We start from the raw sequence: 115343 nt of genomic DNA on the forward strand, positions 1-115343 counted from the left end.
GTTAATATCAGTGGATAATGGACAGGTTTAATCCACAAAAAATATTCTAACACATCAATCGCATAACATCAAATATTAATCCTTTATAGCTAAGCCGAATAGGTTATTTTGATATTGTTATTGTACATTCAAGTTAAGAATAGCATGTTCTTTAGTAATTACTGGAAAAAATTGTTTGTTAAAAGGAAATAACTCTACTGTTTTATTGCTGACAAACTCAATTTCAATAATATCACCTGCATTAAAATTAAAAATATTTATAATTTTTCCTATAACGACTAAATTGGCATCTAGTACTAATAAACCTTTTAAGTCTTCAATGTAAAATTCCTCTTCACTTAAGGAAGGGAAATCTGACCTATGACAAAAAATCTTACATCCCTTTAATTCTTCAGCGGAGGTTCTATTATTCACTTGGTTAAATCTACATATTATATCACCTTTAGAATTTTGACTAAGTAGTTTTAGAATAATTTTTTCTCCTAATTCATCAACTAAATTCATTTTAATGATATTAGTATTTGGCATAGTAAAAGATTTTACTATAACATTACCCTTTATTCCTTGTGCTGATAACACTACACCAACAAAAATTAAACCTTCTTTAGACATCATTTAACCATATAACACTACCTAATTCATTAAGAGAAACGATTTTTTCTTTAAACATACCGACCAAGCACACTTCATTAAAAACAAAAATAAGGCTGTGATTTTACAAAACACGAAACTTTTGTCACTTTAATGATGTTTTATCAAGCTTAGACAGATCACGAATTAGTTCTACAGTACACAAAATGATAACTCCTATGAAGATAGGTATCATCTTCAAGCTAGTTTTTGAATATTGATGCCAATTTAAAGGTTTTTGCTTATAAATATCTACAATAATAAATATTATAACAACGCCCAACCAAATACAAATGAATGTTACAATTTTTACAAAAAAATTTAAAATAGGTTGAACTCTTTTCTTCTTGTCCTTAATATAATAAAAATGTATCCTAGATATTATGAATATACAGATTGTTAACAAAATATATAGAAACTGAAAAAGAGTAGGGAGTTCATAACATTGGAGGAAAACAACCTCAAATATACAAACCCCCAATAATAAAAATAGATGTTTTTTTATCATTACATATATATTCTAACGTAATAAAATATATCCCGTAGATCAAGTTAATTATTTAATAACTTGTAATACAATATTATAACAAATAAAAAATAACAACAAGTATAATTTTGTTTTTATCAATTTTATGGATATACACTATAAATAATGTGTTAAACACAATTTTTTATTCATACTTCTTTTATAGACATCATTTAACCATATAATACTACCTAATTCATTAAGAGAAACCATTTTTTCTTTTTAGGATAATTTCCAGTCGTTTTCTCTAATTTTTCAAAATGCAATATGCCAAAACTATATCCAATCATGATTGGAATTGTAATAATCAGCAATCCATAATTACCTAACCTGGATATTGCATGAAGGTGGTATTTATAAAAATAAAATGGCAATATCGCTTATAAGTGGTCATGGATATACGTCAGTTCGGGATAAGATATAGATGAAATAGTAATAGATAAAAGGATTGTCAAAAAGGAGTGCCTGCAGTATTTATATTTTTAAACAAAAAAACAAACTACAGGCATGAAAAAAGATATCACAGAATTATATAGTTTTATAGATGATTTTTGTAAAATTTATTTGGAGTATGAACAGAGAAAGTTATTACCATCAAATAAGCAAAGAAATCGCTGTTGTAGCATGAGTCTAAGTGAAATGTTAACAATAATAATTATGTTTCATACATCCTATGCTAAGAATTTTAAATTTTTCTATAAAAGTTATATAGAGTGCATGCATAAGGATGATTTTCCCAAAGCCTTGAGTTATAATAGATTTGTTGAATTAATGGCACGATTATTCATACCGCTAAATATGTTGATTCATTTGTTGTTTGGTGAGGAAACAGGTATTTATTTTATTGACTCTACAACGATTAAAGCTTGTCACAATAAAAGGCGTTATAGCAATAAAGTTTTTAAAGGATTAGCCAAACATAGTAAATCCTCTATGGGGTATTTTTATGGTTTTAAATTACATGTAATAATCAATAATAAAGGGGAGTTTATGGCATTAAAAGTGACCAAAGGCAATGTAGATGATAGGGTTCCAGTACCGGAGTTAACAAAAAGATTAACTGGAATTATAGCAGCTGATAAAGGTTATATTAAGCAAAATTTGTTCTTAAATTTATATGAAAGAGGCTTAAAAATGATTCATGGAATTAAGAAGAATATGGAAAATAAATTAATGGATTTGAAAGAAAAAATCTTACTTCGAAAGCGTAACTTAATTGAAACAGTTTTTGATTATCTAAAAAATAAAATGAACCTTGAACATACTAGACATAGATCACCAATAAATGCCTTTGTCCATATATTATCTACTCTTGTTGCTTACTCATTAAAGAAAAATAAACCTTCAACAAAATTTGATTTTAATCTACATGTTCACAATATCCTTATCCCGAATTGACGTGATATGTTAATTTTCACTTAAATTATGTCTAGATATGCAATTCTTCCTGATTTAAGATAGAATCCCCCCTTACCCCCATTTTTTATTGTACCGGGGACAGTACCATATCAATGGCATTCGGTTAAGCTGTTACCCCTCTTAAATTAAGAACTAACCTTATTAATTTTAGGTTATAGAGAAGCGAGTCCTTACATATTACGTCAATTCGGGATAAGGATATTGTGAACATGTAGATTAAAATCAAATTTTGTTGAAGGTTTATTTTTCTTTAATGAGTAAGCAACAAGAGTAGATAATATATGGACAAAGGCATTTATTGGTGATCTATGTCTAGTATGTTCAAGGTTCATTTTATTTTTTAGATAATCAAAAACTGTTTCAATTAAGTTACGCTTTCGAAGTAAGATTTTTTCTTTCAAATCCATTAATTTATTTTCCATATTCTTCTTAATTCCATGAATCATTTTTAAGCCTCTTTCATATAAATTTAAGAACAAATTTTGCTTAATATAACCTTTATCAGCTGCTATAATTCCAGTTAATCTTTTTGTTAACTCCGGTACTGGAACCCTATCATCTACATTGCCTTTGGTCACTTTTAATGCCATAAACTCCCCTTTATTATTGATTATTACATGTAATTTAAAACCATAAAAATACCCCATAGAGGATTTACTATGTTTGGCTAATCCTTTAAAAACTTTATTGCTATAACGCCTTTTATTGTGACAAGCTTTAATCGTTGTAGAGTCAATAAAATAAATACCTGTTTCCTCACCAAACAACAAATGAATCAACATATTTAGCGGTATGAATAATCGTGCCATTAATTCAACAAATCTATTATAACTCAAGGCTTTGGGAAAATCATCCTTATGCATGCACTCTATATAACTTTTATAGAAAAATTTAAAATTCTTAGCATAGGATGTATGAAACATAATTATTATTGTTAACATTTCACTTAGACTCATGCTACAACAGCGATTTCTTTGCTTATTTGATGGTAATAACTTTCTCTGTTCATACTCCAAATAAATTTTACAAAAATCATCTATAAAACTATATAATTCTGTGATATCTTTTTTCATGCCTGTAGTTTGTTTTTTTGTTTAAAAATATAAATACTGCAGGCACTCCTTTTTGACAATCCTTTTATCTATTACTATTTCATCTATATCTTATCCCGAACTGACGTATTTTGGATCATATTTTTTAATAAGGCAAGCAATAATAGCACCCATTTTTAGGAACTAAGCACAATAACTCATGACCTCCAAACTGGATTTTCTTAACCGAATGCCATTGAGTACCATATTAGCCTAAATATTGCATGAAAGAATAGAGACAAAACCCTTGTAATACTATATAATATCAGTGTTAAAAGAAGATTACATAGAGGGTTTTGCCATGACAAATTGTACAGGATTAATTTACCAATCGAAAGTAAAAAATCGTCAAATAGAAATAAATTTCACAGGAGGTAATATTAGTAGCGATGGAGGTGTATTATTGCTAAGAGAAGCAGATAAAAGACTTGGTCTAACTAATGAACTGGCTAAGATTTTTCCTGATAAGCGAGATTCTGATAAAATTACTCATACTATTTTAACAATGCTCAAACAGCGTATTTATGGTATTGCTCTTGGTTATGAAGATTTAAATGATCACGATAATTTAAGAAAATGTCCAGCTTTGCAAACAAGTATAGACACACTGGACGATATGGCTAGTAGCTCTACTTTATGCCGTTTAGAAAATAAAGCAGATCGTGGATTTGCTCTTAAAGCTCATAAGGTGATGATTGACAAGTTTGTCGAATCTCATAAAACCGTGCCGAAACAATTAATACTTGATTTTGATGCCACTGATGATGAAATTTATGGCAATCAAGAGGGGAAGTTTTATCATGGATATTATCGTCATAATTGCTTTCTACCTTTATATGTTTTTTGTGGAAAAAAGCTGTTAGTAAGCAATCTTCGCAGCTCAAAGCTAGATCAAGCAAAGCATAGCTGGGCAATATTATCTCTATTAGTCAAGCGTTTTCGTCAATCGTGGCCTGAAGTAGAGATTATTTTTCGTGGTGATGGTGGATTTTGTCGTCATCAGATGCTGGATTGGTGTGATGAAAATAATGTAAAATATATAGTCGGAATAGCCCAAAATACTAGACTCAACAAGCTGCTTGAGCCATTGATGCAACAATCTAACGAAGCCTTCACAATTAGCAAAGAGAAGCAACGCTTTTTTAGTGAATTTAAATATAAAGCTGATAGCTGGAGTCGTCATCGTAAGATAGTTGGTAAATCATACCAATTGCAATAATTAACACGGTGTGTTTATCCAGTCTCTATACATAATTGATTTTACTAAATCTACATTATGAGCAAATTGATTCCAAGCGTAACAAGCCATAGTGACGATATCTTCATATACACCATAACATTGGTTAGACAAGAAATGATTTTTGATCCATTCCCAAACTTGTTCCATTGCATTAAGTTCCGGTGCATAGGGCGGAAGCGGTATCAAAGTGATATTGCTTGGCACAGTTAGTTTTTTGGCTGTGTGCCAACCTGCATTATCCGTTAGTAAAGCTATATGTCGGTTGCCTTGAATACTGCGAGAAAGCTCTTCTAAGAATTTATTCATTGCCTGTGTGTTTGCATATGGTAAAATTAATGCAAAAGCTTCTCCTGTATCATGGCAAGCAGCTCCATAAATATATGTTGAAATGAATTGCTGTTGCCGAACTTTACGGGGTCTAGTGCCACGCTTAGCCCATATACGAGTTAAGCTACCTTGTTGCCCAACTCGAGTTTCATCCTGAGACCATATATCAACTTTACATCTATCGATATTTTTTGGTAATAATTTTGTTAACATGTCTGGGAAGTTTTTTTATATGTATTTTGAGTCTCTTGATTTGACTTTGGATGCATTGAACGAGAAGTAATCCAGCTAAAACCAAGGCGGTGCATAGTATTGTAGACTGTTTTTAAAGCGCATTTAGCACCATATTCCTCAAGTAACATGATATGTAGCTCCTTTCCAGTTATATACCCACCAGTTTTACTTTCACTGAGCGTATTGATTTTATCAAAAAGAGCAGACTCTTGTATAGTGTTAATCTTCCTAGGGGCGCCGCTTCTTTGTGATTCAAATAATCCTTCAAAACCATGATTCCTAAATCTTCTGAGCCATGATTGCACAGTTTTCCAGTGTGACTTCACTATTTCAGATATGGCTTTTAAAGATTTGCCTAATTGAAGGTGATACATCGCCAATAAACGTATACGATTTCGACCATGCGGCTCATGTTTCATCATTTTTATAAAATCATGACCATGAAAACCTTGTGGTAATATTAACCTAGCCATTTGAGTACCTTTATCAGTTAAAAACCCATTTTACACCACTGCGTTAATTATTGCAATTGGTATCAGAAGTAACTAGCCTTGGTGAGAATCCAAGATATATAGTAACTAATTTAGCAGGTAAGCCAGAAGATTTATATGATAAAAATTACTGTGCACGTGGAGATATGGAAAATCGTATAAAAGAGCAACAGTTAGAGCTATTTGCCGATCGCACTTCATGCCATAAATGGTGGGCTAATCAACTCAGACTAATTTTGTCAAGCCTTGCCTATACATTAGTAGAATATATACATGATAAGTTTTTACAAGGTACTGAATTAGCTAAAGCCTTGGTAGGAACGGTGCGTTTAAAATTGTTCAAAATTGGAGCAATAATTATTAGAAATACTAGGAGCATTAAATTCTTGTTGTCTTCATCTTATCCTTACCAACATATATGGGATAGTGTTATGAAAAAATTAGCTATAGAATAAGCTAATATGGTACTGTCCCCGGTACAATAAAAAATGGGGGTAAGGGGGGATTCTATCTTAAATCAGGAAGAATTGCATATCTAGACATAATTTAAGTGAAAATTAACATATCCATTACCACTTATAAGCGATATTGCCATTTTATTTTTATAAATACCACCTTCATGCAATATCCAGGCTAGGAATGATGGAGAGACGCCTATAAGTAATAGGCGAGCATTGAGCGACAACGTCCCCAACTTTTCATCAATTGACTATACCGGACTTGTCGTTTTATTTGGTCTATTCGCTTGGTATTATCATAACTCACCTTACGCATAAACCCCATGACAATTTAAAAATTCCGGAAAAGTACAAAACGCTATTAGCGAGACCACTACGTGGTCGTGGCAATCCACATTCATTAGATTGCTTCGTCGCTACTAAAGTAGCTTCTCGCAATGACGCCAAGCTATTTTCTATATGACTTTTAAATGCCATGCGTAAGGTATTATCATAAAACAATTCAGCACCCTATAGAGCGTTATCAGCTTGTTTCATCAAAATCTGAAATTGATATTGAGTTAGTTGAATTCAACAGAATCGAGGAATTAGAATAAACACGGTTAATATTTGATGTTATAGGATTAATATGTTAGACTATACTTAGTTGTGGATTAAACATCAAAATTTGAAGGCTTAATGAAGTTTCAAAAAGAGTCGGTTATTTTAAATAATGAACAAGACTCTATATTGTTTGCACAAACTATCGCTAAAAATTTAGAGTCTAATAAAATTATAACTTTTTCAGGTGATTTAGGTTGTGGAAAAACATTTATCTGTCGAGAGATTATAAAGCATTTTTGTGGATCTGATACTAATATCAGCAGCCCTACTTTTAATTTGCTACAAATCTACAAGACTTCAAAATTTATGATTTATCATTTTGATCTCTACCGTTTAAATTATTTAGAAGAAATTTATGAACTATCTATAGAAGAAGCCTTGCAGGGCAATATTTGTCTAATTGAATGGCCAGAAATAATTGAAGAAATATTACCGCTACCTATAACTAAAATTCATCTACAAATACTCGAAGATAATAAACGCTTTTGTAGTATTTATCATTTCTCATAATCTAATACTACAGGGATAAGAATAAGCTTTTAAAGAATGGGTAATAGTAATGTACTAAGTTAGGGAATGAAAAAAATAAGCAATATCACAAAAATAATGAATACAGCTATTAGTGGAGCAAAAAAATCTGTTATATTTATAGATATAACCTAACCTGAATATTACATGAAAGAATAGAGACAAAACCCTTGTAATACTATATAATATCAGTGTTAAAAGAAGATTACATAGAGGGTTTTGCCATGACAAATTGTACAGGATTAATTTACCAATCGAAAGTAAAAAATCGTCAAATAGAAATAAATTTCACAGGAGGTAATATTAGTAGCGATGGAGGTGTATTATTGCTAAGAGAAGCAGATAAAAGACTTGGTCTAACTAATGAACTGGCTAAGATTTTTCCTGATAAGCGAGATTCTGATAAAATTACTCATACTATTTTAACAATGCTCAAACAGCGTATTTATGGTATTGCTCTTGGTTATGAAGATTTAAATGATCACACGTCAGTTCGGGATAAGATATAGATGAAATAGTAATAGATAAAAGGATTGTCAAAAAGGAGTGCCTGCAGTATTTATATTTTTAAACAAAAAAACAAACTACAGGCATGAAAAAAGATATCACAGAATTATATAGTTTTATAGATGATTTTTGTAAAATTTATTTGGAGTATGAACAGAGAAAGTTATTACCATCAAATAAGCAAAGAAATCGCTGTTGTAGCATGAGTCTAAGTGAAATGTTAACAATAATAATTATGTTTCATACATCCTATGCTAAGAATTTTAAATTTTTCTATAAAAGTTATATAGAGTGCATGCATAAGGATGATTTTCCCAAAGCCTTGAGTTACAATAGATTTGTTGAATTAATGGCACGATTATTCATACCGCTAAATATGTTGATTCATTTGTTGTTTGGTGAGGAAACAGGTATTTATTTTATTGACTCTACAACGATTAAAGCTTGTCACAATAAAAGGCGTTATAGCAATAAAGTTTTTAAAGGATTAGCCAAACATAGTAAATCCTCTATGGGGTATTTTTATGGTTTTAAATTACATGTAATAATCAATAATAAAGGGGAGTTTATGGCATTAAAAGTGACCAAAGGCAATGTAGATGATAGGGTTCCAGTACCGGAGTTAACAAAAAGATTAACTGGAATTATAGCAGCTGATAAAGGTTATATTAAGCAAAATTTGTTCTTAAATTTATATGAAAGAGGCTTAAAAATGATTCATGGAATTAAGAAGAATATGGAAAATAAATTAATGGATTTGAAAGAAAAAATCTTACTTCGAAAGCGTAACTTAATTGAAACAGTTTTTGATTATCTAAAAAATAAAATGAACCTTGAACATACTAGACATAGATCACCAATAAATGCCTTTGTCCATATATTATCTACTCTTGTTGCTTACTCATTAAAGAAAAATAAACCTTCAACAAAATTTGATTTTAATCTACATGTTCACAATATCCTTATCCCGAATTGACGTATCACGATAATTTAAGAAAATGTCCAGCTTTGCAAACAAGTATAGACACACTGGACGATATGGCTAGTAGCTCTACTTTATGCCGTTTAGAAAATAAAAGTAGATCGTGGATTTGCTCTTAAAGCTCATAAGGTGATGATTGACAAGTTTGTCGAATCTCGTAAAACCGTGCCGAAACAATTAATACTTGATTTTGATGCCACTGATGATGAAATTTATGGCAATCAAGAGGGGAAGTTTTATCATGGATATTATCGTCATAATTGCTTTCTACCTTTATATGTTTTTTGTGGAAAAAAGCTGTTAGTAAGCAATCTTCGCAGCTCAAAGCTAGAACAAGCAAAGCATAGCTGGGCAATATTATCTCTATTAGTCAAGCGTTTTCGTCAATCGTGGCCTGAAGTAGAGATTATTTTTCGTGGTGATGGTGGATTTTGTCGTCATCAGATGCTGGATTGGTGTGATGAAAATAATGTAAAATATATAGTCGGAATAGCCCAAAATACTAGACTCAACAAGCTGCTTGAGCCATTGATGCAACAATCTAACGAAGCCTTCACAATTAGCAAAGAGAAGCAACGCTTTTTTAGTGAATTTAAATATAAAGCTGATAGCTGGAGTCGTCATCGTAAGATAGTTGGTAAATCAGAAGTAACTAGCCTTGGTGAGAATCCAAGATATATAGTAACTAATTTAGCAGGTAAGCCAGAAGATTTATATGATAAAAATTACTGTGCACGTGGAGATATGGAAAATCGTATAAAAGAGCAACAGTTAGAGCTATTTGCCGATCGCACTTCATGCCATAAATGGTGGGCTAATCAACTCACGTCAATTCGGGATAAGGATATTGTGAACATGTAGATTAAAATCAAATTTTGTTGAAGGTTTATTTTTCTTTAATGAGTAAGCAACAAGAGTAGATAATATATGGACAAAGGCATTTATTGGTGATCTATGTCTAGTATGTTCAAGGTTCATTTTATTTTTTAGATAATCAAAAACTGTTTCAATTAAGTTACGCTTTCGAAGTAAGATTTTTTCTTTCAAATCCATTAATTTATTTTCCATATTCTTCTTAATTCCATGAATCATTTTTAAGCCTCTTTCATATAAATTTAAGAACAAATTTTGCTTAATATAACCTTTATCAGCTGCTATAATTCCAGTTAATCTTTTTGTTAACTCCGGTACTGGAACCCTATCATCTACATTGCCTTTGGTCACTTTTAATGCCATAAACTCCCCTTTATTATTGATTATTACATGTAATTTAAAACCATAAAAATACCCCATAGAGGATTTACTATGTTTGGCTAATCCTTTAAAAACTTTATTGCTATAACGCCTTTTATTGTGACAAGCTTTAATCGTTGTAGAGTCAATAAAATAAATACCTGTTTCCTCACCAAACAACAAATGAATCAACATATTTAGCGGTATGAATAATCGTGCCATTAATTCAACAAATCTATTATAACTCAAGGCTTTGGGAAAATCATCCTTATGCATGCACTCTATATAACTTTTATAGAAAAATTTAAAATTCTTAGCATAGGATGTATGAAACATAATTATTATTGTTAACATTTCACTTAGACTCATGCTACAACAGCGATTTCTTTGCTTATTTGATGGTAATAACTTTCTCTGTTCATACTCCAAATAAATTTTACAAAAATCATCTATAAAACTATATAATTCTGTGATATCTTTTTTCATGCCTGTAGTTTGTTTTTTTGTTTAAAAATATAAATACTGCAGGCACTCCTTTTTGACAATCCTTTTATCTATTACTATTTCATCTATATCTTATCCCGAACTGACGTAACTCAGACTAATTTTGTCAAGCCTTGCCTATACATTAGTAAAATATATACGTGATAAGTTTTTACAAGGTACTGAATTAGCTAAAGCCTTGGTAGGAACGGTGCGTTTAAAATTGTTCAAAATTGGAGCAGTAATTATTAGAAATACTAGGAGCATTAAATTCTTGTTGTCTTCATCTTATCCTTACCAACATATATGGGATAGTGTTATGAAAAAATTAGCTATAGAATAAGCTAATATGGTACTGTCCCCGGTACAATAAAAATGGGGGTAAGGGGGGATTCTATCTTAAATCAGGAAGAATTGCATATCTAGACATAACTTAAGTGAAAATTAACATATCCATGACCACTTATAAGCGATATTGCCATTTTATTTTTATAAATACCACCTTCATGCAATATCCAGGCTAATTCAGGTTATAAGAAGTATGTTTGAGTTTCAATTCAACAAAAAATAATTAGTAATGACCATTGATAATATTATTGTATTACTATATTTGATATCGATACTTGTTATTGGTATCTACTATAGATCTAGACTTAGAGGTTTTGCCAATTATGCTACCGTTCAAGACAAGATTAAAAATAGCAAGATATTATTAGTTGCAACTATTTTTACTTCATCGGTTGGCGGGGCTACTACTTTGGGTATTGCGGAAAAAGCTTTTTCTGGTGATTTATCGTATAGTTATGGACTGATACTCTCTCTGCCAGTTGATATACTAATAGCTATTTATCTTGTACCCCAAATAACTAAACATTATGGAGCAGAAAGTGTCGGCGATATAATGGCAAAATATTATGGAGAAACAGGACGTTTTATTGCCGGCATCACAACTATTATGGTATCTATAGGCTTTGTTGCTGCCCAAATTAGTGTTAGTGGATATATTTTTCAATATATTTTAAAAATTAACTACTTAGAAGGAACTTTATTAAGTTATGGGATTGTTATTATCTACACAACTATTGGTGGGTTACAATCAATTATGTTTACTAATTTACTACAATTCTTCGCGATGATAATTGCTTTGCCAATTATTGTAATATGTGGTCTTAATAAAATTGGTATTAGTGATTTTATCAACCAATTACCTATTGAAAAAGTATATTTTATCCATCATAATAATTTTGCCAGTGAGCTATTTATTAATACGATAACCGCTATGCTAGGATTTTATGTAATGAACTTATATCCTATTTTTATTCAAAGAGCTTTAATTAACAATAATGCCAAAAAGACTAGTAATGCTATATATATAAAATCAAGTATATATGCTGTATTTTTAATATTTATAACCTTAAATGGGTTAATCGCCTATAATCTTTACCCCGACTACTCTTCTAATTTAGCATTGCCACACCTAATTGATCAAATAGTTCCTTCAGGGTTACAAGGCTTTGTGATAATTGGCTTACTTGCATCAGTCATGTCTACTGCTGATTCTGATTTAAATGTTACCTCAATAGCTCTAGTGAAAGACTTGTTGAACCCTATTTTTAAAATACAGAATCAAAAAAAATTATTGCTAATTACTAGAATTACTAATGTTGTAATCGGAAGTTTTGCCATAATCATTGCTTTAAAATTTGATAATGTAATTGATCTAGTAGTGTTTATCACCGGGTCTTGGGGACCAATAATATTAGTTCCTCTAATATTTGCCTTTTTCAACATCACTATAACACAAAGAATGATGATTCTATGCGGATTAAGTGGAGCCTCCTCTTTCTTCATTTGGACATATTTTTTTGCTAGTAATTTTCGACTAAAGGGTGTCTTTATTGGTACTATGTGTAGTTTGTTAGTTTTTTGCATAGGGTTACTTAGAAAAAGGCTAGGTTATGTTACAAAATTCTAAACTTATAGGTAGTGATTTAATAAAATATCACCTCGAGAATGCACCCAGCCTGCCTGGAGTTTATAAAATGCTGAAAGCTGATCGGCAAGTTATCTATGTGGGCAAAGCTAAGAATCTAAAAAAACGTCTTACTAACTATATTAAAACCGATCTTGATAATAAAACAATATTAATGATCTCTCTAACGCATTATTTAGAGTATAATGTTACTAATTCTGAGGTTGAAGCTTTATTGCTCGAAGCCCAGTTAATTAAAAAATTTCAACCTAAGTTTAATGTATTACTTAAGGATGATAAGTCTTTTCCTTATATTAAATTACGCTTAGATGTTGATTACCCGCAATTAATTAAATATAGAGGAAAGAACTTATCTGGTGGTGAGTTTTTTGGCCCATTTGTTTCCTCAGAGCAAGTCGATACTACCTTAAAAGAATTACAGAAAATTTTTAAATTACAATCTTGTAGTGATAATTATTTTAACAATCGCAAACGCCCTTGTTTGCAGTACCAAATTGGTCGATGTTCTGCCCCATGTGTTGAGAAAATTAGTAAAGAAAATTATAGTGAACTAGTATGCCAAGTAAAAAATTTCTTAAATGGTAAAACTAAAGAATTACAAAAAACTTTATCTCACAAAATGGAAGAATTAAGTATACAATTACGTTTTGAAGAAGCTGCCGAAATACGAGACCGAATAAAAGCACTAAGTTATATCCAACTAAAATCAACTTTATCTAGTAATTCTATTAAAAACGCTGATGTTATAGCTATTGTTGAAAAGAATAATTATTATTGTATTCAGCTATTTATATATAGATTTGGTCAGTCTTATGGGAATATAGCGTACTTTCCGTTTCATACGGACGGTAGTAATAAATCAGAAATATTGACACAATTTATAAATCAATTTTATCAAAATGCTCAAATTCCAAATGAGATAATTATAAACCATCCTATCATTGATCTAGAATTAGTAACCAAGGCTATTAAACAATTGAGTGGGAATAGCAAATTTAACATCAGACTATACTCGAATGATCTGGAGAATTGGAACGTAAAACAAGGGATGAGCGAGCGGAGCGTACATGCGAAGTTTTGCGGAGCCAATTCTTCAAAGCATTCGAGTATAAGATTATTAGAAAATGCTGAGTTTAATGCCCATTTATCACTTAATCAACATTTAAAACAATTTGCTAAAAATCAAATTATCTTTCAACAAATACAACAATTATTCGATCTGCCTACCATACCAGATAGAATTGAAGTTTATGATAATAGTCACATTATGGGAACATTTGCCGTAGGTAGCATGATTGTTGCTAACCAATCAGGTTTCGATAAAAAAGAATATAGAATTTTTAATATATCTATTCCCCAAGGGAATTCCCAGGGTGATGATTATGAGATGTTAAGAATCGTCTTAACAAGAAGATTTACTAGATTAAAAAAAGAACATCTAACAAATGAGCAGGCAAGTACCAACTTCTCATCAATTGACTATAAAACTTTAATGATTATCGATGGAGGCAAGGGGCATCTATCTGTAGTACAAAAAATAATGAAAGAATTTGATCTTAAAATTCCAGTTGTTTGTATGTCAAAAGGACCTGACAGAAATGCTGGATGCGAACAATTCCATATGCCTGATAAAGAGGCTTTTACAATTGATAAGAGTCTTCCGGTCATGAAATATTTACAGATTTTGCGGGATGAAGCCCATAATTTTGCTATAAAAAACCATAGGCTACGCCTTTCCAAAGCCATTAAAGTTTCTAGTCTAGATGACATAAGTTCAATTGGTGTCACCCGAAAGAAAGCCTTGTTACATTATTTTGGCTCATATAAAGCAATATGTGATGCCACTATTGATGAATTATCTAAAGTCAATGGTATAAGCCAAACCATTGCAAAAAACATTTTTACATCGTTACATAATAAATAATAGATTACTTATTGTTTATACAGAATAATGAAAATATAGTCAATTGATGAGAAATTGGTGACGTCGTTGCTCGTTGCTCCTAGCCCCCAACTTCCGCAGTTTTTATTAAGAGGAAGTCCTACAAGCCTTAGTTTGTAAGGGCTGTAGATTTTTAGGCACAACATTATTTGCTTATTTTAGATATATTTCTACAGCATCTGAGCGTTTAAGATTGAAGGTTTTATAAATCTTCCTCGCCTCATTTTTCATGTTGCTTGGTAGCCTATACAAATCTCCTGTTGTTGTATGCCTTAAAATTGAAGATTGTACTCCCATTAATAACTCAACTATATTAACCTCAGTTTGATGTAAGAGGAAGGTTGAGATTGTTTAATTTTCCAAAAGCTACAGAAATTTTATTAGGCTTAAAAACATAGGCAAGCAGTCCAGCTAATACGTTAGTTTGAAAATTCATAACAGATCTATGGCTTGTATGGTCTATATGACAAAGGTTTTTTAGTTGATCGTTAATGGTTTCAATAATATACCTTTTATTTAAAAACCGCTTTTTAATAGGATCTATTATTCTTTCTTTCATATTACTTTTAATTTTTGTTATTAGTTCTAAACCTTGATTAGCAAGGGATTGAGTGAGTTTTTTACTGATATACCCACGATCACCAAAAAGCCAGCCTTGTAATTTATCTACTAAATTTTCTACCACTGCTCTATCATCAACATTTCCTGGAGTTAAAGAAAAACTCATAATCTCTCCACAACTGTTAATGACAATATGTAGCTTACAACCAAAGAACCACCCAGTGGAAGTCTTACCTCTTTTTGCTATGTCTAAGGTGGTCCCCTTTGTCTAGACAAAAATTTAGATAAATAAGAGATATAATTCACAAAAATTAAATTGTTGTTTTTATACAATATTTTTTTCAAAATATACACATTCTGGAGTTTTATAATCCAAAGCTTGATGCATCCTTTGTCTATTATAAAAGTCCATATATTCGTTAATTGCTGTCTTTGCCTCCTTTACTGTTGTTAAAATAATCCGATAAATTTTTTCCTGTTTTAATGATCGCCAAAAACGTTCAATAAAAATATTATCTAAGGCTCGTCCCTTACCATCCATACTAATCAAGATATTATGTAGCTTTAGCATACTAATAAAATTCTCCGAGGTAAATTGTACTCCTTGATCAGTATTAAATATTTTTGGCATACCATATTTTTCTATAGCGTCTTCAAGGGCTGTTACACAAAATTCACTTTCCAAACTAATGGAGATTCGCCAACTTAGAATATAACGACTATACCAGTCAATAATAGCTACTAAATATACGAACCCTTGGCTCAGTCTTATATACGTTATATCTGCACTCCAAACCTGGTTTGGCAATACTATTTCTAATCCTTTTAGTAAATAAGGATATATTTTATGCACTTGATTCCTCTTGCTTAAATTTATTTTAGGATAAACAGCTTCAAGACCCATTATCTTGTAGTAACGTCTAACAGCTTTATGACCTACCGAAAAACCTTGGGCTTGTAAATATTTAGCCATCCGCCGCATACCATAATATGGATGCATAGTATAGGTCTCATCAATTATTGCCATAATCTTGATATCTTGTTCACTAATACCAGTAGGTTGATAGTAATAGGTTGACCTGCTAATATCCAATAACTTACACTGTTGTACAATTGTTAACTTATTATGATTAGGCTCTATCATATTACACCTAACCTTTAATTCCAAACAATGCAGATTTTTTTTTGAGCCAGTCACACTCAACGCTTAACTGACCAATTTGCTCATATAGATTCTTGATTAACCCCTGCTGATTTGGATCAGCACTCTGTGTTTTATTCTTAAAACCTTGTACTAACAACTCAAGACCTTGTTTTTTCCAGTTACTTATCTGTGTTGCATGAACACCATACTTACTGGTTATCTGGGCTATTGTTAGCTCTCCCTTAATTGCTTCTATGACAATTTTGGCTTTCTCCTCAGCACTATATTGCCTTACTTGTTTTTTCATCTCTAGCTCTCCTTGTTTGCTAAAGAATTCTATCTCATTTTTCTTATTTTTCTGTCCAAAATATTGGAACCATTATAATTCCTGCTAACCTTCTGCACTCGACCCTTAGGGACTTTGCAAGTTGTAACCATTCTGCAGGAATATTTATGAGCTTTGGTTAGCAGAATCGTACCACATTCCATCGTTTTTGAACCAATTGATGGCATGAAATTTTCAACTGATATCCAATCCTCATTCTTAGCTAATTTTAAATCTTTTCCTTGTCGTACCCGACACACCCAACTCCACCCTTGTTTTTCTATTTCCTTAAACCATTCAATATGAAAGCCAGCGTCCATAATCACAATAACCCTTTTTCCATCAGGTATTATACTCTTTAATTTATTTAGAAATTCTACCGTTCTGCCCTTTAATTCACCTTCTTCAAACACATCTTGATACAAAGGTAAACTCATCCCTCTTGTACAAAATTGAGCACTTAGCATTTGTACCATGCGATCATCTTTAAGATAACATAAATCAATCACAACACTGTCATCATTAGAATGCTTGATAAACTCAAATATGAAATATGATAAAGCACTATAGAGATTATCAACCTCGTTATATAAATGTTTGTTACCTATACATCTATCAACTTTTTTTATTTTATGTTTTACTTTACTATCACCACTCAAGTTCCTGCCAATTGCACTCAAAGACAAATTCTGACTATATCGCAAACCTTCTGCAACATCAAGTAACGCATTTAAACGATTATTATGTATAAAAGGACAATGTTCTTTTATTACTTCATTTAATACTGTTTTTACATCCATAACCTACTATCTCCATCATCATTAAATAATGAAGATATTCTATCAATTCTTGCTATTTTGCAACAATTTCGTGGGGATACATCAGCTCACAATGACGTCTTTAGCATTAATAGTTACAATTTTAATTAAATATAACTCGTATTAAATAGTCAACTAGATTTTATGTTAATTTAATAAAAATATGATTTTTTAAATATCAATTAAAATTAGAGGAAAAAAGCTTATGAATACTAAAATTTTAAGAGTACAACCCAATAACGGGGATAGTAACTTTGCAAAAGTACAAATTTCACCCTATACTCCTTGCAATGACGCAGTTTGTATGAATAAATACTAATCAGGTTAGCTATATATGTTGATATTAATAGAATAATTTGCTATATATAGGCAAAATCCAAGCTATAGTAAAAGTGATTGAATTAGGTACTATCCTTATTCCTAGGCTCTGTGAACAAAATTTTAATTGTTTAGATTTTGAGTATTTTTAAGCGAAAATTAATAAGATTTTTGCCGGAATAGTTAGTTCTATTTCAAAAAAATCTTATAATTTGCAGCTAAAAAGAGTCGAAATCTAGTAATTTAAATTTTGTTCACAGAGCCTAGGAGGCTACCTACAATAACTAAAGTAATTATATTAATGCGGTCGTGGCGAAATTGGTAGACGCGCAGCCTTGAGGGGGCTGTTCTTAACAGAGTGGAAGTTCAAGTCTTCTCGACCGCACCAATTATAGTCAATTCATAGGCGAGCGACGACATCGCCAACTTCTCATCAATTGACTATAACCCAGTTGCCATTGCCCGTCAATTGCAGAAGGCGTAAGCCGACAAAAATTTGTGCTAACGAGGAGTTATGCAGAATCTACCAAAAAATATGTTACCGATCCATCAAAACCAATTTGATGCAACATTTGAACAAATTAATAATCTTCTGAATAATGATGAGGTTGGTAAAGCCGTGAAGATTATGGCTAATCTCCATTATGCAGATCTTGCAGATTTTCTAGATAATATAAATCAGAAAACATATAAAATAATTCTTCCGTTATTACAGGATACACTAAAACCTGAGACTTTAGTGCAGCTTAGTGTAAGTAGAAAACCCTTAATAATCCAAAATTTGGGTATAGAAAAAACTGTACATTTAATTAATCAACTTGCTATAGAAGACGCTGTTGAAGTTATAGAAGATCTTGATGATATAACCAAAGAAATGATCTTAGATAACCTCAAAGTAGAAAAAAGACAACAAATTATCGAAGGGTGTACTTACCCAGAAAACACTGTTGGTAGAGTAATTGAAAGACATTTTGTATCATTTCAGGAAGATTGGACAGTAGCTAGAGCTATAGATTTTATTAGAGAGCAACATATAGCCCAAGATTTTCACGCTGCTATTGTGATAGATAGTAAATATCGCCCTATAGGTAGTATACTCCTAAGCACTTTACTTAAGCATAAGGGGGATGAATTAGTAAAAGATCTGATGAATCCTGAGTTTAAAATTACCGATCTCTTTACCAACTTAAGTGAATTAAGCTTTATTTTTAAACAATATGCTTTAACAATTGTACCAGTGGTCAATAAAAGCGGCAAGCTAATAGGTACCATTTCAATAGACAATATGCTCTATATCATTGAACAGCAAACAGAAAAAGATATAATGTCACTTGGGGGCGTCCATACCCAAGATACATTCTACAACCTATTTTATACTGTAAGACATAGATTTCTTTGGTTATTTCTCCATCTAATTACCGCCTGTATGACATCGATAATCATTAACCAATTCAGTATGACCATTGCTAAATTTATAGCACTAGCAGCTATCATGCCTATTGTTGCTTCTATGGGGGGAAATGCTGGAACCCAAGCCATGACTGTAACAGTTAGAGCCCTTGCCAACAAAGATATTCACCATAGTAACGTACTGAAAGTAATCCTTAAGGAAATAGTTGTATGTGGATTTAACGGTTCTATATTAGCATTAGTTGGGGCGTTGTTAATCTTAGTAATGCTTTCTGATCCACAGATTAGCTTAATTTTTTCCGTAGCTGTTATTCTAACTTTCTTAATTGCTGGTCTTTTTGGCTCGACAATACCAATTACTCTACATTATTTAAATATTGATCCTGCAACTGGTTCAGGTGTATTTCTGACCACCATAACCGATTCATTTGCATTCTTTACCTTCTTAACTTTAGCTTATACCTTTTTGGTATAGAATCACGTTATTAATTTTAAAAAGTCTGTTGTATATGAGTGCAAGAAGTGCGATAATATAGTAATAATTAAAATAGTTATTTAATTTTATGAAATTAATAAAGCTTTTCTTCCTTATTATATGTTCTTTTTTGATAGTTGGTTGTGATAACAAGCCTCAGGAAAAGAATTTAATAGTTGCGACTTCCGCAGATAATCCCCCTTACGAATTTATTCAAAATGGGCAAATAGTGGGACTTGACATTGATATTATTAATGCTATAGGAGAAAAATTAGAGAAGAAAGTTATAATTAAAAATTTTGATTTTAATGGCTTACTTGCATCCTTAGCTAGTGAAAATGTTGATATAGTAATTGCTGGATTAACAGTGACTGAAGAACGTAAGAAACACATTAGCTTTTCAGCCCCTTATGTAACAACTAACGTGTCAGTATTATATAGAACAGCAGATGATTTGAAAAATGTTGGAGATTTGGATAATAAAATTGTTGGTGTGCAACTTGGTACAACATGGGCGGTGATAGTTCAGGATTTAGCCAAGCAGTTTAATATTAGAACAAATTATTTGTCAAATAATTTAATGCTAGTCGAAGAATTGAAATCGAAAGTTGTAGATGTGGTAGTATTAGAGGAATCGCAATCTAAGAAATTTATTGAGAATAATCCTGATCTTGCTAGTTTTTGTTTAACAGAATTCTCATCTGAACTTGCTATCGCTATGCCAAAAGATTCTAAACTTGTTGAAAATATTGATAAAGTTATTAGTGAATTAAAAAAAGATGGTACAATTAGTCGCATTACTAAAAAATGGCTGCAATAGTGGATTCGGAACAATTTAAACAAGCTCTTAGCACTTTGCCTACGGGCGTTACTATTATCACCACTTTATACAATAACAAGCTATTTGGTTTTACGGCAGATTCTTTTACCTCGGTTTCCTTGTTACCGCCATTGGTATTGTTTTGTATTGATAAAAAATCCTTTAGTATGAGTGCTTTTACTGGTAGTGAGTATTTTGCTGTTAGTATTCTAGCTGAAAATCAAGAGAATATTTCTAGACATTTTTCTAAGTTTAATACTGATAAATTTGCTGGTATTTCATATAATTTAGGACAAATTACTAATTGCCCTTTGATTGAAGGAGCAGTTTGCCATATTGAGTGCAACAAGTTTAGTCAATATGAAGTGGGGGATCATGTTATATTGGTTGGTAAAGTGATAAGTACTATGGTAAAAAGTAATTTAAAACCATTGGTGCATTGTTTAAGGCAATATAGAGAGTTAAAATGATTTCTATAGGTATTTGTGGTGCTACCGGTAAAATGGGGCAGATGATAATTCAAAAAATGCATGGATTAAATAGCTGTATGCTTTCTGCCACATTTTCTAGAAAAAATAGCATAAGGGATTTTGCTGAATTTTGTCAAAATTCTGAGGTGATTATTGACTTTTCTAGTAGCGAGATATTGGACAAACTTCTTGATTATGCCATTACGTACAACAACAAATTAGTTATTGGTACTACTGGTTTGGCTAACTATCAACTTGATAGTTTACATGAATTTTCCAAAAAATTGGCAATATTCTATTCAGCTAATATGAGTTTAGGGGCAAATCTACTAACGATGCTAGCGAAAAAGGCAGCAGAAATTCTAGATAATACTTACGATATAGAGATTTTAGATTGTCACCATCGTATGAAAAAAGACGCTCCGTCTGGTACGGCGATAATGTTAGGTAAGGCTGTGGCAAAAGTTAGAAATTTAGATTTTAATCAATGTGCGATCTTTCATCGTACTGTAAAAGGACAAAGACAGGCTGGTGAAATTGGCATTACTTCTATTAGAGGTGGGCATTTGCATGGAGAACACGAAGTATTATTTTTAGGAGATAACCAAACCATTACTCTGAAACATCATGGGTCAAGAGAGTCCTTTGCTGATAGTGCAATTCAGGCGGCAATCTGGATATCTGATAAACCACCTGCTCTTTATTCAATGAGCGATATGTTGCCATCTCTTCAAAAGTTTTAATTACTAGGCTCTGTGAACAAAATTTAAATTACTAGATTTCGACTCTTTTTAGCTGCAAATTATAAGATTTTTTTGAAATAGAACTAACTATTCCGGCAAAAATTTTATTAATTTTCGCTTAAAAATACTCAAAATCTAAACAATTAAAATTTTGTTCACAGAGCCTAGCAAATATTTGGAATATATCTATAATATTTATAATGTACATATTGACATATACTCCTATTAGGAGTATTATATACATAATATTTGATGATAAATTATAGGAGTCACGATGTCTCGTAGATGTGAGCTTAGTGGAGTTGGTGTTTTACACGGTAATAAAGTGTCACACTCGCAAAGAAAAACTAGAAGACGCTTTGAGCCGAATCTTAGAGTGGTAAGGTTTGCTAGTGAGCTTACTGGGCAAGAATACAAGCTTTCAGTAAATGCCAAATGTCTACGTTCTGTCGAGAAGGTAGGTGGTTTTGATGAGTATATGCTTAAAATATCAAGTGATATACTTTCGGACAAAGCACAAGTGATTAAAAAAAAGATAGCTGAGAAAAAAGTTGGTGCTGCATTATGAAAGCTGGAATACATCCGAAATATAAAAAGTTCAAAATTATCATTAGTAATGATGTTTTTGAGACAAATTCCGGTGGTCATGCAGAAGAGATTTTGATGGATGTTGATTACAGGAAACATCCAGCATGGACTAAAGAATCTGGAAATATTGTTAACCAATCTAACAAAAATGTTAGTGACTTTAACAAGAAATTTGCTGGGCTTAATTTTGGCAAGAAGGTTTAATCAAGTTTTGCTTGTTTGGGAAATTTTTTGCTAACATGCAGGGTAATAACGCTTTGGGTTTTTAGGCTGTATTTTACCATATAACTTTTAAATTGCCCTAGGAGGTTGCCTGCGATAGCTAATTATATTTTGAGCTATTTTTTGGCAAGAATATAGTCAATTCAGGAGAATTTGGGGCTAGGAGCGATGGAGCGACGATGTCACCAACTTCTTATCAATTGACTATGCATATTATCGTGGGGTGGAGCAGTCTGGTAGCTCGTCAGGCTCATAACCTGAAGGTCGTTGGTTCAAATCCAACCCCCGCAACCAACCACAACAATATTGTTGTCTTTAACTAAACATTATCCACAAATATCTTATCAAAAAAGACTTAGCAATGTCTGTTATAGTTCATACAATTTTTGTAGAGATGAGCGAAGAATAGAAAAAAGTTCTCTTTTTGAGGTACTAATAATATGCATATTACCCGATGATCAAGTTTTTTGAATAGCTTAAGTGTCACCCCTGCGAAGGTAGGGGTCTAGATTCCGCACCGAAGCAGGAATGATGGTATGGACGAGTGAAGCGAAATATGCTTTACTGGTACGGAGTCAGCTGAAAAATAGTTTTCAGCTGCTCCAAATTAAATAATAATTTAATTAATAGGTCCATACCATGATAAATAATAGCATAAAAAATACTATAATAGGAATAGATTTAGCAAAAAATAGTATGCACTTGGTGCAAGTCGATCAAAATGGCAAAAAAATAGGTTATCAAAAAGTTACAAGAGATGAGTTAATAGCCTATTTAAGCAATCTCGATAAAAGTTCATTGCTAGCTATGGAAGCATGTGGAGGAGCTAATTATTGGTCACAGGAAATTGCTAAGCTTGGTTTGCAAGTCAAACCAATGAAAACAAAAGATGTAAAAGTTTATGCTACATCGAAACAGAAAAATGATTATAACGATGCGTTAGCAATATGCAAAGCGGCTCGTGATCCAGAATTAAAAACTGTGCTGCCAAAAAGCAAAGAGGAACAAGATATAAAATTTTTGCATAAAATTAGAAGTAATACGATCAGAGATCGTGTGCAAAAAACTAATTCTACAATATCAAGTTTATGTGAATATGGCTATAATACAAAATTAAGTAAAAATAAATTTTGCAAATCATGTAGGCTGGAGGTAGAGTTAGCGTATAGTAAAGGTTATATAAATTCTGGGATACGGTCAATTTTACTTTTAGAATGTAAAGAAATTGAGGATTTATGTGACAAAGAGAAAACTTTAGAAAAGCTGATTATCAGCAATAATAAGCAAAGTGAGAAAGCTACTAGGTTGCAGACAATTTTTGGCATTGGAGCAATCAATGCTAGTTGTTTGAGTGTAGCCCCAATGGAAAGTTATCCAACCCCGAGGGATTTTGCTGCTTCGCTTGGTTTGGTACCAAAGCAACATAGCTCAGGAGATAAGATAGTTTTAGGAGGGATTACCAAACAGGGAGATAGATATGCCAGAACTATGTTGATTCAAGCCGCAAGGACAATAGCAATAAGAGCAAAAAGTGGTAAGGAATCGAAAGATAAACTAGTGCAGTGGGCAGTGAAGAAATTTGCTGAAAATAAATCATATAATATTATATGTGTTGGTTTAGCAAATAAGTTAGCAAGGATTGCTTATGCAGTAGTCACCAATGGTAGCGAATATGTTGCAAATTAGTTTAGTTGAGAAAAAAGAAGAAACTATGTCAACTAAATAAAAATTGGTAATTGATAAATATTGCGAGTAAAGAATAGTAACAATAAAGAGAACGAAAGTTAAAGAGTTAATGAATAAGTATTCTGAATAAAATCCGTAATTATGTCGAGGCTCTAGAAGCCGTGGGAATGAGAGGTCACTCAAGGATATTTATAAGAATGCAGAAACCATTATGGCACTCGATGCCGAATATATGACCGCTTCCTTTGTGGCTCTATTTTTTTATTTTCTTTGTTGACAAATTCACTCGTCCATATATGACAAATTTTGCGTTTAAAGATAGATGTTGTGACTCGGATATATTCAAATTTCCTTCAAACAACCTACTATAGTCAATTGATGAGAAGTTGGGGACGTCGTCACTCGTCGCTCGCCTATTACTTATAGGCGTCGCTCCATTGCTTCTAGCCCCAAATTCTCCTGAATTGACTATATTTATAAGCTATGCAAAAAACTTGATTATCGAGTTATAGGGTATGGCGTAAGAGTACTAACTTTTGCCACTCATCTTCATCAATAATTTTAATCCCCAGCTCTTTAGCTTTCTTGAGTTTACTACCAGCATCGCTACCTGCCACTACTAAATCAGTGGTAGACGAAACGCTACTGGCTACTTTAGCTCCTAATTTTTCTGCCTGAGATTTGGCTTCTGCTCTTGAGAGAGTTAGTAAGGAACCAGTAAATACCACAATTTTGCCAGATAATGCAGTTTTAGTTGCTTGTTGATTATGATCTTGAATATTTAGAATTTTACTCAGTTGCTGAATAATTTGTAAATTTTCCCGACTTCAGTGTTGTTGTGCCAAAAAATGGCTGACGCCGGGGTTAGTTGCAACATAAAAATGTCTGAATTATGGTTTTTGGTTCTAGTGTTTGGATAATAAGTTTGGTACCATTTGGTTTAATAATGTGACAAGTATAGTGATTTTGTTTGGGGGCAGCTACAGGATCGGTATCTATAGAATATAATAGTTGAAATGGGAGAAAATTAATATTTTGTTGTAGAGCTTGATTTGAAGTTGAGACAGGAGAAGTTTTGAGGGTAGGCTCATGGGCTTTTTTAATTGAACTGATTGTTGCTTTATTAATATTAAGATGTTTAGCTATCTCTTGGTAAGAATAATGATGGAGTAATTGGTAAACTAATTCCTTTAGATGGTTTGGTATAGGATCAAACTTATTAGTTTTAGTTTGACGCCAGGCTTTAAATTGCTGAGCTACTTGCTCAATAGTAGGCTCTGTACAAATAAGTGTGTAAATTTTTCAAAGGTTATATAAAAATATAATATAACAAAAGGAGAAATTATAATGCGTCACAAACAAAATGAAGCAATGAATCAAGCAATAGATTTATTAATAAATAATGATACAGATATATCAACTTTATTTAAAGAGGATGGTTTATTAAAACAATTAACCAAAAGGCTTGTAGAGAAGGCATTGCAGTCAGAGATGAATAATCACTTAGGATATGATAAATATTGTCATACTGATAGCAATAATGTTCGTAATGGTAGTAAAGTAAAGAATCTAGTAACAAATAATGGAGTTGTAGAGATTGAGGTTCCAAGGGATAGAAGTAGTACATTTGAACCTGCATTAATTCCGAAGCGTCAAAGACGTATTGAAGGATTTGATGATAAAATAATATCGTTATACGCTAAAGGAATGAGCTTATCTGATATTAAGATTCAAATGCAAGAATTGTATGGAGCTGACGTTAGCGAAAGTTTGATAAGTCAAATTACTGATGATGTAATTGAGGATGTCAAGATATGGCAAAGCCGACCATTGGATCGAGTATATGCTATAGTATTTTTTGACTGTTTAGTAGTAAAAGTACGTCAAGATAAACGAATTATCAATAAGTCTGTATATGTAGCATTAGGTATTGATTTATCTGGAAGGAAGGATATTTTAGGATTGTGGAACAGTGAAAATGAAGGAGCTAAATTTTGGCTTGGTAATTTTACTGAGATGAAGAACAGAGGTATGCAAGACATGCTTATTGCTTGCAGTGATAATTTAACCGGTATGTCTGAGGCAATAGAAGCAGTTTTTCCGAAAACCGAACATCAATTATGTATTGTACATCAGATTAGAAATAGTTTAAAATATGTATCATATAAAGACCGAAAAGAATTAGCGGCTGATTTAAAGCCTATATATACTGCTAGCACAGAGGAAGAAGCACATCTTGCTTTAGAATCTTTTGAAGCTAAATGGAGTAAACAGTATCCACAAATTGCTAAATCTTGGTATGTTCATTGGGAAAATTTAATGGTTTTTCTAGAATACCCTGAGGCGATAAGGAAAGTAATATACACAACTAATAGTATAGAATCTGTCAATAGCCAATTACGTAAGGTTACTAAGAATAAACGGGTTTTTCCAAATGATAATGCCGTTTTTAAGACCTTATATTTGGCAATTGATTATATGACCAAGAAATGGGTTATGCCGATTCCGAACTGGAACGCAGCTATGGCTCACTTTTTGATAAAATTTGAAGGTAGAATTTAAGCCCTATGAAAAATTTACACACTTAATTAGAAAGGCTCCAATAGTAATTGATGGTATTTGCATAGTATGGAATCCAAATGTATAAAAAATTCATACTAGCAAAAACATTAGATAAAGTTATGCAGTTTTGCTGCAGGTATACGATAAATTGGTCTAATCTTAATATCGTGTTTACTAATTCGAAATGTTTCTTCAATTTGCCACAATCCTTTATAACGAGACAATATATACGCTACATCAACATTTTCTAGGTTACTAATAACTCCATGCAAACCGTCCCATTTGCTATCTTCCTCTATCTTTTGCTCGTTTACTGTAAACTTATCATTATTATTAACCTCAGTTTGATGTAAGAGGAAGGTTGAGATTGTTTAATTTTCCAAAAGCTACAGAAATTTTATTAGGCTTAAAAACATAGGCAAGCAGTCCAGCTAATACGTTAGTTTGAAAATTCATAACAGATCTGTGCCTTGTATGGTCTATATGACAAAGGTTTTTTAGTTGATCGTTAATGGTTTCAATAATATACCTTTTATTTAAAAACCGCTTTTTAATAGGATCTATTATTCTTTCTTTCATATTACTTTTAATTTTTGTTATTAGTTCTAAACCTTGATTAGCAAGGGATTGAGTGAGTTTTTTACTGATATACCCACGATCACCAAAAAGCCAGCCTTGTAATTTATCTACTAAATTTTCCACCACTGCTCTATCATCAACATTTCCTGGAGTTAAAGAAAAACTCATAATCTCTCCGCAACTGTTAATGACAATATGTAGCTTACAACCAAAGAACCACCCAGTGGAAGTCTTACCTCTTTTTGCTATGTCTTTGAATACTTTATGTCTATTAATTCTTAAATTATGGCAAGCAGGAAGTTTAGTAGAGTCGATATAATATTGACCAGTTTGTTTTCCTGATAGGCTTTTTAGCAGTAACACCATGGGCATGAAGCTCATTGGCATTAACTGAACAAAACGACTATAGCTCACAAGTTTTGGAAATTCCTTTCTATAACTTTGACATAGGCAGCATAAATAAAAATCTTTAAAGGTACGGTAGTGACTCAAGTGAAACATTACTATAATACGTCAATTCGGGATAAGGATATTGTGAACATGTAGATTAAAATCAAATTTTGTTGAAGGTTTATTTTTCTTTAATGAGTAAGCAACAAGAGTAGATAATATATGGACAAAGGCATTTATTGGTGATCTATGTCTAGTATGTTCAAGGTTCATTTTATTTTTTAGATAATCAAAAACTGTTTCAATTAAGTTACGCTTTCGAAGTAAGATTTTTTCTTTCAAATCCATTAATTTATTTTCCATATTCTTCTTAATTCCATGAATCATTTTTAAGCCTCTTTCATATAAATTTAAGAACAAATTTTGCTTAATATAACCTTTATCAGCTGCTATAATTCCAGTTAATCTTTTTGTTAACTCCGGTACTGGAACCCTATCATCTACATTGCCTTTGGTCACTTTTAATGCCATAAACTCCCCTTTATTATTGATTATTACATGTAATTTAAAACCATAAAAATACCCCATAGAGGATTTACTATGTTTGGCTAATCCTTTAAAAACTTTATTGCTATAACGCCTTTTATTGTGACAAGCTTTAATCGTTGTAGAGTCAATAAAATAAATACCTGTTTCCTCACCAAACAACAAATGAATCAACATATTTAGCGGTATGAATAATCGTGCCATTAATTCAACAAATCTATTATAACTCAAGGCTTTGGGAAAATCATCCTTATGCATGCACTCTATATAACTTTTATAGAAAAATTTAAAATTCTTAGCATAGGATGTATGAAACATAATTATTATTGTTAACATTTCACTTAGACTCATGCTACAACAGCGATTTCTTTGCTTATTTGATGGTAATAACTTTCTCTGTTCATACTCCAAATAAATTTTACAAAAATCATCTATAAAACTATATAATTCTGTGATATCTTTTTTCATGCCTGTAGTTTGTTTTTTTGTTTAAAAATATAAATACTGCAGGCACTCCTTTTTGACAATCCTTTTATCTATTACTATTTCATCTATATCTTATCCCGAACTGACGTAATTCAATAAACTGGTAATCTAGTTTTTTCTTATCTTGTACCAAACAGAATTTTGATCCAATTCTGTTAAAAAGATTTCACCTGGTAATTACGAATTAAAGAAAATTTAACTATCGGCAGATCGGAAGATGAATTAGTTACCAATTATTAAAATTCACAGTAATATTTTCATTTATATATTCAAAATTACTACCCAAAACATATAGTGTGACTTATAATCTATAATTATCTCTTGTTCTCTCAATAATAACTATCTGAAGTTGGTTATTATTGAATTTGCAATCTAGTAATCAACCTGGAATAACGAATGAAAGAATATATAAGACATGATGAAGGAACATTTCAATCACTAACAAAGGAACAAAAAGAAGCTGTAAAATTACTCTCAATTGGCACATTCTTAGAATACTTTGATCTAATGCTCTATGTTCACATGGCAGTACTTTTAAATGAATTATTTTTTCCCAAAGCTGATCCCCATACTGCAGCAATTTACTCTGCTTTTGTTTTTTGTTCTACATATCTATTAAGACCATGCGGAGCTTTAATTTTTGGTTATATAGGTGATATTATAGGAAGAAGAACAACTGTTGTTATTACAACTTTTATGATGGCTGGTTCTTGTTTTGTTATGGCTATTACCCCAACTTATGCTGAAAAAGGACTCATAGCCACTGTACTGGTTATAGTATGTCGTGTTCTTCAGGGTATATCCTCTATGGGGGAAATAGTTGGAGCTCAACTTTATTTACTTGAAATGACAAAACCACCCATACAATACCCTATTGTCTTAATGACTTCTGTCTTTGCTAATTTAGGAGGTATGATCGCTTTAGCTATTGCTTCTCTAGTAACATCTTTTGGATTTAATTGGCGTATTGCATTTTGGATAGGAACTATAGTGGCAATTATCGGTGCAGTTGCTAGAACTGCATTGCGAGAAACTCCTGAATTTGCTGATGCCAAAAGACGTCTAAAAAGAAATATTAAATTAATATATGGAAATTGTGATATATTAAAACATAACCCTATATATAATGAAAAAATTAATTGGAAAATTATACTATTCTTATTGTTAATATCTTGTGGATGGCCAATGTGTTTTTATTTCACATATATTTATTGTGGCAATATCTTAAAAACCTCTTTCAATTTTACATCAGAACAAGTAATTCACCAAAATTTTATCGTTTCAATAGTAAATTTTTGTACTTATCTGATACTTACATATCTAAGTTATACCAATTGCAATAATTAACGCAGTGGTATAAAATGGGTTTTTAACTGATAAAGGTACTCAAATGGCTAGGTTAATATTACCACAAGGTTTTCATGGTCATGATTTTATAAAAATGATGAAACATGAGCCGCATGGTCGAAATCGTATACGTTTATTGGCGATGTATCACCTTCAATTAGGCAAATCTTTAAAAGCCATATCTGAAATAGTGAAGTCACACTGGAAAACTGTGCAATCATGGCTCAGAAGATTTAGGAATCATGGTTTTGAAGGATTATTTGAATCACAAAGAAGCGGCGCCCCTAGGAAGATTAACACTATACAAGAGTCTGCTCTTTTTGATAAAATCAATACGCTCAGTGAAAGTAAAACTGGTGGGTATATAACTGGAAAGGAGCTACATATCATGTTACTTGAGGAATATGGTGCTAAATGCGCTTTAAAAACAGTCTACAATACTATGCACCGCCTTGGTTTTAGCTGGATTACTTCTCGTTCAATGCATCCAAAGTCAAATCAAGAGACTCAAAATACATATAAAAAAACTTCCCAGACATGTTAACAAAATTATTACCAAAAAATATCGATAGATGTAAAGTTGATATATGGTCTCAGGATGAAACTCGAGTTGGGCAACAAGGTAGCTTAATACCAATTGCAATAATTAACACGGTGTGTTTATCCAGTCTCTATACATAATTGATTTTACTAAATCTACATTATGAGCAAATTGATTCCAAGCGTAACAAGCCATAGTGACGATATCTTCATATACACCATAACATTGGTTAGACAAGAAATGATTTTTGATCCATTCCCAAACTTGTTCCATTGCATTAAGTTCCGGTGCATAGGGCGGAAGCGGTATCAAAGTGATATTGCTTGGCACAGTTAGTTTTTTGGCTGTGTGCCAACCTGCATTATCCGTTAGTAAAGCTATATGTCGGTTGCCTTGAATACTGCGAGAAAGCTCTTCTAAGAATTTATTCATTGCCTGTGTGTTTGCATATGGTAAAATTAATGCAAAAGCTTCTCCTGTATCATGGCAAGCAGCTCCATAAATATATGTTGAAATGAATTGCTGTTGCCGAACTTTACGGGGTCTAGTGCCACGCTTAGCCCATATACGAGTTAAGCTACCTTGTTGCCCAACTCGAGTTTCATCCTGAGACCATATATCAACTTTACATCTATCGATATTTTTTGGTAATAATTTTGTTAACATGTCTGGGAAGTTTTTTTATATGTATTTTGAGTCTCTTGATTTGACTTTGGATGCATTGAACGAGAAGTAATCCAGCTAAAACCAAGGCGGTGCATAGTATTGTAGACTGTTTTTAAAGCGCATTTAGCACCATATTCCTCAAGTAACATGATATGTAGCTCCTTTCCAGTTATATACCCACCAGTTTTACTTTCACTGAGCGTATTGATTTTATCAAAAAGAGCAGACTCTTGTATAGTGTTAATCTTCCTAGGGGCGCCGCTTCTTTGTGATTCAAATAATCCTTCAAAACCATGATTCCTAAATCTTCTGAGCCATGATTGCACAGTTTTCCAGTGTGACTTCACTATTTCAGATATGGCTTTTAAAGATTTGCCTAATTGAAGGTGATACATCGCCAATAAACGTATACGATTTCGACCATGCGGCTCATGTTTCATCATTTTTATAAAATCATGACCATGAAAACCTTGTGGTAATATTAACCTAGCCATTTGAGTACCTTTATCAGTTAAAAACCCATTTTACACCACTGCGTTAATTATTGCAATTGGTATAACTCGTATATGGGCTAAGCGTGGCACTAGACCCCGTAAAGTTCGGCAACAGCAATTCATTTCAACATATATTTATGGAGCTGCTTGCCATGATACAGGAGAAGCTTTTGCATTAATTTTACCATATGCAAACACACAGGCAATGAATAAATTCTTAGAAGAGCTTTCTCGCAGTATTCAAGGCAACCGACATATAGCTTTACTAACGGATAATGCAGGTTGGCACACAGCCAAAAAACTAACTGTGCCAAGCAATATCACTTTGATACCGCTTCCGCCCTATGCACCGGAACTTAATGCAATGGAACAAGTTTGGGAATGGATCAAAAATCATTTCTTGTCTAACCAATGTTATGGTGTATATGAAGATATCGTCACTATGGCTTGTTACGCTTGGAATCAATTTGCTCATAATGTAGATTTAGTAAAATCAATTATGTATAGAGACTGGATAAACACACCGTGTTAATTATTGCAATTGGTATTATATCATATATCCACTAAAAATTCTTAAAATAAAATTAGTCGCATTCTTTATTTTCACTCTTGCTTGCCCTGTTTTACTTAATAATGTCACTACCTCTTTTCATGTATTCTTAATTCAATCTTTTGTTATGATATTCTTTCTTAGTGCTAATCCAGCTATGCCAATTTTTCTAAAATATTTCCCTGTCTTTAAACGCTTCAGAGCTGCAAGCATAGTATTTGCTTTATCTACTACTTTAATGAATATTACTATCTCATTTGGACTTGTTTATTTAACAGAATATTTTAAACATTGGGGATTACAAATTATGTTATTTCCAATAACTATAGCCTTTGCTCTTGGACTATATTATTTTGAAAAATTAGAAAAAACTAACCAAAACATCTAACTAACCCGAGTTGCCAATTAATTATACTGGCAAAAGCTATATTTAAAGCTGATTCCATGTGAGGCTCGATACTAAAACATTTTCAATACAAACATATTTCTAAAAAATATAGTTTTTATTGAGTGTTTTAATGTTGCAAATTAACCTCAAAAGCTCATAAAACCTAGCTCTGATCTTATAAATTAATTGGCAACTCGGGTTAACTAAACTTACGCTATGTTTTACGACAACTAGCTTAGTACTGGATATTATCAAAATTCTTCACTGTGATAATATGGCTTCGGGTCAAGGTTTTTAATAATATTTGAGATAACATAGCGTAAGTTTTGCTAAAAGAATTTAGATAAAAACAACTCTCTGATCATACAGATTTTATGAAAAAAAACATTCCTATATTAGAAACTAAAATAGATGAGTTTATTTTGTCTAACTCTGATCTTAAGGATGTTCATGCTGCTACTATATTGATTTTAAATGATCAGAAACTTATAGTTTCATTTTTTGGTAAAAGACGATTTGAACCAGGTGCCTTAGAAGAAAATAATAGTATTTGGGTATGTCGAGGATTAAAGAAAAATGGACAATATACATGGAATTCACCTCAAAGAATTGTTTCCCCACAATATTTCAAAGATCATCATATTCCTCTTAAAACTGATAATGGAACTATTAGTTGTGGGAATCCTGTATTAACACTATTTAATAATCAGTTACTAATTTTTAGTAAGATCGGACCTTACTCAAGAACATGGAGTGGTGTACTTTCTCGCTCCGATGATCAAGGACTTACTTGGCAAGAACCAGAACTTTTGCATGGAATCTTAGGACCTGCACGTAATAAACCATTAATTTTACAGCATAATATTTTTTTACCTAGTTCTAGAGAAAGCTGTATAGATGACTTCTCCTTTATTGAAAGTTCCTCAGACTTATGTACATGGAATATAAGTAATCCTATCTTATCGGATAATCCAAAAATCTACCAAAAAAGTTATAGAGGCTTTATACAACCAACCTTGATTAGCAATAATAATACAGGTAATAAAATTATAATGTTAGTTAGACCTAGAAATATTAATTTTTCACTATTTTCTATACTTTATATACATAGATCAATATCTATAAATAGAGGGATAAATTGGAGTAACCTAGAATTAACTGATTTATTGAACCCTGATAGTGCTATTGATGCTATCAATTTCTACAATAATATATTATTAGTATACAATAGAGTGGCAAATCATTCGACATCGCGTAATATACTTAGTATGGCTATTTCTTTTAATGATGGATTAAATTGGTGTCCTATTATAATAAAAAACTCTTTATTTCCTAAAGGAGACATAGAATATAATGAAATTATCTCCCAAGAATATTCATATCCTGCCATTATTATGAATAGCGATACTCAAGAAATTCATGTAATATATACATTTAATAGAATCAATTTTAAACATAAAGTATTTCAACTACTCCAAAATTAATAGATTAAAGTAAACACATTATAAATATTAGCCTTTATACTACAAATATTGACTGAATATCATTATACAATAGGTTACTTAACCGTGAAGTATAAGATATATGTTTTCCATTAATAGTTATTAATGTTTTATCAGCAAATTGGGTCTGATGTAGTACATTCCAACATAATTTACGTCAATTCGGGATAAGGATATTGTGAACATGTAGATTAAAATCAAATTTTGTTGAAGGTTTATTTTTCTTTAATGAGTAAGCAACAAGAGTAGATAATATATGGACAAAGGCATTTATTGGTGATCTATGTCTAGTATGTTCAAGGTTCATTTTATTTTTTAGATAATCAAAAACTGTTTCAATTAAGTTACGCTTTCGAAGTAAGATTTTTTCTTTCAAATCCATTAATTTATTTTCCATATTCTTCTTAATTCCATGAATCATTTTTAAGCCTCTTTCATATAAATTTAAGAACAAATTTTGCTTAATATAACCTTTATCAGCTGCTATAATTCCAGTTAATCTTTTTGTTAACTCCGGTACTGGAACCCTATCATCTACATTGCCTTTGGTCACTTTTAATGCCATAAACTCCCCTTTATTATTGATTATTACATGTAATTTAAAACCATAAAAATACCCCATAGAGGATTTACTATGTTTGGCTAATCCTTTAAAAACTTTATTGCTATAACGCCTTTTATTGTGACAAGCTTTAATCGTTGTAGAGTCAATAAAATAAATACCTGTTTCCTCACCAAACAACAAATGAATCAACATATTTAGCGGTATGAATAATCGTGCCATTAATTCAACAAATCTATTATAACTCAAGGCTTTGGGAAAATCATCCTTATGCATGCACTCTATATAACTTTTATAGAAAAATTTAAAATTCTTAGCATAGGATGTATGAAACATAATTATTATTGTTAACATTTCACTTAGACTCATGCTACAACAGCGATTTCTTTGCTTATTTGATGGTAATAACTTTCTCTGTTCATACTCCAAATAAATTTTACAAAAATCATCTATAAAACTATATAATTCTGTGATATCTTTTTTCATGCCTGTAGTTTGTTTTTTTGTTTAAAAATATAAATACTGCAGGCACTCCTTTTTGACAATCCTTTTATCTATTACTATTTCATCTATATCTTATCCCGAACTGACGTATAATAGTAATAATCTCTGAGAGTCCTATACTGCAAACTACTTTACGCTTACGGTTAGGATTTGGTAATATATATTTATTTTGCTCCGTATCAAAATGCTTGCAAAAATCATCAATTAAGCAGAAAATCTCCGTAAGAGGGATCATAATATATTCTCCAATTTTGTTGTTATTATTCGAGAACTTTATAATCCCTCCCTTCTTACTTTTCAAATATTCTTTCTAACAAACTGGTTTGAAAGAAGGTTTTATTTTTACCATAGCTCACCACTATAATGGTTCCAATATTTTGGACAGAAAAATAAGAAAAATGAGATAGAATTCTTTAGCAAACAAGGAGAGCTAGAGATGAAAAAACAAGTAAGGCAATATAGTGCTGAGGAGAAAGCCAAAATTGTCATAGAAGCAATTAAGGGAGAGCTAACAATAGCCCAGATAACCAGTAAGTATGGTGTTCATGCAACACAGATAAGTAACTGGAAAAAACAAGGTCTTGAGTTGTTAGTACAAGGTTTTAAGAATAAAACACAGAGTGCTGATCCAAATCAGCAGGGGTTAATCAAGAATCTATATGAGCAAATTGGTCAGTTAAGCGTTGAGTGTGACTGGCTCAAAAAAAAATCTGCATTGTTTGGAATTAAAGGTTAGGTGTAATATGATAGAGCCTAATCATAATAAGTTAACAATTGTACAACAGTGTAAGTTATTGGATATTAGCAGGTCAACCTATTACTATCAACCTACTGGTATTAGTGAACAAGATATCAAGATTATGGCAATAATTGATGAGACCTATACTATGCATCCATATTATGGTATGCGGCGGATGGCTAAATATTTACAAGCCCAAGGTTTTTCGGTAGGTCGTAAAGCTGTTAGACGTTACTACAAGATAATGGGTCTTGAAGCTGTTTATCCTAAAATAAATTTAAGCAAGAGGAATCAAGCGCATAAAATATATCCTTATTTACTAAAAGGATTAGAAATAGTATTGCCAAACCAGGTTTGGAGTGCAGATATAACGTATATAAGACTGAGCCAAGGGTTCGTATATTTAGTAGCTATTATTGACTGGTATAGTCGTTATATTCTAAGTTGGCGAATCTCCATTAGTTTGGAAAGTGAATTTTGTGTAACAGCCCTTGAAGACGCTATAGAAAAATATGGTATGCCAAAAATATTTAATACTGATCAAGGAGTACAATTTACCTCGGAGAATTTTATTAGTATGCTAAAGCTACATAATATCTTGATTAGTATGGATGGTAAGGGACGAGCCTTAGATAATATTTTTATTGAACGTTTTTGGCGATCATTAAAACAGGAAAAAATTTATCGGATTATTTTAACAACAGTAAAGGAGGCAAAGACAGCAATTAACGAATATATGGACTTTTATAATAGACAAAGGATGCATCAAGCTTTGGATTATAAAACTCCAGAATGTGTATATTTTGAAAAAAATATTGTATAAAAACAACAATTTAATTTTTGTGAATTATATCTCTATTTATCTAAATTTTTGTCTAGACAAAGGGGACCACCTTAAGGTTTTATTTTTACCATAGCTCACCACCAACAGTTTGTTTATGTTATTACATAATGCTTAGCATTTTGTTTGGTGCTTACGTCAAACTCAGGTTAAATAAGATATTGTAAAGATTTTTAACATATAGTCAATTGATGAGGTGTCGTCACTCGTCGCTCCTAGCCCCAAATTTTCCTGAATTGACTATAGTAATTTATATTAATCATTTAATTTTTCTGCTGTTATAAGTAGAAGTATATTAGACTTTTTTATAATATTTAATTCCTCATCTGTAAAAACCTGTAAAGCAACTTTATCTAAAAATAAATCATACTTTTTTATATTTTTAAAGCCTGCTTCTGTCATTAGTGATTTTAAAGTATCAAAATCTCTCTGATAAGACCTTACCACACAATCATTTGTGATACTTATTTCTATTGGACAACCATCACTATATTGATTGTTGTGCAAAGGTTTTGTAGGAAGTTTTAATATACTAAAAACCTCTGGGTAAAATGAAGCACTTAAAATATCTAAAGTACATATTAAAACCTTTCCACCTTTTTTTAAGCATTTATAACAATTTGTAATAAATGCTTTAAGTTTCTCTAAAGTATCTATGTATAAAATTACAAAAATATTGAAAACAATATCATATTCACCTTGACCTACTATCTCAGGACTGGCAGAATCAGAGAAATCTAATACATGTAACCCAATATTATTATTTTGTATGTATTGTTTACATAATTCTATTTGATAATAAGAAAGATCACATCCTACTAATTTTAGTGGACATTCTTTGGAGAAAATCTCTAAGTACCTACCAAATCCACATCCTACCTCTAATAAAGCCTTATCTTTTGCACTACCTATTAAATTTTTGATATGTGGATTAACAACATAATTGTTAAATCTATATTCCTTTGTTTCACTGTACGAGTTAGCAATGTTGCTCAATTTCCAAATGTCCATAATACTATTTTATAGATTTGATAATAAGTGTTTATTATCATTTTAAATGCAATACAATGCAATGCAACGATTTATTAAGCATTTTACCCTCCTATAAATGCCGGTAAAAATAGCAAGCTTTTTTTGCTATTGAATTTCTATCTTACGAAATAGTTTTTTATATGTTTTATTTACAATAGTAATAAATAAAAATAAAATTGTATGAAAGAGGCTAATTGTTGGAAATCACAATTTGAAACTTGTTGCTATTCAGATAAGTTACTAGATAAACTATTACTGTTAAATGACAAGACAGATACGATAGATATTCTCAAAGTAAAAAAAGCTATTTACTACGCCAAAGAGTACCATGGTAAGCAAAAGCGAGATTCAGGGGAACCTTTTTATTCTCATCCAATTGAAGTGGCTTGTATTTTTACTAACTATACTTCACGAGAGAATATAAAATTTTTTAGAACAGATTTACTGGTTACATGTGTACTACACGATACGATTGAAGATACAGAGATTACTGAAAAAATAATTGCCAATAATTTTGGTAAATTAGTTGCCAGTCAAGTTCAGGACTTAACTAGAATAAAAATGGATCGAAAAATTAGCTCAAAGGAAATGGTAGAGTCGTTATGGTTTCAAGGTAAATATGACATATTGCTTATTAAATTGTGTGATCGAATCCATAATATGCAAACAATTGAAATTAAATCACCTGAAAAAATAAAGAAAATAATACAAGAGACTAAGTATAGTTTTTTACCACTGGCTAGATATTTTGGCTCAACAATTGAAAATGAGCTACGCCAATTATGTTTAAAGCCAAATTTGTAGTGGAAGAAAACAAATTCTTCCTACTCTCCTATCATCTCTACAAAAATTGTATAGTCAATTCAGGAAAAGTTAGTGACGAGGAAACTATTTAGGTGAGTATGGCGTCCTATAGTACCCTACAATTTTGAGAAGATGAAGAAGAATGGTTGATTTAGAGTGGTGTGAAGTAGTATAAGGTAGGTATTTTTATAACAAAATGCATAATATAATACTTCAAGAATTGATTTTATATATAGACGGAAATAAATCAAGATTAAAATGTTTGGTTGGTATGGTAATTAGTTTGCTGACGGGCAGCTCAATTTATCAAAAAGGTTTAGCACTTGGTATTTTAGGTGATGCTAAAGCGACGTCAAAAACTCATAGAATTTATCGTTTTTTAAAAGATTTTAATTTTGATTATATGAAGGTTGGCTATTTGCTATTAAGCTTTTTTGCTTCAAAAAATTATGTCGTAGCAATGGATAGGACAAGTTGGAAATTTGGTAAATCCGATATTAATATTTTATTTTTAGTAATGGTAATTGGTAAAATATCGGTGCCAATATTCTGGAAGACTTTGTCGCATGGTGGCGGGTGTTCTGCAGAATTTATGAAGGAATTTTTACAGAAATTTATTAATAATTTTGGCGTTGAAAGAATAAAATATTTGCTTGCTGATAGAGAATTTATGAATAAAGAATGGTTAGACTTTCTGATAAATAACCATCTAAAGTTTGTTATTCCATTAAAAATGGATCATAAAATTCGTCTTACAAAAGGTTTAAGAACTTTAACCATTGAAAGAATATTTAGTGATGTTAAAGCCTTAGAGTATAGGGCTTGTAGTGGTATATTATGGAATAGAAAGGTTAATTTTACCGCATATAGAAATGATAAGAGCGAGCTGATGGTTCTGGTGTCTTCAATTGAAATAGAGCAAGATATTTTTGCTTTATATAAATTTCGTTGGAGTGTTGAACGACTATTTTTGCACCTAAAAAGCGGTGGTTTTGATATTGAAAAAAGTCACATTACGTCAATTCGGGATAAGGATATTGTGAACATGTAGATTAAAATCAAATTTTGTTGAAGGTTTATTTTTCTTTAATGAGTAAGCAACAAGAGTAGATAATATATGGACAAAGGCATTTATTGGTGATCTATGTCTAGTATGTTCAAGGTTCATTTTATTTTTTAGATAATCAAAAACTGTTTCAATTAAGTTACGCTTTCGAAGTAAGATTTTTTCTTTCAAATCCATTAATTTATTTTCCATATTCTTCTTAATTCCATGAATCATTTTTAAGCCTCTTTCATATAAATTTAAGAACAAATTTTGCTTAATATAACCTTTATCAGCTGCTATAATTCCAGTTAATCTTTTTGTTAACTCCGGTACTGGAACCCTATCATCTACATTGCCTTTGGTCACTTTTAATGCCATAAACTCCCCTTTATTATTGATTATTACATGTAATTTAAAACCATAAAAATACCCCATAGAGGATTTACTATGTTTGGCTAATCCTTTAAAAACTTTATTGCTATAACGCCTTTTATTGTGACAAGCTTTAATCGTTGTAGAGTCAATAAAATAAATACCTGTTTCCTCACCAAACAACAAATGAATCAACATATTTAGCGGTATGAATAATCGTGCCATTAATTCAACAAATCTATTATAACTCAAGGCTTTGGGAAAATCATCCTTATGCATGCACTCTATATAACTTTTATAGAAAAATTTAAAATTCTTAGCATAGGATGTATGAAACATAATTATTATTGTTAACATTTCACTTAGACTCATGCTACAACAGCGATTTCTTTGCTTATTTGATGGTAATAACTTTCTCTGTTCATACTCCAAATAAATTTTACAAAAATCATCTATAAAACTATATAATTCTGTGATATCTTTTTTCATGCCTGTAGTTTGTTTTTTTGTTTAAAAATATAAATACTGCAGGCACTCCTTTTTGACAATCCTTTTATCTATTACTATTTCATCTATATCTTATCCCGAACTGACGTACATTGTAAAATTGGATAGATTTGAAAAATTATTAGTGATAACTGCTATTGCTTCAGCTTTAATAGTCAAAAATGGAATAATACAAAATGCCTTAAATCCCATCCGAATAAAACGGTACAAAACCATTGAAAGACAATTGTTTTCATTATTTACCTATGGCTTTGATCATATCAAAAATGCTTTTTATCAATCTACAACAGCCATAACGCAGCTAATATCCACATTATTAATACCTCCCAAACAAAAACTTTTTTCTATCCTAATACCATCTTTACAAAAATTGTAGGGTACTATGATGGCGTCCCCCAAGGTGTTAATTCTCTATAACGCCAATATTCTTTGTAAATATCGTCTAATTGTTCTATCTGTGCTTTTTCCACACCCCCAGCCCAAGGTTTTGTTCCTGAATAATGTAAAATAAATTTTGTATAATAATTTGTATTGGTTGTGCTTGATCTATAACTAGGTGTATGATTCCATTTATGTGAAATATGGTTAATTCTATCGTTAAAAGCTATATTTATTATATCTTGTTCAAACATTGAAAGAGAACATACAGTATTGTTTAATGAATTTATTAAACAATCTTCCGTTTTATTATTTCTCATATTTTCTAAATTAAACCACATAACACCGGCATTTATATAAAAATACGGTAAATCATGATTACACCCAAGTTCGTTATGACCAGGATTACCGGCATCATAGTTGCCTGCCACAAAATAATCCGTCATATCAATAGTTTTAAAATAGCTTAAATCTTTTAAAACTATTAAATCAGCATCCAGCGATAATACCGAGGTTAAATTGGCTCTGTACAAATAAGTGTGTAAATTTTTCAAAGGTTATATAAAAATATAATATAACAAAAGGAGAAATTATAATGCGTCACAAACAAAATGAAGCAATGAATCAAGCAATAGATTTATTAATAAATAATGATACAGATATATCAACTTTATTTAAAGAGGATGGTTTATTAAAACAATTAACCAAAAGGCTTGTAGAGAAGGCATTGCAGTCAGAGATGAATAATCACTTAGGATATGATAAATATTGTCATACTGATAGCAATAATGTTCGTAATGGTAGTAAAGTAAAGAATCTAGTAACAAATAATGGAGTTGTAGAGATTGAGGTTCCAAGGGATAGAAGTAGTACATTTGAACCTGCATTAATTCCGAAGCGTCAAAGACGTATTGAAGGATTTGATGATAAAATAATATCGTTATACGCTAAAGGAATGAGCTTATCTGATATTAAGATTCAAATGCAAGAATTGTATGGAGCTGACGTTAGCGAAAGTTTGATAAGTCAAATTACTGATGATGTAATTGAGGATGTCAAGATATGGCAAAGCCGACCATTGGATCGAGTATATGCTATAGTATTTTTTGACTGTTTAGTAGTAAAAGTACGTCAAGATAAACGAATTATCAATAAGTCTGTATATGTAGCATTAGGTATTGATTTATCTGGAAGGAAGGATATTTTAGGATTGTGGAACAGTGAAAATGAAGGAGCTAAATTTTGGCTTGGTAATTTTACTGAGATGAAGAACAGAGGTATGCAAGACATGCTTATTGCTTGCAGTGATAATTTAACCGGTATGTCTGAGGCAATAGAAGCAGTTTTTCCGAAAACCGAACATCAATTATGTATTGTACATCAGATTAGAAATAGTTTAAAATATGTATCATATAAAGACCGAAAAGAATTAGCGGCTGATTTAAAGCCTATATATACTGCTAGCACAGAGGAAGAAGCACATCTTGCTTTAGAATCTTTTGAAGCTAAATGGAGTAAACAGTATCCACAAATTGCTAAATCTTGGTATGTTCATTGGGAAAATTTAATGGTTTTTCTAGAATACCCTGAGGCGATAAGGAAAGTAATATACACAACTAATAGTATAGAATCTGTCAATAGCCAATTACGTAAGGTTACTAAGAATAAAAGGGTTTTTCCAAATGATAATGCCGTTTTTAAGACCTTATATTTGGCAATTGATTATATGACCAAGAAATGGGTTATGCCGATTCCGAACTGGAACGCAGCTATGGCTCACTTTTTGATAAAATTTGAAGGTAGAATTTAAGCCCTATGAAAAATTTACACACTTAATTAGAAAGGCTCTTTAAATTTGGCAAAATTTTACTAAAAAATGGTCTATAGCTTATTAAAAGAGGCCAATCACAATTTTTAAATTTACTTTTTATTAATTCTATCGGCAGTAAATTATTATCAACATTTATAAAATTTATTTTGTAAGGCTTTATATCCTGCATAGATGATAGTTTTTCTTGCGATTCTATAGATATAGGGTCTTCCTGATCCATAATAAAATAAAAATCATAGAAGCTATCTAAGTCTGAATTTAACAAAGCTGATGCAATGGTAGTTGCAGCATGTACTGCATACTTATCATTTATAACAAGAGCAATATTAGTAACATTATTAGCATCTATTCCACTTAAATTCAAGGCTCGTTGATAGTTAGCAACGGCTGTCTTAAGGTCTATGTTCGCTTTCTCTAAAACAGAAGATCGACCTAATATATTAATCATGCTAAGCCTATAAAAAGCTTTAGCTGATAATTCAGGAATATTTAATGCTATCAGCTTATTAAGAAAAGCTACTTCATCTTGCATGTAACCACTAAAATATTTTAGTAAATCTTCTTCTTTTAAGTCTTTAATAAAAGAAAAAATCTGTTCCTTATGATCTTTAATAATAATATGAGCTAAATTAAGGGCATATTCTGATTTATATAATAAATCTAAAGAATAGCTGCTATTTTTTATGCTCCTATATAATTCAGCTTTTTCCTTTTTTAAAAGCTGTAAACGTGATAAACAATTGTAACCTTTGGCAATTGATACCCTATCTACCGCTTCTTCAATTTGGAAAAGACAAACCTTTTCAATATAGTCTTTTCTTTCATCAGTTAAAAAATTATTGTCTAGATCATTAACCACCATATCAAATTCAAAACGATTTTTTCTTAAATTTGAGTAAATACGAGAGTAAGCATAATCACTTACTCTTTTAACAACTGATATTTTCCCATTTTGAATATTATCATTATTTTGTATTGACACTAAGCTTGTTGCAAGCCTATTTATTACTAATTTTTTAATTTGCCCTTTGCCATAAGAATAACATACTAATGCACATAATATTATTATTAACAAAGCTAATGCATATTTATATTTTTGTAATATTAATTTTTTATTCACTATTTTTCTCAATTTTATTTAAGTGTTCAGACCATATTCAATATAGAATTTGGCATATCTAAGTTAGCCTAAATTCGGTTATATCTATAAATATAGCAGATTTTTATGCTCCACTAATAGCTGGTTTCATTATTTTTGCAGTATTGCTTATTTTTTTCATTCCCTGACTCAGTAAACATACTATAGTCAATTCAGGGGAATTTGGTGCTAGGAACGATGGAGCGACGCCTATAAGTAATAGGCGAGCGACGAGTGACGACGTCACCAACTTCTCATCAATTGATATACCCTATAATTTTCATTCTATAAGTATTAAACAGCATAAAAACGTCATTACGAGGAGTGCGGAACCATAACTGTCGAAAGTTAGAAAAGGAAACGGTTTTAGAGGGCATCATGGTAGCTTAAAAGTTGCAAAAGAATAACCGACGTCATTGCTAGGAAACTATAAAGTTGACGAAGCAATCGATAAATTGTAATTTTCACCCACTATTGTCATATATGGACGAGTGAATTTGTCAACAAAGAAAATAAAAAAATAGAGCCACAAAGGAAGCGGTCATATATTCGGCATCGAGTGCCATAATGGTTTCTGCATTCTTATAAATATCCTTGAGTGACCTCTCATTCCCACGGCTTCTAGAGCCTCGACATAATTACGGATTTATTCAGAATACTTATTCATTAACTCTTTAACTTTCGTTCTCTTTATTGTTACTATTCTTTACTCGCAATATTTATCAATTACCAATTTTTATTTAGTTGACATAGTTTCTTCTTTTTTCTCAACTAAACTAATTTGCAACATATTCGCTACCATTGGTGACTACTGCATAAGCAATCCTTGCTAACTTATTTGCTAAACCAACACATATAATATTATATGATTTATTTTCAGCAAATTTCTTCACTGCCCACTGCACTAGTTTATCTTTCGATTCCTTACCACTTTTTGCTCTTATTGCTATTGTCCTTGCGGCTTGAATCAACATAGTTCTGGCATATCTATCTCCCTGTTTGGTAATCCCTCCTAAAACTATCTTATCTCCTGAGCTATGTTGCTTTGGTACCAAACCAAGCGAAGCAGCAAAATCCCTCGGGGTTGGATAACTTTCCATTGGGGCTACACTCAAACAACTAGCATTGATTGCTCCAATGCCAAAAATTGTCTGCAACCTAGTAGCTTTCTCACTTTGCTTATTATTGCTGATAATCAGCTTTTCTAAAGTTTTCTCTTTGTCACATAAATCCTCAATTTCTTTACATTCTAAAAGTAAAATTGACCGTATCCCAGAATTTATATAACCTTTACTATACGCTAACTCTACCTCCAGCCTACATGATTTGCAAAATTTATTTTTACTTAATTTTGTATTATAGCCATATTCACATAAACTTGATATTGTAGAATTAGTTTTTTGCACACGATCTCTGATCGTATTACTTCTAATTTTATGCAAAAATTTTATATCTTGTTCCTCTTTGCTTTTTGGCAGCACAGTTTTTAATTCTGGATCACGAGCCGCTTTGCATATTGCTAACGCATCGTTATAATCATTTTTCTGTTTCGATGTAGCATAAACTTTTACATCTTTTGTTTTCATTAGTTTGACTTGCAAACCAAGCTTAGCAATTTCCTGTGACCAATAATTAGCTCCTCCACATGCTTCCATAGCTACCAATGAACTTTTATCGAGATTGCTTAAATAGGCTATTAACTCATCTCTTGTAACTTTTTGATAACCTATTTTTTTGCCATTTTGATCGACTTGCACCAAGTGCATACTATTTTTTGCTAAATCTATTCCTATTATAGTATTTTTTATGCTATTATTTATCATGGTATGGACCTATTAATTAAATTATTATTTAATTTGGAGCAGCTGAAAACTATTTTTCAGCTGACTCCGTACAAGTAAAGCATATTTCGCTTCACTCGTCCATACCATCATTCCCGCGTAGGCGGGAATCCAGTATATATCCAGCACCGAAGCTATGACAAGTACGCCTAATTAAAATTTCACTATAAAATAAAAAGTATATGTTAGCATGAACCGCATTAACGTACAAACTACCAACAGAAGTAGAGTTTTATAGAAACCCTATTGCAACTGAGCCTTAGCTTGAGCCACTATATCTGCAAAACCTTGCGGGTTGTTAACTGCCAATTCAGCTAGTACCTTACGATCAATATCTATTGCAGCTTTTTTAAGCCCACCCATAAATTGGGAATATACTAAATCATGCTCACGCACTGCTGCATTAATTCTTTGTATCCAAAGCCCTCTAAAATCACGTTTACGATTTCTACGATCCCTATAAGCATATTGTAGAGCTTTTTCAACTTTCTCAATTGCTACCTTAAAGCAATTATTAGACCGCCCTCTATAACCTTTAGCAAGTTTGAGAATTTTTTTATGACGATTTTTTAAAATTTTTCCTGATTTTACGCGTGACATATCTCACCTATTTCCTTAGTTAAATTGTTAAATTCCATATGGAAGGAAGAATTTTTTTAAATTCTTTGCATCTTGAGTACAGAGAATCGTTGTTCCTCTAAGGTTACGAAGTTGAGCTTTTGCCCGACGTCTCATGAAGTGTTTTTTACCAGCTTGAGTAGCACAAACTTTACCAGTAGCGGTAAGCTTAAAGCGTTTTTTTACAGCTGATTTTGTTTTTAACTTAGGCATTATTAGTTCCTTATATTTGGTATTTTAAGACTGTATAGCAAAAATTAGGCATACCAAAGCCATATTGCTATATGGTGAAATATAATATTTTTTATGAATTATTGCAAGTTAATTTTTATATTATAGTCAATTGATGAGAAGTTGGCAACGTCATCGCTCAATGCTCGCCTATTACTTTCTTGAACAACTTCACTCATAATTGACTCAAATAATTGTTTTTTCGGCTAATTAGCTACTTCCTCTTCCTTATAAACAGCTATGTCCCTATGACTTAGAGGATAACCGCCACATTCTTTTGCCAACTTATCAAAATAAAATAGCCCATAAGCAAAACCAATAATTAGAGGAATCAGAATAAACCATAATCCCCAATGACCAAAATAGTCAGTAATGTAGATAAAACCAAAAAAGGTAACGGCATACATCACAGCCCGAGATAGAGCAAATATCATGCTAACACAAGTAAAGCGTTTAAAGACCGGAAATTCTTTATAAAGAATGGGACTAGCAGGACCTAAGCATTCATATAATAAAACCATAACCAATTGCATCAACAATAATTGATAAGGAGCATTAACATGATTCAATAAATATGGACAAAATATGACAAAAATAGAACATATGATCAGTATAATTTTTATGGTTAATAATGGATATATTTTTAAACTTAAATACAGATAATATTGATATGATTAAGAACGGCACCAAACAGACAATAAAATTATGTTGAATAATTTCAGCCATGCTATAACCAAAATTAGTTTTTAAAATATTAGCACAATATACATAAACAAAATAAAAACATACTGGTCCAGCACATTGTAATAAAAAGAAAGCTAGGATAGTTTTTTTATTAACTTTTTCTTGCCACATCGGATTATCTTTTAAGCAAGCTGTATCGGTATTAGTTTTTTCAAAAACTTTTTTAATTCGACGTTTAGCATCAGCAAATTCTGGGGTTTCCCGCAACTTTGTCCTTGCCACAGAACCAACTAATGCAACTGTTGCCCCAATCCAAAATGCCAGACGCCAGTTAAAACCATGCATAGTAACAAGTGAGGCAACCCCTAAAGCACCTAATCCCCCTAAGTCACAACAAACCCCCATTAACCCGACAGCTGCATATTGGGCTGGTGGCTTAATGGTTTCGGTTAAATAAAGTTGTGCCCCTGTCATCTCTCCCATAGAAGATATACCTTGCAAAGCCCGGCAGATTGTCACTATCCAGGTAGCGGTAACCCCTATTTGGGCGTAAGTAGGCAGATTAGCCATCACCAGACCAGCAATTCCAAATATGACATTATGGATACATAGGGAAATTTTAGCATTGCGATCCACTCAACTTTAAGACGAATAATCTATTTTTCTGTTAAAGATTTGTATGTATTTTCTTGAATTCTATAAATATTTTTATACAAACTTATCATAATTCACGTTATTGTAATCAATTTGGTAAAAACCAACGGTTAGCAATAAATAAGTCTATTGCTCTAGAAAAAGCTTTTGATAGGTCGAATCTATATTGGCGGGACTCTGTAATCTCGTTTGCCAGCTAATATCTCCCATAACATTTCCATTGATTCAAAGAAAAAAAGGTCTACTAAACTTCTTATTCGTTCCCATAACGATCCTAATCTACCAAATTGCTCCCTCATTTCTTGAAATAATTTATCAACTAATTGGTGTATTTGATGAATAGTAAATGCTAACAAAGTAAAATTGTAGAAATTATAACATAGATTCTCAGAACCATGACCGTAATTATGTTCTATATTATAACCATGATTCTTTAAGCTATTAAAGCATTCGTTCTCTATTTTCCAACGTGCTCTTGCTCCGTCTATTATTGTTTTAGCATTATCTGAGGTGATTTCTAGATCAGTAATCCATTTACCATAATACTGACTTTTGTTACTACCATCTTTCTGCGGCACTAGCTCCCATGCCGCTATATAATTTGTTCTTACCTTAGTGCTAGTAAATAATTCAACATCATTAACCCATTCAATTATCAATTTGTTCCTTCTAAGGCTCAATGTCTCTATCTTTGATTTATCTACAGATTGAACATTATCCATTAATGTCTTATGATTATTGGGTTTTACTTTAAAAATATAATTAGCTTTATGATCACGAATTGTTTCTATCACTGGAGTTGTTGCATATAAGGCATCAGCATTGATTATTATCCCTAATTTATCATGATCCTTTCTAAATCTTGTCAAAAATCTCTTGAAAGCATTCGTCTCACAATCCTCTTTCTCATCACCATCTTGTACACGAATTTCCTCAGGCATTACTGGTATTACTTGTCGTAACCCAAATTTTACAATAGCCCCTTGTAATACTTGATGACAATGATATTGGTTATTTTTATGCCCTCTAATTAGGCAACGTTTACAACTCACTTTATCAGAGCTGTAATATTGTGTACCATCAACATTTAATAAGTATTTACCAGGAAATATTTGATATTGTTCTAGATGCTTCCCTCGTTGTAATTTACTAAATAATTCTTTGAAAATAGGTCTAAACGTTACGTCACTATCTACTTGGTCTATTACGTTCCTCATCCCCTGATCGCTAGGAAGCGATTGTACTGTAAACATGCTACGCAGATTATTACGTTGTTCCTTCCTTTCCATACGCCTTTGAAATTCTAGCAAAGATACTGATTGAAAATACATACACGCCAAACCAGATAACATAATATCTGCTATACTATTACTACTATTTACACCCCTTCTATCTTCTATACCAGCAAATCTATCTGCAATCATACTTCTGATTGCACTAAAACTTAAATGTTTCTTTGAATGCATAACTTGATACCAATATTATATTGATATTATCTTAGATAATTTATCCAACTTTGACTACTTTTTTAACTATTCCTCTACGAAAAACTTATTCCATATCCTTTTACTTACCTTCCTTCTATGACATATTTGGAATCGCTGGTAGGGCATATCTCCATAAACGCAGTGCCATCCAATAATCCACTGTTGATTGATGATCCAATAGGATGTAGACGAAAGCAGTGTCATCATTGTTAGTTTTGATAGAATACACTATATCACTAAATTTCTCTTGTAGAGTTTCCTCGATATAGCTTTCCTTTTCTATAGTTATCTTTGATAAATCTACTTTTTCTTTAAAATTACTTGGTAAATAATACTCTAAGAATTCTTTGGCAGCTATTTTATTGCTCATGATCCGCTTAAACAGCTTGTCATGCTTAAGTTTTTTTGTCATTTTGCTACTTTTACTTGTTAATCTATCATTTAGCCAACATTTGTTCGCTCTTCTTTGAGTATCTTATAGACAGCAGCACGACTGATACTCATTTTTTTGGCTAAACTAGTGCCAATAATACCTTGTTCATAATATTGCAGCAATTGCTTTCTATCAATCCTGCGTTTAGCTCCAAATTTTACGCCCTTAATTTTTGCTTCAAGCCTGCCTTCATTGGTACGCTCTAAAATCCTCAGACGTTCTGCTTGTGCTACTGCTGATAAAATGGTTACTACCATTTTACCACTAGCGATTCCAAATATGTCATAGAGGAAGGTAAGTAAAAGGATATGGAATAAGTTTTTCGTAGAGGAATAGTTAAAAAAGTAGTCAAAGTTGGATAAATTATCTAAGATAATATCAATATAATATTGGTATCAAGTTATGCATTCAAAGAAACATTTAAGTTTTAGTGCAATCAGAAGTATGATTGCAGATAGATTTGCTGGTATTATAATGGTCCCAATATTTTGGACAGAAAAATAAGAAAAATGAGATAGAATTCTTTAGCAAACAAGGAGAGCTAGAGATGAAAAAACAAGTAAGGCAATATAGTGCTGAGGAGAAAGCCAAAATTGCCATAGAAGCAATTAAGGGAGAGCTAACAATAGCCCAGATAACCAGTAAGTATGGTGTTCATGCAACACAGATCAGCAACTGGAAAAAACAAGGTCTTGAGTTGTTAGTACAAGGTTTTAAGAATAAAACACAGAGTGCTGATCCAAATCAGCAGGGGTTAATCAAGAATCTATATGAGCAAATTGGTCAGTTAAGCGTTGAGTGTGACTGGCTCAAAAAAAAATCTGCATTGTTTGGAATTAAAGGTTAGGTGTAATATGATAGAGCCTAATCATAATAAGTTAACAATTGTACAACAGTGTAAGTTATTGGATATTAGCAGGTCAACCTATTACTATCAACCTACTGGTATTAGTGAACAAGATATCAAGATTATGGCAATAATTGATGAGACCTATACTATGCATCCATATTATGGTATGCGGCGGATGGCTAAATATTTACAAGCCCAAGGTTTTTCGGTAGGTCGTAAAGCTGTTAGACGTTACTACAAGATAATGGGTCTTGAAGCTGTTTATCCTAAAATAAATTTAAGCAAGAGGAATCAAGCGCATAAAATATATCCTTATTTACTAAAAGGATTAGAAATAGTATTGCCAAACCAGGTTTGGAGTGCAGATATAACGTATATAAGACTGAGCCAAGGGTTCGTATATTTAGTAGCTATTATTGACTGGTATAGTCGTTATATTCTAAGTTGGCGAATCTCCATTAGTTTGGAAAGTGAATTTTGTGTAACAGCCCTTGAAGACGCTATAGAAAAATATGGTATGCCAAAAATATTTAATACTGATCAAGGAGTACAATTTACCTCGGAGAATTTTATTAGTATGCTAAAGCTACATAATATCTTGATTAGTATGGTGGTCCCCTTTGTCTAGACAAAAATTTGGCTCTGTACAAATAAGTGTGTAAATTTTTCAAAGGTTATATAAAAATATAATATAACAAAAGGAGAAATTATAATGCGTCACAAACAAAATGAAGCAATGAATCAAGCAATAGATTTATTAATAAATAATGATACAGATATATCAACTTTATTTAAAGAGGATGGTTTATTAAAACAATTAACCAAAAGGCTTGTAGAGAAGGCATTGCAGTCAGAGATGAATAATCACTTAGGATATGATAAATATTGTCATACTGATAGCAATAATGTTCGTAATGGTAGTAAAGTAAAGAATCTAGTAACAAATAATGGAGTTGTAGAGATTGAGGTTCCAAGGGATAGAAGTAGTACATTTGAACCTGCATTAATTCCGAAGCGTCAAAGACGTATTGAAGGATTTGATGATAAAATAATATCGTTATACGCTAAAGGAATGAGCTTATCTGATATTAAGATTCAAATGCAAGAATTGTATGGAGCTGACGTTAGCGAAAGTTTGATAAGTCAAATTACTGATGATGTAATTGAGGATGTCAAGATATGGCAAAGCCGACCATTGGATCGAGTATATGCTATAGTATTTTTTGACTGTTTAGTAGTAAAAGTACGTCAAGATAAACGAATTATCAATAAGTCTGTATATGTAGCATTAGGTATTGATTTATCTGGAAGGAAGGATATTTTAGGATTGTGGAACAGTGAAAATGAAGGAGCTAAATTTTGGCTTGGTAATTTTACTGAGATGAAGAACAGAGGTATGCAAGACATGCTTATTGCTTGCAGTGATAATTTAACCGGTATGTCTGAGGCAATAGAAGCAGTTTTTCCGAAAACCGAACATCAATTATGTATTGTACATCAGATTAGAAATAGTTTAAAATATGTATCATATAAAGACCGAAAAGAATTAGCGGCTGATTTAAAGCCTATATATACTGCTAGCACAGAGGAAGAAGCACATCTTGCTTTAGAATCTTTTGAAGCTAAATGGAGTAAACAGTATCCACAAATTGCTAAATCTTGGTATGTTCATTGGGAAAATTTAATGGTTTTTCTAGAATACCCTGAGGCGATAAGGAAAGTAATATACACAACTAATAGTATAGAATCTGTCAATAGCCAATTACGTAAGGTTACTAAGAATAAAAGGGTTTTTCCAAATGATAATGCCGTTTTTAAGACCTTATATTTGGCAATTGATTATATGACCAAGAAATGGGTTATGCCGATTCCGAACTGGAACGCAGCTATGGCTCACTTTTTGATAAAATTTGAAGGTAGAATTTAAGCCCTATGAAAAATTTACACACTTAATTAGAAAGGCTCGAGATATAATTCACAAAAATTAAATTGTTGTTTTTATACAATATTTTTTTCAAAATATACACATTCTGGAGTTTTATAATCCAAAGCTTGATGCATCCTTTGTCTATTATAAAAGTCCATATATTCGTTAATTGCTGTCTTTGCCTCCTTTACTGTTGTTAAAATAATCCGATAAATTTTTTCCTGTTTTAATGATCGCCAAAAACGTTCAATAAAAATATTATCTAAGGCTCGTCCCTTACCATCCATACTAATCAAGATATTATGTAGCTTTAGCATACTAATAAAATTCTCCGAGGTAAATTGTACTCCTTGATCAGTATTAAATATTTTTGGCATACCATATTTTTCTATAGCGTCTTCAAGGGCTGTTACACAAAATTCACTTTCCAAACTAATGGAGATTCGCCAACTTAGAATATAACGACTATACCAGTCAATAATAGCTACTAAATATACGAACCCTTGACTCAGTCTTATATACGTTATATCTGCACTCCAAACCTGGTTTGGCAATACTATTTCTAATCCTTTTAGTAAATAAGGATATATTTTATGCGCTTGATTCCTCTTGCTTAAATTTATTTTAGGATAAACAGCTTCAAGACCCATTATCTTGTAGTAACGTCTAACAGCTTTACGACCTACCGAAAAACCTTGGGCTTGTAAATATTTAGCCATCCGCCGCATACCATAATATGGATGCATAGTATAGGTCTCATCAATTATTGCCATAATCTTGATATCTTGTTCACTAATACCAGTAGGTTGATAGTAATAGGTTGACCTGCTAATATCCAATAACTTACACTGTTGTACAATTGTTAACTTATTATGATTAGGCTCTATCATATTACACCTAACCTTTAATTCCAAACAATGCAGATTTTTTTTGAGCCAGTCACACTCAACGCTTAACTGACCAATTTGCTCATATAGATTCTTGATTAACCCCTGCTGATTTGGATCAGCACTCTGTGTTTTATTCTTAAAACCTTGTACTAACAACTCAAGACCTTGTTTTTTCCAGTTGCTGATCTGTGTTGCATGAACACCATACTTACTGGTTATCTGGGCTATTGTTAGCTCTCCCTTAATTGCTTCTATGACAATTTTGGCTTTCTCCTCAGCACTATATTGCCTTACTTGTTTTTTCATCTCTAGCTCTCCTTGTTTGCTAAAGAATTCTATCTCATTTTTCTTATTTTTCTGTCCAAAATATTGGAACCATTATAGATTGTTTAATTTTCCAAAAGCTACAGAAATTTTATTAGGCTTAAAAACATAGGCAAGCAGTCCAGCTAATACGTTAGTTTGAAAATTCATAACAGATCTATGGCTTGTATGGTCTATATGACAAAGGTTTTTTAGTTGATCGTTAATGGTTTCAATAATATACCTTTTATTTAAAAACCGCTTTTTAATAGGATCTATTATTCTTTCTTTCATATTACTTTTAATTTTTGTTATTAGTTCTAAACCTTGATTAGCAAGGGATTGAGTGAGTTTTTTACTGATATACCCACGATCACCAAAAAGCCAGCCTTGTAATTTATCTACTAAATTTTCTACCACTGCTCTATCATCAACATTTCCTGGAGTTAAAGAAAAACTCATAATCTCTCCGCAACTGTTAATGACAATATGTAGCTTACAACCAAAGAACCACCCAGTGGAAGTCTTACCTCTTTTTGCTATGTCTTTGAATACTTTATGTCTATTAATTCTTAAATTATGGCAAGCAGGAAGTTTAGTAGAGTCGATATAATATTGACCAGTTTGTTTTCCTGATAGGCTTTTTAGCAGTAATACCATGGGCATGAAGCTCATTGGCATTAACTGAACAAAACGACTATAGCTCATACCAATTGCAATAATTAACGCAGTGGTGTAAAATGGGTTTTTAACTGATAAAGGTACTCAAATGGCTAGGTTAATATTACCACAAGGTTTTCATGGTCATGATTTTATAAAAATGATGAAACATGAGCCGCATGGTCGAAATCGTATACGTTTATTGGCGATGTATCACCTTCAATTAGGCAAATCTTTAAAAGCCATATCTGAAATAGTGAAGTCACACTGGAAAACTGTGCAATCATGGCTCAGAAGATTTAGGAATCATGGTTTTGAAGGATTATTTGAATCACAAAGAAGCGGCGCCCCTAGGAAGATTAACACTATACAAGAGTCTGCTCTTTTTGATAAAATCAATACGCTCAGTGAAAGTAAAACTGGTGGGTATATAACTGGAAAGGAGCTACATATCATGTTACTTGAGGAATATGGTGCTAAATGCGCTTTAAAAACAGTCTACAATACTATGCACCGCCTTGGTTTTAGCTGGATTACTTCTCGTTCAATGCATCCAAAGTCAAATCAAGAGACTCAAAATACATATAAAAAAACTTCCCAGACATGTTAACAAAATTATTACCAAAAAATATCGATAGATGTAAAGTTGATATATGGTCTCAGGATGAAACTCGAGTTGGGCAACAAGGTAGCTTAACTCGTATATGGGCTAAGCGTGGCACTAGACCCCGTAAAGTTCGGCAACAGCAATTCATTTCAACATATATTTATGGAGCTGCTTGCCATGATACAGGAGAAGCTTTTGCATTAATTTTACCATATGCAAACACACAGGCAATGAATAAATTCTTAGAAGAGCTTTCTCGCAGTATTCAAGGCAACCGACATATAGCTTTACTAACGGATAATGCAGGTTGGCACACAGCCAAAAAACTAACTGTGCCAAGCAATATCACTTTGATACCGCTTCCGCCCTATGCACCGGAACTTAATGCAATGGAACAAGTTTGGGAATGGATCAAAAATCATTTCTTGTCTAACCAATGTTATGGTGTATATGAAGATATCGTCACTATGGCTTGTTACGCTTGGAATCAATTTGCTCATAATGTAGATTTAGTAAAATCAATTATGTATAGAGACTGGATAAACACACCGTGTTAATTATTGCAATTGGTATAAGGCTTTAACATCACTAAATATTCTTTCAATGGTTAAAGTTCTTAAACCTTTTGTAAGACGAATTTTATGATCCATTTTTAATGGAATAACAAACTTTAGATGGTTATTTATCAGAAAGTCTAACCATTCTTTATTCATAAATTCTCTATCAGCAAGCAAATATTTTATTCTTTCAACGCCAAAATTATTAATAAATTTCTGTAAAAATTCCTTCATAAATTCTGCAGAACACCCGCCACCATGCGACAAAGTCTTCCAGAATATTGGCACCGATATTTTACCAATTACCATTACTAAAAATAAAATATTAATATCGGATTTACCAAATTTCCAACTTGTCCTATCCATTGCTACGACATAATTTTTTGAAGCAAAAAAGCTTAATAGCAAATAGCCAACCTTCATATAATCAAAATTAAAATCTTTTAAAAAACGATAAATTCTATGAGTTTTTGACGTCGCTTTAGCATCACCTAAAATACCAAGTGCTAAACCTTTTTGATAAATTGAGCTGCCCGTCAGCAAACTAATTACCATACCAACCAAACATTTTAATCTTGATTTATTTCCGTCTATATATAAAATCAATTCTTGAAGTATTATATTATGCATTTTGTTATAAAAATACCTACCTTATACTACTTCACACCACTCTAAATCAACCATTCTTCTTCATCTTCTCAAAATTGTAGGGTACTATAATAAAACACTCATAGTCAGTAAAAACAAAACCCTTGAACAGCATGTAGAAAATTATTCAATACCGTTGAACTTGCAGAACAAGCACAGGGAAAATTGCCAAAAAAAAACAAAATCGTGCCTTTGATTATAAAGCTCTGAAATATTTTCAATCGGCCAGAAATGAGCTTGAAAAAATATATCAAAAAGGCGGAGAAGAGCTGGTTCAACAAGTAATTGCTGAAAGAACGGGGGGCATTATTTTTTCACCAAGACCTCCGCACGAACTGACAAAGGCTGATAAATATAAGATAATGCAATCAACAAAAAATATCTTAACCAGCGACCATAAAGATATAATATCGTTTAATAATGAGATGGATAAATTCATTGATCAATTGACTGTTGATAAAATTGGTAAACAGGCAAATGAACAAGATAAACAACAAATAAGAGAAAGAATTGAAGCAAAATTAGAGAAAATTATAACAAAATCACCTGACAAGGAGATTTTTACGCAAGCACTACAGCTAATGAAACAAAAAGATACCGTAAAAGATATAGGAAATATTATGTGCAATCAAAAACTTAGCAATGATAGTAATAAAACTACGTTACTACCTAACGTTCAGCAACAAAAACATAAGGCCGGACATGGAGCCTCAATGTAAAAAAATTATTTTTACTTAAAGTATTAGTGGAAGAAAATTTTGGGGTATAATGTAAATAAATTGGAAAAATTATGACAACTGATAAAGAAAAGGCGATAACATGGTTCAGTGATTTACGCGATCAAGTATGTAGCAAATTAGAAGAAATTGAGCTGGAATATAGTAAGGCGAAAGGTTTAGAACCGGCAAAATTCATACGAATACCCTGGGATAGAAAAAGCGGTGGTGGTGGAGTAATGTCTATAATGCGTGGCAACTTATTTGAGAAAGTTGGGGTAAATATTTCTACAGTTTTTGGAGAATTATCTTCAGAATTTAGTAAAAATATACCGGGTACAGAAAATAGTAGGAAATTTTTTGCTACTGGTATTTCTATCGTCGCTCACCTTACTTCTCCATTAGTGCCAGCAGTACATTTCAACACCCGCTATATTAAAACTGCTAATCGTTGGTTTGGCGGTGGTGGAGACCTAACGCCATTTTATCCTGATAAGAGTGAGACGGCAAGATTTCATACTGCTTTTAAACAAGCTTGTAATAAATATGATCCAAGTTATTATCCTAAATTTACAAAACAATGCGATGAATATTTTTACTTAAAACATCGGAATGAACCAAGGGGAGTAGGAGGTATATTTTATGATTATTTAAATACTGGAAATTTTAATAATGATTTTTCTTTTACTAAAGACGTAGGACAAGCATTTTTAACAGTATATCCTGAAATTGTTAGAACAAAAATGCTTCTACCCTGGAGCAAGGAACAAAGAGATTATCAATTAGTACGTCGAGGTAGATATGTTGAGTTTAACTTACTATATGATCGTGGTACATTATTTGGCTTAATGACAGATGGTAATGTTGAGGCAATATTAATGTCCCTACCCCCAGAAGTACGTTGGTAGGATGGGTTGCTGTAAACATCCCTCTTTAATGTGGAGATTTATAGACGTTTTCGCCCACAGAACCGTAATGTACTAAATGTCATATCTTTACCCATAAGTTTTTTACGCAGGGGTGACATAAAATAGGATTGCTTCGTCGCTACGGTTTTCCTCGCTAATAGACGTTGACCATATACGATTTTTATTAGTCCTTATATTTTAACTCTACAGAATAAGGAGCAACCTTTGAAAATATTTTACCAATTATTGGTATTTTAGTGATAATGGTACTAGCAAAAAAGAAAGAAGGTATTACATTACCTTTAAGCTTTATTTGGTGTTTATTAGTATCAATTGTACCTTTCATGGTAAAATCAAAAAATGGTCCAGTAGCTGATGTATTAGCAATACTTACGGTATTACCTATATAACTAAAGCTACCTGTCATATTATTAAATAAGATATCCTTATTATTTAATATAAAACTCATAAAACCTGGAAACGAAACAAATGATACCATCCTAGTTAAAAAAGACATATCGGTAGTAACAAAACGTTTTATGTCAAATGTCCCATCTAAGATTGGTATTACCTCCCCCGTCTTAACTTCATGTCTTTTTGTATCAAGTGTTAGATTTATAATACCAGACTTCATGTTATTATACATGCCAATACCTCTAAATAAAGCTCCAGCATTATCACAGGTAACTATCCATTGTTCCATATCTTTTTTTTCTGTAAGTAGCATTTTAAAAGATCTAGTGCCAATTTTTGAATTTAAAGAGCCAGAAAAGCATTTTATTTTATCACAATCAATTTGTAAATTAAGCTTATCAAGCATTATATTATTTTTTAACCTTACTCTATCTATATCAACTCTTAGATGAATATTTTGTGGTTCCCCTTCTTTTTCTAAGAATTGCATCATATTAGACCCAGACAGATCTAGTCGCTTCCCCTGAATTTCGGCATTTAAGCTATCTTTACCTACAAGCAATTTTCCTACTAGATCAGTTGTACCATAAGCAATAATCGGTAAAGTAACATCATACTTAGTATCTTGCACTTTAGCCTTGCCAACTATTTTTAAGTTATTTTCTCCTGAAAGGTCAAAATTAATATCACCTTTTAGGTCATCATATAACTTACCAGTTAACACCAGTTTAGCTTCATTAGAAAGCTTTTTATGTATAGATATTTTATCAATATAAAATTCCAAATTTTTGAGATTAGCATTGGCTTTAATGAAGCCGGTATTAGATTGACCTCTGTTATTTTGTTGCTCTTTATATTCAAAATCTAGGATACTACTACCTGAAATTAACTTGAATATACCAAGTTTCTGGTTATTACCGACAATAGTAGTTTTTACTTTTAATAGATGCTGATAATCATCATGGTTATTATTATCAATATTATATTGATAGGTAAAATTACTGTCATAGTCATTAATTTTACCTGTACCTATTAAGTTTAGCTTATCACCATTAAATGTTCCGGTTATTTTTGCATTCTTTAGTATGATATTGTCACTAAATGCTTTAGCATTTACTCCAGTTATTATTGTAGAGATGTCATAGGTATTTTTTATAACTGGACTAATCGGTATTATTATGCCAATTTTTGAATTAGCGGTTCCAGTAATTTTTCTAAGGTCAATTCCTTGTTTTTTTACTTGGTTATAATCCTCATTTGAGATAAAATTAATTAGATCGATACTTGGTCCCTTAGCTATGGCACTAACGATAAAATTAGACTTATCCATCCCTTGCCAATCAAAGGTTATTACTCCATTGGAAATAAGGCTGTTACCGCTATATGCACGATTCAGTATAAACTTAACCGAGGCTCCAGATATAGTAATATCTATATCAATTTTTCTTAAAGATGGAAAATCTACATCGTATTTATATTCAAGGTCTACGACATGCAGCTTGGCTTTTACTAGAGCAATATTGTTTTCTAAAGAATTTTTATCAAAATTAACATCAAATTCTCCATTTCTGATATAACCATCTTTAATATATTCCTGTAAAAATAAAATTACTTGATTATCAGGGATAATTTTCTCAGCAATTTGATAAATCATTATAGGAATATTTTCAACATTACCATTAGCTTGAATTATGCTACCATCCAAGATACTATTGAATGATAGATATGCTTGATCACCAAATGTTAATTTGCAATTGATTAACTTCTTCGAAGTTGTAGAAATTTTACTTTCATAAGAACAAAGCCCTTCCCCCTTTGGTAATTTCTTACCATAACTATCGAGTAGAGTAATATTTTTTATAGGACTTAGGTTTAACTGTGTTTCAATCTTATTTTCAAAAAAATCTACAATATACTTAGCAGATATTTTAGTATCTATTATAGGTTGATTATCTTTAGAAATTAAGGAAAAACTATCTATATCAACAATACTAAGAAGCAATGGTTTGCTTCTTATATCATCAATATAGTCAATTGATGGGAAGTTGGTGACGTCGTCACTCGTCGCTCGCCTATTACTCATAGGCGTCGCTCCATCGTTCCTAGCACCAAATTCCCCTGAATTGACTATAAAAAAACTGATTTTGAAGTCGCTAATCTCACTTTTGGTGTTATGTGCTAAATCCATAAAGATTTTATCGATTGACAAAATGTTATTTCTTATTTGTAAATTACCAATTCGTATTTTCGTATTTTTTTTATCGAGGTAAAATTCTATTGCCATCTTAATAGGCTTATCTAAATACCCTTTACTCCCGCTTAATATTAATAAACTTAAAGTTACTACAACTATACAAACTATTACGCTTAGGCTGATGAAAAATCTTTTAATGAGCATCATTTTATTATTTAGTATTTGGTCAATTAATATATACTTTACAGCAGCATAGCATAACAAAGTTGTTGCACTAAGTATATAAGGATAATTAATGAATATTAAACTTCATGTTATAGGTACTGGTTACGTTGGGCTAGTATCTGGCGTAATGATGAGTTACCTAGGACACGACGTTACTTGTTTAGATAGTGATATTTCTAAGATCGACCAATTAAAAAAAAATATTTTACCAATTTATGAACCAAAATTAGCTGAATATTTACCGCCATTAGTAAAATCTGGTAAGTTACAATTTACAGCTAGCTATTCGGCTGAATTACAAAATTCACAAGCGGTATTTATTACGGTAGGAACACCGTCTCTACCTTCAGGAGAGGCGGATTTACAATATATATTTACTGCTATCGATAATTTATGCCCATGGATTAAAGACGATTGTTTGATTATTATAAAATCGACTGTACCTCCAACAACATGTAACCAAATTATTGATTATTTAAATAACAAGAATTTTAAATTTTCCGTTGCTTCAAATCCTGAATTTCTTAGAGAAGGTACTGCTATAGAGGATTTTTTAAACCCTGATAGAATATTAATTGGCACCAATAATAAACAGGCAGAAGATTTACTAAAAGAGATATATCGACCTTTGATTACCAAGAATATACCTATGGTAAGTACTGATTTGGTTACTGCAGAACTTACTAAATATGTCTCAAACGCTTTCTTAGCAACTAAAATTGCTTTTATTAATGAGATGGCAAATTTATGCGAGAAAATGGGGGCAAATACTAAAGACCTGTCTTGTGGGGTTGGATTAGATAAGAGAATAGGTAAAGAATTTTTAAATGTCGGACCTGGATTTGGTGGCTCATGTTTTCCTAAGGATATGTTAGCACTTGGACAAATAGCTAAACATTATCAATGTAATTTTCAAATAGTTAATTCTGTTATAAATAGTAATTATCAGAGACCATATGATATGGTGGATAAAATTCATGATATCATAGGCAACGATTTACATAATAAAGTTATTAGTGTATTGGGTCTGACATTTAAGGCTGGTACGGATGATGTTAGAAATAGTCCAGCTATTAAAATCATCGAAATACTAGTTGATAAAGGAGCAAATATTAGAGTCTTCGATCCGGTAGGTATGAATAATGCTAAAAAAGAAGTAAAAAATGTATTTTTTGCTGATTCAGCACTTAGTGCATGCAAAAATAGTGATATAATTATAGTGGCTACCGAATGGTCGGAGTTTAAAGATTTAGATTGGTCGCTTATTCGCCATCAAGTTAAATCTCCTATAATTCTTGATCTCAGGCATATTCTTGATGGGGATATGCTAAAGGCTCTTGGATTTAAATATTATCTTATTGGTATAAAAGATGCAGTTTGATTTCATTCACTTAAGAGTACAAAGCTCATATTCATTTCTTGAGAGTGCTTTAACAATTGATCGTATAGTGGAATTAGCTAGATTGCATAAAATACCAGCAATTTGTTTAGCCGATAGGGGGAATTTATTTGGCTCGTTAGAATTTGCTCTAGCTAGCTGTAAAGCAGGAATACAACCTATAAATGCGGCAATTGTAAATATTGCTTTTACCGAGAATAGTTTTTGTGAAATTGTGCTTATTGCCAAGGATGAAATTGGTTACAAGAATCTACTAAAGGCGGTTAGTGATAGTTTTACTAAAAATGATCGTAAAATTTGTAATCATATTACTTTTGATGATTTAGTTAAGTACCAGGAAGGGCTGATTATTTTATCCGGTTATACTGATGGTATAATTGGTAAAAGTCTTATTGCTAAGGATAAAGAATTAGCCATTTTTTGGGCAACTAAACTACAAAGCATTTTTGCTGATCGTTTTTATTTTGAGATTATGCGGCATAATCTAGCGGTAGAACAATCTATAGAAGAAAATTATATAAAAATAGCCAGTAATCTTGGTATTCCACTAGTCGCTACCAATAAAGTATTGTTTAGTGATGTTAATATGCATGATGCCCATGACGTATTATTATGTATATCTACTGGGGTTAGTAAAGAAGTAGAGGATCGTAAAAAGGTAAGTAACGAATGTTATTTTAAATCACCAAAAGAAATGCTAGAACTTTTTAGTGATTTACCTAATGCTGTACAGAACACGGTACATTTAGCCCAAAGATGCTATTTTATGGCACATGCTAATCCACCAATGTTACCAAATTTCTCTAGTCTAAATATTAATGAAGTAGACATAATTAAAAAAGAATCGACAGCCGGATTACTATTAAGACTTGATACAAAATTTAAACGAGAAAATATTGCCATAGATGAGCAGGAAGATGTTAAACAGCAATATTTAACTCGTCTTAATTATGAACTAGATATTATTTGTCGAATGGATTTTTCTGGCTATTTCCTAATAGTTTCTGATTTTATAAAATGGAGCAAGCAACAAGGTATTATGGTAGGTCCTGGTAGAGGTTCTGGGGTAGGATCAGTAGTTGCGTGGAGTCTTTTAATCACTGATCTTGATCCTCTTAAATTTGGTCTATTATTTGAGCGTTTTCTTAACCCAGAACGTATATCAATGCCAGATTTTGATATTGACTTTTGTCAAGAGCGACGAGGGGAAGTTATAAATTACGTATGTTCTAAATATGGGGATAACAAAGTTGGACAAATTATCACTTTTGGTAAGATGCAAGCAAAAGCTGTGATCAAAGATGTATCACGAGTTCTTGGTTTACCTTATAAATATGCTGAATATTTAACTGAGCTTGTACCATTTAATGCTGTTTCTCCTGTTACACTAAATCAGGCTATTAAGGAAATAAAGGAGTTAAACATAGCAGCACGTGGTGAAGGTTTGTATAATTTAGATGGTCAAGAGGAGCTGATCAAACAAGTTCTGGACACATCTTTAGTACTTGAGGGGCTTAATAGACATGCTTCTACTCATGCAGCAGGAATTGTGATAGCTGGCAAAGATTTAGTAGAAATATTACCGGTTTATAAAGACCTAAACTCGGACATGTTGGTAGTACAATATTCGATGAAATATGCTGAGATTGCTGGTTTAATTAAATTTGATTTTTTAGGACTGCAAACTCTAACTGTCATTACTAAATGTTTAGAACTGCTAAAAGATCAGGGCATAAATATTGATTTTACTAATATGCTATTTGATGATCAGAAAACTTATGAAATGCTATGTAGTGGTCGAGCTATTGGGGTGTTCCAATTTGAAAGCAACGGAATGCAGGATAGTTTAAGGCGTCTTAAACCTGACTCCATTCAAGATATAATAGCGTTAGGAGCATTATACCGTCCTGGTCCGATGGAGAACATCCCAACTTATATTGCTTGTAAACATGGTTTGCAACAACCGGATTACTTGCATGAGATGCTTAAACCAATTCTAGAAGAAACTTATGGAGTTATTATCTATCAGGAACAGGTCTTAGAAATTGCCAAAGAAATGGCAGGCTATAGTTTAGGTGGAGCAGATATACTTCGTAAAGCCATGGGAAAAAAAATAAAATCCGAAATGGCAGAACAAGAAGAAAGTTTTGTAAAAGGGGCAATAGCCAAAGGCATCTCACGTCAGCAAGCCCAATCCATTTTTGCAACGGTAGCTAAATTTGCTAGCTATGGTTTTAATAAAGCCCACGCATCAGCTTATGGAGTAATATCTTATCAAACAGCCTATCTGAAAGCTAATTTCCCAGCTGAATTCTTGGTAGTGTGCTTAAATCTTGAACTAAATAACCATGATAAAATCAATCTATTCATTCAAGAAGCCAAAAATAATAACATTGCTATTATCCCTCCTAATATCAATCTTTCCTCTGGTTATTTTAGTACTATAGCTACATCACAAGAAGCTGAAGAGTATGTCAAAAAGCCTAAATCGATAATTTATGCCCTAGCTGCTATTAAAAGTGTTACGGTTGATTTTGGTAGAATATTAGTAGAAGAACGAGTTAAAAATGGTAAATTTAAAAATATTATAGATGTTATTGAAAGGCTACCGCTTAAATCAATTAATCGAAAATTATTAGAAAATCTTATTAAAGCTGGATGTTTTGATACGCTACATTCTAATCGTAATAAGTTATTATTAAGTATCTCTAAACTTCTAGCTTATGCTTCTTCCTATCATGCCGAAAAAATTTCTGATCAATTTAGTCTGATTAAGGTAAGTTCCATAAATCAGCAAGTTTTAATTGACGCAGAACCACTGGATAATAATACTGCATCTTGTTATGAATTTGAGGTATTAGGGCTGTTTATTACATTACATCCATTATCAAAACATCAAGATTTGCTATCCCGGCTTAATATTTCGACTTCAATTAACCTACAAAATGACTTTCTAGATGGTTCAAGTCAGATAAGGATAGCTGGTGTAATACAAAAAAAAGATTCACGTATGTCATCTCGCGGCAGGTTTATCACTTTACAACTATCTGATCAATTTGGCATTTTTGAACTGACTATTTATAGTGAAGAAATATTAAAGAATTTCGTTCATTTACTCGATGTTCAAAGTTTAGTGGTAGTGAGTTGTGATTTGTTTAAAGACGCTGGAGGAATAAGACTAATCGCTAAAAGTTTCGCAACTATTGACGATATAATAAATGAAGAACGATTAGAGATAAAACTGTACCCACAAAATCATTCTGAATTATGTCAAATAGTCGATTTGCTGAAAAAACGTATTAACCCTGAACGTAATAATATCAGAATAATTTTATTGCTTAAGGTTAGTATAGATAATAACTTTACAGCTAAAATATGTTTACCAGAGATTTTGTCTCTAGAAACTGAAGATTTTGAATTTCTCAATCAATTTACGTCATGTTCTGCAAATTAATTTAAGGAGATCTTTGCCAAACAGTATGATTCCATTGCCAAAAGCGTTGGCTTAGCATTGGGGATAGTTAAACAAAAAGACTTATTACTTCTCTGTTTATTTTTTCTTGATTTGGTAAGCTATGGGGTATATAAAGATTAAGTATAATTGAAATATTTAGGTTAAGTTAATGGTTAATTCATTTCATCCTAAAGAGGAAATATTATTTAAATCTAATAGTGATCATCATTTATTTACAAGACTTGGAGATATAGAAGCCCAAATTTTCTTTACAAAAACATCTTGGGCATTTAGCTGGAAAAGATTTTGTAAAAAAAACAAATGTTAAGTAGATTATTGGTGTAAAAATAATCACTGCTCTTTAGATGATATTGACACTACGGAATATTGTAATACATGCCCACAATATATAGTGGAAGATATCGAAGAACAATCATACACAGAAAATCAATATACTCTGATACTGCAACCAACAAATATTGAAGAAGTAAGACAAAATATTTTACACGATTATCAATATCTCTCACACAATGGACTGAATAACCAATACCTTTATAGAATATTGCATGGCAAGTGGATCAAACACAAAAACTAATACTTAAACTATAGTCAATTCAGGAGAATTTGGGGTTAGGAACGATGGAGCAACGCCTATAAGTAATAAGCCATAGCAATTATCTTTTATCTAAATTTTCAAAAAAATATTTGGCTCTGTACAAATAAGTGTGTAAATTTTTCAAAGGTTATATAAAAATATAATATAACAAAAGGAGAAATTATAATGCGTCACAAACAAAATGAAGCAATGAATCAAGCAATAGATTTATTAATAAATAATGATACAGATATATCAACTTTATTTAAAGAGGATGGTTTATTAAAACAATTAACCAAAAGGCTTGTAGAGAAGGCATTGCAGTCAGAGATGAATAATCACTTAGGATATGATAAATATTGTCATACTGATAGCAATAATGTTCGTAATGGTAGTAAAGTAAAGAATCTAGTAACAAATAATGGAGTTGTAGAGATTGAGGTTCCAAGGGATAGAAGTAGTACATTTGAACCTGCATTAATTCCGAAGCGTCAAAGACGTATTGAAGGATTTGATGATAAAATAATATCGTTATACGCTAAAGGAATGAGCTTATCTGATATTAAGATTCAAATGCAAGAATTGTATGGAGCTGACGTTAGCGAAAGTTTGATAAGTCAAATTACTGATGATGTAATTGAGGATGTCAAGATATGGCAAAGCCGACCATTGGATCGAGTATATGCTATAGTATTTTTTGACTGTTTAGTAGTAAAAGTACGTCAAGATAAACGAATTATCAATAAGTCTGTATATGTAGCATTAGGTATTGATTTATCTGGAAGGAAGGATATTTTAGGATTGTGGAACAGTGAAAATGAAGGAGCTAAATTTTGGCTTGGTAATTTTACTGAGATGAAGAACAGAGGTATGCAAGACATGCTTATTGCTTGCAGTGATAATTTAACCGGTATGTCTGAGGCAATAGAAGCAGTTTTTCCGAAAACCGAACATCAATTATGTATTGTACATCAGATTAGAAATAGTTTAAAATATGTATCATATAAAGACCGAAAAGAATTAGCGGCTGATTTAAAGCCTATATATACTGCTAGCACAGAGGAAGAAGCACATCTTGCTTTAGAATCTTTTGAAGCTAAATGGAGTAAACAGTATCCACAAATTGCTAAATCTTGGTATGTTCATTGGGAAAATTTAATGGTTTTTCTAGAATACCCTGAGGCGATAAGGAAAGTAATATACACAACTAATAGTATAGAATCTGTCAATAGCCAATTACGTAAGGTTACTAAGAATAAACGGGTTTTTCCAAATGATAATGCCGTTTTTAAGACCTTATATTTGGCAATTGATTATATGACCAAGAAATGGGTTATGCCGATTCCGAACTGGAACGCAGCTATGGCTCACTTTTTGATAAAATTTGAAGGTAGAATTTAAGCCCTATGAAAAATTTACACACTTAATTAGAAAGGCTCAAATATTTATCTAAATAATAAAACAACGTTTTTGTTGAATAAGTTTATGGCAAACTTCAAGTAGCTTACGCATACAAGCAACTATCGCAACTTTCTTAGGTTTAAAATTATTAACAAGCCTATTGTATAAAGTTTTTAAATATTGAAAACCATTTTTGCCAGTTAATACCGCCATGTATAAAGCATCCCGTGGTATTTTTCTGCCTCCCCTAATAAATCTTCGTCCTTGCTTATTACCACTATCACGGGCGTACGGAGCTATCCCCACAATTGCTGACAATTCATTACTACTATAATTTTTATCCCCTAATTCAGGTACAAAACTAATTAGTTTTGTAGCCAAACATTTACCAATACCAGGTACAGTCTCTAATATTTTTACCTTCTCTTTTAACTCTTCTGACTCATCTATTGTTTTGTTTAACTTCTTATCAAGCTCAGCTATTTCATTTTGTAAGAATTTAATGTGTTTTTCTATACTATCTTTATCAATACCATCAATACTATGATGTAGTCTTTTCTTTTCATTGCTAAGCATTAATACTAAATCTTCTCGTCTTTGCTTATATCTCTTCAAATTCTCTGATTCAACTTGATATATATAATTCGCTGAAAGCTGCATCTTATCACCATAATATGCTAATTTAAATGCATCCTTCCTATCAGTTTTACACAAATTTACCGATTTACTAAAAGAATTAAAACTATATGTATTGACCTTATGTATTTGTTGCTTATTATTATACAGCTTTTGACAAATCTCAGCTTCGTATCCTCCAGTGGGTTCACATATTATTAGCTTAATCTCTTGCTCTTTTGCTAATTTAATCACCTCTTCATGACCAGCTGCATCATTGGCAAAACGATGATATTTAGGTTTATCGCTTGTATTATATACACATATATCAAGCCATTGTTTACTTACATCTAGACCTATTATTTTACTCATGATATAATCTCCTTCGTCTTATTGTGCAAGGCTGCTACTTCCAACACCTTCTGCAATTTGTTCAAAGCAAACTTTGTAAGAGGGTACTTATTCTATGCTCGATTATCTCAATCAAGTACCCCTCAAATCACCCTCTTACCATTACTTATATCATAATTTAAAGATATAAGTATCCCACAGATTTTACAGGAGGGTTAAAATAATAAATTGAATAAGTGACTGAGAGTCACTAATCTCCGCTGAGAATAAGCAACAGGAGGTATTAATGGACTCTCAATCACTATACCAAATATTATACATATTTTTAGATTGGTACCCAGCACGAATTAAAACATTTGCAGAATTAATTTGTGCAGTAGTAAAAGCTAAAACTGTGAGAATCAAAGAATTAGCACTGTATGTCGCTTCTAAAGGCAATTTGCATGCCAAGATTGTTAAAGTTGAGCGTTTGCTTTTAGAACAAAATATGTGCTTTATAAGTTTAGGAAAAATTATTGTTAAATTGCTCTGTCTAACAGGTAAAATTAGCCTTGCCATAGATAGAACCAGCTAGCAATTTGGTATTAAAAATTTGAATTTTTTTGTTGCAACCATTGTATATGGTAATATTTCAATTCCTATAGCATGGTTGTTACTTGATAAAAAAGGCAACTCTTCTACTAATGAAAGAAAGAAATTGATTGAGTATAATGGTTCCAATATTTTGGACAGAAAAATAAGAAAAATGAGATAGAATTCTTTAGCAAACAAGGAGAGCTAGAGATGAAAAAACAAGTAAGGCAATATAGTGCTGAGGAGAAAGCCAAAATTGTCATAGAAGCAATTAAGGGAGAGCTAACAATAGCCCAGATAACCAGTAAGTATGGTGTTCATGCAACACAGATAAGTAACTGGAAAAAACAAGGTCTTGAGTTGTTAGTACAAGGTTTTAAGAATAAAACACAGAGTGCTGATCCAAATCAGCAGGGGTTAATCAAGAATCTATATGAGCAAATTGGTCAGTTAAGCGTTGAGTGTGACTGGCTCAAAAAAAAATCTGCATTGTTTGGAATTAAAGGTTAGGTGTAATATGATAGAGCCTAATCATAATAAGTTAACAATTGTACAACAGTGTAAGTTATTGGATATTAGCAGGTCAACCTATTACTATCAACCTACTGGTATTAGTGAACAAGATATCAAGATTATGGCAATAATTGATGAGACCTATACTATGCATCCATATTATGGTATGCGGCGGATGGCTAAATATTTACAAGCCCAAGGTTTTTCGGTAGGTCATAAAGCTGTTAGACGTTACTACAAGATAATGGGTCTTGAAGCTGTTTATCCTAAAATAAATTTAAGCAAGAGGAATCAAGTGCATAAAATATATCCTTATTTACTAAAAGGATTAGAAATAGTATTGCCAAACCAGGTTTGGAGTGCAGATATAACGTATATAAGACTGAGCCAAGGGTTCGTATATTTAGTAGCTATTATTGACTGGTATAGTCGTTATATTCTAAGTTGGCGAATCTCCATTAGTTTGGAAAGTGAATTTTGTGTAACAGCCCTTGAAGACGCTATAGAAAAATATGGTATGCCAAAAATATTTAATACTGATCAAGGAGTACAATTTACCTCGGAGAATTTTATTAGTATGCTAAAGCTACATAATATCTTGATTAGTATGGATGGTAAGGGACGAGCCTTAGATAATATTTTTATTGAACGTTTTTGGCGATCATTAAAACAGGAAAAAATTTATCGGATTATTTTAACAACAGTAAAGGAGGCAAAGACAGCAATTAACGAATATATGGACTTTTATAATAGACAAAGGATGCATCAAGCTTTGGATTATAAAACTCCAGAATGTGTATATTTTGAAAAAAATATTGTATAAAAACAACAATTTAATTTTTGTGAATTATATCTCTATTTATCTAAATTTTTGTCTAGACAAAGGAGACCACCTTACAATTTTTGGTATTGGAGCAATCAATGCTAGTTGTTTGAGTGTAGCCCCAATGGAAAGTTATCCAACACCAAGGGATTTTGCTGCTTCGCTTGGTTTGGTACCAAAGCAACATAGCTCAGGAGATAAGATAGTTTTAGGAGGGATTACCAAACAGGGAGATAGATATGCCAGAACTATGTTGATTCAAGCCGCAAGGACAATAGCAATAAGAGCAAAAAGTGGTAAGGAATCGAAAGATAAACTAGTGCAGTGGGCAGTGAAGAAATTTGCTGAAAATAAATCATATAATATTATATGTGTTGGTTTAGCAAATAAGTTAGCAAGGATTGCTTATGCAGTAGTCACCAATGGTAGCGAGTATGCTGCAAATTAGTTTAGTTGGAAAAAAGAAAAAACTATGTCAACTAAATAAAAATTGGTAATTGATAAATAAGGTGGTCCCCTTTGTCTAGACAAAAATTTAGATAAATAGAGATATAATTCACAAAAATTAAATTGTTGTTTTTATACAATATTTTTTTCAAAATATACACATTCTGGAGTTTTATAATCCAAAGCTTGATGCATCCTTTGTCTATTATAAAAGTCCATATATTCGTTAATTGCTGTCTTTGCCTCCTTTACTGTTGTTAAAATAATCCGATAAATTTTTTCCTGTTTTAATGATCGCCAAAAACGTTCAATAAAAATATTATCTAAGGCTCGTCCCTTACCATCCATACTAATCAAGATATTATGTAGCTTTAGCATACTAATAAAATTCTCCGAGGTAAATTGTACTCCTTGATCAGTATTAAATATTTTTGGCATACCATATTTTTCTATAGCGTCTTCAAGGGCTGTTACACAAAATTCACTTTCCAAACTAATGGAGATTCGCCAACTTAGAATATAACGACTATACCAGTCAATAATAGCTACTAAATATACGAACCCTTGGCTCAGTCTTATATACGTTATATCTGCACTCCAAACCTGGTTTGGCAATACTATTTCTAATCCTTTTAGTAAATAAGGATATATTTTATGCGCTTGATTCCTCTTGCTTAAATTTATTTTAGGATAAACAGCTTCAAGACCCATTATCTTGTAGTAACGTCTAACAGCTTTACGACCTACCGAAAAACCTTGGGCTTGTAAATATTTAGCCATCCGCCGCATACCATAATATGGATGCATAGTATAGGTCTCATCAATTATTGCCATAATCTTGATATCTTGTTCACTAATACCAGTAGGTTGATAGTAATAGGTTGACCTGCTAATATCCAATAACTTACACTGTTGTACAATTGTTAACTTATTATGATTAGGCTCTATCATATTATACCAATTGCAATAATTAACGCAGTGGTGTAAAATGGGTTTTTAACTGATAAAGGTACTCAAATGGCTAGGTTAATATTACCACAAGGTTTTCATGGTCATGATTTTATAAAAATGATGAAACATGAGCCGCATGGTCGAAATCGTATACGTTTATTGGCGATGTATCACCTTCAATTAGGCAAATCTTTAAAAGCCATATCTGAAATAGTGAAGTCACACTGGAAAACTGTGCAATCATGGCTCAGAAGATTTAGGAATCATGGTTTTGAAGGATTATTTGAATCACAAAGAAGCGGCGCCCCTAGGAAGATTAACACTATACAAGAGTCTGCTCTTTTTGATAAAATCAATACGCTCAGTGAAAGTAAAACTGGTGGGTATATAACTGGAAAGGAGCTACATATCATGTTACTTGAGGAATATGGTGCTAAATGCGCTTTAAAAACAGTCTACAATACTATGCACCGCCTTGGTTTTAGCTGGATTACTTCTCGTTCAATGCATCCAAAGTCAAATCAAGAGACTCAAAATACATATAAAAAACTTCCCAGACATGTTAACAAAATTATTACCAAAAAATATCGATAGATGTAAAGTTGATATATGGTCTCAGGATGAAACTCGAGTTGGGCAACAAGGTAGCTTAACTCGTATATGGGCTAAGCGTGGCACTAGACCCCGTAAAGTTCGGCAACAGCAATTCATTTCAACATATATTTATGGAGCTGCTTGCCATGATACAGGAGAAGCTTTTGCATTAATTTTACCATATGCAAACACACAGGCAATGAATAAATTCTTAGAAGAGCTTTCTCGCAGTATTCAAGGCAACCGACATATAGCTTTACTAACGGATAATGCAGGTTGGCACACAGCCAAAAAACTAACTGTGCCAAGCAATATCACTTTGATACCGCTTCCGCCCTATGCACCGGAACTTAATGCAATGGAACAAGTTTGGGAATGGATCAAAAATCATTTCTTGTCTAACCAATGTTATGGTGTATATGAAGATATCGTCACTATGGCTTGTTACGCTTGGAATCAATTTGCTCATAATGTAGATTTAGTAAAATCAATTATGTATAGAGACTGGATAAACACACCGTGTTAATTATTGCAATTGGTATTACACCTAACCTTTAATTCCAAACAATGCAGATTTTTTTTTGAGCCAGTCACACTCAACGCTTAACTGACCAATTTGCTCATATAGATTCTTGATTAACCCCTGCTGATTTGGATCAGCACTCTGTGTTTTATTCTTAAAACCTTGTACTAACAACTCAAGACCTTGTTTTTTCCAGTTACTTATCTGTGTTGCATGAACACCATACTTACTGGTTATCTGGGCTATTGTTAGCTCTCCCTTAATTGCTTCTATGACAATTTTGGCTTTCTCCTCAGCACTATATTGCCTTACTTGTTTTTTCATCTCTAGCTCTCCTTGTTTGCTAAAGAATTCTATCTCATTTTTCTTATTTTTCTGTCCAAAATATTGGAACCATTATAATCCGGTAATTTCTGATATTTGGCAACGTAATTGGTCTGGGATAATACCGTTTTTTGCCTTTCCTGAAGAGAACAGAAAGGTAATTTATACTACTAACACTATAGAATCTGTAAATCGTCAAATTAGAAAAATTATCAAAAATAAGGGGGTGTTTCCAGATGATAAGTCAATTCAAAAAATAATATTTTTATCCTTACAAAATGCAGCCAAAAAATGGACCATGCCTATTAAAGATTGGTCTTTAGCTTTAAATCAATTTGAAATACTTTGTGGAGATTTTAAATATGATTTATTGGAAAATAAAAAATGAACTTTGTGAGTAGACCTAACCAATTGCTTGGTTAAGCCCCTCCTCAGAACCGGACATGCAGAGCTACCGCATCCGGCTCCCGAAAGGTAAGATAGGCTTGTACCCTATTTTTTTTTGTTGGTTTTAGAACATTGAAATGGTCTTCCACTTATTTGGAAAGTCGACCCTTTTGAGTATTTCAGCTAATCTTTGCCAATTCATCTTACGCTTCCCACCCATTCTATTAAACCACCCATATATTGCTCGCCTAGTTTGGTGAATAAATGAACTTACTCGTCTTTGATTATCTGATATACCATGATAATTGATCCACCCCTTTGTAGCTCTAATGACTTGCAATAATATCTGTTCTTTGCCCCTCTCATTAAGGTGACTTCGTAGATATTCTCTTAGCCCTTTAAGCTTCTCGGTAAATCGATCTTTCCTTGTGGTATATTTTAATCTCCATATGTTACCAAACCTTGATTTACCCCAATAGCAAGTAAAGCCAAGAAAATTATAACTCTTGATCTTCTTACCTTGCTTAGCTAAGTCCTCAGCATGGTATCTACCGGACTGAATCATCTGCGATTTAGCTTCATTGATGTTCAAGCCATACTTGTTTAATCTTTTGGGCAAAACCTCATAAAACTTCCTCGCGTCTTCTTCATTCTCAAAGACGAACACCATATCGTCACAATACCTCACCATTCCAGTTTGCCCTCTTATGTTTTCCTTGCTGATTTTAGCAAACCAACAGTCAATAACATAATGTAGGAAGACATTTGCCAAAATTGGTGATGTTTTAGACCCTTGGCGGCATCCTTCCTTGTTAGTAACTGTAATGCCGTTTTCTATAATTGGTGTTTCCATCAGTTTCATAACTAGTCTTAGGAATCTTTTGTCAGATATTCTCTTTCTTAGGAATCCCATCAACTCAGAATGTTTGATTGAATTGAAGCACTTAGTTATATCAATTTCAACTACAGCTCCTTTATTGAAGTTATACGTAAGTCTATTCAACTCCTTAAGTGCATCATGGGCGTTTAATTTAGGTCGAAACCCGTAAGAACATTTTAAGAATATTGGCTCGAACACTGAGTTTAATATCTTGCTTACTGCCGACTCGATTATCTTGTCTTCAAAGCATGATATTACCAAAGGTCTTTTGCCTCCATCTTCTTTTGGAATCAATGTAATTCGTGCAGGTTTAGCTTGATATTGCCCCTTGCGAATTTTAGTAAGGAGCGAGAGCAAATTTGCTTCCAACTTCTTACCATAAACCGCTTTGGTTATACCATCTATTCCTACAGCTTTCTTGCTATCAAGTTCCTTATATTGTTCTTCTAACATCTTTAAATCAATAATATGTCCAAGATTATTAAACTTTATGTCTTGATTTTGTGATGATAGCAACTTTATACGCTCAAGTTTCGTTGACCATGTATTTCCGTCTATGCTGTGTACGGTCATTGTTTCCCTCTTACGTTCTTACCTTTCTGTCAGCCCTTCGCTCCACTCCCATTACGAAGCTTCATCACTACTACAACTGACTCAGCCATCCTTAACACCATCTCCAAAGCCTTATGTTTCGGCACTTGTACTTTGAATACTTACTTAACTCAGTAAGAGTTATAAGGACTTCTCAAGTTGTGTCATTAATCTCTACAAACTCGCTGACGCCTGAGACCCCGATGGTTGAAAACTTTCGGATTTTCGCTAGTTTGACCTCTAGTTTTCTCTTGTCTACTGCGTTGTGTAGCACATCGACTTCCACTACCAATATCATTTCAGGGCTATCACGTTCACCATTTGGTTTCGGCTCGGATGTTTCGCTGTCTACGCTTTACTACTGTCGTTACCTTCAGCAGCACAAGACTCGCTATATGGTGGAGCTAGCTACTCCTTCCATAACAGGACTTTCACCCGTAAGATTAATGCACCTTATCTTGACGCACACACAAATTAAATGATTGACTCATGCTCGCCTATTACTTATAGGCGTCGCTCCATCGCTCCTGCTACCCAATTCCCCTGAATTGACTATAAAAGACGCCATTGACATCCACTTCTCACCATAACAATATACCCTCTGGTAGAAAAAATTTGGAAATTTACACAGTTTTTTGGACAGAGCCTATTAATTCTTTGCTCGACGACTAAGCCAACTTTGCAAATAAGTCTCTGCAATATCACTATTTTCTATTAACAAAACGTTTTCAACATTTCTATTATCAGCTGCGTTAGTAAAATTGAAACTACCGGTAATCACCTTACTTTTATCAATAATCATAATTTTGTTGTGAGCTATACCTGGTACTTTATCTATTGATACATCAATACCAGCTCGTTTTAATTCATGCATTTTAGAATATCTATCATGTAAGTTACTACGATCCAATAATATCCTTATTTCAACACCGTTTTGTTTCGCCTTAATTAATTGATCAACTATCTTTTGCGAAGTTAAGCCAAATGCTTGAATATAGATACTATCCTTAGCCTTAGATATTTCTTCTGCTATTAATGAGCCACAACCGGATGGAGGGGTAAAGCAGACATTCAAATTATCAGTTTCAGTATGAAAACTATGCCAAGAAGTTGTATCATTTATTTCATTATAGCCTACTCCGGTAGCAATACCGAGTAAAAATGATATTATCACTGATAATTTTGTATTATGCTTTTTAGATATTTTTTTCATTTTCTATAATGTTTACAGCTAGGAGACTGCCTGTGATAACTAATTAATTATATTTTGAGCTATTTTTTGGCGAGAATAGATATGATTTTTGCAGGAATAGTATAGCTATTTCAAAAGAATCATGTTTATTCGCAGCCAAAAAGAGTCAAATATAGAATTAATTCGTTATCACAGGCAGTCTCCTAAATTATTATAATTTTGGGATTTGACATTATCCTTTAATTTTTGAAAATCCTCACCAGCATGATAAGAAGAACGAGTTAATGGACTGGCAGAAACCATTGAGAATCCTTTAACTTTAGCAACTCTTTCAAAATATTTAAATTCTTCTGGAGAAACATATCTGTCAACTATAACATGATTTTTGGTTGGTTGTAAATATTGCCCGATAGTTAAAAAATCAACTTTAGCTTCTCTTAAATCGTCCATTACTTGCATAATTTCATCGTTCGATTCTCCAAGACCAACCATCATACCTGATTTAGTGAAAATTTCAGGGTCTAATTTTTTTACATTATGCAAAAGACTTAGTGAATTGTAGTACCTAGCTCCTGGTCTAATAGTTTTATATAAAGAAGGTACTGTTTCTACGTTATGATTATAAACATCAGGTTTTGCTGATGCTATTATATCAGCGGCTCCTTCTTTCTTAAGGAAATCGGGTGTTAAAACTTCAATTGTGGTACTAGGCGAAGCTAGTCTTATTTCTTTGATACAATTGGCAAAATGTTCAGCTCCACCATCATCTAAATCATCTCGATCAACTGAAGTAATTACCACATGTTCAAGTCCTAATTTCATCACAGCTTGAGCTAATCTTTGTGGTTCATGCGGATCGAGTAAATCAGGGCGACCGGTTTGAACATTACAAAAACGGCAGGCACGAGTGCAAACAGAGCCCAGTATCATAACTGTCGCGTGTTTTTTTGCCCAACATTCTCCGATATTAGGGCAGGCTGCTTCTTGACAGACTGTGTTTAATTTTAAATTTTCAATTATCTTTCTTGTCTCATGATATTGATACGAATTTGGTGCTTTAACCTTTATCCAATCAGGTCTTTTTATAACTGGCACTTCTTCTATTTTGATTATGTTTGACATATAATCCTACTTATTAAACAAATTGTTTTATTGGTAGTTTAATTATATCGGTAAGACTAATACTATTGTCACAATTATAGGATAATTTTGGTTCAATAGGAATCTTACAGATTAAGGGTATATTATATTCTTTGGCAAAATTTTCTCCACTATTGCCACTAAATATCTGGATTTTCTTTCCTGAACTTGCTTCAACTAAATAGCTCATATTTTCTATAATACCTAAAATTGGTAAATTAAATTTTTTGTATAAATCAATCGACCTAACTACTTCTATTGCTGCCATCTTTTGCGGAGTAGTTACTATTATTACTCCATCTAAGTGATAATTCTCTAAAATACTTAAGTGAATATCACCAGTACCGGGTGGCATGTCAATAATTAAATAATCTAACTCCTGCCAATGAGTGAGAGATAATAGCTGGTAAATGGTTTTGCTAGCCATTGGACCACGCCACACAATGGCAGAATTATTCTGAATAAGAAATCCAATAGAAATAATTTTAATGCCCCGCGATTTTAAAGGGGTCATTTTATTATACACTATTTCTGGCACATCACTAATACCAAATATTTGCGGAATTGATGGCCCATAAATATCAGCATCCACTATTCCTACCTTGTATCCTTCCAGATTTAACTGCTCGGCTATTAATGCGGTTATAGTAGACTTGCCAACTCCCCCTTTACCAGATGCCACCAATATTATCTTTTTTACTCCATCAATGAAATGCCTAATTTTTGGATTAGTTGATTTTTTAGCCAATTTTTTGCTACTAGTTAAAACTATAGTGATTTTGCCAATATTAGCTATTTCATTTAATTTATTGATGGCTTTAATTTTTATTTCATCGACTTCCTTAGGCTCCTTGCCAAAAATATCAATTGCAAATCCAATATTTTTATCCTTAATTACAATATTAGATATAATATCGATTAATTTCGTATTGTCACTAAAGGTAATACTGGAAATTTTATTTAGTATTTGTTGCTGGTTTATATCAATCATCTTTTTTAAATAAGGTTACAATAGGTTATTTTTTTGGTAGCTATAGTCAGAGAAGTTGGTAACGTCGTCACTCCTAGAACCCAATCCTTCTGAATTGACTATACTATTATCCTTAGATAATTTTAGTATATACTAATTATGATATGCACTAAGTGTTTTATGAAAAATATTTTTATTATTTTTATTTAGGTATTTTATATATACTTAGTTAGAAAAGGAAGCGGTTTTAGAAGTCATTGTGGTAGCTTAAAAGTTGTAAAAAAATAACCAATGTCATTAGACCTCTTGCATAACACGTTAATTCGGGATAAGGATTAGTAAAAATGCTTTAGCTATAACTAATACAAGATTTTGGATATGTATAAATTGCATTTCTGTGAATTCATACATTAATTGCTCTTCGTAGTGTATATATGTCTGCTATTTTTACTAATCCTTATCCCGAATTAACGTATAACCTAATCTAATTGGTAATTTTGTTGTCAAAACTCGTCTCCGTTCCTCACGTACATCGTCGTCCGCTGCGGTACTTGACTTTGTTTTTCCTAAAAATTCCTCAATTATCTTTAGGTTATGCAAGAGGTCTAATGGTATATGCATTTAATTTTCGATTCCATTTTTTGCCTTAACCTGGATATTGCATGAAGGTGGTATTTATAAAAATAAAATGGCAATATCGCTTATAAGTGGTAATGGATATGTTAATTTTCACTTAAATTATGTCTAGATATGCAATTCTTCCTGATTTAAGATAGAATCCCCCCTTACCCCCATTTTTTATTGTACCGGGGACAGTACCATATTAGCTTATTCTATAGCTAATTTTTTCATAACACTATCCCATATATGTTGGTAAGGATAAGATGAAGACAACAAGAATTTAATGCTCCTAGTATTTCTAATAATTACTGCTCCAATTTTGAACAATTTTAAACGCACCGTTCCTACCAAGGCTTTAGCTAATTCAGTACCTTGTAAAAACTTATCACGTATATATTCTACTAATGTATAGGCAAGGCTTGACAAAATTAGTCTGAGTTGATTATCCCACCATTTATGGCATGAAGTGCGATCGGCAAATAGCTCTAACTGTTGCTCTTTTATACGATTTTCCATATCTCCACGTGCACAGTAAATTTTATCATATAAATCTTCTGGCTTACCTGCTAAATTAGTTACTATATATCTTGGATTCTCACCAAGGCTAGTTACTTCTGATTTACCAACTATCTTACGATGACGACTCCAGCTATCAGCTTTATATTTAAATTCACTAAAAAAGCGTTGCTTCTCTTTGCTAATTGTGAAGGCTTCGTTAGATTGTTGCATCAATGGCTCAAGCAGCTTGTTGAGTCTAGTATTTTGGGCTATTCCGACTATATATTTTACATTATTTTCATCACACCAATCCAGCATCTGATGACGACAAAATCCACCATCACCACGAAAAATAATCTCTACTTCAGGCCACGATTGACGAAAACGCTTGACTAATAGAGATAATATTGCCCAGCTATGCTTTGCTTGTTCTAGCTTTGAGCTGCGAAGATTGCTTACTAACAGCTTTTTTCCACAAAAAACATATAAAGGTAGAAAGCAATTATGACGATAATATCCATGATAAAACTTCCCCTCTTGATTGCCATAAATTTCATCATCAGTGGCATCAAAATCAAGTATTAATTGTTTCGGCACGGTTTTATGAGATTCGACAAACTTGTCAATCATCACCTTATGAGCTTTAAGAGCAAATCCACGATCTGCTTTATTTTCTAAACGGCATAAAGTAGAGCTACTAGCCATATCGTCCAGTGTGTCTATACTTGTTTGCAAAGCTGGACATTTTCTTAAATTATCGTGATCATTTAAATCTTCATAACCAAGAGCAATACCATAAATACGCTGTTTGAGCATTGTTAAAATAGTATGAGTAATTTTATCAGAATCTCGCTTATCAGGAAAAATCTTAGCCAGTTCATTAGTTAGACCAAGTCTTTTATCTGCTTCTCTTAGCAATAATACACCTCCATCGCTACTAATATTACCTCCTGTGAAATTTATTTCTATTTGACGATTTTTTACTTTCGATTGGTAAATTAATCCTGTACAATTTGTCATGGCAAAACCCTCTATGTAATCTTCTTTTAACACTGATATTATATAGTATTACAAGGGTTTTGTCTCTATTCTTTCATGCAATATTCAGGTTAAGGTTTTCTTATAACGGCTCACCGGACTAGTTTCATTTTTTCTTACATAAAAATATTCATCATCTTCAGGCATTCTAATGCCAATAGGTATATAATCTGGGTTAATACATGGGGTATTAGGAATTTGACTAAAACAGTTATAGTCAATTGATGAGAAGTTGGGGACGTTGTCCATAGTACCCTACAATTTTTGTAAAGATGGTATTAGGATAGAAAAAAGTTTTTGTTTGGGAGGTATTAATAATGTGGATATTAGCTGCGTTATGGCTGTTGTAGATTGATAAAAAGCATTTTTGATATGATCAAAGCCATAGGTAAATAATGAAAACAATTGTCTTTCAATGGTTTTGTACCGTTTTATTCGGATGGGATTTAAGGCATTTTGTATTATTCCATTTTTGACTATTAAAGCTGAAGCAATAGCAGTTATCACTAATAATTTTTCAAATCTATCCAATTTTACAATGTGACTTTTTTCAATATCAAAACCACCGCTTTTTAGGTGCAAAAATAGTCGTTCAACACTCCAACGAAATTTATATAAAGCAAAAATATCTTGCTCTATTTCAATTGAAGACACCAGAACCATCAGCTCGCTCTTATCATTTCTATATGCGGTAAAATTAACCTTTCTATTCCATAATATACCACTACAAGCCCTATACTCTAAGGCTTTAACATCACTAAATATTCTTTCAATGGTTAAAGTTCTTAAACCTTTTGTAAGACGAATTTTATGATCCATTTTTAATGGAATAACAAACTTTAGATGGTTATTTATCAGAAAGTCTAACCATTCTTTATTCATAAATTCTCTATCAGCAAGCAAATATTTTATTCTTTCAACGCCAAAATTATTAATAAATTTCTGTAAAAATTCCTTCATAAATTCTGCAGAACACCCGCCACCATGCGACAAAGTCTTCCAGAATATTGGCACCGATATTTTACCAATTACCATTACTAAAACTCAATAACTAACCAGCTGAAGCTGGTAGGTTGAAGTTGCGACTAGAAGTCACGGATTTACTCTAAAGAGATATTCATTACATTATTAGGCTGATGTGCATCTGAATGATTGTTAATGTAGTTATTGATTATATCATCAGTGACATTACCACTGGTTGAGCTAAAGAAGCCCCTAGCCCAAAAGTGGCGTCCCCAGTAAGTTTTTCTAATTTCAGGAAATTCTTGCTGAATTTTATATGATGAACGTCCTTTAGCTGCTTTAACAAACTGACTAATGGATATATGAGGTGGAATTTCAGCCATAATATGGACATGATCGGCAGATAATATTCCATTGATGATTTTGATACCAAGATATTCTGCTACCTGAGCAATAATTTCTCTAATTCTAATCCTGAGGTTACCTGTGAGTACTTTGTATCGATACTTAGTAATCCAAACGATATGGAAGCGGTGGTAAAATACGGTGTGGCTAGACTTACTATAATCAGTCATATATATTATTCTCTATTCAGAGAATAATATATATGATAACATTAGTAAATTGAAATATTTTAGAACAAGGACTGAAGTCTTTTCCGGCTGAAGCCGGAGGTTTTAACCAAATTTTGGGACAATAAAATATTAATATCGGATTTACCAAATTTCCAACTTGTCCTATCCATTGCTACGACATAATTTTTTGAAGCAAAAAAGCTTAATAGCAAATAGCCAACCTTCATATAATCAAAATTAAAATCTTTTAAAAAACGATAAATTCTATGAGTTTTTGACGTCGCTTTAGCATCACCTAAAATACCAAGTGCTAAACTATAATGGTTCCAATATTTTGGACAGAAAAATAAGAAAAATGAGATGGAATTCTTTAGCAAACAAGGAGAGCTAGAGATGAAAAAACAAGTAAGGCAATATAGTGCTGAGGAGAAAGCCAAAATTGCCATAGAAGCAATTAAGGGAGAGCTAACAATAGCCCAGATAACCAGTAAGTATGGTGTTCATGCAACACAGATCAGCAACTGGAAAAAACAAGGTCTTGAGTTGTTAGTACAAGGTTTTAAGAATAAAACACAGAGTGCTGATCCAAATCAGCAGGGGTTAATCAAGAATCTATATGAGCAAATTGGTCAGTTAAGCGTTGAGTGTGACTGGCTCAAAAAAAAAATCTGCATTGTTTGGAATTAAAGGTTAGGTGTAATATGATAGAGCCTAATCATAATAAGTTAACAATTGTACAACAGTGTAAGTTATTGGATATTAGCAGGTCAACCTATTACTATCAACCTACTGGTATTAGTGAACAAGATATCAAGATTATGGCAATAATTGATGAGACCTATACTATGCATCCATATTATGGTATGCGGCGGATGGCTAAATATTTACAAGCCCAAGGTTTTTCGGTAGGTCGTAAAGCTGTTAGACGTTACTACAAGATAATGGGTCTTGAAGCTGTTTATCCTAAAATAAATTTAAGCAAGAGGAATCAAGCGCATAAAATATATCCTTATTTACTAAAAGGATTAGAAATAGTATTGCCAAACCAGGTTTGGAGTGCAGATATAACGTATATAAGACTGAGCCAAGGGTTCGTATATTTAGTAGCTATTATTGACTGGTATAGTCGTTATATTCTAAGTTGGCGAATCTCCATTAGTTTTTAATGGATCATGTTAAAGTAGATGTAGATATGGAATCAATGATGATTGATGCAACTATTGTAAGAGCACATGCTTGCTCATCTGGATATATTAAAGGTAATCAAGAGGAAGCAGCTTTAGGTAGAAGCAAAGGTGGTTTTAGTACTAAAATTCATGGAGTCAATCATTTAATTTGTGTAAGTTCATTTTTTATTTTCCAATAAATCATATTTAAAATCTCCACAAAGTATTTCAAATTGATTTAAAGCTAAAGACCAATCTTTAATAGGCATGGTCCATTTTTTGGCTGCATTTTGTAGGGATAAAAATATTATTTTTTGAATTGACTTATCATCTGGAAACACCCCCTTATTTTTGATAATTTTTCTAATTTGACGATTTACAGATTCTATAGTGTTAGTAGTATAAATTACCTTTCTGTTCTCTTCAGGAAAGGCAAAAAACGGTATTATCCCAGACCAATTACGTTGCCAAATATCAGAAATTACCGGATATTTTTTATCCCATTTTACACCAAATTGCTGAAGTTTTAAACGTGCCATTTCGTCATTATTAGCTGTATAAATTTGTTTTAGATCTGATGTGACCTCTTTTAAATCTTTATATGACACATACTTTACTGAATTGCGAACCATATGTACAATACATAATTGTACTATAGTACTCGGGAATACACTGCTTATAGCTTCTGGAAAGCCCTTTAAACCCCACACAAGCAACATAAATTTGTTCAATTCCTCGATTCTTTAACTCAGTAACTACTTGCATCCAAAATTTAGCACCTTCATTTTTGCCTATCCAAATGCCAAGTAACTCCTTTTTCCCTTCTATATTTACAGCAAGTGCTAAATATACTGCTTTATTTATTACTATGTGATTGTCTCTAGATTTTACATAGATACAGTCCAAGTATAATATTGGATACACCCTATCTAAACAACGATTTTGCCACCTAGTTACTTCTTCTATTACCCCATCTGTTATGGTGGATATCAAGTCACCAGATACATCAGTTTACGTCAGTTCGGGATAAGATATAGATGAAATAGTAATAGATAAAAGGATTGTCAAAAAGGAGTGCCTGCAGTATTTATATTTTTAAACAAAAAAACAAACTACAGGCATGAAAAAAGATATCACAGAATTATATAGTTTTATAGATGATTTTTGTAAAATTTATTTGGAGTATGAACAGAGAAAGTTATTACCATCAAATAAGCAAAGAAATCGCTGTTGTAGCATGAGTCTAAGTGAAATGTTAACAATAATAATTATGTTTCATACATCCTATGCTAAGAATTTTAAATTTTTCTATAAAAGTTATATAGAGTGCATGCATAAGGATGATTTTCCCAAAGCCTTGAGTTATAATAGATTTGTTGAATTAATGGCACGATTATTCATACCGCTAAATATGTTGATTCATTTGTTGTTTGGTGAGGAAACAGGTATTTATTTTATTGACTCTACAACGATTAAAGCTTGTCACAATAAAAGGCGTTATAGCAATAAAGTTTTTAAAGGATTAGCCAAACATAGTAAATCCTCTATGGGGTATTTTTATGGTTTTAAATTACATGTAATAATCAATAATAAAGGGGAGTTTATGGCATTAAAAGTGACCAAAGGCAATGTAGATGATAGGGTTCCAGTACCGGAGTTAACAAAAAGATTAACTGGAATTATAGCAGCTGATAAAGGTTATATTAAGCAAAATTTGTTCTTAAATTTATATGAAAGAGGCTTAAAAATGATTCATGGAATTAAGAAGAATATGGAAAATAAATTAATGGATTTGAAAGAAAAAATCTTACTTCGAAAGCGTAACTTAATTGAAACAGTTTTTGATTATCTAAAAAATAAAATGAACCTTGAACATACTAGACATAGATCACCAATAAATGCCTTTGTCCATATATTATCTACTCTTGTTGCTTACTCATTAAAGAAAAATAAACCTTCAACAAAATTTGATTTTAATCTACATGTTCACAATATCCTTATCCCGAATTGACGTAGTTTGATATATTTCTTCTAAATGCCCTCGGATCTCGCTGACTGTCATACCGCGACCATAAAGGGATATCACTTTCTCATCAAATCCATTAAATCTCCTCAGCCCTTTTGGTATTAATTGAGGATTATACTCTCCTTCCCGATCTCTTGGTACTTCTACTGTCAGCTTACGACCATCCCCATCAATTACTGTCTTCTCATAGCTACCATTACGACGATTATTATCTACTTTTGCCATCTTGCTATGTTTTGAATATCCTAATTCATGATCCAACTCACTTGCTAATATTTTCTCAACTATTTGCTTCTTTAGCTGTTGAAATAAACCATCTCGACCAAATAACTCCGATGGATCTGCTTTTGATAATAATTCTTCTACTAGCTGATTACTGATGTTTAATGTATCTTTATCTGTATCTAATTTTTTAGCCATAATTCCTCCTTGCTTGCTTAAGTTACTTTTTTTACAGTAATCTCTTACTGCTTTCTTTGCAACTTACACAAACTATAGGACAGACTCATATAATCAGATGAGAAGTTGGTAACATCGTCACTCATGCTACCCAATTCTCCTGAATTGACTGTATCTAAACACCTCCTTTATTATTTTACCCACCAATAATTTGCATTAATTCATCCCATTCTCTTTTGGTCATACCACTAGACTCTAGCGTGACATCTTCTTTATTAATTAGTCTTTTTATGACAGCCATTCCTTTTTTAGAAATATTATTACCCTCTAGCCTATATTCCTTAAAGGCATCATAAGTAAAAGGTACCCAAGCTTGTACTATTTCTAGCATTTTTTCTGCATATACTCTGATTTCATATTGGGCATGAGAATCGGCTCGGAGTAGCAGAAAATTTAACAAATTATGCAAATTAATTTTCCAATACCATTCTGTATAATAGTTCAAAGTTAAATTCATTCTTGCCAGTTCCCTAGTAATACCTAAGGTATTTTCATCAATAATATTACCATGTTCATCCTGATTCATCATTTCAGTATAATGCTGATAGCATATTTTAGCATCTTTTTCTAGTAGCACTAATACTTTATCTGCAATTTTTTCTGGAATTTTTTCATCACTTCTTCCTTGCTTATTTATTGTAGATTGAGCAGCAAGATTCTGTTTTTCTGGCAAATAAAATTCATTTCCTAATATAGAATATCTAGCTGAATATTCATTAACACTAGCAGTTCTATGACGTATCCACTGTCTTGCAACAAAAATAGGTAGTTTAATATGAAATTTGATATCACACATTTCAAATGGTGTTGTATGTTTATGACGCATCAGGTAATTAATTAGCCCCTTATCTTGGCTTAGTTGTTTTGTCCCTTTACCATATGATACTCGTGCTGCTTGTACTATGCTACTATCATCCCCCATATAATCAATAACTCTAATGAAACCATGATCTAGTACTTTTATCGGTTCAAATAATAATTGTTCGAGAGCTGTTACAGTTGCTCTTTTAGTATTGTAAGTAGTATCGTGCATTTTTTCCTCAATTAATCTGTAGACTTATTGGATAAGCCAATCTAGTTGGTGATTTTGTCGTCGAAACTCGCCTCCGCTCCTCATGTATGTTTATGTACACTGCGGTACTCGGCTTCGTTTCTTCTAAAAATCCCTCAACTATTTTTGACTTATCCAGGAAGTCTTGTTTGAAAATTTGTTAATTCCAACATTAAATATTCGTCCACAGGAATCTTACTTTGATTAAGCATTTTATTGATATTAGAACCAAGGGCTTTAAATAACTTACCTTTAGCGATTACTGTTCTAGTGCCAACTGGTACTTTACCATGTAGAGCATATGATACAATTAATGGGTAATTAATATCTCCAATCTTTATATCTAGCTTTTTCCCTTCTTGTGCCGAATCATAAAGTACCTGCCCATTCGATAATTTAGTAATCTTTGCGTCAATTCCTACTTTATCTCCACATAATAATGGCATCCTATAAGCTATTTCATCATCAAATATCTTTACTTCATTACTATTAACAAAATTATTAGGTAATATTGAATTTAAGACAATATTAACCCTATAAGGTGCATCATAGTCTTTATTTTCTTCGTTAGAAGATGTATATTTTGTAGGAAATATAGCTTGTCTGGTTTGTCCAACCATCATCCCTACTACTACAGAATCAATTCCTGGCATGATTGCTCTAGAACCAAGAGTAAAGGTTTTAGTATTTTCGCTGAGTAAATTATTGTTAATATCCAATAATTGGTAATGTAATGTGACTACATGACCACAAGTCGCTGGACCGACAGTCCCATTACCAAAGGTGTTAATCTTAAACATTGGCTGAATTAAATCTCTATTAACCTCTATAGTATATTTACCATCAGCAATAGGTTTGTTAGTTGGTTGTAGTAAATTTTCAAAGAATAGTCGACCTTCTTCTGTTTTAAGAGCATTGATCAAAACTTTTGAAACAGTTTTTTCAAGGAAATTACCAGTTAATGGTATATTTGCTTGCTCAGGGGTACTAGTATTGTTATTACTTTCAGCTTCAGTTGTCTGAGCCTTAGGGGCATTTTCCTCAGGTGGAGATTGCATTTTCATTTGTACAATAGAGTAAATAATTGCGGCAGCAATTATAAAAGTTAGAGCTTTTTGCATATAATATTTCTTCTTTAAGTATCTTTTAGTTTGGTTTTATAGCTAACCATGCCTAACATTATTCCGTCATTGCGAGCCACCGTAGGTGGCGTGGCGATCCATATAAAGAGTGGATTGCTTCGTCGGCTTTCGTCTTCTCGCAATGACGGTTTTAGCTTCCAACGTCATTGCGAGCTGATGTATCCCCACGAAATTAAGCACGACAAAGCTCCGTCTTTATAATAGATGCCAGGGGTTCTACCAATGGTTTTATGGCATGCAAATAATTAAATTCAATAATAAATTTCCCAAGGGTAAAATACGAATAAATCTTTTTATCTTTTACTGTGTTAGGTTGGAAAATTCTTTGCATACCTTGGCTATAGCCTACCACACCTATAACCCAATATGTTATAATAACAATGGCAGATAGTAACATTAAAACTCCCCATCTATTCACATCTAAAGTTCGAATATATCTTCCAGCAAGACCAAATTGATGACTTTTTATCACTCGAAACGTCTCCTCTATTTGCATACGTTTGCTATATAACCTCACTATTTCCGCTCCCTTATATTCATCAGAACTTAAGTTAGTTACCAATATCCAAGGTTCTTTTGCAGCTTTGTTATATGAACCATTTGCTGTTTTACTACTAGTACGATTTCTGCTAACCTTCTGCACTCGACCCTTAGCCTGAATATTGCATGAAAGAATAGAGACAAAACCCTTGTAATACTATATAATATCAGTGTTAAAAGAAGATTACATAGAGGGTTTTGCCATGACAAATTGTACAGGATTAATTTACCAATCGAAAGTAAAAAATCGTCAAATAGAAATAAATTTCACAGGAGGTAATATTAGTAGCGATGGAGGTGTATTATTGCTAAGAGAAGCAGATAAAAGACTTGGTCTAACTAATGAACTGGCTAAGATTTTTCCTGATAAGCGAGATTCTGATAAAATTACTCATACTATTTTAACAATGCTCAAACAGCGTATTTATGGTATTATACCAATTGCAATAATTAACGCAGTGGTGTAAAATGGGTTTTTAACTGATAAAGGTACTCAAATGGCTAGGTTAATATTACCACAAGGTTTTCATGGTCATGATTTTATAAAAATGATGAAACATGAGCCGCATGGTCGAAATCGTATACGTTTATTGGCGATGTATCACCTTCAATTAGGCAAATCTTTAAAAGCCATATCTGAAATAGTGAAGTCACACTGGAAAACTGTGCAATCATGGCTCAGAAGATTTAGGAATCATGGTTTTGAAGGATTATTTGAATCACAAAGAAGCGGCGCCCCTAGGAAGATTAACACTATACAAGAGTCTGCTCTTTTTGATAAAATCAATACGCTCAGTGAAAGTAAAACTGGTGGGTATATAACTGGAAAGGAGCTACATATCATGTTACTTGAGGAATATGGTGCTAAATGCGCTTTAAAAACAGTCTACAATACTATGCACCGCCTTGGTTTTAGCTGGATTACTTCTCGTTCAATGCATCCAAAGTCAAATCAAGAGACTCAAAATACATATAAAAAAACTTCCCAGACATGTTAACAAAATTATTACCAAAAAATATCGATAGATGTAAAGTTGATATATGGTCTCAGGATGAAACTCGAGTTGGGCAACAAGGTAGCTTAACTCGTATATGGGCTAAGCGTGGCACTAGACCCCGTAAAGTTCGGCAACAGCAATTCATTTCAACATATATTTATGGAGCTGCTTGCCATGATACAGGAGAAGCTTTTGCATTAATTTTACCATATGCAAACACACAGGCAATGAATAAATTCTTAGAAGAGCTTTCTCGCAGTATTCAAGGCAACCGACATATAGCTTTACTAACGGATAATGCAGGTTGGCACACAGCCAAAAAACTAACTGTGCCAAGCAATATCACTTTGATACCGCTTCCGCCCTATGCACCGGAACTTAATGCAATGGAACAAGTTTGGGAATGGATCAAAAATCATTTCTTGTCTAACCAATGTTATGGTGTATATGAAGATATCGTCACTATGGCTTGTTACGCTTGGAATCAATTTGCTCATAATGTAGATTTAGTAAAATCAATTATGTATAGAGACTGGATAAACACACCGTGTTAATTATTGCAATTGGTATTACTCTTGGTTATGAAGATTTAAATGATCACGATAATTTAAGAAAATGTCCAGCTTTGCAAACAAGTATAGACACACTGGACGATATGGCTAGTAGCTCTACTTTATGCCGTTTAGAAAATAAAGCAGATCGTGGATTTGCTCTTAAAGCTCATAAGGTGATGATTGACAAGTTTGTCGAATCTCATAAAACCGTGCCGAAACAATTAATACACGTCAATTCGGGATAAGGATATTGTGAACATGTAGATTAAAATCAAATTTTGTTGAAGGTTTATTTTTCTTTAATGAGTAAGCAACAAGAGTAGATAATATATGGACAAAGGCATTTATTGGTGATCTATGTCTAGTATGTTCAAGGTTCATTTTATTTTTTAGATAATCAAAAACTGTTTCAATTAAGTTACGCTTTCGAAGTAAGATTTTTTCTTTCAAATCCATTAATTTATTTTCCATATTCTTCTTAATTCCATGAATCATTTTTAAGCCTCTTTCATATAAATTTAAGAACAAATTTTGCTTAATATAACCTTTATCAGCTGCTATAATTCCAGTTAATCTTTTTGTTAACTCCGGTACTGGAACCCTATCATCTACATTGCCTTTGGTCACTTTTAATGCCATAAACTCCCCTTTATTATTGATTATTACATGTAATTTAAAACCATAAAAATACCCCATAGAGGATTTACTATGTTTGGCTAATCCTTTAAAAACTTTATTGCTATAACGCCTTTTATTGTGACAAGCTTTAATCGTTGTAGAGTCAATAAAATAAATACCTGTTTCCTCACCAAACAACAAATGAATCAACATATTTAGCGGTATGAATAATCGTGCCATTAATTCAACAAATCTATTATAACTCAAGGCTTTGGGAAAATCATCCTTATGCATGCACTCTATATAACTTTTATAGAAAAATTTAAAATTCTTAGCATAGGATGTATGAAACATAATTATTATTGTTAACATTTCACTTAGACTCATGCTACAACAGCGATTTCTTTGCTTATTTGATGGTAATAACTTTCTCTGTTCATACTCCAAATAAATTTTACAAAAATCATCTATAAAACTATATAATTCTGTGATATCTTTTTTCATGCCTGTAGTTTGTTTTTTTGTTTAAAAATATAAATACTGCAGGCACTCCTTTTTGACAATCCTTTTATCTATTACTATTTCATCTATATCTTATCCCGAACTGACGTAATACTTGATTTTGATGCCACTGATGATGAAATTTATGGCAATCAAGAGGGGAAGTTTTATCATGGATATTATCGTCATAATTGCTTTCTACCTTTATATGTTTTTTGTGGAAAAAAGCTGTTAGTAAGCAATCTTCGCAGCTCAAAGCTAGAACAAGCAAAGCATAGCTGGGCAATATTATCTCTATTAGTCAAGCGTTTTCGTCAATCGTGGCCTGAAGTAGAGATTATTTTTCGTGGTGATGGTGGATTTTGTCGTCATCAGATGCTGGATTGGTGTGATGAAAATAATGTAAAATATATAGTCGGAATAGCCCAAAATACTAGACTCAACAAGCTGCTTGAGCCATTGATGCAACAATCTAACGAAGCCTTCACAATTAGCAAAGAGAAGCAACGCTTTTTTAGTGAATTTAAATATAAAGCTGATAGCTGGAGTCATCATCGTAAGATAGTTGGTAAATCAGAAGTAACTAGCCTTGGTGAGAATCCAAGATATATAGTAACTAATTTAGCAGGTAAGCCAGAAGATTTATATGATAAAATTTACTGTGCACGTGGAGATATGGAAAATCGTATAAAAGAGCAACAGTTAGAGCTATTTGCCGATCGCACTTCATGCCATAAATGGTGGGATAATCAACTCAGACTAATTTTGTCAAGCCTTGCCTATACATTAGTAGAATATATACGTGATAAGTTTTTACAAGGTACTGAATTAGCTAAAGCCTTGGTAGGAACGGTGCGTTTAAAATTGTTCAAAATTGGAGCAGTAATTATTAGAAATACTAGGTTCTGTTGACAAAATTTTATGTTAAGTTATCAGAGGAGAATAAAGAAGTTGCAATAGTATATTGGAACCATTATAGTCTAACAGGTAAAATTAGCCTTGCCATAGATAGAACCAGCTGGCAATTTGGTATTAAAAATTTGAATTTTTTTGTTGCAACCATTGTATATGGTAATATTTCAATTCCTATAGCATGGTTGTTACTTGATAAAAAAGGCAACTCTTCTACTAATGAAAGGTATACCTGCAGCAAAACTACATAACTTTATCTAATGTTTTTGCTAGTATGAATTTTTTATACATTTGGATTCCATACTATGCAAATACCATCAATTACTATTGAGCAAGTAGCTCAGCAATTTAAAGCCTGGCGTCAAACTAAAACTAATAAGTTTGATCCTATACCAAACCATCTAAAGGAATTAGTTTACCAATTACTCCATCATTATTCTTACCAAGAGATAGCTAAACATCTTAATATTAATAAAGCAACAATCAGTTCAATTAAAAAAGCCCATGAGCCTACCCTCAAAACTTCTCCTGTCTCAACTTCAAATCAAGCTCTACAACAAAATATTAATTTTCTCCCATTTCAACTATTATATTCTATAGATACCGATCCTGTAGCTGCCCCCAAACAAAATCACTATACTTGTCACATTATTAAACCAAATGGTACCAAACTTATTATCCAAACACTAGAACCAAAAACCATAATTCAGACATTTTTATGTTGCAACTAACCCCGGCGTCAGTTATTTTTGTTACCACTATTGCCATCGATTTTCGCAAGGGTATCGATGGCTTAATCGCTGTTTGTAGACAAAAACTTTCTTCTGACCCTCTTAATGGTTCCTTGTTTTTATTCTATAATAAAAACAGAACTGCCATTAAAATTTTGTCCTTTGACGGTCAAGGCTTTTGGCTATGCTCTAAACGCCTATCCAAAGGTAAATTTACCGCAAAACTTTTCCCATCTGATAATTCATCTTATCAAATTTGTTATAGAACCTTACACATTCTTATTCATAATGGTAATCCTAGTTCTGCCAAATTCTCTAATGATTGGCTTCCTGTCGTTTAAGCTGCTGTCTCGATTAATTCCGTATTATTCATATATCTTGCATAGGCAAAAGGCGTATAATTCGCAGGACTCTTCTTTGCTTTGCTACTCTGCTCTTGTAGCCAATTTAAATATTTAAAGGCATTGATCTCGTTCTCACTACAAGTCTTTACTATACTATACAGACCACTATGTATCTCAGCACTATTGATTGTTTTAAAGAATAATGAATTCTTCCTTTGTAAAATAATGGTACGCAGCGATCTCTCAGCCCAATTATTATCAAGATTGCTAACTGGCATTTTGAGTCAAACCTTCTTTATTATTTATCCAATATTTCATAGCTTGTCCAAGCCTACTATTAGGCTCAACTTTCTTGTCGTTAAATAATTCGTCTATTTTGTTATATATGTTTTCTATATATTTACCGCTATGTTCCTGATGATACCAAAGTTTTTCTTCAGGACTCATCTCTTTACATTGATGTTCATTGTGGTAAATCCCTCGTGTTTGTTTGAGAAAATATCCGCATTCTTCAGGGTAATATAGTTCATTCTCTGTAAATTTTCTCTGACCATGTGACAAACAATTGATCATCACTATTATTGCCAGTAATTCTTGATCTGCTTCTGATAATACCGGGTTATTATTATTACTTGCGTCAGTCATTAATTGGATAGAATCTGTTCTATTCTTACGATTCTTTAGTACGTTACCTATATTTTCTCCACCATGCCTATTACCGGTAAAATATAAAACTATCACCTCATTATTTGCAGTCTTAGCACATATTGTAGTAGTATAACAGCTGCGTCCTTTCTTATTTTGAGTACGTAATTTCTTATTGGCTATAGTAATTTCTAAAATCCTAGCTCTAGTATCATCAAGGTTCAGTGAACTACATTCAGCAGCCATTTCCAATAATACCCCGTAAATTTCAGCTCCACCACCTTCTTGCCAAACATCTAAATATTGTTGCCAGAGCGAGCTATATGCCACAGGAACACCACTTAAACTTTGCAGCCTAGATAAACGGTAGAAAGGAGTGCCATAGGTCTTTTGTAACACTATTGCACTTCTGCTACTATTTGTCCATTTGTTGATATTTTTATTGTTCATAACTATATAATCACAAGCATTACAACGTAGCGTTTTCTTTACATATCTGTTGACTGTAATTGGAGCATTACCTGTAAATTGTAGCAATTTTCTAGCTTCACTATTATATAGTTTGCCATTACAACAGTGAGGACAGCTATCACCACTACAAAAATTCTCAGGAGTTAAATAGCTGGTATTCGCATCCTTATAATCATCAAACCCATATTTACCTTGCCAATTACTACGATCTATCTTTTTGGGCTTATCGCACTCTTCTTCATTACCACCATTCCCGTTATCAGATTCACTTGGCGGTTCTTTTAATGAATCTGAACTATCTTTTTTTTGTTATCTGCCTTAAAACCAATCAGCATTTCCTTAAGCTTATTTATACTGATATTTGATGATGCTAGCTTGTCTATTAGCTCATTACAAAATTTCACAAGTTCTACTATCGTTTGCTGTTCATCTCCCGTTAATGAACTTTCCTTGACGTGTTGTATTAGTTCTTCTCGTTCTTCAGCACTTAAGGTCGCTACTTTTGGTTTTTTCATTTGATTAATTATCATTATTATTAATATTTCAAATGTTATAATATAACTGGTACTTTTTCAACTAGTTTTTATTAATCGGTGATATTTGCATAGTAGAAACCCAAATTTATATAATAAATTCGTACTAGCAAAAAAATTAGATAGTGTTACGCAGTTTTGCTGCAAGTATACAATGAAAGAAAGAAATTGATTGAGCAAATTTTAACAATTATACCTAAGGAAATGATAGAGCTTATCCTTGCCGATCGGGAATTTGTTGGAGAAGAATGGTTGCAATATATGGTTGGAATCCAAAAATTACCTTTTGCTATTAGGCTAAGAAAAAGCGAGAAAGTCAAGCATTTCAACGGTGGCAAGATGAAGTTGAATAAATGTTTTGCCGATATGCAAATAGGTAACACTAAAACTATAGAAAGCAAAATTTACAATGGTATGGCAATTAAAATAACTTGTTTGCAATTAGAAAGAGAGCAACTATTTATTGCTAGTAATGTCCTTATTGGTGAATGTGCTTTGCTAGCATATAAGCAAAGGTGGAGCATTGAGCGATCTTTTCTGTCTCTCAAATCATCTGGATTTAATATTGAAGATACCCACATTACAGATCAAAAAAAGCTAGAAAAACTATTTGCAATAGTATCTTTATCCTTAGCTATTTGCGTGCTTGCTGGTGACATTAAGAACAAAATTTATCCTATAAAGATCAAAAAACATGGTCGTAAATTATACTCATTATTTACTTATGGATTTGATTGGATAAAAGATTATTTTTATAACTCGTTAAGTGATACCCCTGCTATGTTGTTTTCATTACTACGAAAACACATTATGATTGCTTTTCAACTTCAACAATAACTGTGGGGTACTATGCGTTATGATAAGTTTGTATAAAAATATTTATAGAATTCAAGAAAATACATACAAATCTTTAACAGAAAAATATATTATTCGTCTTAAAGTTGAGTGGATCACAATGCTAAAATTTCTCTATGTATCTATAATGTCATATTTGCAATTGCTGGCTAGGAGTCTGCCTGCGATAACTAATTAATTATATTTTGAGCTATTTTTCGGCGAAAATACAGTAATAGTCTTCTAACATATACTTGCAGTAAAACTGCAAGTATATGTTAAGATCTTAAAGGACAAAACTAGAATTTAAGCCTTGCACCAATAAGAGCAACAGTACCTCTAGTCTTTTTCTTAGGAGCTTCAACAAAATAAACTGGTCGACCTTTAGCTTGAAAATAAGATATTTCAGCATAAGGCAATAACCCTGGTGTTACTAAATATTGAGTACCAACACTTACTGAATCGACAGTATTTTTATATTTCAACGATCTAAAATAAGAAACACTTGTTTTCATAGGACCCTGCCCATAAGCAATTGCTCCATTATAATATTGTGTGTTACGACCAACTTTATGATACGTTTTTGAAGTCAAACTTTTACCTAAACTACCATAAGAAGCTGCACAAGAAATATTACCATAAGTAAAGACTGCCCCTAAATTGTAAGCAGTTAGATTTGATAGCTTATTTCTAGATAATACATTGCTATCTGGATCTAACACTATAATTTTATCGGCTGGTTTAGCATACTCCCCTGTAACAGCCACCTGTACTGATACATCATCTATAATTTCATATTTATAGGATATCCCAGCAGAAATCGCATCTTTGACATTCTGATTTATAATTATCTGATTGCCTTTGGCACCATTTACGCCTTGTAAATCTACTTTAGTTACCCCAACCCCTAATTTACTCAAACCCTTATCGTCTAAGTTTTTTAGACTACGATTACCACCAGTATTTGCTGAATCAGGAATATAAGAAATACCAAACTGAAAACCTTGCATTTCCGGGGTATAGTAAGAAACTTTTCTAGATGCCTCAGTTCCTTTGCTTATATCATCAAAACTATTGGAGTATGAACTTATCTGAAAAGTACCAGGAAAAGTATCAAATTCTGGTAGCTGACCTTGATACTTCATATTGTCATCATTTAATACGGCAAATTTAGCCCAACCACCAGCACCAGCCACAATTGAGCCGGTTCTAACACTCATGTTAGAACCGGCATCATGAGGAGTCCCTAACTCTACTTTACCATAATCTGTGTCTAAGAAAATATGAGAACCATTGTAAGCTGCAGAAAGTTTTGGTTTAGTGGTTGTTAATAAAACTATTTTGGCTCCAACTGTCACATCATTCAATTCTTGTTTGGCAGTAGCCATAAAAGCAGCTTCCGTATAAAATGCAAGATTTTTCCTATTATCAGTAATATTTTTACTTGTTCCTGACAATTTTCCTTGATTCCTATAACCAGATTGGAAACCAAAAAAACCTTCTAATTTTATTTCAGTATCTGAAGCAGCAGCATCAGCTGGAGTAGTGCAACCACTAGCAAATGCTATGCTTGAAAAACAAGAAAAACACAGTAACATTATTAATTTCTTCATTGTAACACCTAAATTTCAATTCTTTATCATATTATTTGCATTTGATCGGTATATTTTAAAGTACAGACCTATTTTCTTTATTAATTGTATTATAGCATAAGATAAATCCTTATGTAACTAATAACTTGCAAATAATTGTAATCGCTACCTAAATATACTAGCTTACTATGGCAAAATTACCATTATTAATGATAATTTTTAACTCACCTTATGCATATAGTCAATTAACCTGAATTAGTGCCGAATAAGCACCCATCGTGCTGTCTATTAGCGAGGAGACATAAGCCTCCGAAGCAATCCATTTAATAGTTTTTTGGATTGCTTCAATGCCACTAAAGTGGCTTCTCGCAATGACGTTAAGTTATTTTCTATATGACTTTTAAATATAGTCAATTCAGGAGAATTTGGGGCTAGGAGCGATGGAGCGACGCCTATAAGTAATAGGCGAGCATTGAGCGACAACGTCCCCAACTTCTCCTGAATTGACTATACCATGCGTAAGGTGAATTTTTAATTGTTGCTAATATCACAAAAATATTGTATTTATATGGATAAGTTGATTGTTGTGAAGAGCAAAGGTGGGGTTAACCCACCTTTTTTATTAACGCCTTTAAATATTTTTATTTTGTAATGAAAACTATAGAGCAACAAATTATTAATGCTATCCAGGATAACCTAAAAGACCTTGGGTTTGATTTAGTAAAAGTAACTTTAAAGGGTTCAAGCCATAAAGTACTTGAAGTATTAATAGATAGATTAGATGGCAATAAGGTAAATATAATAGATTGTCGTAATGTTAGTAGAAATATCTCGGCACTCTTAGATGTTGAAGATATAATTAATGATAAATATTTTTTAGAAATTTGTTCAGCAGGTATCGAACGTCCATTAATAAAATTTGAAGATTATACTAGATTTATCGGTAGAGAAGCTACCATAAAATTAAAAGAATTACTAAATGGTCAAACTCGATATCAGGGAAAGATAATTAAAGCTGAAAATAACAAAATTTATCTGAATAGTAATGGTAAAGATATAGTATTTTCATTTGATATGATAAAAAAGACTTCTTTGGTATTAACAGATGAAATGTTCAAAAATTTAATGAATAAAAAATCTTAAAAGGCAGTGACATTATGGTCAATATTGGTAACATAGAAATTTTACAGATCATAGAATCTGTAGCTAGAGAAAAGAACCTTCCTAAAGAAGCCTTGCTTTCGGCAATGGAACAGGCTGTACAGGCTGCAGGACGTAAAAAATATGGCAATGAACATAATATAAAAGCTGAAATTAACAGAAAGAATGGTAATATTAGTCTTTTTAGAGTCCTGAATGTAGTAGATAATGTAGAGGATCATTTTACTCAAATTTCTTTAAATGATGCTATCGAAAAGAAAGATGATGCTAAAATTGGCTATGAGATTTATGAACTCTTACCACCTATTGATCTTGGACGTGTTGCAGCTCAAACAGCTAAGCAGATAATAATACAACGTGTTAGTGAAACGGAAAGAGAAAAACAATATGAAGATTTTAAAGATAAGAAAGGTGAGATTTTAAACGGCATTGTTAAGAGAATAGAGTTTAATAATATTATAGTTGACCTTGGTCGTGCTGAGGCAATAATTAAAAAGGATCAGCTAATTAGAGGAGAAAATTTTAAGGTTAATGACCGTATTAAAGCTTATGTACAAGATGTAAGATTAGTGTCTAAAGGTCCGCTAATTTTTCTATCTAGAAGCGATGACCAAATGCTAATAAAATTACTTGAATTAGAGATTCCAGAGATTTATGATAATGTAATTGAATTGCGAGCTATAGCCCGTGATCCTGGGTCAAAGGCAAAAGTTGCAGTCTTCGCTTCTGACTCCAGCATTGATCCTATAGGTTCATGTGTAGGAATTAAAGGTAATAGGATTAGGGCTATTACTAATGAGCTTAATGGTGAAAAGGTAGATATAATATTATGGAGCAAGAATATTGCCCAATTTATTATGAATGCACTGGCTCCTGCAGAAATTGCAAAAATCGTCATCGATGAAGATAAGAATATGGTTGACGTAGTAGTCTCTCAAGATAATTTGAGTCTGGCAATCGGTAGAAGAGGTCAAAATGTTCGTCTAGCATCTAAGCTTATTGGCTGGAATATTAATATAATGACCGAAGATCAAGAATCTAAACGAAGAAGTGATGAGTTTCGTTCTGCTACCGAGTTATTTATGGAATCATTGGATGTTGAAGAAGTTATAGCCCAACTATTATCTGCTCAAGGTTTTACTTCTTTAGAACAGTTAGCTTCTAGTAAAATTGAAACTTTAATGAATATTGAAGGATTTGAAGAAGAATTAGCAGCTGAGATCATTGAGCGATCAATAAATTATGTAAATGCTAAGAATGAAAAAATTATTATTAAGCTTGAGAATTTAGGTGTTGAACAAGAATTAATTGATATATTGGATTTACAACCGGAATTTATATTAAAATTAGCTGAATATGGTATAAAAACTATAGAAGATTTGGGAGAATTAACAGTTAATGAGTTTAAATCATTAGTTACTAATTCTAATATGGCAGATAACGATATCGAATTACTAATTCGTACGGCTCGTATTGCTGATAATGAGCAAGTTGTTTGAAGTTGGGAAATTATATCCAACAGCGTTATTGCGAGTAAGACCGCATAAGCGTCAGTTTAAGAAACAATAATTGAGAAACCGTCATTGCCAGGAGTCCTTAGGTTGACGAAGCAATCCAGAAAGGTGATTAGAAATGGATTGCCACGACCTACTAGCGTGGTCTCGCAATGACAGAGGTGCTTTTACCCAAAAAATGTAATTGGAAGGAGTGCGTAAGCTTTAGCCATCATTGCGAGGAGACCATAGGTCGACGAAGCAATCCATAAATTGTCATTCCCGCATAGGCGGATATAAGGTTCTGTACGAAGTAAGAACGACACATTTTTGCTATTATGAATAATTTTGTAAATAATTTAATATTAAGTATTAGTGTTAAGGATTTTATTGATATAATTAAAATATTACCAGTAAAGCATTAGCAACAAAATTAGCTAATTCAGAATTGAGGTATATAGTCAATTCAGGGGAATTTGGTGCTAGGAACGATGGAGCGACGCCTATAAGTAATAGGCGAGCATTGAGCGACGACGTCACCAACTTCTCATCAATTGACTATATCTGATGATTATTCAGATAGCAAAACTATTTACAAAACTTTAGCATATATAATTGCTATTTAAAGGTTTAATATTTATGACGTATGACCAAGAACCTAAACCAAAGAAATTAACACTTGGTGGTTCAAAACTCTCACTTAACAAGCCCTCTCAACCTACTAATGTTACTAGGGGCTTTGTTAGTTCTGCAAAAACCATTGTAGAAGTCAGGAAGAGTAGCACTACAACTGGTGCTTTATCTTTTAACAAACTTTGGTCTAATGGTTCTACTGCTCAGAGTGGAGAATCTGCTGCTGGGGAGGAATTTAATAGACGGCTAACTATTTTAAAAAAAGCAGCAGAAGATGCAAAATCTAAGATTATCGATACTAAGATTAGTACTCTTAGTAAACTGGCAAGTATCAATCAATCTACGTCACAAAACGATTTAGAAGAAGATACTATAGAAAATACCCAGCCAGAAAATGTTCATTCTCAAACTCCGCAAAATGAGTCACAAAATATTGAAAATGATCCTGAGGTACTTCCTACGTTAGCAACTCCATCTGCACAAGATAAAAACCTATCTAAGCCATTTGTTAGATCACCAGTGATTGGTTCTCAAAGCCATTTCGGTGTTGCACTTGAAGATATTTCTTCAACAGATAAGGCTGATGATAATAAAATAGTAGTACCAAAGGTTAAAATTGAGGAGCCTAAAAAATTAAAAAAGGCAGATATTTTCAATATGCTTGATGCAGACGGAAGTAATAATGCCGGTAAGACTAGAAGCCTTGCCTCAATAAGAAGAGCAAGGGAAAAAGAAAAACGTAAAGCTTATCAACAAACACCCGACAAAGTGTATAGAGAAGTTATTATTCCTGAAGCCATTTCTGTCGGAGATCTAGCCAATAGAATGTCTGAGCGGGCAACTGATGTTATAAAAGAGTTGATGAAGCTTGGCATCATGGCTACGACCAGCCAAACAATCGATACAGATACAGCTGAACTTATTGCTACGACCTTAGGGCATACAGTAAAAAGGGTACAAGAATCCGATGTTGAGAATATATTGATTAGTGAAGCTGATAAAGAAGAAGATTTAAAGCATAGAGCTCCTATTGTAACGATTATGGGACATGTCGATCACGGTAAAACTTCGTTACTTGACGCTTTAAAATCAACTGATTTGGCAAGTCAAGAGGCAGGTGGCATCACCCAACATATTGGTGCTTATCGGGTAACATTGCCTGATGGTAGGGCTATTACTTTCATTGATACTCCAGGGCATGAAGCGTTTTCAGAGATGAGGACTAGAGGTGCTAAGGTAACTGATATAGTAGTTATAGTAGTTGCAGCAGATGATGGAATCAAGCCGCAAACGATTGAAGCAATTAATCATGCTAAGGCAGCAAATGTCCCGATAATTGTTGCAATAAATAAGATCGATAAGCCGGATATTAATCTTGACCGAATTAAAAATGATCTGTTAATGTACGATTTAGTTAGTGAAGAATTAGGTGGCGATACTATAATTGTACCGGTTTCCGCTTTGAAGAAAACTAATTTAGATAAGTTAGAAGATGCTATATTATTAGTGGCAGAAATGCAAGATCTTAAGGCTAACTTTAGCGGACTCACTGCTGGTGTGGTCATAGAAGCAAAAGTTGATAAAGGTAAAGGAGCTGTGGCTACTATATTGGTACAACGTGGTACTCTAAGAAATGGAGATATAGTAGTTGCCGGAACGAAATACGGTAAAATTAAGAGAATGAATAATGATAAGGGAGTGGATATTACCGAGGCAGAACCAAGTTTACCAGTAGAGATTTATGGTTTAAATGAAGCTCCGCGGGCAGGCGATCAGTTTAATGTGGTGCAGAATGAAAAACAAGCTAGGGATATTGTAGAATATCGTGAACGCCTGGCAAAAGAAAAGAAAATTTCTGTTACCAAAAGATCAAGCCTAGAAGAATTATTCCTAAAAGCCTCTGGCAACACTGGTATGATAAAAGAGTTACCGATAATTATTAAAGGCGATGTGCAAGGTTCGATTGAAGCAATTGTTACTAGCCTATTAAAGCTACCAAATGATGAAGTTCGTGTAAGAATTTTACACCATGCAGTAGGTGGAATATTGGAGTCAGATGTTACCTTAGCTAAAGCATCCAATGCTATTATTATTGGCTTTAACGTTAGAACTAATAATAATGCTTTTGTTATGGCAGAAAAAGAAAAAGTGGATATTAGATATTACTCTCTTATTTATAATTTACTAGACGATGTTAAATCAATACTCAGCGGTATGCTTTCACCAATTATTCGTGAGCAACATATTGGTACAGTCGAGATCAGGCAAATATTCACTGTCTCGAAAGTTGGAAAAATTGCTGGGAGTTATGTTACTAAAGGTACTATTAAAAGAGGTGCTAGGACTCGCTTGTTACGAGACAATATCGTTATTCATGAGGGAAAACTCAAAACTCTCAAACGTTTTAAAGATGATGTCAAAGAAGTTCATGAAGGCTTTGAATGTGGTATCGCTTTTGAAAATTATGAGAATATCGAACAATTTGATATTGTAGAAGTTTTTGAAATTATTGAAGAAAAAAAACAATTATTGTAAATGCAAAAAGTTTCCGATAGAGAAAAATCTTCAAGACAAAAAAAAGTTGCAACATTAATAAATGCAGCATTGGTGGAAGTACTAAGACGTGGTAAGATGTTAGATGAACGGTTGATTAATTGTCCAGTAACTATTACCAAAGTCTTAGTTACGGCTGATTTAAAAGTAGCAGATTGTTACTTTTTGCCGTTTAATACGGTTTTTAATAAAATACAACTTACTGAATCTTTAAATAATTCAAGATATGCTATACGAAATTTTATAACTGCTAAAATTAATTTAAAATATTCACCAGAAATTCGTTTTCATTATGATCACGGATTTGATAATGCCGATAAAGTTGATAAATTATTGAAGCAAGCTGAGATTAATCGAACTGATTAGGAAAATGGACTCAAACCTTACCCATCGCAAAGCAACAATTGCTGACTTAACAGTAATTATTAACCTTCTTTTAGAAGATGAACTTGGGCAAACAAGAGAACAATTTTCAGAAAAATTGGATCAAGCTTATATTGATGCATTCCACAGGATAGATAACGATCCAAATCAATATTTGATGATAATGGAAATGGATAAAGAAATCGTTGGCACTTGCCATTTGACCATTATGCCATCACTAACTTTCATAGGTTCAACAAGAATGCAAATTGAAGCTGTTCGCATTGCAAAAGACTATAGAGGGCAACATTTAGGCGAATGGATGATGAATAGTGCCATGAAGTATGGTAAATCAAAAGGGGTGTCTATTGTTCAGATGACAACTAATAAAAAACGTCCAAGAGCTAAGCAATTTTATGAAAAACTTGGTTTTAAAGCAACGCATGAAGGAATGAAATTATATTGGAAAAAAGAAAAAACATCATCTCATTAATTGACTAAATTATAATTAATTCTAGACAATATTATGAATTTATGAGATAATCTCAAATCTCAGTATAATTATTATGCTGTTAACACTCAAAATTATAAAGGAGTTATTATGTTAAAAGACTTAAGATTATCGTTAGAACGACAATTACCGGCAATTTCCAAAAATTTAAATTTTTCTTATCCGACATCCTCATTTTATCATACCACCATGTTTTGGTGTCTTAGCCATTAATCCATATTTTTCTACTTTTTAAAATTTTTATTACTATTTGCTTTTAGCAAGCATTTGTTTGTTTTTTTTATTGTTTTATCCTCTCGTCATTGCGGAGGTTTAACCATCCAACGTCATTGCGAGGAGCTACTTAGTAGCGACGAAGCAATCCATATAACAAGCTTCATGGATTGCCATGCTCACGTATGTTCGCTCGCAATGACGCCAGAAGGTATTGTCACGACCTACTTGCGTGATCTTGCTAATAGACACTTGAGGGGTGTTATAATCCTCATTTAAAAATAATAAATCTTAAATGTTCTGCTAAGAGTGACTTTTTTAAACTTAATATATCAGATTAAATCATTAACAATTGGTTTGATATAAAAATGCATTGAGGTTCACGATGAGTAATTGTGTTGATTTACTAGATATAGATAATCTAGATATCGATAATATTAAAGAAACTAAAATATTTCCTAAACACCTAAAACTTCTATTTTTCGTTGAAATGTGGGAGCGTTTTAGCTATTATGGCATGAGAGCTTTGCTGGTGCTATTTCTTACATCACATTTAGGATTTAGTGATGCTAATGCTTATGCCACCTATTCTTTATTTGCCGCTATTGGCTATGCCGGTCCGGTACTCGGAGGCTTTTTAGCTGATAAATTAATGGGATTTCGTAATATGGTAATAATTGGCGGTATAATTATAACAATTGGTCATATTTGTATGACTTTAGTAGGATCAGACCCAATTTTTGTATATTTAGGCTTATCACTATTAGCATTAGGAACAGGTTTATTTAAAGGTAATATTACAAATTTGCTAAGTTGCTGTTATAAAGAAAATGATCCAGATAGAGAAAGAGGTTTTACCTTATTCTATGTTGGGGTAAATTTAGGATCATTCTTAGCTTCTATTTCCTGTGGTTATGTGGCAAGTACTATTGGTTGGGACTATGGGTTTGGTTTAGCTGGTCTAGGTATGTTAATTGGACTTATTATATTTGTTAAATTTCAGAATTTACTAGGTAATAATGGTCTATCACCTTACCCACATCTCATGAAAAAAAGATTTTTCTTGAGGTCGAATCCTTTTACTATAATAATAGTAAGCACTATATTTCTAGCATTTCTTGTTTCTGAAATGTTAATATTTGCTGAATTTTTTGCTAATATGCTTAGCATTATAGGTTTAGGGGTATTTGGGATATTTGGCTATATTATATTTAAGTCTCCAACAATTCAAAGACAAAATCTAATTGCCTTATCGATGATGATCTTTTTATTAATGTGCTTTTTTGCGTTGGAAATGCAACTTGGGTCTCTTATTAACCTATTTACCGAAAGAAATGTGGTCAAGGAAGTATTTGGTACCATAGTTCCTGCCTCAGTATCACAAGCAATAAATCCTTTCTCTATAATAATATTTGGTTCTTTGTTAGGCACTTACATGAAGTTTGATAAGAAATATGCAACTTTAATGTTAATTTTAGGTCTTTTGACCTTAGTTGTGTGTTTCTTTATTCTTTATATCGGTTGCGTAAATGCTGATAGTAATGGTAAAGTAGGATATTTATATTTAGTAATTGCTATTTCTTTTATGAGTTTAGGAGAGCTTTGCATAGGACCATTAGTACAGTCCAAAACAACTTTACTTGCTCCAAAACACTTACGTGGATTTATAATGGGTATATTAATGCTATCACTGGCATTTTCAAATTTACTAGGCACTGTAATAGCAAAATTTATGTCGGTACCGTCTATCGGAGGAGAAGTAGATTTTATGGAGTCACTATCTATATATAAAGAAGGTTTTTTATATATAGCCTTCTTTAATTTAGGCATAGTTGTTATATTCACCATATTTTGCTCTATTTTCTTACATAGAGTCTTAACTAGACAAAGCCCTAGCTAACCCGCCTGTGTCATTGCAGGGAGCTACTTTACTAGTAACGCGGCAATCCATTTTTGTGTAACCCCTGCTCGACTTAGTGTCATCCCTGCGAAAGCAGGGATCTAAAATGCCCAAAAAGCCTGAGGTATTATAGATTCCCGCCTACGCGGGAATGACAAATTAGACGTGGGGATGACCATAGTACCCCACAGTTATTGTTGAAGTTGAAAAGCAATCATAATGTGTTTTCGTAGTAATGAAAACAACATAGCAGGGGTATCACTTAACGAGTTATAAAAATAATCTTTTATCCAATCAAATCCATAAGTAAATAATGAGTATAATTTACGACCATGTTTTTTGATCTTTATAGGATAAATTTTGTTCTTAATGTCACCAGCAAGCACGCAAATAGCTAAGGATAAAGATACTATTGCAAATAGTTTTTCTAGCTTTTTTTGATCTGTAATGTGGGTATCTTCAATATTAAATCCAGATGATTTGAGAGACAGAAAAGATCGCTCAATGCTCCACCTTTGCTTATATGCTAGCAAAGCACATTCACCAATAAGGACATTACTAGCAATAAATAGTTGCTCTCTTTCTAATTGCAAACAAGTTATTTTAATTGCCATACCATTGTAAATTTTGCTTTCTATAGTTTTAGTGTTACCTATTTGCATATCGGCAAAACATTTATTCAACTTCATCTTGCCACCGTTGAAATGCTTGACTTTCTCGCTTTTTCTTAGCCTAATAGCAAAAGGTAATTTTTGGATTCCAACCATATATTGCAACCATTCTTCTCCAACAAATTCCCGATCGGCAAGGATAAGCTCTATCATTTCCTTAGGTATAATTGTTAAAATTTGCTCAATCAATTTCTTTCTTTCATTAGTAGAAGAGTTGCCTTTTTTATCAAGTAACAACCATGCTATAGGAATTGAAATATTACCATATACAATGGTTGCAACAAAAAAATTCAAATTTTTAATACCAAATTGCTAGCTGGTTCTATCTATGGCAAGGCTAATTTTACCTGTTAGACAGAGCAATTTAACAATAATTTTTCCTAAACTTATAAAGCACATATTTTGTTCTAAAAGCAAACGCTCAACTTTAACAATCTTGGCATGCAAATTGCCTTTAGAAGCGACATACAGTGCTAATTCTTTGATTCTCACAGTTTTAGCTTTTACTACTGCACAAATTAATTCTGCAAATGTTTTAATTCGTGCTGGGTGCCAATCTAAAAATATGTATAATATTTGGTATAGTGATTGAGAGTCCATTAATACCTCCTGTTGCTTATTCTCAGCGGAGATTAGTGACTCTCAGTCCATAGTACCCTACAATTTTTGTAAAGATGGTATTAGGATAGAAAAAAGTTTTTGTTTGGGAGGTATTAATAATGTGGATATTAGCTGCGTTATGGCTGTTGTAGATTGATAAAAAGCATTTTTGATATGATCAAAGCCATAGGTAAATAATGAAAACAATTGTCTTTCAATGGTTTTGTACCGTTTTATTCGGATGGGATTTAAGGCATTTTGTATTATTCCATTTTTGACTATTAAAGCTGAAGCAATAGCAGTTATCACTAATAATTTTTCAAATCTATCCAATTTTACAATGTGACTTTTTTCAATATCAAAACCACCGCTTTTTAGGTGCAAAAATAGTCGTTCAACACTCCAACGAAATTTATATAAAGCAAAAATATCTTGCTCTATTTCAATTGAAGACACCAGAACCATCAGCTCGCTCTTATCATTTCTATATGCGGTAAAATTAACCTTTCTATTCCATAATATACCACTACAAGCCCTATACTCTAATACCAATTGTAATAATTAACACGGTGTGTTTATCCAGTCTCTATACATAATTGATTTTACTAAATCTACATTATGAGCAAATTGATTCCAAGCATAACAAGCCATAGTGACGATATCTTCATATACACCATAACATTGGTTAGACAAGAAATGATTTTTGATCCATTCCCAAACTTGTTCCATTGCATTAAGTTCCGGTGCATAGGGCGGAAGCGGTATCAAAGTGATATTGCTTGGCACAGTTAGTTTTTTGGCTGTGTGCCAACCTGCATTATCCGTTAGTAAAGCTATATGTCGGTTGCCTTGAATACTGCGAGAAAGCTCTTCTAAGAATTTATTCATTGCCTGTGTGTTTGCATATGGTAAAATTAATGCAAAAGCTTCTCCTGTATCATGGCAAGCAGCTCCATAAATATATGTTGAAATGAATTGCTGTTGCCGAACTTTACGGGGTCTAGTGCCACGCTTAGCCCATATACGAGTTAAGCTACCTTGTTGCCCAACTCGAGTTTCATCCTGAGACCATATATCAACTTTACATCTATCGATATTTTTTGGTAATAATTTTGTTAACATGTCTGGGAAGTTTTTTTATATGTATTTTGAGTCTCTTGATTTGACTTTGGATGCATTGAACGAGAAATAATCCAGCTAAAACCAAGGCGGTGCATAGTATTGTAGACTGTTTTTAAAGCGCATTTAGCACCATATTCCTCAAGTAACATGATATGTAGCTCCTTTCCAGTTATATACCCACCAGTTTTACTTTCACTGAGCGTATTGATTTTATCAAAAAGAGCAGACTCTTGTATAGTGTTAATCTTCCTAGGGGCGCCGCTTCTTTGTGATTCAAATAATCCTTCAAAACCATGATTCCTAAATCTTCTGAGCCATGATTGCACAGTTTTCCAGTGTGACTTCACTATTTCAGATATGGCTTTTAAAGATTTGCCTAATTGAAGGTGATACATCGCCAATAAACGTATACGATTTCGACCATGCGGCTCATGTTTCATCATTTTTATAAAATCATGACCATGAAAACCTTGTGGTAATATTAACCTAGCCATTTGAGTACCTTTATCAGTTAAAAACCCATTTTACACCACTGCGTTAATTATTGCAATTGGTATAAGGCTTTAACATCACTAAATATTCTTTCAATGGTTAAAGTTCTTAAACCTTTTGTAAGACGAATTTTATGATCCATTTTTAATGGAATAACAAACTTTAGATGGTTATTTATCAGAAAGTCTAACCATTCTTTATTCATAAATTCTCTATCAGCAAGCAAATATTTTATTCTTTCAACGCCAAAATTATTACTCAATAACTAACCAGCTGAAGCTGGTAGGTTGAAGTTGCGACTAGAAGTCACGGATTTACTCTAAAGAGATATTCATTACATTATTAGGCTGATGTGCATCTGAATGATTGTTAATGTAGTTATTGATTATATCATCAGTGACATTACCACTGGTTGAGCTAAAGAAGCCCCTAGCCCAAAAGTGGCGTCCCCAGTAAGTTTTTCTAATTTCAGGAAATTCTTGCTGAATTTTATATGATGAACGTCCTTTAGCTGCTTTAACAAACTGACTAATGGATATATGAGGTGGAATTTCAGCCATAATATGGACATGATCGGCAGATAATATTCCATTGATGATTTTGATACCAAGATATTCTGCTACCTGAGCAATAATTTCTCTAATTCTAATCCTGAGGTTACCTGTGAGTACTTTGTATCGATACTTAGTAATCCAAACGATATGGAAGCGGTGGTAAAATACGGTGTGGCTAGACTTACTATAATCAGTCATATATATTATTCTCTATTCAGAGAATAATATATATGATAACATTAGTAAATTGAAATATTTTAGAACAAGGACTGAAGTCTTTTCCGGCTGAAGCCGGAGGTTTTAACCAAATTTTGGGACAATAAATTTCTGTAAAAATTCCTTCATAAATTCTGCAGAACACCCGCCACCATGCGACAAAGTCTTCCAGAATATTGGCACCGATATTTTACCAATTACCATTACTAAAAATAAAATATTAATATCGGATTTACCAAATTTCCAACTTGTCCTATCCATTGCTACGACATAATTTTTTGAAGCAAAAAAGCTTAATAGCAAATAGCCAACCTTCATATAATCAAAATTAAAATCTTTTAAAAAACGATAAATTCTATGAGTTTTTGACGTCGCTTTAGCATCACCTAAAATACCAAGTGCTAAACCTTTTTGATAAATTGAGCTGCCCGTCAGCAAACTAATTACCATACCAACCAAACATTTTAATCTTGATTTATTTCCGTCTATATATAAAATCAATTCTTGAAGTATTATATTATGCATTTTGTTATAAAAATACCTACCTTATACTACTTCACACCACTCTAAATCAACCATTCTTCTTCATCTTCTCAAAATTGTAGGGTACTATACTCTCAGTCACTTATTCAATTTATTATTTTAACCCTCCTGTAAAATCTGTGGGATACTTATATCTTTAAATTATGATATAAGTAATGGTAAGAGGGTGATTTGAGGGGTACTTGATTGAGATAATCGAGCATAGAATAAGTACCCTCTTACAAAGTTTGCTTTGAACAAATTGCAGAAGGTGTTGGAAGTAGCAGCCTTGCACAATAAGACGAAGGAGATTATATCATGAGTAAAATAATAGGTCTAGATGTAAGTAAACAATGGCTTGATATATGTGTATATAATACAAGCGATAAACCTAAATATCATCGTTTTGCCAATGATGCAGCTGGTCATGAAGAGGTGATTAAATTAGCAAAAGAGCAAGAGATTAAGCTAATAATATGTGAACCCACTGGAGGATACGAAGCTGAGATTTGTCAAAAGCTGTATAATAATAAGCAACAAATACATAAGGTCAATACATATAGTTTTAATTCTTTTAGTAAATCGGTAAATTTGTGTAAAACTGATAGGAAGGATGCATTTAAATTAGCATATTATGGTGATAAGATGCAGCTTTCAGCGAATTATATATATCAAGTTGAATCAGAGAATTTGAAGAGATATAAGCAAAGACGAGAAGATTTAGTATTAATGCTTAGCAATGAAAAGAAAAGACTACATCATAGTATTGATGGTATTGATAAAGATAGTATAGAAAAACACATTAAATTCTTACAAAATGAAATAGCTGAGCTTGATAAGAAGTTAAACAAAACAATAGATGAGTCAGAAGAGTTAAAAGAGAAGGTAAAAATATTAGAGACTGTACCTGGTATTGGTAAATGTTTGGCTACAAAACTAATTAGTTTTGTACCTGAATTAGGGGATAAAAATTATAGTAGTAATGAATTGTCAGCAATTGTGGGGATAGCTCCGTACGCCCGTGATAGTGGTAATAAGCAAGGACGAAGATTTATTAGGGGAGGCAGAAAAATACCACGGGATGCTTTATACATGGCGGTATTAACTGGCAAAAATGGTTTTCAATATTTAAAAACTTTATACAATAGGCTTGTTAATAATTTTAAACCTAAGAAAGTTGCGATAGTTGCTTGTATGCGTAAGCTACTTGAAGTTTGCCATAAACTTATTCAACAAAAACGTTGTTTTATTATTTAGATAAATATTTTTTTGAAAATTTAGATAAAAGATAATTGCTATGGGGGATGACAACCTTCGCAGGGATGACACAAAACAGGATTGCCTCAATGCCACTAAAGCGATTCCTCGCAATACTCTCTGAATCTGGCTCCCGACTTCAGTGTTGTTGTGCCAAAAAATGGCTGACAGAAGAGGAAATGATAAAATTTGCAGGCACAACAAATTATTTATTTTAGTTGTCGCTACACATATTTGTTCGAATATAAAAATTTCAAAATAATCCTATAATAATTATTAGCTTTACTACTTGATTATTTCTTTTACTCTCCTGATGATATTAAATAAGGAATAGTGCTAATCGGTAAATTCATTGCTTTATAAATAATCTTTGCCTCATCTGATACCGGGGATGGAATGCCAAATACTCTTTTATCTTTAATGTGTACTACACTGGTAATCTCCACCCCAATTAGTGCCTTACGTAATCGTTCCGGTGATAGTTTAATTGACTGTAAATTTACTCGATATTCTAAATGCCTGATACATACTAACGCCATAAAACATAAAGCAATATGTGCCTTGATTCTGCTAGGACTCCAATGATAAATTGGTCTAATCTTAATATCGTGTTTACTAATTCGAAATGTTTCTTCAATTTGCCACAATCCTTTATAACGAGACAATATATACGCTACATCAACATTTTCTAGGTTACTAATAACTCCATGCAAACCATCCCATTTGCTATCTTCCTCTATCTTTTGCTCGTTTACTGTAAACTTATCATTATTATTAATTATTAAATATTTTTTATAACCACTAGCAGAAATTAACGACTTAACTCCTTTACTTTTGTTCATTTTTTTCATTAATTTCTTCAATGCTTGCTCTCTATCTTGAGCATCTTTATAAGCCCTTTTGCTACTATAGCTCATAATCAGTTTGCGACCCTTTTCAGCTAGTTCAATTATTTTTCCCTTATATTCTTCTGCATCAACGGTTAATGGCTGATAATCATCATTATTTAAGATTTTAGCTGTAATATCCTTAGTCATATTCTTAATTTTAGCACCTACTATATATTGATAGCCAGCCTGTTCTAATAGAGCTAAATTTTCATTATTCAACATACCGCTGTCTGCTACAAACACTACTTTATCAATAGCAAACCTGCCTTTCAAGCTATCTAAAGCTTTCAATAAAGTATGACCTTCATAGGTCGCCCCAGGAAATATCTCATAACCGATTGGAATACCATTATTAGTAACAAAAATGCTCAGCATTACCTGTACTTCATTGAATTTATGATCTTTACTAAACCCCTTACTCTTCAACTCATCTTCAGTAAATGATTCAAAATAAAGAGTTGTTGCATCATAAAATAGTACATCGATTTTTTCTTTAAACAACTTTTGAGTGCTAAGTAAAGCACACTGCTCGATTTTCTCAACCACCTTATCATCTATTTTATCCATAGTTTTGTATACCGAATCAAGCTTTAAATCTACTCCATAATTATTGACCAATAAATTGACTGTTTCACGCTTACTAGTTGGGTTAGCAATACGAGCTAAAACAACATTGCGTATTATGTTTATGCTTGACACTTCCCTGGCAGGATTAGGTAAGATTCTATTAAAACCAAGTTGGTCATAAATTTTTCCATACACCTCATGAATGCCGATGATAGTGCTTCCTTGACTACGTAAATTGCTGATATCATCAATAGGTTGTATTTGTTCTTTCTCGTACCGCTGTCTAGCTGACATTGCCATCGATACTATATCCTTGTCTGGGATAAGATTAGGTTGAGTGCTACTAGCGATTTCAACCTTAATGAATTCAGCAAGCTCTATTAGTTTAGTTATTTCTTCTTGGTCTGATGCACTACCAATATGTCGAACAACCCGTTGTTTTACTTTATTAGTTATGGGATCGCGTATCCCTTCTACTAGTTGAACAGCGTTAACATTACGGGTAGCAGATTTTTTGACTCTAACGAACATATCAGTAGCATATTTAAAACTAATTGTTGGTTAGTATATCTACTAAAATATTGTATGTCAATAATAAAAATATATGGAGGCACAACAAACGCCCTCTAATTAACAAAACCTTTTTTCTCCTGCTTTTTCTATACACTTATCTTTAACTATTTTCCGAAGTCACGTCAATTCGGGATAAGGATATTGTGAACATGTAGATTAAAATCAAATTTTGTTGAAGGTTTATTTTTCTTTAATGAGTAAGCAACAAGAGTAGATAATATATGGACAAAGGCATTTATTGGTGATCTATGTCTAGTATGTTCAAGGTTCATTTTATTTTTTAGATAATCAAAAACTGTTTCAATTAAGTTACGCTTTCGAAGTAAGATTTTTTCTTTCAAATCCATTAATTTATTTTCCATATTCTTCTTAATTCCATGAATCATTTTTAAGCCTCTTTCATATAAATTTAAGAACAAATTTTGCTTAATATAACCTTTATCAGCTGCTATAATTCCAGTTAATCTTTTTGTTAACTCCGGTACTGGAACCCTATCATCTACATTGCCTTTGGTCACTTTTAATGCCATAAACTCCCCTTTATTATTGATTATTACATGTAATTTAAAACCATAAAAATACCCCATAGAGGATTTACTATGTTTGGCTAATCCTTTAAAAACTTTATTGCTATAACGCCTTTTATTGTGACAAGCTTTAATCGTTGTAGAGTCAATAAAATAAATACCTGTTTCCTCACCAAACAACAAATGAATCAACATATTTAGCGGTATGAATAATCGTGCCATTAATTCAACAAATCTATTATAACTCAAGGCTTTGGGAAAATCATCCTTATGCATGCACTCTATATAACTTTTATAGAAAAATTTAAAATTCTTAGCATAGGATGTATGAAACATAATTATTATTGTTAACATTTCACTTAGACTCATGCTACAACAGCGATTTCTTTGCTTATTTGATGGTAATAACTTTCTCTGTTCATACTCCAAATAAATTTTACAAAAATCATCTATAAAACTATATAATTCTGTGATATCTTTTTTCATGCCTGTAGTTTGTTTTTTTGTTTAAAAATATAAATACTGCAGGCACTCCTTTTTGACAATCCTTTTATCTATTACTATTTCATCTATATCTTATCCCGAACTGACGTAAGTCAGGACAACCTTCGCAGGGATGACACAAAACAGGATTGCCTCAATGCCACTAAAGCGATTCCTCGCAATACTCTCTGAATCTGGCTTAACACTAATCAGGTTAGCTATAAATCCTCTAAGCTCCATTTTGCTCTAGGGCAAAAATCGAGTGAGTTAATAAGATTATTTTGCAGCCGTTCTAGCCCAGCATAAGCAATCATAGCCGCATTATCGGTGCATAAATGTGCTGGTGGTACTAAAAGTACATATCCTTGTTTTTCTGCTTGATGCTTAAGTATAGTTTTCAAATAACCATTAGCGGCAACTCCACCGGCAAGTACACAAGTGTTTTGTAGTAATGCCGACTTACCGATAAATTCCTCATACATTTTAAAGCTATTAAGCATTTTTACTGACAAGATTTCTCCAACTACATATTGAAAACTGGCGGCTATATCATTAATTTCTTGTTCACCTATAGGTTGTAATTTGG

121 protein-coding genes, 2 tRNA genes and 10 pseudogenes (1 of these 133 cut by a window edge) are annotated in these 115343 nt (G+C 32.4%); 69 read left to right on the top strand and 64 right to left on the bottom strand.

What is annotated here, in order from left to right:
• Positions 1–117: 117 nt before the first annotated feature.
• The gene (rimM, locus tag NBW66_RS12535; protein WP_250311186.1) at positions 118–615 is read right to left on the bottom strand and encodes a ribosome maturation factor RimM; all 498 of its coding nucleotides are present in this window, start codon (positions 613–615) and stop codon (positions 118–120) included.
• 1048 nt (positions 616–1663) lie between these two features.
• Between rimM and NBW66_RS12540 the strand changes: the two genes are divergently transcribed.
• A complete protein-coding gene (locus NBW66_RS12540) occupies positions 1664–2554 on the top strand; it encodes an IS982 family transposase (RefSeq protein ID WP_250310582.1) in 891 nt (296 codons plus the stop codon).
• 203 nt (positions 2555–2757) lie between these two features.
• On the opposite strand, the gene NBW66_RS12545 is transcribed toward NBW66_RS12540, so the two are convergent.
• The gene (locus NBW66_RS12545) at positions 2758–3648 is read right to left on the bottom strand and encodes an IS982 family transposase (protein WP_250310582.1); all 891 of its coding nucleotides are present in this window, start codon (positions 3646–3648) and stop codon (positions 2758–2760) included.
• Between the two features lie 286 nt (positions 3649–3934).
• On the opposite strand from NBW66_RS12545, the gene NBW66_RS12550 reads away from it, so the two are divergent.
• Positions 3935–4885, top strand: a complete 951-nt coding sequence (locus NBW66_RS12550) for an IS1380 family transposase (RefSeq protein ID WP_250311187.1) — start codon at positions 3935–3937, stop codon at positions 4883–4885.
• Here the strand turns inward: NBW66_RS12550 and NBW66_RS12555 are convergent, their stop codons facing one another.
• Complete coding sequence (locus tag NBW66_RS12555) at positions 4886–5446, bottom strand: IS630 family transposase (protein WP_250310543.1); 561 nt, start codon at positions 5444–5446, stop codon at positions 4886–4888.
• Entirely contained in the window at positions 5440–5940 is a 501-nt protein-coding gene (locus NBW66_RS12560) for a helix-turn-helix domain-containing protein (protein ID WP_250310542.1), read from the bottom strand. Before NBW66_RS12560 ends, NBW66_RS12555 begins: the two co-directional genes overlap by 7 nt.
• Before the next feature lie 56 nt (positions 5941–5996).
• Here NBW66_RS12560 and NBW66_RS12565 point away from each other — a divergent pair, with 56 nt between their 5' ends.
• The 5 genes from NBW66_RS12565 (at position 5997) to NBW66_RS12585 (ending at position 9897) form a co-directional block, all read left to right on the top strand.
• On the top strand, positions 5997–6413 hold the full coding sequence (locus NBW66_RS12565) for a transposase (RefSeq protein ID WP_250311188.1): 417 nt from the start codon (positions 5997–5999) through the stop codon (positions 6411–6413).
• 681 nt (positions 6414–7094) lie between these two features.
• Positions 7095–7529, top strand: a complete 435-nt coding sequence (tsaE, locus tag NBW66_RS12570; protein ID WP_250311189.1) for a tRNA (adenosine(37)-N6)-threonylcarbamoyltransferase complex ATPase subunit type 1 TsaE — start codon at positions 7095–7097, stop codon at positions 7527–7529.
• 209 nt (positions 7530–7738) lie between these two features.
• On the top strand, positions 7739–8056 hold the full coding sequence (locus NBW66_RS12575; protein ID WP_250311190.1) for a transposase: 318 nt from the start codon (positions 7739–7741) through the stop codon (positions 8054–8056).
• An 83-nt stretch (positions 8057–8139) separates the two neighbouring features.
• On the top strand, positions 8140–9030 hold the full coding sequence (locus NBW66_RS12580) for an IS982 family transposase (protein WP_250310582.1): 891 nt from the start codon (positions 8140–8142) through the stop codon (positions 9028–9030).
• 135 nt (positions 9031–9165) lie between these two features.
• Complete coding sequence (locus tag NBW66_RS12585; RefSeq protein WP_284346694.1) at positions 9166–9897, top strand: IS1380 family transposase; 732 nt, start codon at positions 9166–9168, stop codon at positions 9895–9897.
• On the opposite strand, the gene NBW66_RS12590 is transcribed toward NBW66_RS12585, so the two are convergent.
• The gene (locus tag NBW66_RS12590; protein ID WP_250310582.1) at positions 9865–10755 is read right to left on the bottom strand and encodes an IS982 family transposase; all 891 of its coding nucleotides are present in this window, start codon (positions 10753–10755) and stop codon (positions 9865–9867) included. The two genes, NBW66_RS12585 and NBW66_RS12590, sit on opposite strands and share 33 nt — an antisense overlap.
• Positions 10756–10876: 121 nt before the next feature.
• Here NBW66_RS12590 and NBW66_RS12595 point away from each other — a divergent pair, with 121 nt between their 5' ends.
• The 3 genes from NBW66_RS12595 to uvrC all read left to right on the top strand — a co-directional run bounded on the left by NBW66_RS12595 (position 10877) and on the right by uvrC (position 14669).
• Entirely contained in the window at positions 10877–11095 is a 219-nt protein-coding gene (locus NBW66_RS12595; RefSeq protein ID WP_250311192.1) for a transposase, read from the top strand.
• 234 nt (positions 11096–11329) lie between these two features.
• Positions 11330–12727 carry a sodium:solute symporter family protein gene (locus tag NBW66_RS12600; protein ID WP_250311193.1) on the top strand — a complete coding sequence of 466 codons (1398 nt, stop codon included), beginning with the start codon at positions 11330–11332 and terminating at the stop codon, positions 12725–12727.
• Positions 12711–14669, top strand: coding sequence for an excinuclease ABC subunit UvrC (gene uvrC / locus NBW66_RS12605; RefSeq protein WP_250311194.1), 1959 nt, complete (start codon positions 12711–12713; stop codon positions 14667–14669). Before NBW66_RS12600 ends, uvrC begins: the two co-directional genes overlap by 17 nt.
• Before the next feature lie 337 nt (positions 14670–15006).
• On the opposite strand, the pseudogene NBW66_RS12610 reads toward uvrC, so the two are convergent.
• From NBW66_RS12610 to NBW66_RS12625, 3 genes and pseudogenes are all read right to left on the bottom strand, one after another.
• Positions 15007–15498 (bottom strand): annotated as a pseudogene (locus NBW66_RS12610) (IS982 family transposase); the annotation flags it as partial.
• A gap of 75 nt (positions 15499–15573) precedes the next feature.
• Positions 15574–16699 (bottom strand): annotated as a pseudogene (locus NBW66_RS12615) (IS3 family transposase).
• A gap of 29 nt (positions 16700–16728) precedes the next feature.
• Positions 16729–17517 (bottom strand): transposase, encoded by a 789-nt coding sequence (locus NBW66_RS12625; protein WP_250311196.1) that lies wholly within the window; start codon positions 17515–17517, stop codon positions 16729–16731.
• A 639-nt stretch (positions 17518–18156) separates the two neighbouring features.
• Here NBW66_RS12625 and NBW66_RS12630 point away from each other — a divergent pair.
• The 9 genes from NBW66_RS12630 to NBW66_RS12670 all read left to right on the top strand — a co-directional run bounded on the left by NBW66_RS12630 (position 18157) and on the right by NBW66_RS12670 (position 24267).
• Positions 18157–18241: transfer RNA gene (locus NBW66_RS12630), tRNA-Leu, on the top strand.
• 126 nt (positions 18242–18367) lie between these two features.
• Entirely contained in the window at positions 18368–19738 is a 1371-nt protein-coding gene (mgtE, locus tag NBW66_RS12635; protein ID WP_250311197.1) for a magnesium transporter, read from the top strand.
• Between the two features lie 88 nt (positions 19739–19826).
• Positions 19827–20558 (top strand): ABC transporter substrate-binding protein, encoded by a 732-nt coding sequence (locus tag NBW66_RS12640; protein ID WP_250311198.1) that lies wholly within the window; start codon positions 19827–19829, stop codon positions 20556–20558.
• Positions 20546–21028, top strand: a complete 483-nt coding sequence (locus NBW66_RS12645; RefSeq protein WP_250311199.1) for a flavin reductase family protein — start codon at positions 20546–20548, stop codon at positions 21026–21028. Before NBW66_RS12640 ends, NBW66_RS12645 begins: the two co-directional genes overlap by 13 nt.
• Positions 21025–21771: a 4-hydroxy-tetrahydrodipicolinate reductase gene (gene dapB, locus NBW66_RS12650; protein ID WP_250311200.1), complete on the top strand. Its 747-nt coding sequence runs from the start codon at positions 21025–21027 to the stop codon at positions 21769–21771. Before NBW66_RS12645 ends, dapB begins: the two co-directional genes overlap by 4 nt.
• Before the next feature lie 274 nt (positions 21772–22045).
• Positions 22046–22339, top strand: coding sequence for a 50S ribosomal protein L28 (gene rpmB, locus NBW66_RS12655; RefSeq protein ID WP_094648653.1), 294 nt, complete (start codon positions 22046–22048; stop codon positions 22337–22339).
• Positions 22336–22563: a 50S ribosomal protein L31 gene (gene rpmE, locus NBW66_RS12660; RefSeq protein ID WP_094648654.1), complete on the top strand. Its 228-nt coding sequence runs from the start codon at positions 22336–22338 to the stop codon at positions 22561–22563. The genes rpmB and rpmE overlap by 4 nt, the downstream gene beginning before the upstream one ends.
• 235 nt (positions 22564–22798) lie before the next feature.
• A tRNA-Met gene (locus tag NBW66_RS12665) sits at positions 22799–22875 on the top strand.
• Between the two features lie 345 nt (positions 22876–23220).
• On the top strand, positions 23221–24267 hold the full coding sequence (locus NBW66_RS12670) for an IS110 family RNA-guided transposase (RefSeq protein ID WP_250311201.1): 1047 nt from the start codon (positions 23221–23223) through the stop codon (positions 24265–24267).
• Between the two features lie 506 nt (positions 24268–24773).
• Here the strand turns inward: NBW66_RS12670 and NBW66_RS12675 are convergent.
• Positions 24774–25091, bottom strand: a pseudogene (locus tag NBW66_RS12675) (BRCT domain-containing protein); the annotation flags it as partial.
• A gap of 523 nt (positions 25092–25614) precedes the next feature.
• On the opposite strand from NBW66_RS12675, the gene NBW66_RS12680 reads away from it, so the two are divergent.
• The gene (locus NBW66_RS12680; RefSeq protein WP_250310568.1) at positions 25615–26829 is read left to right on the top strand and encodes an IS256 family transposase; all 1215 of its coding nucleotides are present in this window, start codon (positions 25615–25617) and stop codon (positions 26827–26829) included.
• 143 nt (positions 26830–26972) lie between these two features.
• Here the strand turns inward: NBW66_RS12680 and NBW66_RS15360 are convergent.
• From NBW66_RS15360 to NBW66_RS12690, 3 genes and pseudogenes are all read right to left on the bottom strand, one after another.
• Positions 26973–27167 (bottom strand): annotated as a pseudogene (locus tag NBW66_RS15360) (IS1634 family transposase); the annotation flags it as partial.
• A gap of 1 nt (position 27168) precedes the next feature.
• Positions 27169–27918 (bottom strand): annotated as a pseudogene (locus tag NBW66_RS12685) (IS982 family transposase); the annotation flags it as partial.
• A gap of 3 nt (positions 27919–27921) precedes the next feature.
• Positions 27922–28812, bottom strand: coding sequence for an IS982 family transposase (locus NBW66_RS12690; protein WP_250310582.1), 891 nt, complete (start codon positions 28810–28812; stop codon positions 27922–27924).
• 414 nt (positions 28813–29226) lie between these two features.
• On the opposite strand from NBW66_RS12690, the gene NBW66_RS12695 reads away from it, so the two are divergent.
• The 3 genes from NBW66_RS12695 to NBW66_RS12705 are packed head-to-tail and all read left to right on the top strand — an operon-like array spanning position 29227 to position 30858.
• Positions 29227–30177 carry an MFS transporter gene (locus NBW66_RS12695; protein ID WP_250311203.1) on the top strand — a complete coding sequence of 317 codons (951 nt, stop codon included), beginning with the start codon at positions 29227–29229 and terminating at the stop codon, positions 30175–30177.
• A gap of 43 nt (positions 30178–30220) precedes the next feature.
• The gene (locus NBW66_RS12700) at positions 30221–30721 is read left to right on the top strand and encodes a helix-turn-helix domain-containing protein (RefSeq protein WP_250310542.1); all 501 of its coding nucleotides are present in this window, start codon (positions 30221–30223) and stop codon (positions 30719–30721) included.
• Positions 30715–30858: a hypothetical protein gene (locus NBW66_RS12705; protein WP_250311204.1), complete on the top strand. Its 144-nt coding sequence runs from the start codon at positions 30715–30717 to the stop codon at positions 30856–30858. Before NBW66_RS12700 ends, NBW66_RS12705 begins: the two co-directional genes overlap by 7 nt.
• Here the strand turns inward: NBW66_RS12705 and NBW66_RS12710 are convergent.
• Both NBW66_RS12710 and NBW66_RS12715 read right to left on the bottom strand, forming a co-directional pair.
• Positions 30824–31384: an IS630 family transposase gene (locus NBW66_RS12710; protein WP_250310543.1), complete on the bottom strand. Its 561-nt coding sequence runs from the start codon at positions 31382–31384 to the stop codon at positions 30824–30826. The two genes, NBW66_RS12705 and NBW66_RS12710, sit on opposite strands and share 35 nt — an antisense overlap.
• On the bottom strand, positions 31378–31878 hold the full coding sequence (locus NBW66_RS12715; RefSeq protein WP_250310542.1) for a helix-turn-helix domain-containing protein: 501 nt from the start codon (positions 31876–31878) through the stop codon (positions 31378–31380). The genes NBW66_RS12710 and NBW66_RS12715 overlap by 7 nt, the downstream gene beginning before the upstream one ends.
• 70 nt (positions 31879–31948) lie before the next feature.
• Between NBW66_RS12715 and NBW66_RS12720 the strand changes: the two genes are divergently transcribed.
• The 3 genes from NBW66_RS12720 (at position 31949) to NBW66_RS12730 (ending at position 34300) form a co-directional block, all read left to right on the top strand.
• The gene (locus NBW66_RS12720) at positions 31949–32410 is read left to right on the top strand and encodes an IS630 family transposase (protein WP_250312256.1); all 462 of its coding nucleotides are present in this window, start codon (positions 31949–31951) and stop codon (positions 32408–32410) included.
• A 256-nt stretch (positions 32411–32666) separates the two neighbouring features.
• A complete protein-coding gene (locus NBW66_RS12725) occupies positions 32667–32816 on the top strand; it encodes a proline/betaine transporter (RefSeq protein WP_250311205.1) in 150 nt (49 codons plus the stop codon).
• A 374-nt stretch (positions 32817–33190) separates the two neighbouring features.
• Positions 33191–34300 (top strand): exo-alpha-sialidase, encoded by a 1110-nt coding sequence (locus tag NBW66_RS12730; RefSeq protein WP_250311206.1) that lies wholly within the window; start codon positions 33191–33193, stop codon positions 34298–34300.
• A gap of 175 nt (positions 34301–34475) precedes the next feature.
• Here NBW66_RS12730 and NBW66_RS12735 read toward each other — a convergent pair whose 3' ends face one another.
• The gene (locus NBW66_RS12735; RefSeq protein ID WP_250310582.1) at positions 34476–35366 is read right to left on the bottom strand and encodes an IS982 family transposase; all 891 of its coding nucleotides are present in this window, start codon (positions 35364–35366) and stop codon (positions 34476–34478) included.
• An 85-nt stretch (positions 35367–35451) separates the two neighbouring features.
• A pseudogene (locus tag NBW66_RS12740) lies at positions 35452–35619 on the bottom strand (IS982 family transposase); the annotation flags it as partial.
• Positions 35620–35820: 201 nt separating this feature from the next.
• Here NBW66_RS12740 and NBW66_RS12745 point away from each other — a divergent pair.
• A complete protein-coding gene (locus NBW66_RS12745) occupies positions 35821–36120 on the top strand; it encodes a transposase (protein ID WP_094649795.1) in 300 nt (99 codons plus the stop codon).
• A gap of 7 nt (positions 36121–36127) precedes the next feature.
• On the top strand, positions 36128–36946 hold the full coding sequence (locus NBW66_RS12750) for an IS3 family transposase (protein WP_250310664.1): 819 nt from the start codon (positions 36128–36130) through the stop codon (positions 36944–36946).
• A 273-nt stretch (positions 36947–37219) separates the two neighbouring features.
• Here the strand turns inward: NBW66_RS12750 and NBW66_RS12755 are convergent, their stop codons facing one another.
• Positions 37220–37975 carry a class I SAM-dependent methyltransferase gene (locus NBW66_RS12755; RefSeq protein WP_250311207.1) on the bottom strand — a complete coding sequence of 252 codons (756 nt, stop codon included), beginning with the start codon at positions 37973–37975 and terminating at the stop codon, positions 37220–37222.
• A 201-nt stretch (positions 37976–38176) separates the two neighbouring features.
• On the opposite strand from NBW66_RS12755, the gene NBW66_RS12760 reads away from it, so the two are divergent.
• Positions 38177–38800: an HD domain-containing protein gene (locus NBW66_RS12760; RefSeq protein ID WP_250311208.1), complete on the top strand. Its 624-nt coding sequence runs from the start codon at positions 38177–38179 to the stop codon at positions 38798–38800.
• Between the two features lie 196 nt (positions 38801–38996).
• Positions 38997–39851 carry a transposase gene (locus NBW66_RS12765; RefSeq protein ID WP_250311209.1) on the top strand — a complete coding sequence of 285 codons (855 nt, stop codon included), beginning with the start codon at positions 38997–38999 and terminating at the stop codon, positions 39849–39851.
• Here the strand turns inward: NBW66_RS12765 and NBW66_RS12770 are convergent.
• The gene (locus NBW66_RS12770) at positions 39819–40709 is read right to left on the bottom strand and encodes an IS982 family transposase (RefSeq protein WP_250310582.1); all 891 of its coding nucleotides are present in this window, start codon (positions 40707–40709) and stop codon (positions 39819–39821) included. The two genes, NBW66_RS12765 and NBW66_RS12770, sit on opposite strands and share 33 nt — an antisense overlap.
• Before the next feature lie 52 nt (positions 40710–40761).
• Here NBW66_RS12770 and NBW66_RS12775 point away from each other — a divergent pair, with 52 nt between their 5' ends.
• On the top strand, positions 40762–41103 hold the full coding sequence (locus tag NBW66_RS12775; protein ID WP_250311210.1) for a hypothetical protein: 342 nt from the start codon (positions 40762–40764) through the stop codon (positions 41101–41103).
• A 4-nt stretch (positions 41104–41107) separates the two neighbouring features.
• On the opposite strand, the gene NBW66_RS12780 is transcribed toward NBW66_RS12775, so the two are convergent.
• Positions 41108–41659: a glycosyltransferase family 8 protein gene (locus NBW66_RS12780; protein WP_250311211.1), complete on the bottom strand. Its 552-nt coding sequence runs from the start codon at positions 41657–41659 to the stop codon at positions 41108–41110.
• A 41-nt stretch (positions 41660–41700) separates the two neighbouring features.
• Here NBW66_RS12780 and NBW66_RS12785 point away from each other — a divergent pair, with 41 nt between their 5' ends.
• Positions 41701–42915 carry an IS256 family transposase gene (locus NBW66_RS12785; protein WP_250310568.1) on the top strand — a complete coding sequence of 405 codons (1215 nt, stop codon included), beginning with the start codon at positions 41701–41703 and terminating at the stop codon, positions 42913–42915.
• Positions 42916–42937: 22 nt separating this feature from the next.
• Here the strand turns inward: NBW66_RS12785 and NBW66_RS12790 are convergent, their stop codons facing one another.
• The 9 genes from NBW66_RS12790 to NBW66_RS12835 form a co-directional block, all read right to left on the bottom strand.
• A complete protein-coding gene (locus NBW66_RS12790) occupies positions 42938–44056 on the bottom strand; it encodes a glycosyltransferase family protein (protein ID WP_250311212.1) in 1119 nt (372 codons plus the stop codon).
• A gap of 794 nt (positions 44057–44850) precedes the next feature.
• On the bottom strand, positions 44851–45897 hold the full coding sequence (locus NBW66_RS12800) for an IS110 family RNA-guided transposase (protein WP_250310795.1): 1047 nt from the start codon (positions 45895–45897) through the stop codon (positions 44851–44853).
• A 261-nt stretch (positions 45898–46158) separates the two neighbouring features.
• Positions 46159–46515: a 50S ribosomal protein L20 gene (gene rplT / locus NBW66_RS12805; RefSeq protein ID WP_250311213.1), complete on the bottom strand. Its 357-nt coding sequence runs from the start codon at positions 46513–46515 to the stop codon at positions 46159–46161.
• A gap of 27 nt (positions 46516–46542) precedes the next feature.
• Positions 46543–46746, bottom strand: a complete 204-nt coding sequence (gene rpmI / locus NBW66_RS12810) for a 50S ribosomal protein L35 (RefSeq protein ID WP_250311214.1) — start codon at positions 46744–46746, stop codon at positions 46543–46545.
• Between the two features lie 224 nt (positions 46747–46970).
• Positions 46971–47333 (bottom strand): proline/betaine transporter, encoded by a 363-nt coding sequence (locus tag NBW66_RS12815; protein ID WP_250311215.1) that lies wholly within the window; start codon positions 47331–47333, stop codon positions 46971–46973.
• Complete coding sequence (locus NBW66_RS12820) at positions 47320–48084, bottom strand: MFS transporter (protein ID WP_250311216.1); 765 nt, start codon at positions 48082–48084, stop codon at positions 47320–47322. Before NBW66_RS12820 ends, NBW66_RS12815 begins: the two co-directional genes overlap by 14 nt.
• Positions 48085–48263: 179 nt before the next feature.
• Positions 48264–49568 (bottom strand): transposase, encoded by a 1305-nt coding sequence (locus NBW66_RS12825; protein ID WP_250311217.1) that lies wholly within the window; start codon positions 49566–49568, stop codon positions 48264–48266.
• A gap of 115 nt (positions 49569–49683) precedes the next feature.
• Positions 49684–50001 carry an Rpn family recombination-promoting nuclease/putative transposase gene (locus NBW66_RS12830; RefSeq protein ID WP_348539282.1) on the bottom strand — a complete coding sequence of 106 codons (318 nt, stop codon included), beginning with the start codon at positions 49999–50001 and terminating at the stop codon, positions 49684–49686.
• A gap of 29 nt (positions 50002–50030) precedes the next feature.
• Positions 50031–50279 (bottom strand): serine integrase family protein, encoded by a 249-nt coding sequence (locus NBW66_RS12835; protein WP_250311218.1) that lies wholly within the window; start codon positions 50277–50279, stop codon positions 50031–50033.
• 290 nt (positions 50280–50569) lie between these two features.
• Between NBW66_RS12835 and NBW66_RS12840 the strand changes: the two genes are divergently transcribed.
• The 3 genes from NBW66_RS12840 to NBW66_RS12850 all read left to right on the top strand — a co-directional run bounded on the left by NBW66_RS12840 (position 50570) and on the right by NBW66_RS12850 (position 52799).
• Positions 50570–50869 (top strand): transposase, encoded by a 300-nt coding sequence (locus tag NBW66_RS12840; protein WP_250310554.1) that lies wholly within the window; start codon positions 50570–50572, stop codon positions 50867–50869.
• Positions 50870–50876: 7 nt separating this feature from the next.
• On the top strand, positions 50877–51500 hold the full coding sequence (locus tag NBW66_RS12845; protein ID WP_250311219.1) for an IS3 family transposase: 624 nt from the start codon (positions 50877–50879) through the stop codon (positions 51498–51500).
• 84 nt (positions 51501–51584) lie between these two features.
• Entirely contained in the window at positions 51585–52799 is a 1215-nt protein-coding gene (locus NBW66_RS12850; protein ID WP_250310568.1) for an IS256 family transposase, read from the top strand.
• 71 nt (positions 52800–52870) lie between these two features.
• Here NBW66_RS12850 and NBW66_RS12855 read toward each other — a convergent pair whose 3' ends face one another.
• Both NBW66_RS12855 and NBW66_RS12860 read right to left on the bottom strand, forming a co-directional pair.
• Positions 52871–53995: an IS3 family transposase gene (locus NBW66_RS12855; protein ID WP_250310806.1), complete on the bottom strand. Its 1125-nt coding sequence runs from the start codon at positions 53993–53995 to the stop codon at positions 52871–52873.
• Between the two features lie 72 nt (positions 53996–54067).
• A pseudogene (locus NBW66_RS12860) lies at positions 54068–54700 on the bottom strand (IS982 family transposase); the annotation flags it as partial.
• Between the two features lie 61 nt (positions 54701–54761).
• On the opposite strand from NBW66_RS12860, the gene NBW66_RS12865 reads away from it, so the two are divergent.
• Both NBW66_RS12865 and NBW66_RS12870 read left to right on the top strand, forming a co-directional pair.
• Positions 54762–55262 carry a helix-turn-helix domain-containing protein gene (locus NBW66_RS12865; protein WP_250310542.1) on the top strand — a complete coding sequence of 167 codons (501 nt, stop codon included), beginning with the start codon at positions 54762–54764 and terminating at the stop codon, positions 55260–55262.
• A complete protein-coding gene (locus NBW66_RS12870) occupies positions 55256–55816 on the top strand; it encodes an IS630 family transposase (RefSeq protein WP_250310543.1) in 561 nt (186 codons plus the stop codon). The genes NBW66_RS12865 and NBW66_RS12870 overlap by 7 nt, the downstream gene beginning before the upstream one ends.
• On the opposite strand, the gene NBW66_RS12875 is transcribed toward NBW66_RS12870, so the two are convergent.
• Positions 55817–56446 (bottom strand): transposase, encoded by a 630-nt coding sequence (locus NBW66_RS12875; RefSeq protein ID WP_250311221.1) that lies wholly within the window; start codon positions 56444–56446, stop codon positions 55817–55819.
• Between the two features lie 380 nt (positions 56447–56826).
• On the opposite strand from NBW66_RS12875, the gene NBW66_RS12880 reads away from it, so the two are divergent.
• Positions 56827–57183 (top strand): hypothetical protein, encoded by a 357-nt coding sequence (locus NBW66_RS12880; RefSeq protein WP_250311222.1) that lies wholly within the window; start codon positions 56827–56829, stop codon positions 57181–57183.
• A 71-nt stretch (positions 57184–57254) separates the two neighbouring features.
• Positions 57255–58088, top strand: a complete 834-nt coding sequence (hemF, locus tag NBW66_RS12885) for an oxygen-dependent coproporphyrinogen oxidase (protein WP_410525801.1) — start codon at positions 57255–57257, stop codon at positions 58086–58088.
• A gap of 184 nt (positions 58089–58272) precedes the next feature.
• Here hemF and NBW66_RS12890 read toward each other — a convergent pair whose 3' ends face one another.
• A complete protein-coding gene (locus NBW66_RS12890) occupies positions 58273–60903 on the bottom strand; it encodes a palindromic element RPE2 domain-containing protein (RefSeq protein WP_250311223.1) in 2631 nt (876 codons plus the stop codon).
• Positions 60904–60997: 94 nt separating this feature from the next.
• Between NBW66_RS12890 and NBW66_RS12895 the strand changes: the two genes are divergently transcribed.
• The 3 genes from NBW66_RS12895 to NBW66_RS12905 all read left to right on the top strand — a co-directional run bounded on the left by NBW66_RS12895 (position 60998) and on the right by NBW66_RS12905 (position 67770).
• The gene (locus NBW66_RS12895; RefSeq protein WP_410525838.1) at positions 60998–62302 is read left to right on the top strand and encodes a UDP-glucose dehydrogenase family protein; all 1305 of its coding nucleotides are present in this window, start codon (positions 60998–61000) and stop codon (positions 62300–62302) included.
• Complete coding sequence (gene dnaE / locus NBW66_RS12900) at positions 62292–65774, top strand: DNA polymerase III subunit alpha (RefSeq protein WP_250311225.1); 3483 nt, start codon at positions 62292–62294, stop codon at positions 65772–65774. Before NBW66_RS12895 ends, dnaE begins: the two co-directional genes overlap by 11 nt.
• Before the next feature lie 781 nt (positions 65775–66555).
• Positions 66556–67770, top strand: a complete 1215-nt coding sequence (locus tag NBW66_RS12905) for an IS256 family transposase (protein WP_250310568.1) — start codon at positions 66556–66558, stop codon at positions 67768–67770.
• A gap of 48 nt (positions 67771–67818) precedes the next feature.
• Here NBW66_RS12905 and NBW66_RS12910 read toward each other — a convergent pair whose 3' ends face one another.
• Positions 67819–68757: an IS110 family RNA-guided transposase gene (locus tag NBW66_RS12910; RefSeq protein ID WP_250310767.1), complete on the bottom strand. Its 939-nt coding sequence runs from the start codon at positions 68755–68757 to the stop codon at positions 67819–67821.
• A 265-nt stretch (positions 68758–69022) separates the two neighbouring features.
• Here NBW66_RS12910 and NBW66_RS12915 point away from each other — a divergent pair, with 265 nt between their 5' ends.
• The 3 genes and pseudogenes from NBW66_RS12915 (at position 69023) to NBW66_RS12930 (ending at position 71093) form a co-directional block, all read left to right on the top strand.
• A complete protein-coding gene (locus NBW66_RS12915; protein WP_250311226.1) occupies positions 69023–69310 on the top strand; it encodes a hypothetical protein in 288 nt (95 codons plus the stop codon).
• Positions 69311–69519: 209 nt separating this feature from the next.
• Positions 69520–70645, top strand: a pseudogene (locus tag NBW66_RS12925) (IS3 family transposase).
• A gap of 19 nt (positions 70646–70664) precedes the next feature.
• Positions 70665–71093, top strand: coding sequence for a transposase (locus tag NBW66_RS12930; RefSeq protein ID WP_250311227.1), 429 nt, complete (start codon positions 70665–70667; stop codon positions 71091–71093).
• A 131-nt stretch (positions 71094–71224) separates the two neighbouring features.
• On the opposite strand, the gene NBW66_RS12935 is transcribed toward NBW66_RS12930, so the two are convergent.
• Entirely contained in the window at positions 71225–72043 is an 819-nt protein-coding gene (locus NBW66_RS12935; protein ID WP_250310664.1) for an IS3 family transposase, read from the bottom strand.
• 66 nt (positions 72044–72109) lie between these two features.
• On the opposite strand from NBW66_RS12935, the gene NBW66_RS12940 reads away from it, so the two are divergent.
• Together NBW66_RS12940 and NBW66_RS12945 are read left to right on the top strand one after the other, a co-directional pair.
• Entirely contained in the window at positions 72110–72637 is a 528-nt protein-coding gene (locus NBW66_RS12940; RefSeq protein ID WP_250311228.1) for a helix-turn-helix domain-containing protein, read from the top strand.
• The gene (locus NBW66_RS12945; protein WP_250310543.1) at positions 72603–73163 is read left to right on the top strand and encodes an IS630 family transposase; all 561 of its coding nucleotides are present in this window, start codon (positions 72603–72605) and stop codon (positions 73161–73163) included. The genes NBW66_RS12940 and NBW66_RS12945 overlap by 35 nt, the downstream gene beginning before the upstream one ends.
• Before the next feature lie 21 nt (positions 73164–73184).
• Here the strand turns inward: NBW66_RS12945 and NBW66_RS12950 are convergent, their stop codons facing one another.
• The gene (locus tag NBW66_RS12950; RefSeq protein WP_094649795.1) at positions 73185–73484 is read right to left on the bottom strand and encodes a transposase; all 300 of its coding nucleotides are present in this window, start codon (positions 73482–73484) and stop codon (positions 73185–73187) included.
• A 16-nt stretch (positions 73485–73500) separates the two neighbouring features.
• Here NBW66_RS12950 and NBW66_RS12955 point away from each other — a divergent pair, with 16 nt between their 5' ends.
• Complete coding sequence (locus tag NBW66_RS12955; RefSeq protein WP_410525802.1) at positions 73501–73872, top strand: transposase; 372 nt, start codon at positions 73501–73503, stop codon at positions 73870–73872.
• A 123-nt stretch (positions 73873–73995) separates the two neighbouring features.
• Here the strand turns inward: NBW66_RS12955 and NBW66_RS12960 are convergent, their stop codons facing one another.
• From NBW66_RS12960 to NBW66_RS12995, 8 genes are all read right to left on the bottom strand, one after another.
• Positions 73996–75324 (bottom strand): reverse transcriptase domain-containing protein, encoded by a 1329-nt coding sequence (locus NBW66_RS12960; RefSeq protein ID WP_250310618.1) that lies wholly within the window; start codon positions 75322–75324, stop codon positions 73996–73998.
• A gap of 667 nt (positions 75325–75991) precedes the next feature.
• A complete protein-coding gene (locus tag NBW66_RS12965) occupies positions 75992–76555 on the bottom strand; it encodes a phospholipase D family nuclease (RefSeq protein ID WP_250311229.1) in 564 nt (187 codons plus the stop codon).
• Between the two features lie 168 nt (positions 76556–76723).
• Complete coding sequence (gene lipA / locus NBW66_RS12970) at positions 76724–77656, bottom strand: lipoyl synthase (RefSeq protein WP_250311230.1); 933 nt, start codon at positions 77654–77656, stop codon at positions 76724–76726.
• A 13-nt stretch (positions 77657–77669) separates the two neighbouring features.
• Entirely contained in the window at positions 77670–78665 is a 996-nt protein-coding gene (locus NBW66_RS12975) for an Mrp/NBP35 family ATP-binding protein (protein ID WP_250311231.1), read from the bottom strand.
• Positions 78666–79472: 807 nt separating this feature from the next.
• Positions 79473–80783, bottom strand: a complete 1311-nt coding sequence (locus NBW66_RS12980; protein ID WP_250312205.1) for an IS1380 family transposase — start codon at positions 80781–80783, stop codon at positions 79473–79475.
• A 273-nt stretch (positions 80784–81056) separates the two neighbouring features.
• Complete coding sequence (locus tag NBW66_RS12985; RefSeq protein WP_250311232.1) at positions 81057–81836, bottom strand: transposase; 780 nt, start codon at positions 81834–81836, stop codon at positions 81057–81059.
• 65 nt (positions 81837–81901) lie between these two features.
• Positions 81902–82339, bottom strand: a complete 438-nt coding sequence (gene tnpA, locus NBW66_RS12990) for an IS200/IS605 family transposase (RefSeq protein WP_250310592.1) — start codon at positions 82337–82339, stop codon at positions 81902–81904.
• A gap of 59 nt (positions 82340–82398) precedes the next feature.
• A complete protein-coding gene (locus NBW66_RS12995) occupies positions 82399–82716 on the bottom strand; it encodes a hypothetical protein (protein ID WP_250311233.1) in 318 nt (105 codons plus the stop codon).
• Positions 82717–82732: 16 nt separating this feature from the next.
• Here NBW66_RS12995 and NBW66_RS13000 point away from each other — a divergent pair, with 16 nt between their 5' ends.
• The 3 genes and pseudogenes from NBW66_RS13000 to NBW66_RS13010 all read left to right on the top strand — a co-directional run.
• On the top strand, positions 82733–83026 hold the full coding sequence (locus NBW66_RS13000) for a transposase (RefSeq protein ID WP_250311234.1): 294 nt from the start codon (positions 82733–82735) through the stop codon (positions 83024–83026).
• Between the two features lie 14 nt (positions 83027–83040).
• Entirely contained in the window at positions 83041–83505 is a 465-nt protein-coding gene (locus tag NBW66_RS13005) for an IS3 family transposase (protein ID WP_250311235.1), read from the top strand.
• Positions 83506–83522: 17 nt separating this feature from the next.
• A pseudogene (locus tag NBW66_RS13010) lies at positions 83523–83663 on the top strand (IS5/IS1182 family transposase); the annotation flags it as partial.
• A gap of 21 nt (positions 83664–83684) precedes the next feature.
• Here NBW66_RS13010 and NBW66_RS13015 read toward each other — a convergent pair.
• Positions 83685–84513 (bottom strand): annotated as a pseudogene (locus NBW66_RS13015) (IS256 family transposase); the annotation flags it as partial.
• Positions 84514–84625: 112 nt separating this feature from the next.
• Here NBW66_RS13015 and NBW66_RS13020 point away from each other — a divergent pair.
• A complete protein-coding gene (locus NBW66_RS13020) occupies positions 84626–85516 on the top strand; it encodes an IS982 family transposase (RefSeq protein WP_250310582.1) in 891 nt (296 codons plus the stop codon).
• On the opposite strand, the gene NBW66_RS13025 is transcribed toward NBW66_RS13020, so the two are convergent.
• From NBW66_RS13025 to NBW66_RS13040, 4 genes are all read right to left on the bottom strand, one after another.
• Positions 85484–85951: a transposase gene (locus NBW66_RS13025; protein ID WP_250311236.1), complete on the bottom strand. Its 468-nt coding sequence runs from the start codon at positions 85949–85951 to the stop codon at positions 85484–85486. The two genes, NBW66_RS13020 and NBW66_RS13025, sit on opposite strands and share 33 nt — an antisense overlap.
• A gap of 175 nt (positions 85952–86126) precedes the next feature.
• The gene (gene thyX / locus NBW66_RS13030) at positions 86127–87023 is read right to left on the bottom strand and encodes an FAD-dependent thymidylate synthase (protein WP_250311237.1); all 897 of its coding nucleotides are present in this window, start codon (positions 87021–87023) and stop codon (positions 86127–86129) included.
• 149 nt (positions 87024–87172) lie between these two features.
• Positions 87173–88162, bottom strand: a complete 990-nt coding sequence (locus tag NBW66_RS13035) for an FKBP-type peptidyl-prolyl cis-trans isomerase (protein WP_250311238.1) — start codon at positions 88160–88162, stop codon at positions 87173–87175.
• A gap of 193 nt (positions 88163–88355) precedes the next feature.
• On the bottom strand, positions 88356–88826 hold the full coding sequence (locus tag NBW66_RS13040) for a transposase (protein ID WP_250311239.1): 471 nt from the start codon (positions 88824–88826) through the stop codon (positions 88356–88358).
• A gap of 67 nt (positions 88827–88893) precedes the next feature.
• Here NBW66_RS13040 and NBW66_RS13045 point away from each other — a divergent pair, with 67 nt between their 5' ends.
• The 4 genes from NBW66_RS13045 to NBW66_RS13060 are packed head-to-tail and all read left to right on the top strand — an operon-like array spanning position 88894 to position 90520.
• On the top strand, positions 88894–89190 hold the full coding sequence (locus NBW66_RS13045; protein WP_250311240.1) for a transposase: 297 nt from the start codon (positions 88894–88896) through the stop codon (positions 89188–89190).
• Positions 89191–89220: 30 nt separating this feature from the next.
• Positions 89221–89721, top strand: coding sequence for a helix-turn-helix domain-containing protein (locus tag NBW66_RS13050; protein ID WP_250310542.1), 501 nt, complete (start codon positions 89221–89223; stop codon positions 89719–89721).
• The gene (locus NBW66_RS13055) at positions 89715–90275 is read left to right on the top strand and encodes an IS630 family transposase (protein WP_250310543.1); all 561 of its coding nucleotides are present in this window, start codon (positions 89715–89717) and stop codon (positions 90273–90275) included. The genes NBW66_RS13050 and NBW66_RS13055 overlap by 7 nt, the downstream gene beginning before the upstream one ends.
• Complete coding sequence (locus NBW66_RS13060) at positions 90269–90520, top strand: transposase (protein WP_250311241.1); 252 nt, start codon at positions 90269–90271, stop codon at positions 90518–90520. The genes NBW66_RS13055 and NBW66_RS13060 overlap by 7 nt, the downstream gene beginning before the upstream one ends.
• Here the strand turns inward: NBW66_RS13060 and NBW66_RS13065 are convergent.
• Positions 90507–91397 (bottom strand): IS982 family transposase, encoded by an 891-nt coding sequence (locus NBW66_RS13065; protein ID WP_250310582.1) that lies wholly within the window; start codon positions 91395–91397, stop codon positions 90507–90509. The two genes, NBW66_RS13060 and NBW66_RS13065, sit on opposite strands and share 14 nt — an antisense overlap.
• 87 nt (positions 91398–91484) lie before the next feature.
• Between NBW66_RS13065 and NBW66_RS13070 the strand changes: the two genes are divergently transcribed.
• Genes NBW66_RS13070 through tnpB form a run of 4 tightly spaced genes read left to right on the top strand, consistent with a single transcriptional unit; the run spans position 91485 to position 93378 of the window.
• Positions 91485–92306, top strand: coding sequence for an IS1380 family transposase (locus tag NBW66_RS13070; protein ID WP_284346772.1), 822 nt, complete (start codon positions 91485–91487; stop codon positions 92304–92306).
• Positions 92303–92557 carry a hypothetical protein gene (locus NBW66_RS13075; RefSeq protein WP_250311242.1) on the top strand — a complete coding sequence of 85 codons (255 nt, stop codon included), beginning with the start codon at positions 92303–92305 and terminating at the stop codon, positions 92555–92557. The genes NBW66_RS13070 and NBW66_RS13075 overlap by 4 nt, the downstream gene beginning before the upstream one ends.
• A gap of 54 nt (positions 92558–92611) precedes the next feature.
• Positions 92612–93037 carry a hypothetical protein gene (locus NBW66_RS13080; RefSeq protein WP_250310639.1) on the top strand — a complete coding sequence of 142 codons (426 nt, stop codon included), beginning with the start codon at positions 92612–92614 and terminating at the stop codon, positions 93035–93037.
• A complete protein-coding gene (gene tnpB, locus NBW66_RS13085) occupies positions 93025–93378 on the top strand; it encodes an IS66 family insertion sequence element accessory protein TnpB (protein WP_250310638.1) in 354 nt (117 codons plus the stop codon). The genes NBW66_RS13080 and tnpB overlap by 13 nt, the downstream gene beginning before the upstream one ends.
• Here the strand turns inward: tnpB and NBW66_RS13090 are convergent.
• The 3 genes from NBW66_RS13090 to NBW66_RS13100 all read right to left on the bottom strand — a co-directional run bounded on the left by NBW66_RS13090 (position 93375) and on the right by NBW66_RS13100 (position 95012).
• Complete coding sequence (locus NBW66_RS13090; protein WP_250311030.1) at positions 93375–93659, bottom strand: IS66 family transposase; 285 nt, start codon at positions 93657–93659, stop codon at positions 93375–93377. The two genes, tnpB and NBW66_RS13090, sit on opposite strands and share 4 nt — an antisense overlap.
• On the bottom strand, positions 93649–94476 hold the full coding sequence (locus NBW66_RS13095) for an IS66 family transposase (RefSeq protein WP_250311243.1): 828 nt from the start codon (positions 94474–94476) through the stop codon (positions 93649–93651). The genes NBW66_RS13090 and NBW66_RS13095 overlap by 11 nt, the downstream gene beginning before the upstream one ends.
• A 302-nt stretch (positions 94477–94778) precedes the next feature.
• Entirely contained in the window at positions 94779–95012 is a 234-nt protein-coding gene (locus NBW66_RS13100; RefSeq protein ID WP_250310741.1) for a hypothetical protein, read from the bottom strand.
• A 186-nt stretch (positions 95013–95198) separates the two neighbouring features.
• Between NBW66_RS13100 and NBW66_RS13105 the strand changes: the two genes are divergently transcribed.
• Positions 95199–95867, top strand: coding sequence for a transposase (locus tag NBW66_RS13105; RefSeq protein ID WP_284346773.1), 669 nt, complete (start codon positions 95199–95201; stop codon positions 95865–95867).
• Positions 95868–96163: 296 nt separating this feature from the next.
• Here the strand turns inward: NBW66_RS13105 and NBW66_RS13110 are convergent, their stop codons facing one another.
• On the bottom strand, positions 96164–97477 hold the full coding sequence (locus NBW66_RS13110) for a porin (protein WP_250311245.1): 1314 nt from the start codon (positions 97475–97477) through the stop codon (positions 96164–96166).
• A gap of 630 nt (positions 97478–98107) precedes the next feature.
• Here NBW66_RS13110 and NBW66_RS13115 point away from each other — a divergent pair.
• From NBW66_RS13115 to NBW66_RS13145, 7 genes are all read left to right on the top strand, one after another.
• A complete protein-coding gene (locus NBW66_RS13115; protein WP_250311246.1) occupies positions 98108–98599 on the top strand; it encodes a ribosome maturation factor RimP in 492 nt (163 codons plus the stop codon).
• A 14-nt stretch (positions 98600–98613) separates the two neighbouring features.
• Entirely contained in the window at positions 98614–100116 is a 1503-nt protein-coding gene (gene nusA / locus NBW66_RS13120; RefSeq protein WP_250311247.1) for a transcription termination factor NusA, read from the top strand.
• A gap of 442 nt (positions 100117–100558) precedes the next feature.
• Positions 100559–100678, top strand: a complete 120-nt coding sequence (locus NBW66_RS13125; RefSeq protein ID WP_250311248.1) for a palindromic element RPE2 domain-containing protein — start codon at positions 100559–100561, stop codon at positions 100676–100678.
• A 71-nt stretch (positions 100679–100749) separates the two neighbouring features.
• The gene (gene infB / locus NBW66_RS13130) at positions 100750–103278 is read left to right on the top strand and encodes a translation initiation factor IF-2 (protein ID WP_250312207.1); all 2529 of its coding nucleotides are present in this window, start codon (positions 100750–100752) and stop codon (positions 103276–103278) included.
• Positions 103279–103662: a 30S ribosome-binding factor RbfA gene (rbfA, locus tag NBW66_RS13135; protein WP_250311249.1), complete on the top strand. Its 384-nt coding sequence runs from the start codon at positions 103279–103281 to the stop codon at positions 103660–103662.
• A gap of 4 nt (positions 103663–103666) precedes the next feature.
• Positions 103667–104152 (top strand): GNAT family N-acetyltransferase, encoded by a 486-nt coding sequence (locus NBW66_RS13140; protein ID WP_250311250.1) that lies wholly within the window; start codon positions 103667–103669, stop codon positions 104150–104152.
• Between the two features lie 616 nt (positions 104153–104768).
• Positions 104769–106283, top strand: a complete 1515-nt coding sequence (locus NBW66_RS13145; RefSeq protein WP_250311251.1) for a peptide MFS transporter — start codon at positions 104769–104771, stop codon at positions 106281–106283.
• 191 nt (positions 106284–106474) lie between these two features.
• Here NBW66_RS13145 and NBW66_RS13150 read toward each other — a convergent pair whose 3' ends face one another.
• The 8 genes from NBW66_RS13150 to NBW66_RS13185 all read right to left on the bottom strand — a co-directional run bounded on the left by NBW66_RS13150 (position 106475) and on the right by NBW66_RS13185 (position 110463).
• Positions 106475–107248, bottom strand: coding sequence for an IS4 family transposase (locus tag NBW66_RS13150; RefSeq protein ID WP_250311252.1), 774 nt, complete (start codon positions 107246–107248; stop codon positions 106475–106477).
• An 18-nt stretch (positions 107249–107266) separates the two neighbouring features.
• On the bottom strand, positions 107267–107554 hold the full coding sequence (locus NBW66_RS13155) for a hypothetical protein (RefSeq protein WP_250311253.1): 288 nt from the start codon (positions 107552–107554) through the stop codon (positions 107267–107269).
• A 57-nt stretch (positions 107555–107611) separates the two neighbouring features.
• Complete coding sequence (locus tag NBW66_RS13160) at positions 107612–108106, bottom strand: transposase (protein WP_250311254.1); 495 nt, start codon at positions 108104–108106, stop codon at positions 107612–107614.
• Positions 108107–108115: 9 nt separating this feature from the next.
• Positions 108116–108676: an IS630 family transposase gene (locus tag NBW66_RS13165; protein ID WP_250310543.1), complete on the bottom strand. Its 561-nt coding sequence runs from the start codon at positions 108674–108676 to the stop codon at positions 108116–108118.
• Entirely contained in the window at positions 108670–109170 is a 501-nt protein-coding gene (locus NBW66_RS13170) for a helix-turn-helix domain-containing protein (protein WP_250311255.1), read from the bottom strand. Before NBW66_RS13170 ends, NBW66_RS13165 begins: the two co-directional genes overlap by 7 nt.
• A 47-nt stretch (positions 109171–109217) precedes the next feature.
• Positions 109218–109430 (bottom strand): hypothetical protein, encoded by a 213-nt coding sequence (locus tag NBW66_RS13175; protein WP_250311256.1) that lies wholly within the window; start codon positions 109428–109430, stop codon positions 109218–109220.
• Positions 109431–109482: 52 nt separating this feature from the next.
• Positions 109483–109920 carry an IS200/IS605 family transposase gene (tnpA, locus tag NBW66_RS13180; protein WP_250310592.1) on the bottom strand — a complete coding sequence of 146 codons (438 nt, stop codon included), beginning with the start codon at positions 109918–109920 and terminating at the stop codon, positions 109483–109485.
• Positions 109921–110022: 102 nt separating this feature from the next.
• Positions 110023–110463, bottom strand: a complete 441-nt coding sequence (locus tag NBW66_RS13185) for a hypothetical protein (protein WP_250311257.1) — start codon at positions 110461–110463, stop codon at positions 110023–110025.
• A 315-nt stretch (positions 110464–110778) separates the two neighbouring features.
• Here NBW66_RS13185 and NBW66_RS13190 point away from each other — a divergent pair, with 315 nt between their 5' ends.
• On the top strand, positions 110779–111717 hold the full coding sequence (locus tag NBW66_RS13190) for an IS110 family RNA-guided transposase (RefSeq protein WP_250310767.1): 939 nt from the start codon (positions 110779–110781) through the stop codon (positions 111715–111717).
• A gap of 302 nt (positions 111718–112019) precedes the next feature.
• On the opposite strand, the gene NBW66_RS13195 is transcribed toward NBW66_RS13190, so the two are convergent.
• The 3 genes from NBW66_RS13195 to tsaD form a co-directional block, all read right to left on the bottom strand.
• The gene (locus NBW66_RS13195) at positions 112020–113705 is read right to left on the bottom strand and encodes an IS1634 family transposase (protein WP_250311258.1); all 1686 of its coding nucleotides are present in this window, start codon (positions 113703–113705) and stop codon (positions 112020–112022) included.
• A gap of 164 nt (positions 113706–113869) precedes the next feature.
• Entirely contained in the window at positions 113870–114760 is an 891-nt protein-coding gene (locus NBW66_RS13200; RefSeq protein WP_250310582.1) for an IS982 family transposase, read from the bottom strand.
• A 215-nt stretch (positions 114761–114975) separates the two neighbouring features.
• A protein-coding gene (gene tsaD, locus NBW66_RS13205; RefSeq protein ID WP_250312208.1) for a tRNA (adenosine(37)-N6)-threonylcarbamoyltransferase complex transferase subunit TsaD crosses the window boundary here: on the bottom strand, positions 114976–115343 show its final stretch. It continues 667 nt past the right edge of the window; only the last 368 of its 1035 coding nucleotides appear in the window; its start codon lies beyond the right edge, outside the window; it ends in the stop codon at positions 114976–114978.

Origin of the sequence: Rickettsia endosymbiont of Oedothorax gibbosus, assembly GCF_936269705.1 — a bacterium.
Lineage (GTDB): Bacteria > Pseudomonadota > Alphaproteobacteria > Rickettsiales > Rickettsiaceae > Tisiphia.

Excerpts from the sequence above, each read along its gene's own strand:
- rimM (WP_250311186.1), bottom strand. The coding sequence starts at position 615 with ATGATGTCTAAAGAAGGTTTAATTTTTGTTGGTGTAGTGTTATCAGCA.
- NBW66_RS12540 (WP_250310582.1), top strand. The coding sequence starts at position 1,664 with ATGAAAAAAGATATCACAGAATTATATAGTTTTATAGATGATTTTTGT.
- NBW66_RS12545 (WP_250310582.1), bottom strand. The coding sequence starts at position 3,648 with ATGAAAAAAGATATCACAGAATTATATAGTTTTATAGATGATTTTTGT.
- NBW66_RS12555 (WP_250310543.1), bottom strand. The coding sequence starts at position 5,446 with ATGTTAACAAAATTATTACCAAAAAATATCGATAGATGTAAAGTTGAT.
- NBW66_RS12560 (WP_250310542.1), bottom strand. The coding sequence starts at position 5,940 with ATGGCTAGGTTAATATTACCACAAGGTTTTCATGGTCATGATTTTATA.
- tsaE (WP_250311189.1), top strand. The coding sequence starts at position 7,095 with ATGAAGTTTCAAAAAGAGTCGGTTATTTTAAATAATGAACAAGACTCT.
- NBW66_RS12580 (WP_250310582.1), top strand. The coding sequence starts at position 8,140 with ATGAAAAAAGATATCACAGAATTATATAGTTTTATAGATGATTTTTGT.
- NBW66_RS12590 (WP_250310582.1), bottom strand. The coding sequence starts at position 10,755 with ATGAAAAAAGATATCACAGAATTATATAGTTTTATAGATGATTTTTGT.
- NBW66_RS12600 (WP_250311193.1), top strand. The coding sequence starts at position 11,330 with ATGACCATTGATAATATTATTGTATTACTATATTTGATATCGATACTT.
- uvrC (WP_250311194.1), top strand. The coding sequence starts at position 12,711 with ATGTTACAAAATTCTAAACTTATAGGTAGTGATTTAATAAAATATCAC.
- NBW66_RS12625 (WP_250311196.1), bottom strand. The coding sequence starts at position 17,517 with ATGGATGTAAAAACAGTATTAAATGAAGTAATAAAAGAACATTGTCCT.
- mgtE (WP_250311197.1), top strand. The coding sequence starts at position 18,368 with ATGCAGAATCTACCAAAAAATATGTTACCGATCCATCAAAACCAATTT.
- NBW66_RS12640 (WP_250311198.1), top strand. The coding sequence starts at position 19,827 with ATGAAATTAATAAAGCTTTTCTTCCTTATTATATGTTCTTTTTTGATA.
- NBW66_RS12645 (WP_250311199.1), top strand. The coding sequence starts at position 20,546 with ATGGCTGCAATAGTGGATTCGGAACAATTTAAACAAGCTCTTAGCACT.
- dapB (WP_250311200.1), top strand. The coding sequence starts at position 21,025 with ATGATTTCTATAGGTATTTGTGGTGCTACCGGTAAAATGGGGCAGATG.
- rpmB (WP_094648653.1), top strand. The coding sequence starts at position 22,046 with ATGTCTCGTAGATGTGAGCTTAGTGGAGTTGGTGTTTTACACGGTAAT.
- rpmE (WP_094648654.1), top strand. The coding sequence starts at position 22,336 with ATGAAAGCTGGAATACATCCGAAATATAAAAAGTTCAAAATTATCATT.
- NBW66_RS12670 (WP_250311201.1), top strand. The coding sequence starts at position 23,221 with ATGATAAATAATAGCATAAAAAATACTATAATAGGAATAGATTTAGCA.
- NBW66_RS12680 (WP_250310568.1), top strand. The coding sequence starts at position 25,615 with ATGCGTCACAAACAAAATGAAGCAATGAATCAAGCAATAGATTTATTA.
- NBW66_RS12690 (WP_250310582.1), bottom strand. The coding sequence starts at position 28,812 with ATGAAAAAAGATATCACAGAATTATATAGTTTTATAGATGATTTTTGT.
- NBW66_RS12695 (WP_250311203.1), top strand. The coding sequence starts at position 29,227 with ATGAAAGAATATATAAGACATGATGAAGGAACATTTCAATCACTAACA.
- NBW66_RS12700 (WP_250310542.1), top strand. The coding sequence starts at position 30,221 with ATGGCTAGGTTAATATTACCACAAGGTTTTCATGGTCATGATTTTATA.
- NBW66_RS12705 (WP_250311204.1), top strand. The coding sequence starts at position 30,715 with ATGTTAACAAAATTATTACCAAAAAATATCGATAGATGTAAAGTTGAT.
- NBW66_RS12710 (WP_250310543.1), bottom strand. The coding sequence starts at position 31,384 with ATGTTAACAAAATTATTACCAAAAAATATCGATAGATGTAAAGTTGAT.
- NBW66_RS12715 (WP_250310542.1), bottom strand. The coding sequence starts at position 31,878 with ATGGCTAGGTTAATATTACCACAAGGTTTTCATGGTCATGATTTTATA.
- NBW66_RS12725 (WP_250311205.1), top strand. The coding sequence starts at position 32,667 with ATGAATATTACTATCTCATTTGGACTTGTTTATTTAACAGAATATTTT.
- NBW66_RS12730 (WP_250311206.1), top strand. The coding sequence starts at position 33,191 with ATGAAAAAAAACATTCCTATATTAGAAACTAAAATAGATGAGTTTATT.
- NBW66_RS12735 (WP_250310582.1), bottom strand. The coding sequence starts at position 35,366 with ATGAAAAAAGATATCACAGAATTATATAGTTTTATAGATGATTTTTGT.
- NBW66_RS12745 (WP_094649795.1), top strand. The coding sequence starts at position 35,821 with ATGAAAAAACAAGTAAGGCAATATAGTGCTGAGGAGAAAGCCAAAATT.
- NBW66_RS12750 (WP_250310664.1), top strand. The coding sequence starts at position 36,128 with ATGATAGAGCCTAATCATAATAAGTTAACAATTGTACAACAGTGTAAG.
- NBW66_RS12755 (WP_250311207.1), bottom strand. The coding sequence starts at position 37,975 with ATGGACATTTGGAAATTGAGCAACATTGCTAACTCGTACAGTGAAACA.
- NBW66_RS12760 (WP_250311208.1), top strand. The coding sequence starts at position 38,177 with ATGAAAGAGGCTAATTGTTGGAAATCACAATTTGAAACTTGTTGCTAT.
- NBW66_RS12765 (WP_250311209.1), top strand. The coding sequence starts at position 38,997 with ATGCATAATATAATACTTCAAGAATTGATTTTATATATAGACGGAAAT.
- NBW66_RS12770 (WP_250310582.1), bottom strand. The coding sequence starts at position 40,709 with ATGAAAAAAGATATCACAGAATTATATAGTTTTATAGATGATTTTTGT.
- NBW66_RS12785 (WP_250310568.1), top strand. The coding sequence starts at position 41,701 with ATGCGTCACAAACAAAATGAAGCAATGAATCAAGCAATAGATTTATTA.
- NBW66_RS12800 (WP_250310795.1), bottom strand. The coding sequence starts at position 45,897 with ATGATAAATAATAGCATAAAAAATACTATAATAGGAATAGATTTAGCA.
- rplT (WP_250311213.1), bottom strand. The coding sequence starts at position 46,515 with ATGTCACGCGTAAAATCAGGAAAAATTTTAAAAAATCGTCATAAAAAA.
- rpmI (WP_250311214.1), bottom strand. The coding sequence starts at position 46,746 with ATGCCTAAGTTAAAAACAAAATCAGCTGTAAAAAAACGCTTTAAGCTT.
- NBW66_RS12825 (WP_250311217.1), bottom strand. The coding sequence starts at position 49,568 with ATGCATTCAAAGAAACATTTAAGTTTTAGTGCAATCAGAAGTATGATT.
- NBW66_RS12830 (WP_348539282.1), bottom strand. The coding sequence starts at position 50,001 with ATGACAAAAAAACTTAAGCATGACAAGCTGTTTAAGCGGATCATGAGC.
- NBW66_RS12835 (WP_250311218.1), bottom strand. The coding sequence starts at position 50,279 with ATGGTAGTAACCATTTTATCAGCAGTAGCACAAGCAGAACGTCTGAGG.
- NBW66_RS12840 (WP_250310554.1), top strand. The coding sequence starts at position 50,570 with ATGAAAAAACAAGTAAGGCAATATAGTGCTGAGGAGAAAGCCAAAATT.
- NBW66_RS12845 (WP_250311219.1), top strand. The coding sequence starts at position 50,877 with ATGATAGAGCCTAATCATAATAAGTTAACAATTGTACAACAGTGTAAG.
- NBW66_RS12850 (WP_250310568.1), top strand. The coding sequence starts at position 51,585 with ATGCGTCACAAACAAAATGAAGCAATGAATCAAGCAATAGATTTATTA.
- NBW66_RS12855 (WP_250310806.1), bottom strand. The coding sequence starts at position 53,995 with ATGAAAAAACAAGTAAGGCAATATAGTGCTGAGGAGAAAGCCAAAATT.
- NBW66_RS12865 (WP_250310542.1), top strand. The coding sequence starts at position 54,762 with ATGGCTAGGTTAATATTACCACAAGGTTTTCATGGTCATGATTTTATA.
- NBW66_RS12870 (WP_250310543.1), top strand. The coding sequence starts at position 55,256 with ATGTTAACAAAATTATTACCAAAAAATATCGATAGATGTAAAGTTGAT.
- NBW66_RS12875 (WP_250311221.1), bottom strand. The coding sequence starts at position 56,446 with ATGCATAATATAATACTTCAAGAATTGATTTTATATATAGACGGAAAT.
- NBW66_RS12880 (WP_250311222.1), top strand. The coding sequence starts at position 56,827 with ATGCAATCAACAAAAAATATCTTAACCAGCGACCATAAAGATATAATA.
- hemF (WP_410525801.1), top strand. The coding sequence starts at position 57,255 with ATGACAACTGATAAAGAAAAGGCGATAACATGGTTCAGTGATTTACGC.
- NBW66_RS12890 (WP_250311223.1), bottom strand. The coding sequence starts at position 60,903 with ATGATGCTCATTAAAAGATTTTTCATCAGCCTAAGCGTAATAGTTTGT.
- dnaE (WP_250311225.1), top strand. The coding sequence starts at position 62,292 with ATGCAGTTTGATTTCATTCACTTAAGAGTACAAAGCTCATATTCATTT.
- NBW66_RS12905 (WP_250310568.1), top strand. The coding sequence starts at position 66,556 with ATGCGTCACAAACAAAATGAAGCAATGAATCAAGCAATAGATTTATTA.
- NBW66_RS12910 (WP_250310767.1), bottom strand. The coding sequence starts at position 68,757 with ATGAGTAAAATAATAGGTCTAGATGTAAGTAAACAATGGCTTGATATA.
- NBW66_RS12915 (WP_250311226.1), top strand. The coding sequence starts at position 69,023 with ATGGACTCTCAATCACTATACCAAATATTATACATATTTTTAGATTGG.
- NBW66_RS12935 (WP_250310664.1), bottom strand. The coding sequence starts at position 72,043 with ATGATAGAGCCTAATCATAATAAGTTAACAATTGTACAACAGTGTAAG.
- NBW66_RS12940 (WP_250311228.1), top strand. The coding sequence starts at position 72,110 with ATGGCTAGGTTAATATTACCACAAGGTTTTCATGGTCATGATTTTATA.
- NBW66_RS12945 (WP_250310543.1), top strand. The coding sequence starts at position 72,603 with ATGTTAACAAAATTATTACCAAAAAATATCGATAGATGTAAAGTTGAT.
- NBW66_RS12950 (WP_094649795.1), bottom strand. The coding sequence starts at position 73,484 with ATGAAAAAACAAGTAAGGCAATATAGTGCTGAGGAGAAAGCCAAAATT.
- NBW66_RS12960 (WP_250310618.1), bottom strand. The coding sequence starts at position 75,324 with ATGACCGTACACAGCATAGACGGAAATACATGGTCAACGAAACTTGAG.
- NBW66_RS12965 (WP_250311229.1), bottom strand. The coding sequence starts at position 76,555 with ATGAAAAAAATATCTAAAAAGCATAATACAAAATTATCAGTGATAATA.
- lipA (WP_250311230.1), bottom strand. The coding sequence starts at position 77,656 with ATGTCAAACATAATCAAAATAGAAGAAGTGCCAGTTATAAAAAGACCT.
- NBW66_RS12975 (WP_250311231.1), bottom strand. The coding sequence starts at position 78,665 with ATGATTGATATAAACCAGCAACAAATACTAAATAAAATTTCCAGTATT.
- NBW66_RS12980 (WP_250312205.1), bottom strand. The coding sequence starts at position 80,783 with ATGACAAATTGTACAGGATTAATTTACCAATCGAAAGTAAAAAATCGT.
- NBW66_RS12985 (WP_250311232.1), bottom strand. The coding sequence starts at position 81,836 with ATGGTAATTGGTAAAATATCGGTGCCAATATTCTGGAAGACTTTGTCG.
- tnpA (WP_250310592.1), bottom strand. The coding sequence starts at position 82,339 with ATGACTGATTATAGTAAGTCTAGCCACACCGTATTTTACCACCGCTTC.
- NBW66_RS13000 (WP_250311234.1), top strand. The coding sequence starts at position 82,733 with ATGAAAAAACAAGTAAGGCAATATAGTGCTGAGGAGAAAGCCAAAATT.
- NBW66_RS13005 (WP_250311235.1), top strand. The coding sequence starts at position 83,041 with ATGATAGAGCCTAATCATAATAAGTTAACAATTGTACAACAGTGTAAG.
- NBW66_RS13020 (WP_250310582.1), top strand. The coding sequence starts at position 84,626 with ATGAAAAAAGATATCACAGAATTATATAGTTTTATAGATGATTTTTGT.
- NBW66_RS13025 (WP_250311236.1), bottom strand. The coding sequence starts at position 85,951 with ATGGCTAAAAAATTAGATACAGATAAAGATACATTAAACATCAGTAAT.
- thyX (WP_250311237.1), bottom strand. The coding sequence starts at position 87,023 with ATGCACGATACTACTTACAATACTAAAAGAGCAACTGTAACAGCTCTC.
- NBW66_RS13035 (WP_250311238.1), bottom strand. The coding sequence starts at position 88,162 with ATGCAAAAAGCTCTAACTTTTATAATTGCTGCCGCAATTATTTACTCT.
- NBW66_RS13050 (WP_250310542.1), top strand. The coding sequence starts at position 89,221 with ATGGCTAGGTTAATATTACCACAAGGTTTTCATGGTCATGATTTTATA.
- NBW66_RS13055 (WP_250310543.1), top strand. The coding sequence starts at position 89,715 with ATGTTAACAAAATTATTACCAAAAAATATCGATAGATGTAAAGTTGAT.
- NBW66_RS13065 (WP_250310582.1), bottom strand. The coding sequence starts at position 91,397 with ATGAAAAAAGATATCACAGAATTATATAGTTTTATAGATGATTTTTGT.
- NBW66_RS13080 (WP_250310639.1), top strand. The coding sequence starts at position 92,612 with ATGCAAATACCATCAATTACTATTGAGCAAGTAGCTCAGCAATTTAAA.
- tnpB (WP_250310638.1), top strand. The coding sequence starts at position 93,025 with ATGTTGCAACTAACCCCGGCGTCAGTTATTTTTGTTACCACTATTGCC.
- NBW66_RS13090 (WP_250311030.1), bottom strand. The coding sequence starts at position 93,659 with ATGCCAGTTAGCAATCTTGATAATAATTGGGCTGAGAGATCGCTGCGT.
- NBW66_RS13095 (WP_250311243.1), bottom strand. The coding sequence starts at position 94,476 with ATGAACAATAAAAATATCAACAAATGGACAAATAGTAGCAGAAGTGCA.
- NBW66_RS13100 (WP_250310741.1), bottom strand. The coding sequence starts at position 95,012 with ATGAAAAAACCAAAAGTAGCGACCTTAAGTGCTGAAGAACGAGAAGAA.
- NBW66_RS13110 (WP_250311245.1), bottom strand. The coding sequence starts at position 97,477 with ATGAAGAAATTAATAATGTTACTGTGTTTTTCTTGTTTTTCAAGCATA.
- NBW66_RS13115 (WP_250311246.1), top strand. The coding sequence starts at position 98,108 with ATGAAAACTATAGAGCAACAAATTATTAATGCTATCCAGGATAACCTA.
- nusA (WP_250311247.1), top strand. The coding sequence starts at position 98,614 with ATGGTCAATATTGGTAACATAGAAATTTTACAGATCATAGAATCTGTA.
- infB (WP_250312207.1), top strand. The coding sequence starts at position 100,750 with ATGACGTATGACCAAGAACCTAAACCAAAGAAATTAACACTTGGTGGT.
- rbfA (WP_250311249.1), top strand. The coding sequence starts at position 103,279 with ATGCAAAAAGTTTCCGATAGAGAAAAATCTTCAAGACAAAAAAAAGTT.
- NBW66_RS13140 (WP_250311250.1), top strand. The coding sequence starts at position 103,667 with ATGGACTCAAACCTTACCCATCGCAAAGCAACAATTGCTGACTTAACA.
- NBW66_RS13145 (WP_250311251.1), top strand. The coding sequence starts at position 104,769 with ATGAGTAATTGTGTTGATTTACTAGATATAGATAATCTAGATATCGAT.
- NBW66_RS13155 (WP_250311253.1), bottom strand. The coding sequence starts at position 107,554 with ATGGACTCTCAATCACTATACCAAATATTATACATATTTTTAGATTGG.
- NBW66_RS13165 (WP_250310543.1), bottom strand. The coding sequence starts at position 108,676 with ATGTTAACAAAATTATTACCAAAAAATATCGATAGATGTAAAGTTGAT.
- NBW66_RS13170 (WP_250311255.1), bottom strand. The coding sequence starts at position 109,170 with ATGGCTAGGTTAATATTACCACAAGGTTTTCATGGTCATGATTTTATA.
- tnpA (WP_250310592.1), bottom strand. The coding sequence starts at position 109,920 with ATGACTGATTATAGTAAGTCTAGCCACACCGTATTTTACCACCGCTTC.
- NBW66_RS13185 (WP_250311257.1), bottom strand. The coding sequence starts at position 110,463 with ATGCATAATATAATACTTCAAGAATTGATTTTATATATAGACGGAAAT.
- NBW66_RS13190 (WP_250310767.1), top strand. The coding sequence starts at position 110,779 with ATGAGTAAAATAATAGGTCTAGATGTAAGTAAACAATGGCTTGATATA.
- NBW66_RS13195 (WP_250311258.1), bottom strand. The coding sequence starts at position 113,705 with ATGTTCGTTAGAGTCAAAAAATCTGCTACCCGTAATGTTAACGCTGTT.
- NBW66_RS13200 (WP_250310582.1), bottom strand. The coding sequence starts at position 114,760 with ATGAAAAAAGATATCACAGAATTATATAGTTTTATAGATGATTTTTGT.